Below are 113,563 nucleotides of genomic sequence, written 5' to 3'. Positions count from 1 at the left end.
GCCGGCGTGGCGCGGGCGGCCGGTTTCGTCGCCTCGCTGCAGGACGTGACCGAACCGGTCGTGTTCACGATACTGGCGGAAGGAGACAGGTAGTCGTGGAGTCCTATTACGAGATCCGGCACGTGGTCGGTTTCGAGGAGACCAACCTGGTCGGCAACGTCTATTACGTCAATTACCTCCGGTGGCAGGGCCGGTGCCGGGAGATGTTCCTGAAGGAGAAGGCCCCGGCTGTGCTGGCGGACATCCGCGGCGACCTCAAGCTGTTCACGCTCAAGGTCGAGTGTGAGTTCTTCGCCGAGATCACCGCCTTCGACGAGCTGTCGGTGCGGATGCGTCTTGAGGATCTCACCCAGACGCAGGTCGGCTTCGCCTTCGACTACGTGCTGCTGCGCGACGGCTTCGAGGAGTTGGTGGCCCGGGGCCGGCAACGGGTCGCGTGCATGCGCGGCCCGAACACCGACACCCGGCCCACGCTGGTGCCGGAGGAGCTGCGCGAGGCGCTGTCGCATTACGCGGCCAAGGCACTGCCCGTGCAGAGCGCGGCGGGCTGAGCCGTGGTCGACAGGCTCGTCGGGCACGCCGACCTGCGGGCGGTGCTGGGCATGTTCGCCACCGGCGTCACCGTGGTGACGACCGGCGGCAACCTGCCGCACGGGATGACCGCCAATGCCTTCACGTCGGTCTCGCTCGACCCGGCGCTGGTGCTGGTCTGCGTCAAACGGTCCGCGGTCCTGCACGAGGCGATGCAGGAGCAGGGCACGTTCGTCGTCTCGATCCTCGCCGGCGAGCAGGAGGCGACGGCCCGCTACTTTGCCAGTCGGCAGCGGCCACGCGACGAGCGGGAGTTCGCTGACGTACCGTACTTCAGCGGCCCACTGACCGGGGCGCCGATACTGACCGGCTGCCTGGCCTGGCTGGAGTGCAAGCTGACCAACGTGTACGACGGCGGCGACCACGGCATTTTCGTCGGGTCGGTGCTGGGCATTGGCCACCAGTCCGACCGCGACGCGTTGGTCTTCCACGGCGGGCGGTTCTTCCCGGCGGGCCGGGCGGCCTGAGACGACGGGAGCCGGGCGGTCCTCCTCGGAGGCCCGGCTCCCACAGACGCACGTAGAGAGGGCCGGGGATCCCCGGCCCTCTCTACGTGCGGTGCGTTGTCAGGCTTCGTGGACGCTCATGGGGAGGCCACCGCGGATGCGCAACGTCAACATGGGCTCGGGCACCACCTGGTGGCCCGGCTCCTTACTCAGGCGCAACTGCCGCGTCACGCAGGCGAGCACGAACACCGCCTCCATGATGCCCAGGTTGTTGCCGACGCAGAACCGTGGTCCGGCACCGAACGGGATGAACGCGTACCGCGGCCGGTCGACCGGCCGGTCGGGGTCGAACCGGTCGGGGTCGAACCGCTCCGGGTCCGGCCAGAACTCCGGGTGCCGATGCAGCGTGTACGGGCACAGGACCAGGTCGGCGCCGGCGGGGACGTGCCAGCCGCCGACCTCGTCATCCGCCAGCGCCACGCGGGGCAGCAGCCACACCGGGGGATAGAGGCGCATCACCTCGTCGACCACCATGGCCGTGTACCGCAGCCGGTGCAGGTCGTCGTAGGTCGGCGTGCGGTCACCGAGCACGGCCAGCGACTCCTCGTGCATCCGCTCCCACACCTCGTGGTGCTCGTCGAGCAGGTAGAACGCCCAGGACAACGTGCTGGCGGTGGTCTCGTGGCCGGCCAACAGCAGCGTCACAAGCTCGTCGCGCATGCGCTGGCGACCCACCCGAGGGTCGGCCTCCCGGCCGGTCGACACGATGAGCCGGGACACGACGTCATCGCGCTGCTCCAGGTCGTCGTGGGCTTCCTCGCGGCGCCGGGCCACCAACCGGTCGACGATCTCCTGCAACTCCGCGCGGGCCCGCCGGAACCGTAGCTGGCGGGGCAGCGGCACCCAGGGCGGCACGCTGCTGAGCGACATCATCTCGAAGATCGCCTGGTCCTGCACCGCCTCGAAGGCGGTGCCGATGCCGCCGTACTCGCTCAGGTCCGCCTCCAGCAGGGTGCGGCCGAGCACACCAAGGGTCAGTTCGGTCATCTCGTGGCGCACGTCGACCGGGCCCCGGCCCACCGCCTGCTGCAGCCGGGCCGCCATCTGTACGGCCTCCTGCGCGACCACGTCGGCCTGTGCGGCGATGCGGCGGGCCTGAAACACCGGTTGGATCGTCCTGCGCTGTTTCCTCCACAGCTCGCCCTCGCTGGTCAGCAGCCCGTCTCCGAGCACCCGCCGGGAATGCGAGAGCCCGATGCCCTTGTGGTAGTTGCCGGGATTCTCGGTGAGCACGTGCTTGGCGTGGTCGGGATGGTTGAAGAAGTGCAGCGTCTTGGGACCCAGCGGCAGACGTACGGCGTCGCCGTAGCGGGCCGACACGTCGCGCATGACGTTCAGGCGGTTTCTCGCCATCCTGACCAGCATGGCCGGAGCGGTCCAGACGGAGGGTCCGGGCGGAGTGGCGGGACGCGGCCGTTGTGCGACGGCGGTCACCGTCGCACCCGGGCTTCTGCGCCGAAGCGCTCGGCGATGGCGGAACGCCACAGCTCGTACGCCGGAGTGCCGGCGTCGTCCGGTCCGGCCGGGATGGCCTCGTCCGTGATGGCCGCGGCCTCGCGCACTGTCGCGTTGCAGAGGATCTTCGTGGCCAGTTCGGTGTGCGGCACGAGCAGCCCGGCGCGCTCGCGCGCCTTCGCGGCGAACGCGCTGCCCTGGGCGAGCCACGGGGCGTTCGCACCGGCGCGGTCCACCAGCACCCGTAGCTCGTCCTCGCGGACGCCCCCGGCGTACGTGGCCGCCAGTCCGATGCCCGCGTAGAGGTCCGGACGGCGGTGGGCCGGGAAGTTGTCGATGAGATTGGCGACCTGCTCGGGATCGGATCCGGCCACGAACCAGCAGGCCCGGCCGATGCCCTGGTCGACCACGCGCGGAGCGTACGTCGGGGGCCCGTCCACCGGCCATGGGAACGACGGGATGTCGCGGTGGGCGTACACGTACTCCTGGGTCTTGAAGTAGGCCTGGTGGAAGCCGTACCCGTCGAGCACGAGCCAACGCAGCAGCGGATCGGTCGTCGCGGCGGTCGCGCGCCCCCACAGTGGACGTGGCAGCCGGGCCAGGGCCCAGCCGACCCCGACATACACCATGTAGACGTGTGGTGCGCCCGGCCCGGCGAGGAACTCGGCAGTACGCCTCCGTCGGCCCGGGCTGACCGCGTCCACCAGCGCGAAACCCATGCCGGCCCCTTCGTACGCGAAGCCCCTGAACCGGGTCGAGAGGTCGGCGAGATCCGTGTCGATGTCGGTGACCTCGCGTGCCCCGGCCGCCGCCGACAGCCCTCGCAGGAAGCTCGCGCCGACCGTCTCGAGGACCTCGCGTGCCTCGCGGTTCTTGTCGTGAAATCCCCGGACGGCCACGGTCGTCTCCGCGATGTCCGGGGTGAAGATTCGGCGTCTGAGCGCCCGGATGATGCCAGCCACCTGCTGCTCCCGTTCGTCGGCATTGCTCCTGTTGGCATCGTCCGGCTACGCGGCTCCGCCCGGCCACTCTGGCCTTGCCCTCTGAGCTGCGGTTTTGCCGTCACGACCGCACGCTCGGAGAAGCGTTCTGGCGGTCCGCGAGGAGACGATCTGGGCGTCTTCTCGGCGAGGCGGACGGAGTGACGATGACGGTCCTGGTGACGGGTGGCACGGGTTTTGTCGGCACGCACGTGGTCGCGGCGCTCCTGCGCGCCGGGCACCGCGTCCGGGTGCTGGCGCGCCCGGGGAGGCAGCCGGAGCTACCGGGCGTTGAGGAGTTCGTGGTCGGCGACGTGACCGACGCGGCAACGGTCGCGCGGGCTGTCCGGGGCGTCGAGTACGTGCTGCACGCCGCCTCGGTGTACTCGTTCGACAGCCGCCGACGGGCGGAAACGCGCCGGGTCAACGCGCGCGGCACCGCTGTGGTGCTTGAGGCGGCGCGCAGGGCCGGGGTGGCGTGTACGGTGCACGTCTCGACGTTCGGCGCGCTGCTGCCGGCGCCGGGGCGGGTCGTCGGTCCGGACTCGCCGGTCGGTGCCGCCAGGGAGACCTACCTGGCGAGCAAGGCGGAGGCCGAACGGATCGCGCGCTGGCACCAGCGGGACGGCTCGCCGGTGGTGATCGTCTACCCGCCGGCGCTGCTCGGGCCGGACGACCCGCGTCTCGGCGACCAGACCGGTCGGCTGCGCGCGGTGCTGCGCGGGTTCATGCCGATCTGGCCGACCGGCGGCTTCCCGATCGGCGACGTGCGCGACACGGCGGCGCTGCTCGCCGGCCTGCTGACCAGCGAGGGCAGCGGGCGGGTTTTCGGGCCGGGCCGGTACGTGAGCACGCGCGACTACGTGCGGACGGTCCGTGAGGTGACCGGCCGGTCGCTGCCGACGTTGTTCCTGCCGGCGCGGGCCATGCTGCCGGCCGCCGCGATGACCGACGTGCTGCAGCGGGTGTGGCCGTGGCACATTCCGGCCGAGTACGGCGCCTGCTACGTCTGCGCATGTGACAGCCGGGTCGACCCGCTGCCGGCCGCCCTTGGGATCGAGCCGCGGCCCTTCGCCGACACGCTGGCCGACACCGTTCGCTGGCTGCACCGTGCGGGCCTGGTCTCGTCCCGCCAGGTCGGCACCCTCGCCGCACCGGTGCCGGTGGCCTGAGTTGCCGGCACCCGGCGGGTGCTCCGCACCCGCGGGGGCACCAGCTACGGACCGTGAGTGTCGCCTCCGCGGGTGCAGGGGCCCGCCGCTGCCGGAGCGGGGGAGGGGGCCCGCACCGCGCTATTCGGCCACCCGCGCATAGGGACGGCGTCCGCGCGGCGGTCCGCCCGCCGCCCGGCTGTCGAGCTCCGGCAGCGCCATGAGGATCGGCAGGTCGAAGATGCAGCTGCGGTGCAGTTCCAGGTGCGCCGTGACCTTCTCACCGCGGGTGACTTTGACATTGTCGTACGTGCCGACCGCCAAGGGTCGCGGAGTCACCGGGAGGGTCTGCTCCGCGCAGCCGCCCGCGGGTGGCAGCCCGATGGCCGCGGCGCGCAGGAACCACTCGCCCGCCGGCACGTCGGCCAACACGTACTGGCCGGAGGACTCCACGATGTCACAAGCCAACGGGTGACCCTGCACGATCGGGTCGGGAAACGCTCCGACGTAGACCCGGACCGGCATGTCCAGCGGGGGCAGCACGATCCGGCCGCGTATTGACCCGCCGGGCCGCCCGTAGCCGGTGTCGCTCTCGGAAAGACGGGGCATGCCCGCCTCGGCGAGCGCTCGGTAGCGGGCCGGTGAGACGCCGACGCTGCGGGTGAACCGGCTGATGAACGTACCGAGGCTGTTGTAGCCCACGCCGTAGGCGATATCCGTTACGCTCATGTCGGTCTCGCGTAGGCGGATCTTTGCCTGATAGAGGCGGATGGCGGTCAGGAATCGCCCCGGTGAGGTGCCGGTCATTGAACGGAACAGCCGCGAGAAGTAGAAGCGGCTGAGGTAGGCGGAGTGGGCCATCGCATCCAAGGACAATGGCTCGTCGTAGCGGTCCCACATTGTGGAGATGGCACGCTCAATAGCTTTCTGCACGATGAGTTACTCCATTCCGAGGCAGCAAGGAAGGATTCGTGGTGCGGGCGCGCCCATCGGTCTTGGATTGTCGGGGCTGCCCAGGCTGGGGGTGCCGCACGCGTGTGGAGGGCGGCAGCAAAATCACGGTAGCCACGTCCATCGACGCGGCTACGTTCGCAGGTCTCGGCCCACCACTCAGTCCTCCCCCGTTTCCGTGCCGCTTCCGGATCATGCACCAGCTCACCGACGGTGTACGGCACGTCTCGCTTGGTGACATCGTAGCATCAATATCCGCCGATTTTAAAGAGCAACAAATTAGTCGGCCGCGCTTAATGCAAAAGCGTCGACAGCATGGTCATAATAGTTCCGTAAATGCCCGCTTTGGTCGACACACGTCACTGTCGTGATCCAATGGTGATCAGTGATGCTTTTCGACGCGCCGCAATCATCGCTGACCAGGAGCTCAGCTCGAGAAGCGTTTGATCATCAGCACCCGCGGCCCGACATTCCACGATCAACGCGGTGTCGACCTGAAATGATGCCAGGGCGACGAGTAGTGCCAGCCGAGCCGTCGGCCGCGCCGTCGCCGGCAGGTCGGTCACCAGGTCGTCCGTCCAGCGGCGGCTGATGCCCATCGGCTCGCCGTGCCAGCCCGACAGTGCCCTCAGGACGGTCTCGCGCGCGGGGTCGGGCAGCGCTCGCCGGCCGCCGGCCTCGATGGCGGCGGCGGCGCGGGCCAGCGCCGGGGCGGCTGTGGGAGCCGCCGCCGACCAGGCGAGGTCGTCCGGCAGGTCGGCGTCCGGCAGGAGGTCGAGCGAGGCGCCAACCGGGTGCCGGCGGGTCGCGGCGGCCAGCATGTCGGTGCCGAGCACCCGCATGACCGGTCGCAGCGCTCTGGTGGGTACGTGGGGTGGCAGCGGCACCTCGCGCAGGAACACGTTCACCATGCGGTTGAGATAGTTCATGACCAGAGACATGGCGACCGCCTCGGGGTCGGCCCCGGCCGGTGCGGGGCCCGTGGCCGGCGGGCCGAGACGGCGCACCACGGTCTCGTGGACGGTCACGCAGTATGGGCAGCGGTTCTGCCGGGACACCTCGGCCGCAATGGCCTCCTTCTGCGCCCGCGACAGCGTGCCGGGCACCAGCATGATCTCGCGCAACATCACCCACGCGGCGGCCAGCGCCGGTGGGGCGCCGGCATGCAGCGCGATCGGCGGAGCGAGTACTCCGAAGTCGTGCTCGACCTGGCGGTAGACCCGGCCCACGAGGCCGGTCGCGGCGCCGCGCCGCACCGGGGTCACGTGCCGGACCTGGGTGAGGCCGAGGACACCGAGAATGGGTCGTAACAGTCCTGCATGCATGATTACCTCATTGGTCGGTTCGGACACGAACATGATATCGATCGAAACTGCGGCTCGTCCCGACAATGATTGCAGCCTTGTGCGAAATGCATTACCGACTAGGCAATACGGGAGATCAAGGTGGCCTCCTGATCGTGCCATCATGGGCGAGCGATATCGGCGGCGGTGGCCATGAGCTGCCCAGACGCGGCGAGCGAGTGCCGTGCCGATCGTTCCTGCCATCGTTCGCAAAAGGAGAAGCGCCATGGAAACGACCGTGGAGGAGCCGCGCGTCAGGGTCACCATGATCGAGGAGGAGGACGCGGTCGGACGTACCGCAGAATTGTACGAGAGGGTCAAGGAGCGGACCGGGCTGCCCTTTGTTCCGGACATGTTCCGACTTGCTTCAACCGAGCCGCGCCTCCTCGAGGTGATCGTGGCCGGCTACGGGGGGATCTTCAGCGGGACCACGCTGCCACGGCATCTCACCGAGCTCATCGCGGCGTGGACGTCGAAGCTGAACGGCTGCCCCTACTGCGTGGGCACGCACAGCTGGTTCTTGAACCAGTTCGGTGGCAGCGACGAGCTGGTGGAGGCGGTCTCCACGGCGGACACGGCCGAGGATCTCGGCGTCGACGAGAAGACCCTGCCGCTGATGAAGCTGGTCGAGAAGGTCAGCACCGGCGCGTACAAGATCACCAACCAGGACTGGGACAGGGCCGGGCAGGCCGGCTGGAGCGAGGCGGAGATTCTGGAGGCGGTCTTCGTGGCCAGCCTGTTCGCGTTCATCAACCGGCTGGTGGACGCGACGGGTCTCGGCTCGTCGGTCGAGCGCAGCCGGATCGCTCGGCAGGGCGACCAGTGACCCGCTCCCGCGCGGTGCTGTTGACCGGCGCGTCCTCCGGCACCGGTCTGTCCTCCGGCTCCGGGCAGGCCGCGGCGCTGCGGCTGCATCGCGCCGGCTGGCCGGTGTACGCGACCGGCCGCAACATGGCGGCCCTCGCGCCGCTGGCCGCCGAGGGCATCACCACGCTTCACCTCGATGTCACCGACGAGGACTCGATGGTGACGGCGGTCAAGCGCATCACCGAGGAACACGGCGCGGTGGGCACGCTGATCAACAATGCCGCCTACAGCCTCAACGGCACGATCGGCGAGACGCCGATGGACGAGGTGCGCAGCCAGTTCGAGACCAACCTGTTCGGACTGTGCCGACTCACCCAGCTGGTGCTGCCCGGCATGCGGGAGCAGGGCGGCGGGCGGGTGGTGCTGATGTCGTCCATCTTCGGCAACTTCGCCACCCCGGGACGCGGCTACTACCAGGCCACCAAGCACGCGCTCGAGGCGATCGGCGACTCGCTGCGCCTTGAGGTGGCCAAGTTCGGCATCAAGGTGGTGCTCATCGAACCATCGCCGGTGCTCGGCGGCTTCGTCCCCGACTCCGTGTCCGACCTGGGCATGGAGTCGCACGACAATCCGGCGCTCTACCGGGACTTCTGGGAGTACTTCGTCGACTGGCACCAGGCGTACCGGCTCAGCGACCACCCGCCCCTGCGCGGTCGGATAGCGGTACGGGCCGAGGATGTCGCCAAGGTGATCGAGAAGGCGGTGTCGGTGGAGAACCCGCGGCCGCGCTACCGACTCGGCATGCCGTCGCGGCTGCTGCCCAAGATGCGCGCGACGATCGGTGACCGTGGGTTCGACATCTTCCTGCGCGCGTTCTTCCCCATTCCCGAAAAGGCCGACAAGCGCTAGGTATACGACAGCGGCGCCGGCGGAAGGTCCGCTGGCGCCGCTGTCGTGGTCCGTGTGCGTCGATCACTCCTGCTGGTACCGCCACGAGGCCCGCCCTCCGGTCCTGGGCCGGGACCACAGGAGGAACAGCACGGCCAGCAGTACCGCGCCGTCGATTATCAGCAGAACGGCGCTGGCCCCGTCCACCTGGTGCGTGTGTCGCGAGACGGCCGAGGTCGCCTCCTGGAGTGCGACGCCGGACAACGGGGCCGGCGCCACGCCGGTGCCGACGCTGAACCGGTAGACGCCGGTGGCGCTGTCGCCGTCGCGGAAGATGACATGGTAGGCGACCGTGAGGTCGCCCTGTGCCGAGGGCTGGATCGGCGCCCGCATCTGGGCCGGCCCCGCCTGGGTGGCCTCGCCAACGGTGACGTTCCTGCCGCCGGCATCCGACACCGTGACGTGCGAGTCGTCGCCGGAGAGATCGTCCGCGAACCGCAGCGTCACCGCGCCGGGTGCGGTCGTCAGCGCAGCACCCGACGGCGGGTCGGCCAGGACCGGGGCGTTGTCAGCGTGGGCCACTCCGGGCAGTGGCAGCAGTGCCGCCGAGGACGCGGCCAGCAGTGCGACCGCGCGCCGGCCCCAGCGGCCGGCACGCGGTCCGCGCTCACGCGGCATGCGCGGCCAGGGCGTGCGTACTGTCGCGCCGGTGGCCGACGCAGCTGCACACCATCTCGTTCTTCTCGGCCAGGCTTGGCCGCGCGTGCAGGTACATCGCGATCACCATCGGGATGAAGACGATCGAGTTGTAGAACAGGTGCAGCTCGACCCGTGGGAAGACCAACTGGAGCATGCTTGTGGGCACCGGCTGGCCCCAGAAGGGGTGGTGGGTCTGTGCCTGGACCAGCAGCAGGAAATGCTCGATGTGGTGCCAGAACTGGATCGCCAGGGCCACCGTCCACCACGTCCGCGACCGCCCGACAAAGCCCGGCCGCAGCAGGAAGAGGAATACCAGCATGACGATGGCGTAGCCGTAGTGCAGCCACTCCGACGTGACCAACCACGGCCAGACTTGGCCGAGAACGCCCCGTGCCTGCGGCCGGGGCAGGCCGAGAATCCAGATCTGGTAGGCCTGGACGAGGTGCTCGGCCCAGTGGCCGATGACGACGACCAGGAAGGTGTTGAGAGCGGCCTTGTGGTGACGTTCGTTGAGCTGCTTGATCAGCCCGAGCTTGGCAGTCACGGCGGTTTGCGTCATGGGTGGGGACCCTCCCGTAGGTGCGGTTCTCTCCGCGCGGTCCCTCGCAAGTTACGGCCGGCTCGCCGCGTGCACCTCTTCCAGCTTGTCCTCTCCGTCGGGACAGGCGCTTTCTGACCGAACGGCCACATCGCGCTACGTCGGCAACCACGTGGAGTGGAAACCGCCGGGCACCGCCGAGCCGAGGTGTACGGTCGCGGCCGGCTCGCCGGCGAAGTCGGCCGTGTCGAGCACCACCAGGTCACTGCGGCTGGTGCGCCGATCCAGGACGTACGCGAGGATCCAGCCGTCGTCCTCGGCCGCGAGCGGACCACGCGGGACGAAGACGGCCTCGCCGGCCTCGTGGCCCGGACCGAAGTCGTGCGTCTCGGTCGTGCCCCGCAGCAGGTCGTGACGCAGCAGGGCGGGACCGCTGAGTGCGCCGCTGTCGCAGCGCATGGAGATCGTGTACGCGTAGCGGTGCGGTCTCGTCTTGCGGCGGTCGTCGATGCGGGGGAACTCCTGCGGGAGGTCGTGCAGCGGCCTGCCGCTGACGGTGCCGCGGCGCAGGTCGAGCGTCCAGCGCCACAGCGTCGGTGGTGTCTCGCCGGGCATGAGCAGGTCGCGGTCGAAGACGCGCTCGTGCCGGATCACGTCCAGGACGCAGGTGTCGCTGTCCTCGTACGCGTTGACGGGGTGGAAGACGTAGCAGGGGTCCGTCTCGAACCAGCGCACGTCCTCGCCGCGGCCCTCGCGGGGAAGCAGGCCGATCCGAGACGGACGCTCAGCCTGCCAGGCGTACGGGAAGCGGGATCCAGCCCGCACCAGGCGCTCGTCGAGTGCCACCGGCAGATCGAACAGAACGGTGTGGCGGTCGGTCAGCGCCACCGCGTGCATCATCGGCGTGCCCACGACGGGGATCCGCGCGACTCGCCGCACCCGACCGTCCACGCCGACGACGAGGTGTTCGGCGTACGGCAGCTCGTGGTAATACGCCACCGCGAACAGCTCGTCCGTGACCGGGTCGCGTTCGGGGTGGGACGTGAAGCCGTGCGGCAGCGTGGCATCGAAGTCGATGCGTGCGACCGACCGCAGTTCCTCGTCGAGCTCGACCGGCAGCGCGCCGGCCTCGCCGAGCGCGAGCGTGCGACCGGCGTGATGGATGACGGTGCCGTTGGTGATGTCGCAGAGGCCGTGCCGTGGGCCCGGCAGCGGCAGTTCGCCGAGGGCTCGGGCTGCGCCGTCGCTGCGCACCCAGCGGTTGCGGTGCCAGAGGGCCCGGCCGTCGCGCAGCCGCACACCGTGGACCATGCCCTCGCCGACGAGGGCATGGGTGGACCGGCCGGGGCGCACAGGCTGTGGGCCGATCCGCAGAAACCGGCCGTTCAGCTCGGGGGGAAGGGTGCCGGTGACCGGCGGTTCCATCTCGGTGCGCTCGGCCATCGGGTCCTCCCGGAGCCTGCGAGAGCAATCGTTACGTAACAGCGTTACGTATAGACGCTACGTACGGCGTGAGATCATGTCAACATGAGCCCGCGGCGCATCGATCCCCAGCTGGCCGGATCCCTGATCGAGGCCGCGGCCCGGCTGCTCGCCGAGGAGGGCACCGCCGGGCTGACCACGCGACGTCTCGCCACTGCTGTTGGCACCTCGACCACCGCCGTCTACACCCACTTCGGCAGCATGGAGAACCTCGTGCGGGCGTTGGTCCACGAGGGCTTCGCCCGCCTGCAACGGCGGATGGCCCTCGTGCGCGCCACCGCCGACCCGGTGGCCGACATCATGGCGCTCGGTGCGGCGTATCGGGCCAACGCCCTCGATCACCCGCAGCTGTACGTGGTGATGTTCGGCAGCGCCGCGCTCGGTGGCTTCGCGCTGGACAACGGTGACCGCCAGCACGGCCGCTACACGTTGGAGCCACTGTTGGCGGCCGTCTCCCGAGCCGTCGACCGTGGACGGTTCCGCGCGGCAGATCCACTCTTCACGGCACAGAACATGTGGATCGCGTTGCACGGGCTAGTCATGCTCGAACTCGGCGGCTACCTGATCGAGCCCTACAACGCCGACGCCTGCTTCGACGGGCAGCTCCGCTCGTTGGCCGTCGGCGCGGGCGACTCGTACGAGGCGGCCACGGCGTCGCTGGGCCGTGCGCGCCGGCGCGGGCATCCGCGCCCGGCGCGGGCCCGGGCAACGGCGGAGAAGTAACGCCGGTTGTCGGATGGGCATGCTCGTGGGGCTCCCGCGCATTCGCGCACCCTTCACGACACTAAGGACGCGACCATGCCTGAGTTCGATTATCTGGTGGTCGGATCCGGCTCCGCCGGCGCCGTGCTGGCCGCCCGCTTGAGTGAGGATTCCGCGCGGCGGGTCCTGCTGCTCGAGGCCGGTCCCGACTTCGCCACCGTCGACGCTACCCCGCGGGACCTGCTCGACGGCAGCGCCATGTCGATGGACGCGCACGACTGGCACTTCAAGGCCGAGATCACCGATCGCCGCCGGATCATCTACCCGCGGGGCAAGGTCACCGGCGGTTCCTCCGCGGTCGGTGCCACGATCGCGCTGCGCGGCACCCCGCAGGACTTCGACGAGTGGGTCGCGGCCGGCAATCCGTCCTGGTCCTGGGAGAAGGTGCTGCCGTACTACAAGAAGCTCGAGGACGACCTCGACTTCGACAACGAGTTCCACGGTCGTGGCGGCCCGATCCCGATCCGCAGGTGGCGGCCGGAGGAGTTGGCCCCCGTGCAGCAGTCGTTCCTGGAGGCGGCCCGCAAGGCGGGCTTCCCGGAGGTGGCTGACCACAACCATCCCGAAGCCACCGGCGTCGGCCCCGTCCCCTCCAACCGCCGCGACACCAAGGTCCGCTGGTCGACCTCGATGGGCTACCTCGACGAGGCCACCCGCGCACGGAGCAATTTGATGATCCGTTCCGGCGTACACGTGAACAAGCTGCTGTTCACCGTCAACCGGGTTCGTGGCGTCGAGGTGGCCGTGCCAGGTGGCGGCGGCGAGGAGATCGAGGCCGGTACGGTGATCCTGGCCGCCGGCTCGATCGGCTCGCCGTCGATCCTCATGCGCTCGGGCGTCGGCCCCGCGGAGGACCTCACCCGGCTCGGCATCGACGTCGTGGTCAACCGGCCCGGCGTCGGCGCGGTACTCATCGACCACCCGCGCACCGGCGCGTTCATGGTCCCCGAGCCCGGCACCTTCGACACCACGGACGCGTTCCTCCAGACCATCGTGCGCACCACGGCGCCGGGTTCGGACAAGTTCAACGACCTGCAGTACTACATGATCAATCATTTCGACCTGACGCTCTTCCCCGAGCTACAGATGCTCGCGGCCGACAAGGTCATCTTTGGGGTCATGGTCGTGCACCAGAAGCCCGAGTCGCGCGGCCGCATGGTGCTCACCTCGGCGGATCCCATGGCCCCGCCGGACATCGACCTCAACTTCCTGTCCACCGAACGCGACGTGGACGTGCTGGTGGACGCCGTCCGAACGTGTTGGCAGATGATGCAGGCACCGGGCATCGCGGAGCGCGGCAAGCGGTTCATCGTGCTCGGCAACGACATGGTGGCCGACGACGAGATGATGCGCCACTACGTGCGACTGAGCCTGGACAGCGGCTACCACCCGGTCGGCACGGCGCGCATGGGCACCGCCGACGACGAGGGCGCCGTGGTCGACGAGGACCTGCGGGTGCACGGCGTCGAGAACCTGTACGTCGCGGACGCGTCGGTGCTGCCGTCGATCGTCAGCTGCAACACCAACCTCACCTCGATCATGATCGGCGAGCGGCTGGCGGACCAGCTGCGGCAGACCTGATCCGCGTCCCTCTTCGCCTTGGCGTCTCCCGGCGTCCCGTCGCCGGGAGACCTGTGATTATCCGGAGGAGTTCCATGTCCCGATCGAAGGTCGTCACCCGCGAGGAATGGCTCATCGCCCGCCGGGATCTGTTGGAGAAGGAGAAAGAGGTCACCAAGGCCCGCGACATGATCGCCGCGGCGAGGCGCGAGCTGCCGATGGTCAGGGTGGAGAACGACTACCGCTTCGACGGACCGGACGGTGAGGTCACGCTGCTCGACCTCTTCGAGGGCCGGCGGCAGCTCATCGTGCGGCACTTCATGTTCGCGCCGGAGGACACCGAGGGCTGCATCGGTTGCTCCATGCAGACCGACAGCGTGGGAGAGCTTTCGCACATGTGGGCCCGTGACACCACCTTCGTGCTGGTGTCACGCGCGCCGCTCGCCAAGCTTGAGGCGTTCAAGAAGCGGATGGGGTGGACCGTTCCCTGGTACTCCTCGGGCGCCGACAGCGACTTCAACCGCGACTACGAGGTGACCACCGAGCTCGGCGACTCGCCCGGTGTGAGTGCCTTCTACCGCGAGGGTGACGAGGTGTTCCACACGTATTCGATCTACGACCGCGGTGGCGACATCTTCAAGAGCTTCTACAACTATCTCGACATCACCCACCTGGGTCGCCAGGAGGACCAGCTTGAGCACCCGTGGGACTGGTGGCGCCACAAGGACCGCTACGACGACGCCGCCGCGGTGGCACCGGGCAACAACTGGTGGAACGGGACCCGCTTCCAGTCCTGACGGTCCGCCCGACGAACGGCCCGGCGAGTACGGCCGGGCCGTTCGTCATGAGGGCAGTCGCATCGTCTCGGTGAAGGCGGGCAGCAGCCACGGCCGGCGACCGCCGACGCGGACCTTGCCGGTCAGTACGGCGCGCGGGTAGCTGACCCGGTGGAAGAGCAGGCGGTTGAACGTCACCGGGTCGTACGTGAGGCTCACGTCCGGCCGCGGGTCGACCGGCTCGACCCGCACCACACCGTCCACCAGCGCCATGGTCACCGGCTCGCTCTGCCTGGATCGGAAGGTCACCGAGATTCGTCCCGGCCGCACCGGGCCCTCGCGGTCGAGCAGGTGCCCGTATCCGTGACGGACGATGCCGACCAGAAACAGGTCCATGAACAGCGCCGCGTCCTGCGGCGTCGTGTGCCACGGCTGGCGGGCCGCCCGGGCGATGTCCCAGCCGTGGATGTCCATCTCGTTCAGCAGGTGCGCGAGCAGGCCGTCCAACGGCAGCGTGCCGTTGCCGAGCCAGGGCACGGTGGCCGGCGCGCCGGGGTCCGCGGCCAGTTCCAGGAGGCGCCGGAGATCCTGGTCCAGGCGGTCCAGCAGGACGTGAGGGTTCCGCTCGGTGAATTGCGACAGCACAATTTTGTTGACCCCCGCGAGGTTGTCCACCGTGGCGGAGGCGCGGGCCTCGTTGAGCCCGGGCACCGGCAGCCAGGACGGTGCGCGGGTCACCAGGGAGATGTCGATGGCCGCGATGGCGCAGAGGTGCGCCAGGGTGTCGGCCGCGGTCCAGTGCTGCGTGGCGCGGAGGTCGGGCGGGACGCGGGAGGCGAGCGCCCGCAGCCGGCCTGCCATCACGGGCAGGGCGGCGCGGACGCGGCCGGACTGAACGCTGGTCAGGGACATGCCTACACAATGCGCGACGGAGTCGAGCCGCCGGTGTTCCAGCTTGCTTTTCCACGGTCCCGCCGGGCCCGTGGTCGAGCACGCTGGGAGACATGCCACGGCCGGCCTCGCCGTACGCTTTCAGCACCGTGAACCCGTTTGGGAGGAATGCATGGTGAATCCAAAAATTGGCGTTGCGCTGCCCGTCCGCGAGATGTCGATCATGAAGCCGGCCGACGCGGCGGGCACAATCATCGAGCTGGCGAAACAGGTGGAGGAGCTGGGGTTCGACTCGGTGTGGGTGGGGGACTCGTTCGTCACCCGCCCCCGCCTGGAGCCGCTGTCCCTACTCGGTGCGATTGCGATGGTGACCCGGAACGTCACCGTCGGCACGGCGGCGCTGACGGCGGTGCTGCGCGAGCCGAAGTCGCTGGCGCACGGCATCACGACGCTCGACCAGCTCGCCGACGGCCGACTGATCATGGGCCTGGGGATGGGCGAGCCGCTGCCGGTGAACAACGAGAGCGACGCCGTGACCATGACCTACACCGAGCGGATCACGCGCGTTGACGAGGCTGTCGCGGCCTTCAAGAAGGCGTGGCGTGGTGAGGACGGCGACCTGCGGGGTCATTACTACAACCTCGGCGAACTGCGCCAGCAGGGTCCGCCCAAGACGCCCGGCGGCCCCGGGATCTGGCTCGCGAGCAACGGCAAGCCCAAGGCGATCCGCCGTACGGGCACGATGTACGACGGCTGGATGCCCGTGCACATCGACCCTGAGTGGTATGGCCGCGCTCTGAAGAGCATCCAGGAGACCGCGACGTCGGCCGGCCGGAATCCTGCCGACGTTGTGCCGTCGCTGTATATCAATGTCAACACGAATCCGGACGGCGCGTCCGCCGAGGCGGCGCTCAACGAATACACGACGCGCTACTACCAGCTGCCCGTGACGACGATGTCGAACTACCAGAACTATTTCGGCGGCACCGACAAGGAACTGGCGGCACGGCTCGGCGAATACGTCGACAATGGGTGCCGGCACATCGTGCTGCGACTCAACACGTTCACCGACTACGACCGGCTGCTGCGCTCGATCGCCGAGAACGTCGTGCCCGCGATCCACGCGATAGAGCTCGATTGACCGTGGCGCACCGTGATGGGGTCACCTCTCGACGAAGTGACCCCATCGGCCGTTGTCAGTCCTTCAGAGCCTTGACGGATGTCTCGAAGCCGGCCAGGGCCGCGCGGTAGAAGCGCGGGCCGAACGACACCCGTGCGGTGCCGATCTCGCGGTGCGCGGCGAGGTCGAGTTGGTCGCCCACGTTGCCGTTGACGGGGCAGTCCAGCTCGTTGACGAGCGTGGTCAGGTCATCCCGGCTCCGGACACCGATGGGGTAGATGCAGTCGGCCCCGGCGTCGCGGTAGAGCCGGCCCCGCTTGACCGCCTCAGCCACCCGCTCGGGCTCGGGCACACGGGCACTCGGCAGGAACACGTCGACCCGCGCGTTGATGACGATCGGGACCCCGGCGTTCTCCGCAGCCGTGCGGACCTCGGCGAGCCATCCTGCGAAAGCGTCGGCGTCGGCCAGGCCGCCGGCTCGGTGGTCAGTGTCCTCCAGGTTGCAGCCGACCGCGCCGATCTCCAGCAGTCGTGCCACCAGCTCAGTCGGCGGCAGACCGTAGCCGGCCTCGGCGTCCACGGTGGTCGGCACCGCGACGGCGCCGGCGATGCGACCGGCCGCGGCGAACATCTCCTGCCATGGCGCGACCTCGCCATCGGGGTAGCCGAGCATCGCCGAGATGGCGGCGCTGGCCGTGGCGGTCACCGGGAACCCCGCGTCGACCACCACTTTCGCGCTCGCCGCGTCCCACACGTTCGGCAGGACGAGCAAGTCTCCGCGATGCAGGTCGCGGAGCAGGTCGGCGCGGGCCTTCAGTTCCGCTGCGTCAGCGGCCATGGTTTTCCTCCACGTCAGATAAGCGATGGATATCGTTGTGCCCGGCGCTTGCCACCCTCCGCCGCGTCAGCGGCTCGGGCGGGGCCTGGCTTGTCGCACCTCGGCTCGCCGAGGACCAGGTCCAGCAGGCCGGGGAAGCATTCGTCGAACTCTGTACGGCGCAGCCGGGTGAGGCGGTGAGGGCCCTCGTCGCGCTGCTCGATCACGCCCGCGTCGCGCAGCACGCTGAAGTGGTACGTCCGCGCCGCCTTGCCGACCGGCAGGTCGAAGGAAGCGCAGGTCCGCTCCCAGTCGCCGACCAGGCTCACCTGGCGGACGATCGCCAGGCGGATCGGGTCGGCGAGGGCCGCCAGCGCCGCGGTGAGCGGAACATCTTTGGGATCGGTGTGGTTGGGGGCAAGCCGGCCCGCCGTGCTGTTACCTGTTGGCATGTCGCCCTCCCGGGTGCCGCAAATCAACTCTGTCCAGAGTAATCCGGTCGCCGTTCGAGAGACATCGTCCAGCTCACAACAGCACGGCGGCACCGTCGGTGTCAGCCGGCGCGCTTCGGCGGCTTGGGCAGCGAACTCGCCGTGATGGCGACGATCAACAGCAGGACCAGCCCGATCCCGAGCACCCACTCGAGCGAGTGCCCGAACGACGTGATATCGCGCCTGTTGCCCAGAATGGTGAAGAACAGCGAGCCGAGGGTGGCCACGCCGATCGCGCTGGAGAACTGCTGGGTGGTGGTGAGCAGACCGGACGCCGCGCCCGCGTTCGCCACCCGCGCGCCGGCGAGCACCACACCGGTGAGCACCGGCACTGCCAAGCCGTTGCCGATGCCGATCAGGAACAGGAGGCCGGTGACCCGCAGCGCGGTGGCGTTGTCGCCGGACACCTGCAGCAGGACGGCCAGGCCGATCATGCCGACCGCGGCGATGGCGACGCCTATGGTGATCAGCGTGGCCCCGTACTTGGCGACCTTGCGTGGTGCCACCAGCGACGCACCGGCGAAGCCGACGGCCAGCGGGGCGAAGGTCCAGCCGGCCTCAAGTGGGCTCAGGCCCATGCCGGACTGCAGGACGAGGGTGAGGCAGAACATGAAGCTGTAGAACGCCGCGAAGACGCCGACGGAGATGATCAGGCCGCGGGCGAAGACGCTGTTGCGGAACAGCGCCAGGTCGAGGATCGGCTCACCGCCGCGGCGGCTGAGCGACGCCTCCCAGAGCAGCGCGAGGATCAGGACAGGCACCGAGGCGATCAGGCAGATCCAGCACCACAGCGGCCAACCCTCGGTGCGGCCCAGGGCCAGCGGCACCAGCGCCAGGGCGAGGGCGCCGGAGATGCCGATCGCGCCGACGAAGTCGAGCCGGGGCCGGGCCCCTGGGGGCACCTTCGGCACCAGCCCCATGGACAGGATCACCGCCAGGATGCCGATCGGGACGTTGATCAGGAAGATGACGCGCCAGCCCAGGCCGAACACGTTGCTCTGCACGAGCGCGCCGCCGAGCACCTGGCCGGCCACGCCGCCGATGCCCATCGCCACGCCGTAGTAACCGAGCGCCTTGAAGCGCTCGTTGCCCGGGAAGATCCGGGTGATCAACGCGAGCACCTGCGGCACCATCGCGGCACCTGTGAGGCCCTGCAGCAGCCGGAAGGCGACGAGCTGGCCGTCGCTCTGGGCCAGACCGCACAACAGGGAGGCCGCGGTGAATGCCAGCGTGCCACCCAGGAACATCCCACGCTGGCCGAACAGGTCGCCGAGGCGGCCGCCGGTGACCAGGCCCGCGGCGTACGTGAACCCGTACCCGGCGACGATCAACTCCAGGGCCCCCTGGCTGGCCTGCAGGTCGCGCTCGAGGGACGGAGCAGCGACGTTCACCACGAACAGGTCGAACTGGACCATGAACATGGCCGCGAGCAGCACGGGCAGCATCACCCAGCGCCTCGCGTAGGGAGCCTCGGGCGCCGCCCCACCGGGGGCAGCTTGTTTTTCTCTGATGGACATGCTGGACCGCCTTCATGGGACTCTGAACAAGCGGGTGTTTGATAAGTTACGTACAGTGCAGTGTACGGACTTCGTCGAACACTTCAACCCTGTCCTCCAGATCGGAGGATCGAAAGTTGCCTACCTTTCGACACGCTGCTGGGAAGGGCCTGGGCTGCTGGGGCCGGGTGGCGACCGACTCGCACCCGTCGACGGCACGCGGTGTGGCGTAGTGAGGTCCGAGCTCGACTGTCACCCGCACCAGCCGGTGCGGGTCCATGGGCCGCGGGTCCGGGCGGGCACGTGCGAGCCGCAGATCGTGCGCGAGCGGCGCCGGTTGTCGGAGGTGCTCAAAGGGCTTGACTGCTGCGCCCGACTCCCGGGGCTGGACCGCTTTCGGTGTCACCGGCACGACGGTCGGCATGACGGTGATCGTCGTGTGGGGCACTTCGGTCCAGGCCGCCGGTCCGAAGTGCCGTGCTGCCCGCCGCCGCGGCCTGGGTGCGCGCGGCCCCGGGCGTGGGGCTCGCCGTCTCCGGCGATCGAGCGGAGAGGACGGGTGCGGGCGATCCGATCGCGAACGACGAGAGGTTCGTGCGTGGTGCGGGTGTCGGCGGTGCGGGCGCGCGATCGAACGGACGTGGCTTCTGTTGCCGACCGGTCGGATTGTCGCCACGGATCCGCTCGGAGGACGGTACGATGACCCGCCGGCCCCCTTCGTCCCGGTGGTGCCGGCCGGCCGCTATCGGGCGGATCTACTGGTGCTGGACTTCGACGCTACTTGGCGGCTGATCGGCCGAGCCGGGCATCAACGTCCGTCCCGTGCCGCTCGCGAATACACCGCCCCGATCACCCGACGGGACCAGTTCAGCTCGTCGTCCTCGTGGTGGATCTCCGCGACCAACTGCAGTAGGCGGGTCCACACCTCGGCCTGGCGCCATTCCGCGAACCGCCGGTAGACGGTCGGCCAGGAAACCCCGAAGCTGTCGGGGATCTGCCGCCACGCGCGGTCGGTGCCGGCGACGTACACGATGGCCGCCAGCACCTGCCGGTCGTCCGCGCGGCGCCGGCCGCCACCCTGCGGCCGGCGTACGACCGTGGCCGGCACTACCTGCCGGAACAGCTCCCACAGCGCATCCGGCACGAGATGGTGGACCAGCTCCGTCCTGGTCTGCTTGAGCGAATTCATGCCGTCCTGGCCCGTTGCGTGACGACGATGCAGCAGAGGACGACTGTCGCGGTCAGCGGCACCATGGCGCTGAGGTGCTCACCGAGCAGGAGGACCGCCCACACCAGGGTCAGCAGCGGCTGGGCGAGTTGTAGCTGGCTGGCCCGGGTCACCCCGATGAGGCCCATACCGCGATACCAGACCACGAACCCGCCGAACTGCGAGATGGCCGCGAGGTACGCCATGCCGCCGAGCGCCTCGGCCGTCAGGCGCACCGGCTCCTGCGGAAGCGCGACCGCGCACACGGCGAGGCTGACCGGTGCCGCGAGAACGACCCCCCAGGCGATGACCTGCCAGCCGGGCATGTGCGCGGAGAGCCGCCCGCCCTCGGCATAGCCGGCGGCGCAGACCAGCAGCGCGCCGAACAGGTAGAGGTCGGCGATCGTTGGCCGGCCGTGGTTCTGCGAGATGGTGAACGCGATGACCGTGGCCGCGCCTGTCGAGGCGGCCGCCCAGAACAGTTTCGACGGGCGACGCCCGGTGCGCAGCGCGGAGATCGTTGCGGTGGCCATGGGCAGCGCACCGATGACGACGGCCGAGTGGGCCGTGGTCGAGGTCTGCAGAGCGAAGGTGGTGAGCAGCGGGAAGCCGATCACGCAGCCGGCTGCCACCACGGCGAGGGCTGGCCAGTCGCCGGCGGCCGGCAACGGCGTGCGGGTGGCGAGGAGAGCGGTGAGCGCGATGACCGCGGCGAGGACACCGCGCACGCCGGTGGCACTCCACGGCCCGAACCCGTCGAGCGCCCAGTGGGTCGCCGGGAAGCTGAACGAGAAGCTCAGCACACCGAGCGCGGCGAACGCCGTTCCGCTCGCGAGTGGTGATATCCGCACCAGCGTGATAGCGCTATTCTCCGTACTCATGTCAAACAGTAGCAGTTCCCGTGTCCTGGCGGAGTCCATCGCAGAGGAAATAGCGCTACTGCCGGAGGGCACACGCATCGCGACCCACCGTGAGCTGGTGCGGCGCTTCGCCGCGAGCGGCACCACCGTCTCCGCGGCGCTGGCGTTGCTCGCCCAGCGAGGACTCATCGCGCCTCGCCCCGGCGCCGGGACGTACCGCACGGCGGCCCGGCCGGCGGCCCGCACCGGGGACACCTCCTGGCAGGAGGCGGCCCTCGACCCGGTGGGGGCCGAAGGAGCCTCGATCGGTGCCCTGCGTGACTTCCAGGCGCCCGCGCTGCTGCAGACACTGTCGACGGCCGGGCCGGACATCATCGACCTCAACGGTGGCTACCTTCATCCCGGGCTACAGCCGCTGGGCACCCTGGCCACGGCGATGTCGCGCGCGGCCAGACGCACGGAGGCGTGGGACCGCCCGCCCGCCGGAGGGCTGCCCGAGCTGCGCGACTGGTTCGCCGCCGACATCGGCGGTGGCCTCGGTCGGCACGACATCCTGGTCTGCGCGGCGGGGCAGAGTGCGCTGGCCATCGCGCTGCGCGCGCTCGCCCAGCCGGGAGATCCGGTCCTCCTGGAGTCGCCGACCTACCCGGGGGCCATCGCGGCGGCCCATGCCGCCGGACTGCGGCCGGTTCCGGTCCCCATGGACGTCCACGGTCTGCACTCGGATCATCTCGACCGGGCCCTCGCCCGTACCCGGGCGCGCGTCATCATCGTCCAGCCGCTGTTCCAGAACCCCACCGGGGCGAGCGTCTCGCCGGCCCGGCAGGAGGAGATCCGGGCCATCGCCCGCCGGCACGCCGCGTTCGTCATCGAGGATGACTTCGCCCGGCACATGGCGCACGCCGACGCCCCCGCCGCACCGCCGCCGATGGTCGCCGACGACCCGGACGGCACCGTCGTGCACATCAGATCGCTGACCAAGGTCAGCTCTCCGAACCTGCGCGTCGGGGCGATCGCGGCCCGCGGCCCCGTCCTGGCCCGACTGCGATCCGCCCACGTCATCGACATGCTGTTCGTGCCCGCTCCGCTGCAGCTGACCGCGCTGGAGATGGTGACCGCCCCCGGCTGGAGGCGGGCTCTCAAGGCGCTCAGCGTCGCCCTGGCGCACCGTCGCGAGGTGGCCACCGAGGCCGTTTCGGCGACCTTCGGCGACCACGCTCTCGCCCGTCGCCCCCGCGGCGGTTACCACCTGTGGGTGTCGCTTCCCGCGCACCTCGACGAGCATCAACTGGTCCCCGCCGCGCTCGCCAAGGGCGTCGCCATCACACCCGGCACGAACTTCTCGGCCTCCGGCAACAGCCTCCGGCACGTCCGGCTCAGCTATGTCGCGGCACCGTCGGCCTCCGACGTCGACGACGCCATCCGCCGGCTCGCGCCGCTGCTCATCGAGCACTGATCCCCAGCCGCCCGGCGATGGCCTCCGCGAAACGCGTCGGCCCGTGGTCGGTGAACGGCAGGTTCAGAGACGGCTCGCACAACTCCAGTTCCAGGACGATGGGCGCGCCGTCGAATCCGCGGATCACATCGACCCGGGCGTAGACCAGCGGACGGTCCAGCCCGAGCCGCGCACCGGCCGCCGCCAGCGCCGCCGAGGCCACGGCGCGTTCGTCGTCCTCCGCCACCCGGGGCGTGCGGCTCTCGAAGGTGGGCACGTTGACCGTGCCGTCCGGCATGAGCATCGGGCTCTTGCGGATGGCATGGCTGTAGACGCCACCGAAATAGATCAGGTCCGTCTCACCATCACGGTCGACCGATTCGAGGTACGGCTGGAGCAGCGCGACCAGGCCCGCGGAGTGCAGCCGTGCGACGTGGGCGGTCGCGGTGGGCGCGTGGGAGCGGGAGAAACGCTGGACGTCCTTCGAATAGGCGCCCACCGTTGGCTTGACGACGAACTCCGCGGCCTCGGGATGACCGTCGAGGAACTGCCGTACCGCCGCGGACGGGTCACTACCGGGCCGGACGTACGTGCTCGGCACCACCGGCACGCCGTGGGCGGCGAGGTCGGCCATGTACAGCTTGTCGAGGCTCCAGCGCACCACCGGCAGCGGGTTGTGGAGATCCGTCACCGCCGCGACACGCTCACACCAGGCGAGGAAGACGGGCAGACGATCCACGTACGACCACGGCGAACGCAGCAACACCGCGTCGAACCCGGACCAGTCGACGGTGGGATCCTCCCAGTCGCACACCTCGGCGACGAGGTCGGCGGCACGGCAGGCGTCAAGCAGCAGGGCCATGTCGTAGTCGATCGGAAGGCTGGCCTGATCGGTGACCAGAGCGAGTCTGCTCATTGTCGGAACCCCTTCACCATGGGAGCGTTTCGCCGAGGTGGAGATAGCTGCCGGTCGGCCCGTCCGAGCCGAGCAGGGCCATGTCGACGCTCGTCTTCGCGCCGACGGCGACCTCCAGGTCGCCCGCGCCGTCATTCAGGTCCGTCTTGGTGTAGCCCGGGTGCACCGAGTTGACCTTGATCGGCGTGTCGCGCAGCTCGTACGCCAGGTGCACCGTCCAGGAGTTCACCGCGCTCTTGGAGGCGCTGTAGGCGGGCAGCGACTTGAAGGCATCGCTGTAGACGTATGAGGTCGGGTCGCTCTGTCTGGTCAGCGAGCCCAGCAGGCTGGAGACGTTGACGATGCGCCCCGCCGGGGATCGGCGCAGGAGGGGCAGGAAGGCCGCCGTCACCTCGACGACGCCGAACAGGTTGGTGTCGAAGGTCTGGCGCCACTGATCCATGGGCTGCTCGGAGGGCCGCCTGCCGTACTTCTCGACGCGGATGCCCGCGTTGTTGACGAGGATGTCCAGCCGGCCGTACCTCGCGCCGACGGTGTCGACGGCCTCGGCGATCGTGTCCGATGCGGTGACGTCCAGGACGAGCGGAGCGACGTCGAGACCCATGCCTCGCAGGCTCGCCGTGGCTTCCGTCACCGCCTCCGGGCGGCGACCGGCGACCAGGGTGTGTACGCCGTTCTCCGCGAGCTGCCGAGCGATCTCACGGCCGATGCCGCGGTTGGCGCCGGTAACGAGCGCCACCTTCGAGGGGATCAGGGACAAGGCTTACTCCTCATTACCAGATCAGTGACAGGAACTTGGCGATCGGTGGACCGAAGCGGGCGACATCCACCAGGAAAGCGTCGTGCCCCTCGTCCGACTCCAGCGCCTTGAACTGCACCTCGGTTCCGCCCTCGCGGAGACCGTCCGCGATCTGGCGTTGCTGGCGCAGCGGGAACAGCGTGTCGGTCTCCACCCCGATCACCAGCGCGGCGTCCAGGCTCAGCCCTGCCAGCGCCGCCTCCGGTGTGCCACCGCATGATTCGCCGAGATCGAACAGGTCGATGCACCTGCTCAGGTAGAGGTAGCTGTTGGGATCGAAGTGGTGTGCGAAGCGGTCCGCGTGTGCCTGGAGATAGCCCTCGACTCGGAATTCAGGGTCGAAGGGGAGGTCGTCCGTCCCGCGTTTGCCGGTGAGCCGGGTACGGCCGAAGCGCTGATCCCACTCCCGGGCCGAGCGGTAGGTCAGCATGCCGAGCTTGCGCGCCAGGCGCATCCCGGACCGAGGGTAGTGCAGGGCGTCATCGCGATAGCGCCCCTGCGACCAGCGGGGGTCGGACCGGATCGCCTCGCGCTGCAGTGAGCGGACGGCGATGGCGTAGGGCAGTGCGTGCACCGCCCCGGAGATGTTGATGAGGTTGCGCGCCAGACCGGGATGGCGAAGCAGGAGGGAGAGCGCGCTCATTCCGCCCATGGACGCCCCGACGACGCAACTGAGCGTGTCGAACCCCAGGGCGCGGACCAGCACCGCGGCCGCGTCGGCGATGTCCTCGATGGACAGCTGCGGGAACGTCATCCCGTAGGGTTCGCCGGTGGCGGGGTCGACCGAGGCCGGCCCGGTGGAACCCTTGCAGCTGCCCAGGGCGTTCACGCAGATCACGTACCACCTGTCTGTGTCGATCGGCCGGCCCGGCCCCACCATGTGCTCCCACCACCCGGGAGTGGGGTCCTCGTCGTGCGCGGCGACGTGCGCGTCCGGGGACATGCCGGTGAGGACCAGCACGACGTTGTCGCGTGCCTCGCTCAACCGCCCCACGGCCTCGTACGCGACCCGCGCTCCGTCGAGCACCCCGCCGCGCTTCATGGCGAAACCGTCGGGCAGTGTGACGAAACGTGTGGCCGCCGGAATGAACTCCCTCATGCGCGGTCCCGATCAGTCGCTGTCGCGGCCGGCGTCCTGGGCGGCGAGCCAATCGTCATCCGACTCCTCGTTCATGCCGTCGAACAGGAAGGTGGACAGGTAGCGCTCACCGGTGTCGGGAAGCATCGCGAGAAGCACCGAACCCTCCGGCGCCGTCTCGGCGGTCCGCAGCGCCGTGGCCAGGGTCGCGCCGGCCGATATGCCGACGAAGATGCCCTCCTCGGCGGCGAGGCGGCGTGCGGTGTCGCGCGCCACGACCTCGTCCATCGTCACGAGCTCGTCGATGACCGTCTGATCCAGGACGCTGGGCACGAAGTTGGGGGCCAGACCCTGGATCTGGTGCACGTTCCACTCCTTGCCGGCCAGGACTGCGGCATTCTCCGGCTCCAGAACGACGATGCGTACGTCGGGGCGCGCCACCTTGAGCATCTGGCCGACGCCGGTCAGTGTCCCGGTGGTGCCGAAGCCCGTGACGAAGTAGTCCAGGCGCTTGCCCGCGAAGTCGCCGAGGATCTCGGCAGCGGTGGTCTCCCGGTGGTACGCCGGATTGGCCGGGTTGTCGAACTGCCGAGCCCGGAACCAGCCATGTTTCTCGGCCAGTTCGTCGGCGATCTGGTTGCCGCCGCTGCTGCCGAGGGCGCCGGGGAAGAGGATCACCTTTCCGCCGTACGCGCGGATGAGCTTGCGCCGCTCTCTGGAGTAGGTGTCGCCCATCACCGCCACGAACCGGTAGCCGCGGGCGGCGGCCACCATCGCGAAGGCGATGCCGACGTTGCCCGAGGTGCACTCCACGATCGTGTCGCCGGGTTTGAGCATCCCGGTGGCCTCGGCGTGCAGGATCACGCCCAGGGCGAGGCGGTCTTTGACCGAACCACCGGGGTTGAACGACTCGACCTTCACATAGACCGTGGTGTGCGCCGGGGCCATCCGGTGGAGCCGGACGATCGGGGTACGGCCGATCGTGTCGAGGATGCTGTCATAGAGGGGCATTGCGCGAACCGTCCTTCGACGTCAGGCCGCGACGAACGCGGGGGAGACCATGTCAAGGATCACGGCGAGAGCCTGCTCGATCTGCTCCTCGTCCGCCGGGGCGTTGAACTCGGCAAGCTCGACACCGATCAGACGTTCCCTCGGAACGGCGTCGAAGATCGCCCGGATCTGCGCGGGCAGCAGGCCGTCGGCCACCGTGTAGTCCGCGGGGACCGCGCCCGGGTCCATCACGTCCCAGTCGATGTGCACCCACACCCGTGCGTCACCGACGGCGGCCAGGACGTTCTCCGCCGTCGTCTGGCTCGGGGGGATGACGCGTACTCCTGCGGTGTCGATGAGCTTCCGCTCGCCCGGGTCGACGTCGCGGGTGCCGACCAGGATCGCCTGCTCGGGCCTCAGCCCGGCGCCGTGGCCGCTGTCCCACAGGCCGCATGCGCCGGACAACACCATGCCGCCGAGATAGCCGCTGTCCGTCGTGTCCGGAGTGTTGAAGTCGCCGTGTGCGTCGATGTAGAGCACGACGGCGTCCGGAAACCGCCGGGCCACGACCGGCAGCGTGGCGAGACTGACGGAGCACGTGTTGTTCAGCAGAACCGGAAGGTTCCCGCTGTCAAGGCTCGTGGCGACCGCTCTCGCCATCGAGTCCAGCGTCTGACGGGCCTGGGGCAGGCTCTGGGTCCAGTCGTCGTTCACCGCCGGGGCGGGCGTCCCGATGTACTGCGCGGAGAGCCCGTAGCGCTCCGCGAGGGCCTCCGCGGTACGAGCAGCGCCCTCGATCATCCGCGCCGCTCGGTCCGCCACCCGTCCCTGGGAGACGATGAGGTCGATCATCAAGAAGCATCCTTCCTGGCTGGAGCATGGTCGTGACCGCCGGAGAATGAGGCGGTGTCGTGCTGGCGCGACGCGAACGGGCATCGAGCTGCCCGCTCGTCGGCAGCCTCGGCGAGGCTGTACTGAAGCCACTCGAGCGCACCGCTGCCGTACGAACTCAGGTGTGGCGAGTGGGGAGTGCCGTCGTAGCGGTCGATGCGGTCGCGGATGTTGGCGCGTACCTTGCGGCCGCTGGGCGTGTCACCGGCAAAGATGTCGAACCGCGCACGAGGGTTGATGACGAGGACGAAGTGGGCGCCGAGATTGCGGCTGCGCCGTTTCCGGTATGCCGGGCTGCTCATGTTGCAGAAGAGGGGCATGCCGTTGAAGCACATCGACCACCCGGGTGAGTCGGCTTCCCTCGCCACGTCGTCGGGCCAGGGGGCGGGGTCGAGGCCGTGGAGGTCGTTGAGGACCTGCCAGCCGAAGGCGTGGTAGTCCTCGACGGTCCGTGCCTGCACCGCATTCGCCGCGAACGCCACCACCAGGGGGCTCGCGGTGTCGAGGCGGCCGTCCCAGCGGTTGGCGAGGTCCACATAGCTCCTGAGCCCTTCGGCAAGGCGCCGGACGCCCTTCTCGTCAGCGCTGTCGACGAAGATGAAGTTGACGATCTCCTTCCTGAATGCGTTCCGTGAGAAGACGCACGGAAATCCGGGATCGTTGAGCCGAAGGCTGAGATCTTCGAATGCGGAGCGATGCCAGCCTTGGGCCCGCTCGGCCACGTGCTCCTGTGTCAGCAGTATTTCTTCGTCGTTGGGGATGTGCAATATGGATAGTCCTTCCCCGTAAATGGTCCCGGCGCACGCCGTCTCGGCGGAGTCGATTTTGCGCATGCGGAATCGGGGCCCGCAGCGAGTAGATCCACGGCCGTCGCAAAGGCGGTGAGGAGTAACAGGATCGAGCGGGAGCGACTGGTAGGGGTCTTCAGACCGACACCTTCGTCGGTCCGGTGCCAGGTCAGCTCAGGTTGTCGATCGAGTCTGCGGCACCGCGTGCGACGCAACCTTCGGGTCGCATCCACCAGGGGTGATAACCGACTCCCGGCTGGCGAGCGATTACAGGACAGTTTCGTCGTTGCCTTTGACAGAGGGAATCCTGGCCCATCTGACCCGGGTCGTCAACCCGTCCGGGTGTCGTTGAGCGTGTTTATTTTGGTGACCAGGACGCGATGTCCGTTTCCTTCAGACATCGGTACCAGTTAGCATGGTGCAAATTTGAGATGGGCGTTCATCGCGACCAAAAGGGTTATCTCGCGCAGGGCGGCAACCGGCGTGCCAACGATGAAATTCAGGTGAATCGGATATGGCATTTTGTGCGATCGGGGGATGACCATGTCGGGCTCCGCCGGCGGGCCCTCGGTCGGCAGCGGGGAGGGACACGGTGCGGCGCCCGGAGGGTGCGATGTCGACTCGTGACGAGCCGAGCGATGTCGCCGCCACCCGCGGCGGTGAAGGAGTCGATGATCTCGACCGGACCCGCAACGGCGTCGAGGTGCGCGGACGGTCTGACGGCGCTGCCCGACCACGCCTGCTCGATGCGACGCGCCGTGGTGCGGGGTTTTCACCGACAGCGAGGAGGAGTACATGGGCCTGGCCGAGGTCGTGCCCTTCCTCGTCGAGGACGAGCTGGTCGCCAAGGGTGCCGAGTTCTCCAAGGTGGGCAACTTCGAGCGACGGGCTGCTCATCACCGGCCAGAACCCGGCTTCCTCTGGTCCGGCGGCGGGTCAGCTGATCACGCTGGTGAGCCGGGCCGGTGCGTAGCCCCGGCGGTCAGCGACCACCGCCACGACACCGTCGTCCGCACGCGTGCCCAGGGTGAGATCGACGACGAGGTGCTTCGCCACGGCCAGGACGGCCTCGACCTCGAACAGGTCCCCCTGACCCGGCGCCGCGGCAACGCCTAGCCGAGCTGCTCGGGGACAGGTGTCGAATCGGGGCGGCCGACCCGCGTGGCGATCTCCTGTAGGGCCGCGATGTGGGCGCTCAGCGCCGCGCGACCGGTCGTGGAGAGGCTGATCCAGGTCCGTGGGCGCTTGCCCACGTAACCCTTGCGCACCTCGACGTAGCCGCCGTCGCTCAGGGCCGAGATCCGTTTGGACAGGGCCGAGTCGCTCAGCTCCACCGAATCGCGGACGAAGGAGAACTCGGCCCATTCCGTTCCCGCCAGCAGGGCCAGGATGGCCAGTCGGGTGGGATCGAGCAGCGCGGGATCCAGCTTCGGGTCGGTCACCGTCCGGTCCCTCTGGTGAGGACCCTGCGCTGCCACCACGGACCCGCGGCGGCCACCAGGACACCGCCGGCAAGTCCGCTCCACAGCGCGACGTGCGGGACCTCCATGGCCGCGGCGATCGTCGTGCCGACGATCAGGGCGGCCAGCACCAGCAGCAGCCCGAGCAGGCTCGCCGGGTCGGGCGTGATGCGCGGACGCACGGGCCGGCGCAGGAGCGAGCCGCCCAGCCGGGTGTTGCCCACCAGGGCGACAAGCAGCAGGAGGAGGATGACGACGCTGCCCCAGGTGCGCACGAAGTGTGGTGCACGGTCGGCGAGAACGCCGTACGCCGCGATCAGGACCCCGGCCACGATCCAGCCCCACCGGGACCGGCCCGCCGCCGCTGCCGTCTGGTTGCGCCGCCGGTCGACGTCCCGCAGCGCCGCTCGGGCCTCGTCGGGTGTAGGGGTCTTCATGCTGCGGCTCCCTCATCTCGGCAAGTACTTGCTCACATGGAAAGCTAGCACTCACTTTCCGCAGCGGCAAGTACTTGCCGGGGCGGACGCCGCCGTTGCCACGGCCGGGGCGAGCACGCTGCTGGGTCGGCTGCCCGAGGACCATCGGGCGGTGCCGCCGCACACCGACGTGGCCGGACGGGCGGCGCACCAGACAGCCCGGGTGCTCGGAGGCCCCGTCCGCACGGTCAGGCCCCGGCGCACAACCACGCACTGTCCGCCCTGCGGAGCGGAGGCGCACGGCCCGGCGACTCGCGGTGCGGCGCTCAGGTGGGGGATCGGAGACGCGAGCCGGCGGCCTCGACGGTCTCTCGCGCGCCGTGCACGGTGACACCGGTCAGCCGGATGCTGCCCAGGGCATCGGGGACGTGCGGATCGGTGGCCATGGTCCCGTTGTTGACGTCGAGCCCGAGCATCGTGCGCAGGAACAGCAGGGGCGCTCCGCTGGCCCAGGCCTGGGGATTGCAGGCGGTGGGGTAGGGCACCGGTCGCCGGCCGAGCGAGCGGTCGTACCCGGAGATGGCCTCGGGCAGGCGGTGTTCGAAGTGGGCGGCGGCTTCGAGCATCGCCATCGCGATGCGGTTCGCGGCGTCGCGGTGGCCGTACCGGGCGAGCCCGGCGGCGATGATCGAGTTGTCGTGTGGCCACACGGTGCCGAGGTGGTAGCCGATGGGGTTGTATCCCACGTCCTCGGTGGAGAGGGTGCGGACGCCCCAGCCGGAGAACATCTGGTCGGACATCAACTGCCGGGCCACCGTGGCGGCCCGGTCCGGCGGGACGATGCCGCTCCACAGCAGGTGGCCCATGTTCGAGGTCATCGAGTCGATGGGGCGCTTGTCGGCGTCGAGGCCGATCGCGTAGTAGCCGCCGCGTGCGGGCAGCCAGTAGTCGCGGTTGAAGCGCTCGCGCAGATCGGCGGCTTCGGTACGCAGACGTCGCGCCAACGCGCTGTCGGCCCAGGGCCCGTCGGCGAGTTGTGCGGCGCGGAGCTTCGCGTCGTAGGTGTAGCCCTGGATCTCACAGGTGGCGACCGGCAGGGAGGGGAGCCTGCTGTCGGCGAACTGGACCCCGTCCGGTGAGTCGCGCCAGCAGTGGTTGCGCATACCTTCGGGGGAGCGCGTGGCGTACTCGACGTAACCGTCGCCGTCGCGGTCGCCGAATTCGTCGATCCACCGCAGGGCGGCGTCGGCGTGGGGACGCAGGCTTTGGACCAGCGCGTCGTCGCCCGTCCACCGCCAGTACTCGGAGAGCAGGACGAGCCACAGCTGGGTGGTGTCGGACGCGCCGAAGCACGGGCCGTACGGCATGATGCCGAGCTGCGTCAGCTCGCCGGAACGGAACTCGTGCAGGATCTTTCCCGGTTCCTCGTCGCTGAAGTCGTCGACGGTGTCGCCCTGGTGTGCGGCAAGTGTGACAAGTGCCCCGCGGGCCACGTCCGGTCCGCAGGTGATGCTCTGGTAGGCGGTGATCAGGGTGTCGCGCCCGAACACCGCCAGGAACCAGGGCATGCCGGCGGCCAGCAGAACGACCTGCTCGCCGTGGATCTCCTTGACGATCCGCATCGATATCAGGTCGTTGGCCGACTTGTGGTAGACGTCGCGCAACAGGTCCGATTCGGCGCTCAGGTCTGGTTTGTTCGCCCTCCACCGCCACGCCGCGTCGTCGGCGCCGGGGTCGTTCTCCTCGCCGAAGGTCCTGTTGACCGGCAGGTAGTCCCTGCCCTGGCAGTTCAGCAGCACCCGCAACTCGCAACCCCAGTTGTCACCTCGACCCAGGTGCACGTCCCAGACCAGTGAGTCGCCCTCGACCCGGTCGGCACGCGGCTCGGCCTGGACACTCGTGACGGCCGACCAGTGCGAGTTCTGGTAGGAGAATCGCAGGGCGGAGCCGTCCGACGGATGGTCACGCCGGATGTCGGCCAGCCTGCTCCGTCCCGCCTTCTTGATCTCGAAGAGATCAGCGAAGTCCGCGCCGACGTCCAACCGCAGACGTACGGAGACCGGCTCGGCGCCGAAGTACTGCATCGTGATCCGCTCGTACATGCCGTCTCCGACGAACCGTTCCCGCCGCACGCCGACCCGGTTCGCCTCCAGGCCCTCGCCCTCGGGATTCGCGAGGAAGAAGGCCGCCGAGTACGAATCGACGGGGTTCGCGCTGAGCACGAGCGGGGCTTTCCCGTCGAGGGTCAGCTCCCAGCGGCTGATGAAGCGGGTGTCGTCGTGTACGAGACCAGCGATGGAGTCTGGCGGCACGTCACCTGTCGAGTTGGACAGCATGAAGGTCCGGCCTTCGAATATGCCCACCGAGTCCGAGCCCAGTTCCGGTGGCATATCTCGGGTGACGCCGCCGTTCGTCGGGTCTGACGGCTGTGACGACTGGGAGCCGGAGGGCGTCGACCGAGACTGCATGGCTCCCAGTTCCCCTCTGCCGACAGTGGGACGGCCCCGCCGTACACGCTCGTAGTCTAGGTCTCGCAAAGATGACCGCGCGGCGATATCGAAGGGCTGCGCGAGAGCGGGGGCGGACCGGGTCGGGGTGCGTCTCGACGGGGTGCCTGGCGCCTGCCGGACCCGGCTGTCAGACGCCCTGGAGTCTCCGGGGTGACGGGCGCAGGTACACGAACCAGGTGATGACGAAACAGATCGCGTAGAAGGCGATGAAGGCGACGTAGGCCGCGTCCGCGGTCTTGTTGGCCAGGAACGACTGCCGAAACGCAAGATTGACCAGGACTCCGCCGAACGCGCCGATGGCACCGGCGACGCCGATGAGCGCGCCGGAGAGACGCCGGGCCTCGTGCTCCGCCGCCCGGTCGTGCGGGTCGGCCGCGCCGCCGGCGGTCAACCGCACACCGCACTTCGCCCGGAAGATCGCCGGGATCATCTTGTACGTCGAGCCGTTGCCGATGCCGCTGAACACGAACAGCGCGATGAAGCCGACCAGGTACAACGGCAGCGAACGTTGCTGGGAGGCGAGCAGGACGATCGACGCGCCGGCCGCCATCGCCACGAAGTTCACGAAGGTGACCCGGGCCCCGCCGAGCCGGTCGGCCAGGACACCGCCCACGGGACGGATGAGTGAGCCGAGCAGCGGTCCGAGGAACGTCAGGTACGCGGCCTTCACCGGAGTGTCGAAGGTGTCGGCGAACTGCACCTGAAGCACCTGGCCGAAGGCGAACCCGAAGCCGATGAACGACCCGAACGTGCCGATGTAGAGCAGGGACATGATCCAGGTGTGCGGTTCCCGGGTGACGTCACGCATGGCCCGTTTCTCGTTGCGGGCATGACTGAGGTTGTCCATGAACATCGCGGAACCGAGTGCGGCCAGCACGATCGCCGGCAGGTAGATGCCGGCGACGATGCCGGGACTGGCCGTCCCCAGGACTGCCAGAACGAACAGGCCGACGAGTTGGACCGCGGCGACACCGAGGTTGCCGCCGCCGGCGTTGATGCCGAGCGCCCAGCCCTTGAGCCGGTCGGGGTAGTACGCGTTGATGTTCGCCATCGAGGAGGCGAAGTTGCCGCCGCCGACGCCGGCCAGCGCGGCGATGAGCACCAGCGTCGAGTACGAGACGCCCGGCCGGATCAGGAAGGCGCCGAGCAGACTCGGGATCAGCAGCAGCGACGCGCTGACGATGGTCCAGTTGCGGCCGCCGAACCGGGCCACGGCAAGGGTGTACGGGATCCGCAGCACCGACCCGACAAGTGCGGGCACGGCGGTGAGCAGGAATTTCCCGGCCGGATCGATGCCGTACTGCGGCCCCAGGAACAGCACCAGCACCGACCACATCGTCCAGATGGAGAAGCCGATGTGTTCGGAGAAGATGGAGAAGATCAGGTTGCGCCGGGCGATGCGGGATCCCCGGTCTTGCCAGAAGATGGGGTCCTCGGGCCGCCAGTCGTCGATCCAGTGTCCGCGAAGGGTCAGGCTGCGTCGATCCTGTTCGATGCTGTCGGGCACGACCGTCGTCATGGTTCCTCCCAGGTGAGTCCTCGGTCCGCTCGACACCGTGGTTGGTTCGTCCCTCAGGCCGGCGGTAGACCCACCACCAGGCGTCCGTCGTCGTCGGCACGGACCGGATACACGGTGAGCGGGGGCTGGCCGGTGGTCGAACAGCCGGTCGCCAACTCGAAGGTGTTCTGGTGCAGGGGGCAGACGACGACCTTCATGTCCACCAGGCCGTCCGCGAGCGGCCCGCCGGCGTGCGGGCAGACCGCCGACACCGCGCGCAGGCTGCCGTCACGCAGTCGGAAGATGGCGATCATGTCGTCACCCACGGCGTAGGCACGCCCCTCCCCGAGGGGGATCTCGTCGACCGGCCCGAGCCGGTGTTCCACGGCGATGAGCCTGGCCATCACGCCCGCCTCCCGGACGCCGGACCGGCACCGTTCCCGTCGTCGCCGCGCCCCTCGTAGCCGTTGCCGCCGCGCGCCTCGTGGCCGTTGCCACCGTGGCCGTTGCCGGCCGAGCCGCCGCCCGGCACGGCGGACCCGATCGACGGCACCACCGGCCCCGGGGCAGCGACCGGTACGGCTTCGCGGACCGGCACCTGAGGCAGGACCGTCAACGGCAGGGAGGTGCGGAACTGCCCTGGCGTGACCGGGTCGCGCCGTTCCAGCCACGGATCCCGGTACGCGGCCACGGAGGCAGCCATGGCCGCGTCGAGCCGCGCCGCGATGCCGTCGCTGTCGTCGACGACCACCGCCCGGATGTGGTCGATGCCGAGCCGGGGCACCCACGCGTAGGTGCGTTCCAACCAGTTCGCGCTCTCCCGGTAGTACTGCAGGAACCGGCCGGTCAGCGTGATGACCTCGTCGGGCGAGTCGACGACGGCGAGGAGGTCCCCCTTGCGGACGTGGGCTCCGGCGGCCCCGCCGACGTAGATCTCCCACCGGCCACCGTCGATGGCCACCACGCCGAGATCCTTCACGTACGCCTCGGCGCAGTTGCGGGGGCAACCGGTGACGGCGAGCTTCATCTTGCCGGGGCCCTCGATGGCCTTGAACCGGTCCTCGATCGCGATGCCGAGAGCGGTGGAGTCGCCGACGCCGAAGCGGCAGAAGTCGGAGCCGACGCAGGTCTTGACCGTACGGAAGCTCTTGCCGTACGCGTACCCGGACGGCATGTCGAGGTCCGCCCACACCCCCGGCAGGTCTTCCTTGCGGATGCCGAGCAGGTCGATGCGTTGGCCGCCGGTGATCTTCACCAGCGGTACGGAGTACTTCTCGGCCACCTCGGCGATCCGCTTGAGCTGCGCCGGTGTGGTCACGCCGCCCTTGATCTGGGGGACCACCGAGAAGGTGCCGTCGCGCTGGATGTTGGCGTGCACGCGGTCGTTGATGAAGCGGGCGTCGCGTTCGTCGACGTACTCGTCGCCCCACATCATCTTCAGCAGCGAGGCCAGGCCCATCTTGCTCTTCGCGTCCTCCTCGCCGCCGGGCACGAGGGTGGCGAACACCGCGGAGACGGATGTCAGGCGGCGCTCGCGGATCACGGCCATCAGCTCCGCCTTGGGCATCGGCACACCGGGGACGTACCAGCTCGCGGCCGGGTCGTCCTCGACCTTGCCGTCAGCGGCCCACTCGACGATCTGGGCGACCAGGCCCTTGCACGACCCGCAGCCCTTGCCGGCGCGGGTGGCGTCCATGACACCGGTCAGCGTCTTCACGCCGCCGTGCACGGTGCCGACAAGCGCCCGCTTGGTGACGCCGTTGCAGTTGCACACCTGCACGTCGTCGCCGAGCTCCGCGGCACTCACGTCGGCCGGCGGCGCGCCGAGGTCGAACAACATCTCGACCCGCTCCTTCGGCAGGGCGAGCCCACGGTCGAAGGCCTGCATCAGGAACGCGACCTTCCGCACGTCGCCGAGGAGGGTCGCGCCGACAAGCCGGTCGTCGCGGATGACGATGCTCTTGTAGACGCCCCTGCGCGGCTCGGCGAAGACGACAGTCTCGTCGTCGTCGCGTTCCGCCTCCTTCAGGCCCATCGAGGCGACGTCCACGCCCGCCACCTTGAGCTTGGTGGCCAGCCGAGACCCGTGGTACGCCGCGTTCGGGTTCGTCCCGGTGATGTGGTCGGCGAGCACCCGCGCCTGCTCCCACAGCGGAGCCACCAGGCCGTACGTCTCGCCGCGGTGCTGGGCGCACTCGCCGACCGAGTAGATGTCGACCTCGTCCTGCACGCGCATCTGGTCGTCGACGACGATGCCCCGCTCCACCGGCAGACCGCTGGTCGCGGCCATCTCGGCGTTCGCCCGGATGCCGGCGGCCACGACGACGACGTCGCAGGCGACGGTCCGACCGTCCTTGAGCCTGACCCCCGTCACGGCGTGCTTGCCGAGCACCTCGGTGGTGTGCGCGCCGAGGACGACCTCGATGCCGAGTCGCTCGATGCTGCGCCGCAGGATCGCGCCCGCCTGAGCGTCCAGTTGAGCGTTCATCAGATGACCGGCGGCGTGCACCAGGGTCACGTGGGCCAGGTGGTTCTGCAGGCCACGGGCGGCCTCCAGACCGAGCAGGCCGCCGCCGATCACCACCGCGCGCTCGTGCTCGCGGGCGTACCGGATCATGTTGCGGGTGTCGTCGATGGTGCGGAACGCGAACACTCCCTGGTGGTAGCCGCGCCCAGGGCGGTGGAGGCCGGGAATCGGCGGGACGAACGCCCGGCTGCCGGTGGCGATGATCAGCTTGTCGTACGGCGTCTCGGTGCCGTCGTCCGCGTAGATCCGTCGCGCGAAGCGGTCGATGCGGGTGACCCGGGTGCCGGCGTGCAGGGTGATGCCGTTCTCGGCGTACCAGGACATGTCGTTGAGGAAGATGCCCGCCTCGTCGTCGACCCCGGAGAGCACGTTGGACAGCAGGATGCGGTTGTAGTTGCCGTACGGCTCCTCGCCGAACATCGTGATGGCGAACTGCTCGCCCCCGCCGCGTTCGAGGATCTCCTCGACCGTGCGGGCACCGGCCATCCCGTTGCCCACCACGACGAGGCGTCGGCGCCTGTCGACGACGGCCATCAGACCTCGACCAGCCCCAGGTCGACGATCACGGTGCCGGACACTCCGACGGGTGCCGCCACGTGCACCTCGATCCCGGTGCCGGAGTCGAGGTCCTCGACCACCCGCAGCGGCACGTGGACGTCGGACTTGGCGCCGATCGGGAAGTATCGCATCGGCTGGCCGTCGCGCATGAGCAGGACACAGATCAGCTCGTCACTGGCATTGCCGCCCCGGAAGTAGACCGGCTGGGCCACGACGCCGCCCGGCACCACGTAGCTGAGCGTGCCGTCGACGAGGCCGGGCCGGTCGAGGCCCTTGCCCTCGAAGCTGTAGACGCCTTGCAGGAATCGGGGAGTGGTGTGCATGGCGACGCTCCCTTGCTCAAAGAGATGCTGGATTGGGCGGTCGGGTGGTCAGCAGGTCGGTGTCGTCCGGGCCGCCCGCGCGTGTGATCGACACCGCGCAGGCCTTGAAGGCCGGCATTCGCGAGTGGCGGTCCAACGCCGGGTCGGTCAGCGCGTTCACGGCGGAGCTGCCACCCCAGTGAAACGGTGCGAAGATGGTGTCGCGGCGGATGCCGCTGGTGAGGCGCGCCCGGAAGAAGGCCCGACCGCGTCGGCTGCGCAGTTCCACCACGTCGTTGTCGGCGATGCCGTGCCGGCGGGCGAGGTCGGGGTGCAACTCCGCCCGGGCGTCGGGCAGCGCCATGGTCAGGGCGCCGACCCGGCGGGTCTGGTTGCCACTCTGGTAGTGCTGCATGTTGCGGCCGGTGGTCAGCACGTACGGATAGTCGGCGTCGGGCAGTTCCGCCGGATCGCGGTGCTCCACCCGGAAGAACCTCGCCCGTCCGTCGGCGGTCGGGAACCGGTCGGTGAACAGCCGCGGCGTACCCGGATGGTCCTCGCTCGGGCACGGCCAGAAGACCCCCTGCTCCGCCTCGATGCGCTCGTAGGTGATTCCGGCGTAGTCGGCCGTCCCGCCGGCGCTGGCCCGGCGCAACTCGTCGAAGACGCGGCGCGGATCGTCGTCGAAGTAGCGGCCGCGCCCGAGCCGGCCGGCGAGGTCGGCGAGCATCCGCAGGTCGGTGCGGACCTGCGGCGGCGGCGACAGGGCCCGCTTGCGGCGGATGACGCGCCCCTCCAGATTCGTCATCGTGCCCTCCTCCTCGGCCCACTGCGCCGTGGGCAGCACCACGTCGGCCACGGCCGCCGTCTCGGAGAGGAAGATGTCGGAGACGACAAGCAGGTCCAGCGCCCGCAGCCGGTCCATCACCCGGTTGGCGTGCGGGGCCGACACGGCGATGTTGCTGGCGAGCACGAGCAGCACGCGTACTCCGTCGTCGGTCCCGAGCCGGTCGAGCATCTCCCACGCCGACCGGCCCGGCCGGGGCAGCTCGTCCGGGTCGATGCCCCAGACGGCCGCGACGTGGGCGCGCGCCGCCGGGTCGTCCAGGCGTCGGTAACCGGGCAGTTGATCGGCCTTCTGCCCATGCTCGCGGCCACCCTGCCCGTTGCCCTGCCCGGTGATCGTGCCGTAGCCGGAGAAGGGCCGCCCGGGCAGGCCCAGGGCGAGGGCCAGATTGAGGTACGCCTGCGCCGTGTCGGTGCCGTTGCTGTGCTGCTCGGCACCGCGGGCGGTGAGCACCATCGCCGACGTCGCGGACGCCAGCAGCCGGACCGTCTCCCGCAGGTCCCGTTCCGGTACGCCGGTCATCCGCTCCACCCGGTCCGGCCAGTACGCCGCGACGGCGGCCCGGACCGCGTCGAAGCCGCTCGTGCGGTCGCGCACGTACGTCTCGTCGACCAGACCCTCGCGGATCGCGACGTGCAGCAGCCCGTTCGCGAGGGCGAGGTCCGTGCCCGGCAGCGGCTGCAGGTGCAGGTGAGCGCCCCCCGCGGTGGTCGTCCGACGCGGGTCGACGACGACGTGCCGCGCGCCGGCGGCCCGTCCGGCGTCGAAGTACTGCATGGACGGCGGCATGGCATCAGCCGGATTCGCACCGACCAGCAGCACGGCCTGCGCCTGGGCGATGTCGGCCAGCGGGAACGGCAGGCCACGGTCGATCCCGAAGGAGCGGTTCGAGGCGGTCGCCGCGGACGACATGCAGAACCGGCCGTTGTAGTCGATCGACGCCGATCGCAGCGCCACCCGGACGAACTTGCCAAGCGCGTACGCCTTCTCGTTGGTCAGCCCGCCGCCACCGAAGGCTCCGACGCTGTCGGGACCGTACCGGTGTTGGCTGGCCCGGATGGCGTCGACGACACGGTCGAGGGCCTCGTCCCAGCCCGCCTGTCGCAACGGGCTGGTGCGGTCGGCGGGATCCTTGCGGACGAGCGGGCTCAGCAGCCGGTCACCGTGGTCGAGAAGGTCGGCAGCCGTCCATCCCTTGGCGCACAGACCGCCCCTGTTGACCGGGAATTCGGTGGGCGCCAGCCGAGGCGGTCCGTCGCCGACCGTCAGCGAGATACCGCACTGCATGGCGCAGTAGGGGCAGTGCGTATCGGTGATCGACGATGCACTCACCCGTCCGATGCTTGCCTGGCACTGTTTCCGATCCATACCGAGGTCGTAACGCTCTGCGACCCTGGGGCTGCGGGGGTGGAGGCCATGGTCGACCGCAGACGCAGCGGCTGCTCACCCGGGGGAATCCTCGGCGAGCCGCTCCTTCAGCTCCCGATGGCGGAACTGGTAGGCGGCGCCCGAGCTGCGCAGCATCTGCTTCCTGCGGTGCGCGTCGTCGAGGAACGTCATGGACCGCCACGGCAGGAGCCCGTGGTAGGCCAACCGGATGCGGGCCACGAGAAAGGTCGGGAACCGCGTCGACGTCTCGGCGATCACCAGTCCGGCGGACAGCCCGTAGGTGAGGATCGTGCCCAGCCCGGCGAGGAGCGCGACGGGGAGGGAGCCGACGATCGACATGGCGCGCGCCACCACGGCCAGGCCGACGACGAGCGCCACCACCGCGGTGAGGAACACTGACGCGGCCCGGTCCTGCCGGTACAGGCCCACCGGGGACATGGGTGTCGTCCGCTCCGGGTCGCGCGCGTCGACGCCGAAGGTGAAGGCGCCGGCCACACCGCTTGTGACACGATGGCCAACAGCCACACCGGCTCGGTGCCGTTGTAGACGGCGCCCATGAGCGGTACGCCGCCGAGCAGGATGCCGGCTCCCGCGCCGCGCCACGACGGCCGGGGCGAGGTGCCGGAGGGCTGCCGGCGACGGGCGATGTCGCGTGCCACACGGCAGCCGAGTGCGGCGACGACGCCGACCAGCACGCCGTACGCGAACCCCGCGAGGATCCCGACGAACGACAGCGCGAAGACGCCCACCTCGACCGGGGACACACCTGCGGCACTGGTCTCGACGTGGCGCTGCGCCCGCCGCGCGGTCAGGAAGAGCAGCACCAGCCCGATGCCGACAGCCGTCGCGGCGCCCCGCGCGCCGCCCGCGGAGACCGCGTCGAGCGCACCGGCGAGGAGTGCGATCGCGACGGCGGGAGCGAACCGCACGAGGTGCCGTGGCGGCGGGGGAGTCCCGTCGACGCGCCGGGCGGGTGCTCCCCGCCCGGCCAGGTCGAGAGCGAGCCAGACGAGCGCGGCGCTACAGATCGCCTCGGACAGAGCGCGGGACCAGCCCGAGTGGATGTCGGTGCGGGTGGAGTAACCGACGGTGTGGAGGACGCCGGCGACCACTCCGACAGCCACGCCGGCCAACGGTGGGCGGGGCAGCCGACGCGTCCCGGTGGGCTCGGACCACAACTGGATCCAGTGCGACACCCACCACACGGCGAGTCCGGCGGCGAAGCCGTCGGCCGGGGCGATCAGCCAGGCATGCTCCACCATGCCGAAGCGGTCCGCCCAGGAGTTGACCGCGGTGACCACGACACCGACCGCCAGGCCGTGCACCATCGGACGAGCGCGCCAACCCCGTACCCGAGGGGCGACCCGTCCACGGTCGACGACCAGGCCCGCCCAGGCGGTCAGTGTCACCACCAGTCCGGTCGCCAGGAAGCCGTTGACCTCCTCGTCCCAGCGGCTGGTGAAGCCGTCGACCGCGCCGCTGGCGAAGCCCGTGGTCAGTGAGGGTGTCAACGGGAACAGCTCGCCGACGCCCCGGATCGCCGCCGCGGCGACCGCGGCCGCCACTCCGACGAGCACCGCGTCTCGTAGCCTGCCGCGACGCACCCGCGGACGCTCGTCACGGCAGGAGAAGCGCCACGAGAAGCCGACGACGAGCCCGACGACGACCGCCAGGTCGTACGTGCCACTCAGGCAGCCGGCGATGTAGGCGCCGACGGACGCCAGGACCGCTTCGCTGTAGGCCCCGGTCAGGTAGAGGAAGGCGAGGTACACGAGTAGTGCCGCCGCGGAGATCCGCAGCGCTTGGGTGACGCCGGTGTACGGCTCGGTGAAGATCCATCCGTTGAGCAGGCCGGCCGACAGGGCCGTCCAGGCGACGACGACGAACGCCGTCGCCACGTTGCGGACCCGCACGCCCTGGGTCGCCACGGCTGGCACCGGCAGGTCCCACCAGCGGATGTCGTCCGAGTCGGTCGCGGCAGCCAGGTATCCAAGCCACCGGCGGGCCTGCCCGACCCGGGGCCACCTGCCGGAGCGGTCCGTCGGATACCGTGCCGTCACGACGTCACCGAGGAGGTGGTGCGCCAGCGCGGCGCCGTCCCGGTAGGCGAGAAGGTCACTCGGCTCGGGGACGTTGCTGCCGTCCCCACGGCTCGGCTCGGCGTTGTAGATGGCGTCGGCGAGGGTGACCATCAGTGGCGTCTCGAACGCCTTCGTCAGGACGGTGTCCCCTGGAATGCGGTTCTCCACGTCGGCCCACCGCTCGGGCGGCTCGCTGCGGTCCTTCAGGTAGCGCATCACCTGCTCTCGCCGTTGGGGTTCGAGCACGATGCCACGAGCGTCGGTGAGCACCCTGCCGACGTTGCGCAGCGCCTGGTATTCCAAGGTCCGGCTGCTCAACATGACTGACCAGACCGGGGGGAGGGCGTTGAGGCCGCGCAACACGTCGGCCCGGTGCTCCGGGGCGATCTCGTCGAACCCGTCCAGGATGAAGATCAGCCGGTTGTCGTCCGCGAGCGCGTGCGCGAGCGTCCGTTCGTCGTCGGCGGAAACGGGTTGCCGGAGGAAGCCGTGGTTGGTGTTCAGCCAGTCCACGAGCCAGCGCTGTGGGTCGTCCGCCGATCGCCAGGCGGTCATCGGGACGAGGACCGGAACCCGCGCGTCGTCCCCGGGCGTGTCCAGTAGCGACTGGAAGGCGCTGACGAGCAGTTCGGTCTTGCCGCTGCCCGCTTCGCCGAGGACCACCAGACGCGACGGCGCGCCGGTGGCGGTCAACAGGGCGGCGAGCCGGGCGCCGTCCCCACGGTGCTCGCCCTCCTCCCAAGCCGGATCGTTGGCCGGGAAGAGCGCGGTCGGGGCGGCCTCCCAGTGGACGGGCAACCGGTCGCCCTCGCGCACGCTCCGCCACACCGGATCGGTCACCCACCGCCGCCGCAGATCCCGCCGGAGCGCCTCGGCAGCCCGACCCACCGGGTCCTCCTCCGCCCGGGCGCGTGAGCCGCAGGGCCATCGCGCCACCCACGATGCTGACAAGGAGCAACGCCATCCAGATCGCGACGCGGCCGAATGCGCTTTCCACTTCGACGCCGGCCGTCGCGACGTTGATGAGCACACCGATAAGCGCGGTGATCAGCGGTGTCACCAGCACAATGACGACCGCGCGGTGTCGAGAGCGCAACCGTTTCCCCTCCGGGACTGCTCGCCAGTCCTCAATCTCCCATCCGGGACCAACCGTCCGGTGTCATCTGTCGGGGAGCTGACGAAGACGCCACAACTGAGGTTGTAGCCGAGGGATTGCCCTGCAACGACATCAGCGTCCGCCCCGCAGTCGCCGCCGAACCCCCGTGATATCCATGACTGGAAGAAGCCCACCGAGGCATTCGCCGAACCCGGAGAGAAAATGCTTCGACGCGAAATGCGGGAATGTCGGTTCCGCGCCGACATCGAGCGGGCTTTCTCCGCCATTTACGCACTTCGAGGATTGGCGATGACGGGTCCACCGATTCCCGCGCGACCAGGTTAGACTGGCCACTTCCTGCTTTGGGGGGAGGCGGGGCATTGCGTTTTGGTGAGTGAGCTGCGGCCATCCGGGTGATCTGCCCACCCGGCCGTTCCCAACCGGCGATCAGTTGTCAGATCACGTCTCCGGAACGGGCTCGGCACGCGGCTGTTCTCCCACCATCCGTGCGCGCACCGCAGATTCACCCTTTCTCATCACCAACATGCGATCGGGGTTCAAGCGCATGGAGACGTTCACCGCAGGGCCGGGTCGAGGCGACGTCGCCGATGCCACGATCGCCGTGCTCGGCGCCGGTGTGGCCGGGCTGGTCGCGGCGTACGAACTCGTCCGCCGGGGGCACCGCGTCGTCGTGCTGGAGGCGGACTCGCGGGTCGGTGGCCGGATCTTCACCCACCGGTTCGGCGACGGCGCCGGACCGGTGGTCGAGCTGGGCGCGATGCGGATCCCCGGCGACCACGAGCTGACTCTGCGCTACATCGACGAGATGGGCCTGAGTGACCAACTGCGTCCGTTCACGAACGTTCTCACCGATCCCGACAATCTGCTGCGTATCGGCAGCCGGTTCGTGCGGGCACGCGATGCCGCGGACGCACTCATCCACGAGACGGCACGATCCTGCCCGGGAGCGGCCCACCGGTCCGACGCACTGCTCTTCGTGGGCTGGATGCACGCCATGGTGCGGGCGCTGGCGCCACGCGAGCAGCGCGACATCATGCGCGCCGACCTGGCGGGTCTGCTCGACGTGGTGGGCGGCCTGGACGTGACACCGTTTCTCCGGGACGGACGCGCCGACCTCGGCGCGGCGTTCCGCCGGCACCCGGAGCTTCGCGCTGCCTGTAGCGGTCGCCTGAAGGGCTTCCTCGACGACATCCTGCGCAGGTTCAGCACCGGGATGGTGTGCCTTCCCCACGGCATGGATCAACTACCGAACGGGCTGGCGAGACGCCTTCCGGGCCGGGTCCACCTGCGTCACGAGGTGACCGCCATCGAGGTGCGCCCGGAGGGCGTGACGGTCGGGCTGGCCACCGAGCGGGGGCCGACGACGGTGACCTACCCCGTCGTCCTCTGCACCCTCCCCTTCTCCGTCCTGCGGAACCTCCCGCTGCGGGGGTTCGACGCCGACAAGGTGGAGACCATCAAGCGGCTGGACTACGGGTCCGCCACCAAGGTGGGGCTGCTCTGCGCGGAGGCATTCTGGAACCGGCACCGCACCGTCGGTGGCGGATCAGCATCGGGCGGCACCATCCGGCAGACCTACTACCCGGCCCCGATCACCGATCCGGCGGGCGCGGCGGCACTTCTCGGCAGCTACACCATCGCCGAGGACGCCGATCACCTCGGCCGGCTCTCCGTCGAGGAGCGGCACCGGATCGTCGTCGACGAGTTGACGGCGATGCACCCGGAGCTGCGGGCCGCGGGGATGATTCAGGACGTCGTCAGCGTCGCCTGGGGAGAACGGCGTTGGAGTCGCGGGTGCGCGGCAGTCCGGCAGGGGCTCACCGGCGCCGAGCTGGAGCAGGACGCCGCTCAAGCCGTCCGCGCGCAGGGCGGCCTGTTCTTCGCCGGCGAGCACTGCTCCGTGACACCGGCCTGGATCCAGGCCGGCATCGAGACCGCGCTCACCGCGGTACGACAGATCGACCGGTTCGCCGCCGTGGTCGCCGAGCACCGGGGCAGCACGGCGGTCCGGTGAAGGTTCTCGACTCCGGTCCGGCTCCCCGCCGCGGTTGCCGGAGCCTGGCCGGGTGCCCGGCGAAAGCCCCGCCGTACCCGTGGGTACGGCGGGGCCGGATCTGTCGCGGACGGTCGTCAGAGTTCCGCGGCACTCATCGCCATCAGGGTGCCGCCGCCGTACTCCACCAGCCGGCGCCGCACGGACAGCTCGGGCAGCACCGTCGTCGCGAAGTACGTCGCCACCGCGACCTTCCCCCGATAGAAGTCGGCGTCCGGACCCGACGCCCCGGCGTCCAGCGCGGCGATGGCGATATCCGCCTGGCGCAGCAGCAACCAGCCGATGAGCAGGTCACCGATGCTCATCATGAACCGGACGGTGTGCTCTCCGACGGCCAGCATCTGGTCCGGGTCGCTCTGCACGGCGAAGAGACGCTCGGCCAGCTTGGCGAGCATGGCCTCGATGTCGTCGGCCGCGTCGCCCAGAAAGCCGCGTCCCTCCTTGAGCCTGCCGTTGCCAGCCTCGCCGCTGCTGAAGGCACGGATGTCACCGATCAGCGCGGTCAGCGTCTGCGCGTTGTCCCGGACGATCTTGCGGAACAGCAGATCCATGGACTGGATCGCGGTCGTACCCTCGTAGAGCGAGTCGATCCGCTGGTCCCGCACGTACTGTTCGAGTGGATAGTCCTGTAGAAAGCCGGAGCCGCCGAAGATCTGCAGTGCGTGTTGCAGCTGCTCCGCGGCCCGTTCCGCGCCCACACCCTTCACCAGCGGCAGCAGCAGCTCGTTGAGGCTGCTGGCGAGCCGCACGTCACCCTCGTTCGCCTCCACCTGGTCCAGGAGGGTCGCGGTGTACAGGTACAGCGCCCGCAGACCCTCCGCGTACGCCTTCTGTAGCAGCAGCGAGCGCCGTACCTCGGGGTGGTCGACGATGGGGATGCGCGGTGCCCCCTTCTCGAAGATCCGCCGCAGGTCCGAGCCCTGCACCCGTTGCTTGGCGTATTCGACGGCGTTCAGGTGGCCGGTGGAGAGCGTGCCGATGGCCTTGATGCCGACAGTCATCCGGGCCCACGAGATGACCTGGAACATCTGGGCGATGCCCTCGTGCACGTCCCCGAGCAGCCAGCCCTGGGCCGGCACGCCGTGTTGGCCGAAGGACAGTTCGCAGGTGGCGGACCCGCGAATGCCCATCTTCGACTCCAGGTTTGTCGCGTACACACCGTTGCGCGCCCCGGGAGCGCCGGTTTCCGGGTCGAAGAGGAACTTGGGCACCAGGAAGAGACTCAGCCCTTTCGTTCCCGGCCGGGACGCGATGCCGGATCCCTCCGGCCGGGCCAGGACGAGGTGCAGGATGTTCTCGGTGATGTCCTGGTCGCCACCGGTGATGAAACGCTTCACCCCGTCGATGTGCCAGGAACCGTCGGGCTGCTGGATCGCCCGGGTCCGGGCAGCACCGACCTCCGATCCCGCGTCGGGCTCGGTGATCACCATCGTGGCGCTCCAGCCCCGCTCCATCATGAACCGTGCCCATCGCCGCTGTTCCTCGGTGCCGGTGCGGTCGATGATGGCGGCGCAGTTCGGCGCGGCGCTGAAGTACAGGTGCAGTGCGGGATTCGCGCTGACGAGCAGCTCGACCGCCGCCCACTGGACACTGGGGGGAACGCCGAACCCGCCCAGCTCGACGGGGAGCATGAGACGGTGCCAGTCATCGGCCCACAGCTGCCGGTACATCCGGGCCAGCGAGGGCGTGACCGTCACATTGTGTGACTGCGGGTCGAACACCGGCGGGTTGCGATCGGCGTCCGCGAAGCAGTCGGCCACTGCCCCGGAGGCCAGCGCCGCTGTCTCCCGCAGGAGACGCCGCGCGGTGTCGGCGTCCGTCTGCGCGAATGGCCCCCGGCCGATGCCGGTGTCGAAGACCTCGAAGAGGTTGAACTCCAGGTCCCGTACGTTGCTGCGGTAGTGCCCCAAGACTTCGTCCCCGTTCCTGTGCGTGGCGTCGGCTGATCAGTGCCCCGCGGGTGCCACCCAGCCCTTACGGATGTAGCCGAAAGCGAGGTCGCCCGAGCCGACCAGCACGGACACCTTCTCCGGCTTGTCGGCGAAGAACTCGTCGCACGCTCGCTTCGGGCCGGAGAACCGGTCGAATGCCTGCGGATTGCGCCCGCTGTCGCAGTAGTCGTCGACGATGAGGATGCCGCCGTCGCTGAGTCGCGGGTAGATGTGTTCGAGGCTGACCTGGATCGACTCGTAGTAGTCGCCGTCGAGATAGGCGAAGCAGACCCGCTCGGGCAGTTGGGTGGGCAGTGTCTCGTCGAACCACCCGGCGTGGACGTTCGGGAGCGGCAGCTCCCACTTCTCGAACGTGGCCTTCAGGTCGGTGAGATCCACCTTCAGCGCGCCCTCGGTGAGGAACGTGTCGTGTTCGCTCGGCTTCGGCAGACCCTCGAAAGAGTCGTAGAGGTGCAACTCGCGCTCGGGTGCGAACTCCTCGATAAGCCGTTGCAGGAAGACACTCGTGTTGCCGGCGTGGCAGCCGGCCTCCACCACGTCCCCCGCCACCCCCTGCACCAGGGTGCTGGACAGCGCCCAGTAGATGTTCACCAGGCGGTCGACGTCGCCGTACTCGACGTTGTCCGCCGCCAGCTTGAGGATCATGTCATTGTCCACGTCAGGCTCCGAGTTCTCCGTCAGCCGGACCGGCCAGGGTCAGCTCGTTGGCCAGCTGCACAGTCATGGCGAGAGTCATGTGTCGGTACCAGCCACGCCAGCTGCGCACCTCGTACCGGTCCATCCGGATGTCGCTCCGGATGTCCTTCCAGCGCCGTTCGACGTAGCGACGCTCCGCGATGCTGCGGACCACGTCGCTGGTGAACATCTGGTAGCCCGCTCTGGCCTGCTGGTAGGGGCTGGCACTGCGGCCATCCCGGCTGTTCGCTGGTGCGAACCGCACGGTGACGGGGCCGCGCGGGAGGGCTTCCCGGCCGCGCTGCGCGGTGTCACCCGAGCGCCGTGCGTCGTCGCGCATCACCGGCGCCGCCGCGTCGATCCGGGCCACCCGGCCCAGTTCGTCGAGGCTGAGGCCGGCCAGGTGCGGGATCTGACGCTGCTGCAACGCATCCAGTACGCCCCGGCTGTCCCTGCAGTGCAGGGACAGGTAGACCCGGTCGGGCCGGAAACCGTTGTCCATGGCGGAGAGGATCAGATCCCGGGCTATCGCTGACTTCGACCGGTAGGGCAGGCCGTCCGGGATCCGTCCGCGCGCACGCCGGTCGCGGTCGCTGATCCAGGCCGGCGGCAGGTAGAGACCGAGATCCAGCATGAACAATCGGATATCCGGCGTGACGTGCAGCAGGAACAGCGCACACTGGCAATTCTGTGCCCGCCCACTCTCGGGCCGGTACTGGTAATCCACTCCGGCCGGGGCGTTGCCCTTCTTGGGAAACGTCGCCTCGACGACGTAGAGGCAGCCCGCCGCTCCGACGCTGGACCGGACGACCTCGCGCAGTTTGCGCCGCGCGTCGGCGTCGTCCCACTGCGCGGTGGTGAGCAGTCGTTGTGCGCCGTCCGCGCGTGCCTCGCGCGAGTAGCTGGCGACATTGCGCCGCCCGGCCGCATCGACGTCGGATCCCCCGGCGAGGCCGAGGAGGTACTGCAATGCCCGTTCCCGTGGCTCCGCTCGGGCGAAGCAGCCGGAGATCCGGCCGTGCAGCCGCCGCAGCATCGTCTCCACATTCAAAGCCAGGTTGGGATAGACGTCCCCCAGCCTCGGATCACGGTCCAATTTGTCGAGTTCCCGAACCATTTGCAATGGATATCCCCATCCCCGATTGGAGCTATCTTCTACACGTTGAGAATTCCACAACCTGCGCTGGAATTGATCAACTTCATGTTCCGTTCACCCCGGCTTGCGCCCCCCATCTCTCTTGATCAAGAGTGTCGGCTCCTCCGGGGCCCCCTCCAGATGGAACGTGAAACGATCAATCCAGCCTGAATGGTGGCACGGTAACGACTTCCCGCAGTGATACCAAGCCGAAAGCGCGGATATGGCGGGCTCGGCCTCAGAGCGGAACCCTCGACCATCGGCTCGCGCGAGCCGCCGCTCTCTCGGCCCGACCGCCTTGCCAGGCACGTTGCCACACGCGGCGCGCCATCGCCGCCATGGTTATCAGGGAAACGGCGATATCGGCGCCACAGCGGCGCAACAGGCGGTCCTGCCGCTCGGCGCGCGCCACGCAATCCATATACGGCACGGCAGAGTGAGCGATCATCGTGTATATGGGCACAATCCGGCCACCTGACCGCCTATACAGCCAATGCAGCAGATACTTGCGGGCCGCCACCCGGTGCTGCGGACCGGACTCGCGCATCTCCGCGAAGTTGTCGAGGGACAGCTTCGCCAGAATCGCGCTCTGCGGCTCCCTGCGTCGCTGGTAGGTGGCGAACGCGGTCGCCCGGTCGGGGGTTTCCGCGACACACCGGCTGAGCTCCAGGCAATCCTCGAACCCGGCGTTCATTCCCTGCCCGAAGAACGGCACGACACTGTGGCAGGCGTCGCCCACCAGCACCACCGTGTCGCCGTGGTACCACTGCGAGGTGAGCATGGTCGGAAAGGCGGACACCGGGCTTCTGGACACCTGTTCCTCCAGGTCGGGAATGAGCCCGGAGACGTCACCGAAGGTCTCGTCGAAGCAGCGACGGATCCGTTCCGGCGTGTCCAGTGCGTCGAAGCCGTCTGCTTCGCCGGCCGGCAACACGCACACACCGTTGAACGTGCCGTCCACGTTGGGCAGGGCGAACATCATCCGGTCCCCGCGCGGCCACGCGTGCAGCACGGTGGGGTCGAGCTCCCCCTTGATGACGATCTCCTTGTACCGCCAGGGCACGTAGTGCATCTGGAGGTCGGCGAACGCGCCGTGCTGGACGTAGCGGCGAACCGTCGAATGGGTGCCGTCGGCACCGACGACGAGATCACCGGTGAAGCGCCGACGCCGGCCGGTGGCGGTCTCCAACCCGACCACCGCGGGTGCTGTCCGGTCCACCTCCAGACATTTCACGCCGAAATGAAACCGTACGCCATGGCACTTCTCCGCCTCGTCGACGAGCAGCGAGGACAACCCGGCGCGGGACACCGCGTAGAGAACCTGCTCTCCGTTGTGCCCGTAGGGCAGCAGATTGACCGCGCCGCTCGCCAGGTGTACGGCACGAGCGCGCAACGGCTGCCCAAGTTTGGTGATCACCTCCTGCTCGAGCCCCACTTCGCGCAGCGCACGCAGACCACGCTCCGACAGGGTCAGGTTGACCGACCGCAGCGTCCGCTCGCCGCCAAGCCGCAGGTCGGGTCGACCCTCGATGATGTCCACCTCGTAGCCACGACGCGCCATGAGCATGCCGAGCAGCGGGCCGGTGAGGCCCGCACCGACGATCACCACTCGGCCGGCTGTCATGAGCGGTCTCCCGGACGCACCCGCCGCCCGGTGAGCGCATGGGTGGGGGCGTCCGCGGCCACGAACGGCATCATGGGCGGAATCTCGTCACGACGCAGCCGCAGCTCCAGCACCCCGGGCCGATCGTCATGGCCCGCGTGGTACTCCGTCAGCAGTGCGCGCAGTTCGGGCAGCGCCCCGGCCGAACCGACCCAGAGATCGTCGGGCCGCCCCAGTCCGCGGGCCACGGAGACGACGTCCACCGGGTGGTAGAGGGAGCCTTCGATCCGGCCACCGAACATCTGCCGTTGCCGGGACGCACACATGGCGTGTCCCGCGTTGTTGAAGACGACGTACAGGATCGGCAGGCCCAACTCGGCGGCCGTGTGGATCTCCAGGCCGTTCATGAGGAAGGCGCCGTCGCCGAGCATGACCATGGTGCGCCCGGAGGGAGCACCCAGTTGCATGCCGATCGCGGCGGGCACGGTGTACCCCATCCCGCCCATGCCGAAGGCCGTGAACGCCCGCCCTCCCGTCGGCAGCGTGATCAGGTGGGCGGCTGCCGCCCCGCAGTTGCCCGCGTCGGTGAGCAACCGGTCACCCGGACGCAGGTACTCGCCCAGCAGGTCGATCGCCTCGCTGGCCAGCAAGGACTCCTCCGCCGGCACGACGCTCTCCACCTCCAGCTCCGGCGTGTAGTGGCGCAGCTCGTACTCGAATGGTGGGGCCTGAAAGGGCTCGGCGGTGAGCAGGTCGCCGAGGGCCCGGAACATCTGACCGGCATCGGTCTCGACGACCAGGTCCGCCGCACCGGACCGGCGGGCGACCGACCCGTCGTGCGCGATCACGACCACGCGGTCGGGCTTCAGGTCGAGGATCGGCCCCCGGGTCAGGAAACCCAGGTCCGAACCGGCAGCCACCACGAGATCGGCCTGTTCGAGCAGGTACCGGTGCACCGACGGGTGCCCGGCCACGCCGACGACGCCGAGGTACAGCGGGTCGTCCTCGTCGAGATCACCGCGGTTGGACATCGAGGCCGCCACCGGGATGCGGGCCCGGCGAGCGAAGGCGACCGCCGCGTCCCCGTCCGGCGACGATCGCAGTTCCGGGCCGAGGAGCAGTACCGGCGCGACGGCCCGGCTCAAGGCGTCGAAGATCTCCCGCAACGGCTCCGGGGGCACCTCCTGACGCCCGGCGAACTCCGACAACCCGGCCGGCCAGTCCGCCGGCGCCGGGCCGGCCGGTGCCGCGAACACGTCCCGCGGCACCAGGAGCGCCGCCGGGCCGGGCCGGCCGGACAGGGCCGCGGTCAGCGCCGCCCGCAACTCCACCCAGCAGTCGTCGCTGCCGGTGATCCGGCCCGTGTACTTGGTGATCGACCGCAGCAGGCCGTGCGCGTCGACCGTACCGGGCCGGCCGGTGGACTCCTGGAAGGCGCCGAGCCCGTCGGAGACGGCGGGTGACTGGCCCACCAGGGCGAGCACCGGGATCCCGTCGTTGTGCGCCTCGGCCAGCCCGACGGCCAGATTCATCATGCCGCCACCGGACGTGGAACAGCACACACCAAGCGTGCCGTAGGCCCGGGCGACCCCGTCGGCCATGAACGCCGCGCCGTCCTCCCGCTTGGCCAGAAACGAGCTGATCCGGCCGGCACGCCGCTGGTGCAGTGCGTCGAACACGTGCTCGATGTTGGCCCCGCCGACCCCGAACACGTGCCGCACACCCAGGTCGTCGAGGGCATCGATGAGCGCGCCGGCGATCGTTCTCATGCCGCGGCCCTCCACCGCAGGGCCGCAGCCGCGGCCAGGTCTCCGGCATGGGCGAAGCCCGCCACGACGACAAGCGCGCCGGCCGGGATCGTGTCCTCCTCGATCGCGTGGGACAGCGTGATCGGCGCCCCGGCGCCGAACAGGTTGCCGTACCGGTCGAAGGTGTCCAGGTGCCGACCCGGTGGCAGTTGCAGCGCCTCGGACCAGTTCCGGAGGAACATCCGGTTCGGCTGGTTGGTGACGAGGACGTCGATCTCGCTGGACTTGGCGCCGATCCGCCGGCAGACCGTCTCGACGACCTCGGGGACGAGGCGATTACCCCGCGAAATGATCTTCGCAACGCTGGCCTCGGTGAACTTCACGTTCAGTTCCGCCTCGCCCGGCTCCCAGTACAGGCTGCCGTCCTCGCGTTCGATCTGCATGTCCGGCGCCGCCTCCGGCCGGTTCACCACCTCGACGTCGAGGACCGGCGACTCGGCGGAGGCGGTCACGTAGGCCACCGCGGCGCCGTCGCCGGGGATGGCCGACGGCGGATTGCGCAGGTTGTTCGGCTGGGTGAAGACCAGTCCGGCAGAGTTCTGCACGTTGCAGAGCAGGGCCGAGCGCGCCGGTGTCGTTTCGATGAGCATCTTGGCGAGCCGCAGCATCACGACGAACGACGCGCAGCCGGCGTTGTGGATGTCCAGGACCCAGCTGGGGCTCGCACCGAGCCGGTGTGCCACCGTCGCACCGGCACCGGCATGCGGCATGTCCGGCAACAGCACGTTGGTGAGGATGATGTCCACGTCCCGGCGGGCCTGCCCGCCCAACCTCGCGAAGAGCGTGTCCGCCGCCCGTTCGATCATGTCCGCGGCAGTGGTGTCCCGATCGACGAGATGTCGCGACTTCGGCGGCACGAACATCGGGTTTTCCCAGTTCAGCCTGCTGTCCGGGGCGATTCGCTCGGCGAAGAACTCCGTGCCGACCGGCTCGCCGGGCAGATACCGGGCGATGTCGATGATGCTGACCGGCGTGGTGGTCACGGGGCGACCTGCCGTGCCCCGCTCCCGTGCCGACGCTCCAGAATCGCCTTGAGATTCGCCAGCTCCACCGCGTGGCCGGCGTAGAAGAGGCCCCACATGTCACCGACCCAGGTCCGGTTGGGGCTCGGCGCGAGTTCGGGGTACGGGTTCTTGTCGTAGTTGGGGTGGTGGCAGTTCGTCCACACCAGGACCGTTCCCGGTCGGTTGAGGACGACATTCGCGTCGATGAGCCTGATCAGATAGACCATCCAGAGGTCTTTGCCCTGGTCCCAGGCGCAGTGGTAGTCGAGCGTACGGGCCTGCGGGTCGGCCTGGAGGCGCATGTAGATCTTCGTGTCGTCGACCAGGGTGTCCACTCCCACGAACAACCCGTCCTCGTCGGTCTCGTCGAAGCCCCGGGTGCTGTAGGTCCACTCGTTGAGGTTCTGGATGTCGGCCAGGTAGGCGTAGACCTCGTCGATCGGCGCGTCGATGTAGTCCTGGAGCGTGCAGAACTGGCCGTAGATCTGCTCATGCGAATAGACGGCGCGCGTCATGTCGGCGGCCAGGGCGAATCCCTCGTCCCGGGTGGTCGTCTCGCACCGGATAAGGCCCGGGATCTCCGCTAATTCAATTTTCTGGTATGCCATTACAAACCCCTCACCTGAGCCCGACGCTCGCTGAACGGCTCACGTAACCACAGGGCGGCGAGATCAGGCAACGACTTACGGTGGCTAAACAAGGGAATGGCGACAAGCGCGTAATTAGCGGCCGTGGACTCCCGCAACCGCAGCTATACGGCCTTGCCCGCGCCCGGCCCTCCGTGTCAGGCTCTGACTACAGGATCGACTGAGTTAATTCAGTTTGAAACCAAAATTTGGGGAGACCACTGTGGCGGTTACGGTTCAGGACGTCGTCGATCTGATCAACGCAAAGCTCGGCAGCCACGCCGACCACGGCCTCGACGCTAATTCCTCACTTCGCGACATCGGCCTCTCAAGTTTGCAAACGGCGGACATCGTATTCACGATCGAGGACCGCCTGGGAATCGAGTTCGACGCCGGCCGGGCAGCCGACATCGTTACCATCGGCGACCTCGTCGAACTGGCGAACAGCACCGCCCTGACCGAAACCCAGTCATGACGACGGCGTACCTCGGAGCGACCGCCAAAGCCATCACCCACCACTACGACGTCTCCAACGAGTTCTTCGGGCTGTGGCTGGACGAGAGCCGCACCTACACCTGCGCCTTGTGGGAACCCGGGGACACCCTCGAACGCGCCCAGCAACGCAAGCTGGACTACCTGCTGAAGGGCGCCAAGGCCAGCATCGCGGAGCGTCTTCTGGACGTGGGTTGCGGCTGGGGCAGCGCGCTGCGCCGGGCGGCGTACGGATACGGCGTACGGCAGCCGATCGGCCTGACGCTGAGCCCCTCCCAGGCCGAGTGGGTACGCGACCAGGCGCAACCGCCGGGCGTCGACGTCCGCGTCGAGAACTGGATCGATCACCGTCCGGACGCGCCATACGACGCCATCGTGTCGATCGGCGCGTTCGAGCACTTCGCGCGGTTCGACCTGCCCCGGGTCGAGCGGATGCGGGCCTACCGCTCCTTCTTCGAGTTCTGCCGCGAGTCGATGCGTCAGCCCGGCAACCGACTGGCCCTGCAGACCAACGTCAAGGGCAACAACAATCGGATGGACCGGCAGACGGTCCGGGACATGATGTTCATCATCGAGACGATCTTCCCGGAGTCGGTCCTGCCGACCATGGCGGAACTGGTGGAGGCCAGCGAGAACCTGTTCGAGGTGGTCTCCGTGCGCAACGATCCGGACCACTACGTGTCGACCCTTCAGGAATGGCTGCGCCGGCTGAGGCGCAACCGTGGCGAGGCGATCACGATCGTCGGGCCCGAGGTGGTGGCGGACTACGAGCGCTACCTGAGTGCGGCGGCCGAACAGTTCCGGCGCCGGCACCTGGGCCTGGCCCGAGTGATCTACGAGGCGGTGTGATGGCCACGAGGACTTCGACGCCGCGCCGCAGCCGGATCTTCTGGCAGGACGGCACCACCGACGCCCCCGCCGCGCCGCTCGAAGGCACGACGACCGCGGACGTCTGCATCGTCGGCGGCGGTTTCACCGGGTTGTGGACGGCCTACCTCCTCAAACAGGAGGCTCCCGCACTGAACGTCTGCGTGGTCGAACGCGATCTGGTGGGCGGTGCGGCATCGGGCACGGCCGACGGCTTCGTCACGCCGACGATCGGTAAGGACCTCGAACAGATCGTCCGCCTGCACGGGACGGAGCGGGCCGCCGCGGCCTGCGACGCCATCGGCCGGTCCATTCTCGACATCGGGCGGTTCCTGCGCCGCCACAGCGTCAACGCCGACTACGAGGCCAACAACTACCTCATGGTGGCCGTGAACCGGGCCCAGGTCGACCGGCTCAGGCAGGGCCAGGCCCTGGCCGCGCGGATCGGACCCCGGTTCGAGATGACCGTGCTCGACGCCGCGGCGGCGCGGGAACACATCGGGTCGCCGGCGATCCAGGCCGCCGTGCTCACCGGAGGCGCGATCGTCAACCCGTTCAAACTGGCCCGTGGTCTGTACGCGACGGTGCGCGCCATGGGCGTCGCCGTGTACGAACAGACGCCGGCCGACGCGGTGGAGCCCGCGACCGGCGGCTGGCGGGTCCGCACGCCGCACGGCCGGGTCGACGCCACGAAGGTCGTACTCGCCACCAGCGCGGCACAGCACCGGCTCCCCGGGTACGGCCGTCAGGTCCTCCCGGTGTGGAGCTACGCCATGGTCAGCGAGCCGTTGACCGACGAGCAACGGGCCAGGGTGCACTGGCCGCGACGCGAGGGCCTGGTGGAGACCCGGACCTTCCTCAACTGCGGCCGGTTCACCGCCGACAACCGCGTCATGTGGGCCGGCGGCCCGGCCCGGTACCATCTCCGCCGCGACATGGGTGCCCGGCGGGCCGGCGACGCGGCGGTCTTCGCCGATCTGCGGGCGTCGTTCGCGCGGTACTTCCCGATGTGGTCCGACGTGCGGTTCAGCCACACGTACGGCGGTTGTGTCGACATCACCCGGGACCTCGTCCCGCACTTCGGCAGTCGCCAGCCGGGCCTCTACCACGGCTACGGCTACTGCGGCAACGGCATCGCCGCGAGCCATCTGGGCGGCAAGGTGCTGCGCGACCTCGTCCTGGAGAAGGACTCCGACTTCACCAACCTGTTCTTCGTCAACGGCCGGGAGCCTCGCTTCCCGCCGGAGCCGCTCGCCTTCGTCGGTGTACGGGCGATGAGCCGGCTGATCGAGTGGAGGGAAGCGAACAGATGACCGCGCGAGCCATCCTGCTCACGGGAGCCGCCGGGGTGGTCGGGCAGGCCCTGCTGGCCGAACTGACCGGCCAGCCGGTGATCTGCCTGCTGCGGCGGGGCAGGTTGCCTGCCCCCGGGCCGGAGGTGGTGACAGGTGACATCTCCCGTCCGAGCTTCGGCCTCCCACCGGAGGTGTACGAGTCCCTGACGCGGCGCGTGGGCACCGTCATCCACTCCGCGGCGCTCACCGAGTGGGGACGGCCCGCCGAGGACTACGAGGGCGTCAACATCGCCGGCACCCGGCACGTCATCGACTTCGCACGCGCCGCCGGGGCCTCGGTCCACTACATCAGTACGGCGTTCGTCGCCGCGCTGGCCGGTGAGTCGCCCGTGAAGCTGAGCCCGGGCAACGTGACCACGAACTACGTACTGTCGAAACGGGCGTCCGAGCTGCTGCTCGCGGAGTCCGGTGTGCCGCACAGCGTGTATCGCCCGACCAATCTGATCGGCCACTCGGCGACCGGCTGGACCAGCAAGCCACAGATCGTCCAGTTGGTCGCCGACTGGGTGGGCCGGGGGCGCGCCGACGTCTTCCCGGCGCATCCGGGCAACCTCATCGACGTCGTCGCACAGGATCTGTGCGCCAAGGCCGTGGCGGAGGCGATCCGCCGGGATGACGTGGGCCGCCAGTTCTGGTTGACCTACGGCAAGGCGGCAATGACCGTCGACGAGGCCGTTGATCTCCTCATCGAGCATGCCCGGTCGACGGGCCGCCGGATCCGGGTCCCCCGCATCGTTCATCCCGCCGACCTCGATGCCGCGGCACTGGACGCGCTGCCGCCGTCCTCACGGCGGTTCGTGCAGGTCCTCGCCGATGTCAGCGAGGTGACCGCGGCCAGCGGCGGCATCCTGCCGAGTTCCATGAGCGAGCTCGTCGAGGAGTACGGACTGCCCGAGATCGGGGACAAGGACGCGTTCCGGCGCAGCCTGCTGGCCGCGGCCAACTGACGGAGGACATTGTGCAGGACGATTGGCAAGCACCCGATCTGCGGTCCGTGGTGGCCGTGGTCACCGGCGCCAGCCGCGGGGTGGGCAAGGGCGTGGCCGTCGCGCTGGGAGCGGCCGGCGCCACCGTGTACGTGACCGGACGCAGCACCAAGGGCAAACCGACCACCGAGGACCTTCCCGGCACGGTCGACGACACCGCGGCCGCGGTGTCCCAGGCCGGCGGCACCGGTATCGCGGTGCGCTGCGACCACACCGACGAGGGCGAGATCGCCGCACTCTTCGATCGGGTCGAGCAGGGGCACGGGCGGATCGACCTGCTGGTCAACAACGCCTGGGCCGGGTACGAGCGGTCCACCGACGCGAAGTTCGACGCCCCGTTCTGGAAGCAACCGGCCTGGCGGTACGACCTGTTCGCGGCTTCGCTGCGCGGCCAGTACGTCACCAGCCAGCATGCCGCCCGGCTGATGGTCGCCGCGAAGCGGGGCCTGATCGTGTCGATGAGCTACCAGGACGGCGACACCTACCTCGGCCAGGTCGCCTACGACACGTGCAAGTTCGCGGCCACCCGGCAGACCTTCGGGATGGCCCGGGAACTGGCCCGGCACGGGGTGGCGGCGGTCAGCCTGCTGCCCGGCTTCGTGCGTACCGAACGCGTGGAGGCCGCCTGGTCGGCGTTGGGCGAGGGGCCCGCCGCGGTGATGCACACGCCGCAGTACGTCGGCCGCGCCGTCGCCGCCCTGATGGCTGATCCGGACCTGGTACGCCACTCCGGTAGCACCCTCGCGGTCGGTGACCTGGCGGCGGAGTACGGCTTCACGGACGTCGACGGTCGGCAGCCGCCGGCGTTCCGGTTGGAAGGGCTGATGTCCCTGGCCACCCGCATGGATCGACTCAACCGGGTGGTCGCCGCCGCGGACCCCCGAACCAGAAAGGAAGACGCCGCATGAACGGCAGAGAACACCGTTGGTTCATCCTGGCCGCGTCGGTCATCCCGCTGTTCGGCATCGCCGCCGCGATGGCGCTGCTGTGGAACCGCATGTTCGGCTGGTCGGACGTCGCCGCCCTCGCCATCATGTACGTCCTCTGCGGGCTCGGTATCTCGATGGGCTATCACCGGCTCTTCGCGCACCGCGCCTTCGAGACGACCAAGGTGATCCGGTACTCGCTGGCCACGGTCGGCTCGATGGCCGGGCAGGGCCCGCCCCTGATCTGGGTGTCGCACCACCGGCACCACCACCGGGTGGCCGACCGGCCCGGTGACCCGCACAGTCCGCATCTCGACTTCGAGCCCGGCTTCCGAGGCATGATGGCCGGCCTCTGGCACGCGCATCTGGGCTGGCTGTTCAACGAGAACCTGGAATCCAATCCGATGCGGTACTGCCCCGACCTGGTGCGGGAGAAGCCGATGCGGTGGATCAGCGAGCACTTCGTCGGCATCGTGCTGGCCGGCATCGTGCTGCCGGGAATCATCGGCGCGGCGATCGGGCAGAGCGTGACGGCGTTCCTCACCGGCATGCTGTGGGGCGGACTCGTCCGGATCTTCCTGGTCAATCACATCACGTACGCCGTGAACTCCGTCGGTCACTACTTCGGCAAGCGGGCCTACCCGACAGAGGACGAGTCGCGTAACGTGGCCTGGCTCGCCCTGCCCTCGTTCGGCGAGGCCTGGCACAACAACCACCACGCCTTCCCCCGCTCCGCCCGGCACGGTCTGCTCTGGTGGCAGATCGACGTGACCGCGACCGTCGTCTGGGCCCTGGAGCGGATGCACCTCGTCACGAAGGTGATCCGGATCGACCCGGAACGAATGGCGATCAAGGCGGCCGGCGGCAGTCTCGTCGCGGCCTCGGCGGACCGCGGCGTGTCGTTCCCGGTCGCCCCGGACATCCCGCTCGCCAATCGGGACCGGACGCACGTCATGGCCGTCACGGACGTGGAGTGACAGTGGTGTCACCGTGCTGATCTGGGACATGCTGACCAGCGGTCGGCCCCGCCGTTCACTGCGTACCTGGGTGGACGGGCAGTGGGCCGAGTTGCCCTGGGCCGACGTCATCGACCGTGCGTACCGGGCCGCCACCCACCTGCGCGAGCAGGGTGTACGCCCGGGCAGTCGGGTCGCCTGTGTGCTGACCAACACGGCGGATGCCGTCGTCGGCCTGCTCGCCGTGTGGTTGGCCGGGGGAGTGGTCGCCTCGCTGCCGCTGCCGAGCCGCGGGATGAGCGGGGAGGAGTACGCCCGGCTGGTGAGCCGGATCATCGATGAGCTGGACGCCGAGCTGTTGCTGCTCGACGACGACGTGCGTGCGAAGCTGGGTGGCCCGCCGCCGGACGCGGTGACCACGCGGTCCTGGGCCTCGCTCGCGGGCCCCGGCGAGCGCGTCGACCCGGCACTGCCCGCCGGCAACGAGATCTGTTTCATCCAGTTCTCCTCGGGAAGCACCGGACGACCGAAGGGTTGCGCGCTGACTGCCGACGCGGTGTCGCGCCAGCTTTCCATGATCCACTCGATGCTGGGGGCGGAGCATCGCACGGAACGGGTGGCGTCCTGGCTCCCGCTCTCCCACGACATGGGCATCTTCGGTTGCCTGCTGTACACCTTCGGCTTCGACAGCGACATCTGGCTCTCCGCGCCGGAACGGCTGTTCTCGTCACCCCGGAGCTGGTTCCGCGACCTCGCCGAGCACGACATCACGATGACCGCGGGCACGAGCACCGGACTGCATCTGGCGACCAGGGCGCAGGGCAGGCATCCCCTGTCGAAGCAACTGGCGCTGCGGGTGTGCGTACTCGGTGCCGAACGCGTTGATCACGCGGTGCTGGCCGCCGCGGTGGCGACCTTCGGATCGTCCGGGCTGCGGATGGAACACTTCATGCCGGCATACGGCCTTGCCGAGGCGACGTTGGCGGTCACCGCCTGCGACCACCGCGAGAAGCCGCGGACGATTGTCCTGGACGCGGTCGAACTGGCCGACGGGCGCATCGTCGAGACGTCCGCGGAGCACGAGCACGCCACAGTCGTGGTGTCCGTGGGCCGGCCGTGTGCGGGTGTGACAGTGGAAACGGCGGAGCCCGGCCGGCTCGCGGAGATCATCGTCAGGTCACCGAGCCTGGCCCAGGGCTACCACAACGATCCGGAGCGGACCGCGAGGGTGTTCGCCGACGGTCGTCTCCGCACCGGAGATCTCGGATTCCTCGCCGACGGCGAGCTGTACATGGTGGGCCGGACCGACGACATGCTCTCCGTCGGCGGTCGCAAGGTCTACGCCCGGGAGCTGGAGGCCACGGTGGAGAGTCTCGGCACGGTGCGGGAGGGCTGCTCCGTGGTGCTGGACGAGCCGGGCGTCAGCCCGGGCCTGGTCCTGCTGGCGGAGCTGAAGCGCACCTCCAGCGACGCGGGACTGGTGGCCGCGGAGGCCGCGGCCGCCATCCGGGCCAAGTGCGGGATCGCCCTGACCCGCTGTCTCTTCGTCAACAGAAACGGGCTGCCCCGGACGCCGAGCGGGAAGATCCAGCGGTTCCAGACCCGGTGGTTGCTGGAGCGGCAACGCCTGCCGGTCACCGCCACGGTGGACTTCTAGCGGCCCCTGACAGCTCGCCAGCACCACTAGAATTTCCCAAACCACTCGAAGGAGGCAGACCATTGGGCACGACAACTGAACCGGTGGCGAACGGCTACCTCGTGATGGTCGTCGTCCACCGGGCGATGGCGCGCGACCTGCAACAGATCAGTGACGCCGCGCGGGAGCTGTCGCAGAGACCGGACGATCGGCGGACAGCGGCCCTCATCCAGTACGCGGACCGGATCTTCCAGCTCATCGATCATCATCACGAGGGCGAGGACGATGTCCTGTGGCCGATGCTGCGCGAGCGTGGAGCCCCGGCCGAGGCACTGGACCTGATGACCTCCGAGCACCACGAGCTTGCCGAACTGCTCCATCAGCTACAGAAGACCATCGGCTCGGCGGGTGACGGTCCGGCGGTGCTCACCGAGATCGCCGACAAGACCGCGACGTTGCGGGAGTTGTTGGTGGTGCACACCGCCGACGAGGAGCGTGAGCTCAACGGCCGGCTGAAGCCCGTTCTGGGCAAGAAGGAATGGGACGTCTTCGAGCGCCAGATGCTCAAGTCGGCGCCGAAGTGGACACTGAGGTTCATGCCGCCGTGGATGGCCTCCGCCGCCACGACTCCGGTGGAGCGCAAGGCGCTGCCCGCCGCGCCGGTCGCCTGGCTGATGCGCGGCTGGCTCCAGCGGCAACGAGAGGCGGCGTTTGGCGCCTCGGCGTGAGCCGGCAGCGGGTCACCCGGTCTCGGCCACCCACCTGTTCGATCAGTGGGTGGCCGAGGCGTCTGCGGTCACCGCGCGCAGGAGGCGGGTCAGGAACGTGGCCAGTTCACCGACGTCCATACCGCTCCGATCGATAAGCAGGCCCAGCAGGACACCGTCGAACGCGGACATGAAGAACCTGGCCGCGCCGACGGGATCGGCGGCTCCCATCTGAGCCATCATCGGCTCCAGGAGCTGAATGAAGTTTCCACGCCAGTGCGCCACGGCGGCCTCGGCGTGCTCCGGCCGCCGGGCGGTGTAGAGGAAGATCTCGTACCGCGCCAGGGAGAGCGCCCTGCTCCGGCCCACGAACTCCTCGACCAGACCGGCGAGGAGGCGGCCGACCTCCTCCTCCGTGTCGGCCTCCCGGAGCAGCTCCAGGATCGGGGACTGCGCCAACGCGGCCTGATCACGCTCGGCGAGATGTTGCAGGACGGCGGCGATGAGCCCGTCCTGATGCTTGAAGTAGTAGATCGTCGAGCCGTGCGAGGCCGTGGCTGCCTCTTCGATCGCGCGGAAGGTCAGCGCACGCAGGCCGTCACGCGCGATGATCTCGATCGCCGCGTCGAGCATGCGGGTGCGAGTCGATGACACAAGTCCGGCTCCATTCATCCAGTGCGGATCAAGGTACACCGCCGGAACACCACAAACGTGGTACGAGGGTGCGTACGGGTTGACGGCTCATACCGTGCGTCCTAATCTCTTCTCCAGTTGGAGTATTACTCCACTTGGAGAAGAGCTGGGAGAGCGCGCTCAGCACGGGACACGTCAGCCCAAGGAAGGCCCTCCATGTCGGTGACAAAGCCCAGGGTGTCGCCCACCCGCACCCTGCGCCCCGGACTGGTGCTCGGCATCACCTGCACCGCGCAGTTCCTGGTCATCGTCGACGAGACGGTGGTCAACGTCGCGTTGCCGTCGATCAGCGGCGACCTCCATTTCGCCAACCCGTCCGCACTGGCCTGGGTTGTCGGCGCCTACATGGTGCTGTTCGGCGGTTTCCTCATGCTCGGCGGACGCGGGGCGGATCTCTTCGGCCGCCGCAAGGTGTTCGTCACCGGGCTCCTGCTGTTCGTCGGCTCGTCTCTCGGCGCGGGTCTCGCGGACACCTCGACCCAGCTCATCGTCGCCCGGGCCGCCCAGGGCCTGGGTGCGGCACTGATGAGCCCCGCGGCACTCAGCCTGCTGGTCGCCACGATGACGGATCCGGCCAGACGCCGACAGGCACTCGGATTGTGGGGCGGCCTGTCCGGCATCGCCGGGGTCTCCGGCGTCGTCCTCGGCGGCCTGCTGACCGAGTCGGTGAGCTGGCGTTGGGTCTTCTGGGTCAACGTGCCGATCGGCATCGTCCTGGCCGCCGCCACCCTGACCCAGCTCCCCAGGGACACCGGCCTTCGCGGCTCCGGCACGGGCGGCACGAAACTCGACTGGCTCGGCGGCGTTCTCATCAGCGGCGGTCTGGTCCTGCTGCTGTACACGGTCATCAACACCGAACATCGCTCCTGGAGCGACTCGCTGACCATCGGCGGGCTCGTCGGAGCGGCCCTCCTTCTGCTCGCGTTCGTCCTTCACGAGCGTCGCACCACCGATCCCCTGATTCGGCTCGGCATCTTCCGGCACCGCGCCGTATCGGTCGCCAACGGGCTGATGCTGCTCGCCGCGGCCGGGCTGTACGGGATGTTCTTCTTCACGACCCTGTACCTGCAACTGGTCCTGGGTTGGGAGCCCTTGCAGGCCGGTCTGGCCTTCATTCCGATCGGCGTCAGCATCGCCGTGCTCAGTGGCGTGGCCATCCAGCTGATGCCCCGGATCGGCGCCCGTGCGCTCCTGGTGCTGGGCCTGACCGTCGCCGCCGGCGGGCAACTTCTGCTGCTGCGGACGACCACCGAGGGCAGCTACGTCGGCCAGATGCTGCCTGCCCTGGTGCTGTCCGGTTGCGGATTCGGGCTGTCCCTGGTGCCGGTGATCAATGCCGCCGTCAGCGGACTGCGTCGGGACGAGACAGGTGCCGGGTCGGGCCTGATCAACGTCTCCCAGCAGGTCGGAGGCGCGATCGGAGTGGCGGTCCTGGCCGCCGTCGCCACCAACCAGTTCGAAAAGAATCTCGCCGGTTCCGCACCACCGGCCGCGATGCTCGACGGCTTCCACACCGCCTTCACCGTCGGTGCCTGCCTCACCCTGGCCGCCGCCCTGCTCGCGATCGCCCTGCCCGCCCTGCGCAAAGAGGTTGATCTGGAGGCGATGGTCTGATGGCCTCGTGCGCCGCCGCCCCGGCCACCCCACGGAGACGGCGACGCCGAACGTCCTTCGGCTGACCCTCCACCGGAACGAGCGCGCCGCCAGAACCCCCGTGTCTGGTGGCGCGCTCCCGTGCTCAGGGAGAGCCAGCCGTCCGCGGGCGGCGATCAGCAGCGGCGGCCCGCCGGCAGGACGGCCCGGGTATCCGCCGCTGGGGATACTGGGCGGATGCGGGTGCTGCTGGTCGAGGACGAACAACCCCTGGCCACGTACATCGCGGCCGGCCTGACCAAGCACGGCTGCGCCGTGGACGTGGCACACGACGGCGGGCAGGCGCTGGACAAGTGCGACATCGTCCCGTACGACGTGGTGGTCCTGGACCGGGACCTTCCCGTGGTGCACGGCGACACCGTGTGCCAGCGGCTGGCACAGCGCGGCGCGGCCCGGGTGCTGATGCTGACCGCGTCCGGTGCCGTGTCCGACCGGGTGGACGGGCTGGCCCTGGGCGCCGACGACTACCTGGCCAAGCCGTTCGCGTTCGCCGAGTTGGTCGCCCGGGTGCGGGCGCTGGCCCGGCGCAGCACGCCGGCCCGCCCTCCGGTGCTGCGCGCCCGGGACGTCGAACTCGATCCGTCCCGGCGCACCGCCGAACGGGCTGGCCGGCTGCTGTCGCTGGCCCCGAAGGAGTTCGGGGTGCTGGAACGGCTGCTCGCCGCCGACGGTGCCGTGGTGAGCGCGGAGACGCTGCTGGACAAGGTGTGGGACGAGCACGCCGACCCGTTCACCAACGCCGTGCGGATCACCGTCAGCACCCTGCGGCGCAAGCTCGGTGATCCGCAGCTTATCGAAACCGTGACGGGTGCCGGGTACCGGATCGCCCCATGATCCGGCGACTGACCGCCCGCAGCCGGCTCACGCTCGTGTACACCGGCCTGGTGCTGGCCGCCGGGTTCCTGCTCCTGGCACTGACGTACGTGCTGCTGGTGCGGGGCGACCTGCGGCTGCCCTCCCCGGGGCCGGACGGCAACGTCGGTGGGCGGCTGCGGGAGGAGGTGATCGTCGATCTGGTGGCTCGGGCCGCGCTGGCGCTGTTGGTGGTGACCGCGCTGGCCGGCGTGACCGGCTGGCTGGTGGCGGGGCGGATACTGCGACCGATCCGGACGATGTCCGGCACCGCGAACCGGTTGTCCGTGGAGAGACTGTCCGAACGGATACCCGTCCGCCAACCCGCCGACGAGCTCGCCACGCTGGCCGCCACCATCAACGGCATGCTGGACCGCATCCAACACGGCATCACCGAACGCGACCGGGTCCTCAACAGCCAACGCCTGTTCGTCGCCAACGCCGCGCACGAACTACGCACCCCGCTCACCACCATGCGCACCGCCATCGACGTCACCCTGGACGGCGAACCCGACCGGGCCGAACTCGTCGCGATGGCCGGCGACATCGCCACCGCCGTCGAAACCAGCCAGCGCACCCTCGACGGACTCCTGGTCCTGGCCCGCAGCCAGGCCGGGCCGCCCCGGCGAACGCCCGTGGACCTGGCCGACGTCGCCGCGACCGCTGTCGACGCCGCCGACCGGACGGCGAACGGCGCCGTCACCCTCCGTACCGACCTGCGGCCGGCGCCGGCCAGCGGCGAGCCGGTGCTGCTGGAACGGATGGCGGGCAATCTGCTGGAGAACGCGCTGCGCTACAACCACGCCGGCGGACACGTCACGGTGACCTCCGGCACCGCGGACGGGCACGCGTTCCTGCGGGTGGTCAACACCGGCCCGCTGGTCACGCCGGAGGAGGAGCGGCGGTTGTTCGAGCCGTTCGTCCGGGGCGCCGGCAACGGCAGCCGCGGGGCCGGGCTCGGCCTGTCCATCGTCCGGGCGGTCGTTACCGCGCACGGTGGAGAGATCTCCAGCGCCGCACGGCCGACCGGCGGGATGGACATCGTCGTACACCTGCCGTCGGCCCTGGAGGCCCCTCCTGCCGGTTGATGCCTCCGCGTGGCATGCCCGCGTCGGATGGCCGGGCGGCGGCCGCGGCGATGGTTGCCAGGTCTTCGCCCGAGAAGCCGGCGCGGCACCGCCAGGGAGGCGTTCGTCGCCCGGTCAGTCCTGCCCGTCGTCAGGTGATAGGCCGGTCACCGTCTCCGTGCGAAGTCCGGACGTGCCGGGCCCGGTCCCCGGTCCAGGCCGCTTCGAGGATCGCGGTCAGGCTGTCGGTGTCGGTCGGGCCCGGGTGGTTCTGGATCAAGCGGGTGACGCCACCGGCCATCTCCGCGAAGCGCGGGATGTCGGCGCGTGCCACGCCGATGTCCGCCAGGGTGGGAGGGATGCCGATGTCGGCGAGGAGCCCGTCGAGCCAGGTGAGGAACGTGTCCGCGGCCTCGGCATCCGAGGCGCCGGTCACGTCGAGCCCGCACACCCCGGCGAGGATGGCCAACCGGTCGGCGACGGCATCCCTGGCCGCGTCCAGCGCGTAGGGCAGCAGCAGCCCGACGCCCAGGCCGTGCGGCGTGTGCGTGGCAGCGCCGATGGGGTATTGGAGCGCGTGCGGGGCCGCGTTGCCCGCGTGGGAGAACGCGAGCCCGGCGAGCATGGACCCGTAGGACATGTCCGCGCGCGCGTCCTTGTCGCCGCCGTCGCGGACCGCACGGCGCAGGCTACGGGCGATCCGCTCCGCGGCCAGGAGCGCGTAGTGGTCGGTGATCGGGTTGCGGCCGAGGAAAACCTGCTCCACCGGGTCGCGCGGTCCGTGGGCCCGGGGTCGTGCGGTGTAGCTCTCCACCGCGTGACAGAACGCGTCGATGCCGGAGTGGGCGGTGACTGTCGGAGGGCAACTGTAGGTGAGTTCGGGGTCGACGATGGCGAAGTCCGGCACGATGTGGACGCTGGAGACCCCCACCTTCAGCTCGCGGTCCGGGTCGGTCAACACCGAGACGGGTGTGAGCTCGGAGCCGGTGCCTGACGTCGTCGGGACCGCGACGAGGGGCATCGTCGGCCCCGGCACCTTCGACTCACCGTAGAAGTCGCGCGGCGTCCCACCGTGGCGTCGGATGACGCCGACGATCTTGGCGAGGTCGATCACCGTGCCACCCCCGATGGCGAGGATCACGTCGGCGTCCACCTCGGCGGCGGCCGAGACGGCCAGGGCGACATCGGCGAGTGGCACGTCCGGCGTCGCGTCGGAGAACACCTCGACGGCCTGGACCTTCTCCCGCACGGCGGCCACGATGTCGGCCACACCCGGCTGCCCCAGAAGAACCTGGTCGGTCACGATGAGGACCCGCGAACCACTCTCGGCCACCACTCGTGGGATGTTCTGCGCGACCCCTTCGCCCACTATCAGCTGGCGTGGTCCACGGACGGTCTCAAGCATGTCGGTGCCTCTCCGGAACGTCGGCGGCGATTTGCTGGGCGCACAGGGCGCGGTGATCCTCGGCGGGTGCCCGGAGCAGCAGGCCGGTCACGGTAGGTCGATCGCCGCGTAGGTGACGTCGAGGTACTCGAGGATGCCCTCGTGCGACCCTTCCTTGCCGATCCCGGACTGCTTGACGCCGCCGAACGGAGCTGACGGGTCCGATATGAGGCCACGGTTGATGCCGACCATCCCCGTGTCCAGCCCCTCGGCGAACCGCAGCGCGCGCTGGAGGTCACGGGTGAAGATGTATCCGACCAGGCCGTACTCGGTGTCGTTGGCCTTCGCCATCACCTCGTCGTCGGACGTGAACGAGATGATCGGCGCCACCGGGCCGAAGATCTCCGCCTCCAGCATCCGCGCGTCGTCGGGCACGTCGACGAGGACCGTGGGCGGGTAGAAGTGGCCCGGCCCATCCGGCCGCTCGCCGCCCACCAGGACCCGGGCGCCGCGCTCGACCGCGTCGGCGACGAGCTCGTCGATCTTCGTGACCGATGCCTCGTCGATCAACGCCCCGACGTGCACGCCGTCGTCGAGCCCATGGCCCACCGACAGTGCGCCCATCCGCTCGACGAAGCGCGCCGTGAACTCCTCGCGCACCGGCTCCTCGACGTAGATCCGGTTGGCCGCGATGCACGACTCCCCGATGTTGCGCATCTTGGCCACCATGGCACCGTCGACCGCCACGTCCAGGTCGGCGTCCGCACACACGATCAGGGCCGCGTTGCCGCCCAACTCCATGGAGGTACGCAGGACGTTGTCCGCGGCCTGGCGCAGCAGCACGCGCCCGACCTCGGTCGACCCGGTGAACGAGAGCTTGCGGGTCCGACTGTCGGCCAGCAGTGCGGAGACCACCGTGCCGGAACGCTTGGTGGTCACCACGTTGACGACGCCCGGGGGAACGCCGACCTCCTCCATGATGCGGGCCAGGAGCAGCATGGTGAGTGGCGTCTGGCCGGCCGGCTTGGTGATCGTCGTGCAACCAGCGGCGAGCGCAGGAGCGATCTTGCGGGCACCCATGGCCAACGGGAAGTTCCAGGGCGTCACGAAGACGCACGGTCCGACCGGCTTCGGCACGGTGAGGACGCGATATCCACCCGTGGGGGCGGTGCTGTAGCGCCCCTCGACGCGTACCGCCTCCTCGGCGAACCAGCGGAAGAACTCGGCACCGTAGGCCACCTCGCCCCGAGCCTCGGCGAGCGGTTTGCCCATCTCCAGCGTTATCAGCCGGGCGACCTCCTCGGATCGCTCGGTCAGTGCCCGGTACGTCGCGGTCAACAACTCTGACCGTCTCCGTGGCGGGGTCGCCGCCCACTGCGCCATGGCCCTGCTCGCCGCGTCCAGTGCGGCGAGCCCGTCCACGACGTCGGCGTCCGCCACCTCGGCGATGGTCTTGCCGGTGGCCGGGTCCTCGACCGCGAAGGTGGCTCCGCTCGCGGCGTCGCACCAGGCGTCGCCGATCCGGAGCCGCCGGTGCTCGGGGGCCAGGACGTTCATCGGGTCACTCACTGCGTCGCCTCCTGTGATCTTCTTGGTGCTGTCCGGCGTGCCTCGGCGATGGCGTCATGCGCGCGGACGGACGGGTCACACGTCCTCGTCGGGGGCGAGGTCGCCGAGCGGGTCGGCTGTGGCCCGGGCCCTGTCCGCAGGGCGACGTCCCTTCTCGGACCACGGCCGGCCCAGCCTCGTCAGGTCGTGCGTACCGGTGACGGCCCGCTGAGGCGCGACCGCCACGTGCGGGCACATGTCGCCGTCACCGCCCCGGCGCGGTCAGCGCCCGACCTCGGACAGCGACAGCCCGGTGCCAGCGTCGAACAGGTGCGCACGGTCCAGGTCGACGGTGACGTGCAGCCGTTCGCCAGGCGTACCGGTGACGGTGGGTCGTGCCTTGACCTTGAGGATCTCCGTCCCCACGAGGACGTCGACCACCGTTCGGTCACCGAGCGGCTCAAGCCCGTAGAGTTCCCCCGACAACGACGCGTCCCCACGTTGCTCGACGGACAGGTCCTCGGCGCGCACGCCCAGCAGAAGCGCACGTCCGTCCTCGGCCGTGGTCCAGCGCGGCCGGGGCAGAGTCCACCCCTGCGCACCGACCAGACGATCGCCCTCGGCGTGACAGGCGAGCAGGCTGATCGGTGGGCTTCCGACGAATCCGGCGACCCACTTGTTGGCTGGCCGCTCGTACACCTCGGTCGGCGTTCCGACCTGTTGCACCTTCCCCTCCTTGAGGACCGCGACCTGGTCGGCCATGGACAGGGCCTCGACCTGGTCGTTCGTCACGTAGACGAAGGTCGCCCCGAGGCTGCGGTGGATGCGGGTGAGCTCGGTACGCATCTCGACGCGGAGCTTGAGGTCGAGGTTCGTCAGCGGCTCGTCCATGAGAAACGCGCGCGGTCGACGCACCAGCGCCCGGGCCAGGGCGACACGCTGCATCTCACCACCCGACAACTGCGCGGGACGACGCTGCAGCAGACGTTCGATGTGCAGGAGGTTCGACATCTGCTCGATGGCGGCGGCGATCTCACTCGACGAACAGCGGCGTGCCCGCAGCGGCGAGGCGATGTTCTCGTACACGGTGCGTCGCGGGTAGAGGGCGTAGCTCTGGAAGACCATGGCCAGGTCGCGTGCGGCCGGGGTGTCACCTGTCGCGTCCCTGCCGTCCAGATGCACCGACCCGGCGTCGAGCTTGTCCAGCCCGGCGATCGCTCGCAGGGTCGTCGTCTTGCCTGCCCCGGAGGGCCCGAGCACGACGAAGAACGACCCGTCCGGCACGTCCAGCGTCACCCCGTCCAGGGCCTGGACCTTACCGAAGGACTTGCACAGCCCCTGTACTGCCACGGTTCCCATCAGGCCACCAGCTCTTCCGTGCGCACGTCGTAGACCGCCGGGGTCCCACCGGTGTGCCGCAGCCCGACCTTCGCGTCGGCGGCGAAACGGACGGTCGGTGGCATCCGAACCCGTACCTCGCGTTGGCCGCTGTGGTCGACCACGTAGATGATCTCGTCGCCCAGCCACTCCGCCGAGACCACGCGGGCCGGGACCGATCGTTCCGCCCCTGGTGCGGTGACCTCCAGCGCCTCCGGCCGGACGCCCGCGACCAGGCGACGGTCGCGGGGCAGGCCGGGCGGTGGCGTGAGGACCAGGCCGCCCTGACCGCGTAGCTCCCCATCGGCCACCTCCACCTCGATGAGGTTCATCGGCGGGGAGCCGATGAACGCGGCGCAGAAGAGGCTCGCCGGGCGGTCGTAGACCTCCAGTGGCGTGCCGATCTGCTCGACGCGGCCCTTGTTGAGGATGGCGATCCGGTGGCCGAGCGACATGGCCTCGACCTGGTCGTGGGTGACGTAGACCATCGTCGCCCCCAGTTCCCCCTGCAGGTGCTTGATCTCCGTGCGCATGTCCGCCCTCAGCTCCGCGTCCAGATTGGTGAGAGGTTCGTCCATGAGGAATGCGCGCGGTCGTCGCACCAGGGCACGAGCGAGCGCGACGCGCTGCTGCTCCCCGCCGGACAGCTGGCGCGGTCGCCGGTCCAGGAGTGGACCAAGCCGCATCAGCCGGGCGGCCTCCTCGACCCGCTTGTGCACCTCCGCCTTGGGCAGCCCCTCGGCCCGCAGGGGGAACGCCAGGTTGTCGCGGGTCTTCAGGTGCGGGTAGAGAGCGTAGAACTGGAACACCATGGCGATGTCCCGCTCGGCGGGCGGCAGGTCGTTGACAAGCGTGTCGCCGATGCGGATGTCGCCAGTCGTCTGCCTCTCCAGGCCGGCGATGGCCCGCAGCGTGGTCGTCTTGCCGCAACCCGAGGGGCCGAGCATGACGAACAACTCGCCGTCACTAATGGACAGGTCCACATGCTCAACCGCGACCGTCCCGTCCGGGTAGCGCTTGTGCAGCGCGGTCACCTCGATGCCCGCCATCAGCGTCGCACCGCCCCGAGCGTCACACCGGCGATGAGGTGTTTGCGAACCAGGTAGGCGAAGACCAGCACCGGTAGGGCGAACACCACCGAGGCGGCGGCCACGAGACCCCAGTCCGTGGTGGTGCCGCCGATCAGGCCGGCGATGGCGGGTGGGGCCGTCCGGACGTCGTCGCTGGAGGTGAGGAAGGTGGCGAACACGAACTCGTTCCAGGAGAAGATGAGGGCGAAGACCGCCGTCGCGGCGATGCCGGGCACGAGCAGGGGAAGGGTGAACAGCCGGAACGCCTGCAAGCGGGTGTAGCCGTCGAGCATGGCGGCATCCTCGTACTCGGCGGGCACCTCGTCGACGAATCCCTTCATCATCCAGATCGTGAACGGGACGTTGAACGCGGCGTAGATGAGGATCAGGCCGAGCTTGCTGTCGATGAGCCCGACCTGGCGGTACATGAGGAAGATCGGGACCACGACCACCACGGGCGGCATGAAGCGGGTGGACAGGATGAAGAAGAGTTGGTCCTTCTTCGCCTTCACCGCGAAGCGCGAGTAGGCCCAGGCCGCCGGGACCCCCAGCAGGGTGGCCAGCAGCGTGGAGACCCCGGCGACCACGACGGAGTTGAGGAACGCCACGGACAGGGCCGAGCGACCGCCGCCGGGGGCGACGAACACGTCCTTGTAGTGCTCCAGGGTGACCCTGAAGTCGAAGAACTTGGCTGGGATGGCGTAGACGTCCCGGTTTTCCTTGATGGACGTCTCGATCATCCACAGCACCGGAAACAGCATCACGACGGCCAGCAGGGTCAGCAGCGCGATCTCCAGCACCGAGCGGCCCCGGCCGCCCAGGCGTCGCGTCGGGGGCGTGTGATCCCGGGCCGGACCTGTGGCCACGGCCTCGTCGACGGAGACGGCCATCAGCCCTCCTTGAGCTTGTTCAGGTAGCGCAGGTAGAGCTGCGTGAGGACGATGACGACGAGGACCATGAGGATCCCGTACGCCGAGGCGGTGCCGGTGTTGAAGCCCAGGAACGCGACCTTGTAGATGTGGAACGACAACGTCTCGGTGGAGACGCCGGGGCCTCCGTTGGTGAGGATGTAGACGAGGTCGAACAGCCGGAATGCCTCGATGGCCCGGAACAACACGGCGATGAGGAGCAGCGGCCACACCAGCGGAAGAGTGATGGTGCGGAACCGGAACCACTCGGACGCCCGGTCGATCGAGGCGGCCTCGTAGAGGTACTTGGGAACCGCGGTGAGGCCCGCGAGTGCGATGAGCATGATGAACGGCGTCCACTGCCAGGTGTCGACCACGATCAGGGAGATCAGCGCCGTTCGTTGCCGGGTGAGCCACTCCACCTGCCCCACCCCGAGCGAGCCGAGCATGCTGTTGACCACGCCGAACTGCGCGTCGAGCATGAACCGCCAGAACAGCCCGACCACGACCGGCGACAGCATCATCGGCACCAGGAACAGCGTGGTCAGCACTCCTCGCCCGCGCGTGCGCCGGGAGATGAGGTAGGCGATGCCGAAACCGAGCACGGTCTGCAGGCCGACCGCGCCGACCACGTAGATCAACGTCGTCAGGGCCCTCGTGTGGACCTGCGCCGACGTCAGGATGGCGGTGTAGTTCCCGAACCAGACGAAGTTGGCCGGCCCGCCGCGGGTGGCCGAGTAGTCGGTGAACGACAGGTACAACGCCCACAGCAACGGGAACACCGACATCGCGAGCAACAGCAGCAGCGCGGGGGAGATGAAGGCCACGGCGAGCCCGCGGTCGCTCAGCCGGCGGGACCGCCCCGGTGCAGGTGGCGTCGCGGACGCCACCTGCCCGGGGTCGGTCGTCAGAGGGACGGAGTCACTCACAGCCCGCCGCCACCCTTGCGGTTGCTCGAGTCGAGTACGCCCTGCTGCTCCTTGGCGATGTCGTCGAGCGCGTCCTTCGGCTTCTTCGCGCCGTTGAGAGCCGCGTTCACGTTGGTGTTTTCGATGTTGACGAGACGCGCGTACTCGGGGACGTTCCACATGTCCCGCATCCGCGGAACCGAGTCGGTGTACACCTGGTTGAACGGCCCTGCGTTGAGGAACTCGGGCGACTCCAGGGCGTCCGTACGCGACGGCACGCCACCGGCCGCGGCCCACTTCTTCTGGACGTCGGCCCGCTCGAACCACTCCATGAAGTTCAGGGCCTCGGCCTGGTTCGCCGCGGAGGAGTAGGCCGACACGTGCATCCCCATGCCGCCGAGCGGGACCAGGTTCGTCTTCTGGCTCGGCAGGGTGGCAAAGCCCAGCTTGTCGAGAATCTGCTCCCGCGTGGTACCGAGCGTCGACTCCTTCGGATCGAGCAGGCCGCCGCTCGCGGCGATCCAGTTGAACGCGATGCAGGCCTTGCCCTGGGCGACCGCCGCGTTCACCTCGTCGATGAACCAGTTGCCGGAGCCCTTGGCCGTCAGCGGCTTCATCTTGTTGACCAGGACGTCCATCGCCTCCTGGCCCGCGGCGTCGTTGACGACGCCCTCGATCTTGCGCGCCTTGGGATCCCAGAGGTTGCCGCCGTAGACGCCGTTGACCGTGTTGTAGGTGACGGCCGCTGCGTCGGAGCCGTTGGCCTGGTGGAAGGCCAGTCCGCTGACACCGGGGTTCTCCGACTGGCACTTCTCGGCCGCGGAGATCATCTGGTCCCAGGTCTGCGGCGGCTTGTCGCCGATCAGGTCCTTGCGGTAGATCATCGTCCAGGTGTCGCCGAGCAGCGGCAGCCCGTACAGGCTGGCGTTCTCGTCGCGCTTGCCGGTCTCCGCCTGGGGGTACTGGCCGTAGGCCGCCAGGAGATACGGGTTGTAGGCCGTGACGTCGATGTTCTTCTTGACGAAGTCGGTGAGGTCGAGAATGTTGCCGTTCGTCACGGCCTCACCGATGTGTTGCGAGTCCAGGATCGCGATGTCGAAGTCGGTCTTGCGCGCGGCGAACTGGGTGAACATCGCGTCGTGCCAGTTCGCGTTCGGCACGGTGTTGACCTTGATGGTCGCGTTCGGCCGCTCCTTCTTGTACTCCGCGTTCGCGAAGGCTTCCAGTGCCTTGGCGGGCGGCCAGTCGAACCAGATGAAGCTGAGGGTCAGCGGGTCCTTGGTGAGTTCCGGGATGGTCGCCGGTGCCTTGGGGGCGCTCGCCTTCGTGCCGTCGTCCTTGCCGTCGCCGCAGGCCGTCACGGTCGTGGCCAGCAGCAGCATGGCCGCCGCCGCCAGCCGCACCTTTCGCCGGGGAACGGATATTCGTCCTATTCGCTTCGGATGCCGCATCTTCTCGCCTGCTTTCTGAGTGGGGACTTCTAGAGCCTCGCTATGTGCTTCGCCGAGCAGGTGCTGGGTTGTTCACGCGTGTTGCCGGGCTGTTGCGGGGGAGCGCCAGGTGATCGAGGTGAAGCGATGGCGGGGTGGCTCCGCGATGGTGCAGGATGGCGAGCATCCCGCACTTTTCCTATACGATCCCGTGGGGGCGTCAGCATCCCGCAGCGTTGTGACTGATGTCAACAGGTTCCCGAAGGCGCAAGAAAGGACCTCACGTCACGATGGTCGAGGAAGCGATGAGCGCGCGGGGCCGTAGGGCCGTGCCGGGCGGAACACCGCCGGGAAGAGCTGGCGGCCGGCTTGCCGACGAGGTGTACGACACGCTGCTCGGACAGCTGATGTCGCTACGGATCGAGCCTGGCTCGCGCGTCACGATCGACGTCCTGGCGCGAGAGTTGGGGGTTTCGCAGACGCCGATCCGAGACGCCCTGAACCGGATGGAGGCCGAGGGCCTGGTCGTGCGTGTGCCCCATGCCGGCTACCGCATTCCCCCTCAGATCACCCGGCACCGATTCGAGGACATGCTCGAGGTCCGCCTGCTCCTCGAACCGGCGGCGGCGCGGAGATCCGCCGAACGGGCGTCCATGGAGCAGGTGGCGGGTCTGCGACGGATGCTGGAGGAGATGGCGGAGCTGGAGGGGGGCAACGGGCCCGCGGCGTACGGCGCCTTCGGGCTCCGCGACGCCGCCTTCCACGATCTCGTGGCGCTGAGCGCGGAGAACCAGGTCATCCGCGAGGCGCTCGCTCGCCTGCACAGTCACGTGCACCTCTTTCGGCTGCACCACGACATCCAGGTCACCCACCTGGCCATGGCCGAGCACGAGGACGTGGTGGCCGCGATCGCCGCGCGTGACCCCGACGCGGCCGCCTACGCGATGCGTCGGCACATCCTGCGATCCGGCGATCGTTTCCGACGATTGTTCGACGAGGTCAAGCACGCGGACGGAATGACGGCAGAGGCTTGACGGGCGGGCTGGGCCGAGGAATGCTATCAATCGATCGGATCGGATCGGATTGGATCCGCCTCACCCTGTCCCGTCCCCAGACGCGAGGAGAAGCAGGTGCCCAGAGCGCTGCTCCTGACCGGCGACGCCGCCGAGGAGCTCGACACCATGTATCCCTACTATCGCGTGCAGGAGGGCGGCTGGGACGTCGACGTCTCGTCACGGACGTTGCGTGACGTGCAACTGGTCATCCACGAGTTCGACCCCAACTCCGACGCATACGTGGAGAAGGACGGCCGGAAGCTGCCGGTCGACGTGCCCTGGGCCGAGGTCGACGTCGAGCGCTACGACGCCCTCATCATCCCCGGAGGACGCGCTCCCGAGTGGATCCGGGTCGACGCCGACGTCAGGCGCATCACCGAGCACTTCTTCGCGCGCAACCTTCCCGTCGCGCTGGTGTGCCACGGCGCGCAGGTGCCAGCGGTGTACGGGCTGCTGAAGGGCCGCAGGACGGCCTGCTTCCCGCCCATCACCGGCGACATGGAGAACGCGGGCGCGACGGTCATCGACGCTCCCGACGTCGTGGACGGCAACCTCGTCTCCTGCCGGGGGTGGCCCGACATGCCGCAGTTCGGCCGGGCGATGATGGAGCTCTTCTCGAAGTCCGTCAACTCCGCATCGGCATGAGCGCACCCGGCCTGCCCCGGTGACAGCATTTCGGACGGTCACAGTCGACGGCTCGCCGGTCCACGTCCTGGAGAGTGGCGCCGGGCCCGCGGTGCTGATGCTGCACGGCTCCGGACCCGGCACGACCGGGTCCGGCGCCTGGGCAGCGACGGCGCAGGCGCTGGGCACATCCTGGCACCTGGTGGCTCCCGACCAGGCGGGGTTCGGCCGTACACCTGTCCCGGCGGGCTCCAGGGGCGGGCTCCGGCTGTGGACGCAGCAGGCCGCGGGCCTGATGGATGCTCTCGGCGTCGAGCACTACGCGGTGGTGGGTCACTCCATGGGTGGTGCCGTGGCACTGGCGTTGGCGGCCGCGCGCCCCGAGCAGGTCACCCGTGTCGTGGCGGTCTCGACGATGGGCGCCCCGGGGGCGCCGCTGTCCGCCGATCTCGACGCGCTCTGGGCCGCCCCCGCCGGCCCGCTCGGGGCACGGGACATGCTGAGTCGCCTCGTCCTCGACCAGGCGCTCGTGACCGATTCGGCGGTCGATGCCCGTGCGGCCGCGATGCGAGCGGGGGAGGCCGCGTTCGCGTCGTTGTTTCCCGCACCCAGGGCACGATGGGTCGACGATCTCACCCTCTCGGCGCAAACGCTGGCAGCGATACGCGCGCCAGTGCTGCTCGTCCACGGCGCCGAGGACCGGGTCACCCCGCTCGGCACGGCGGCGCAGCCCCTACTCGAACACCTCGCCGATGTCCGTCTGCACGTGTTCGGCCGATGCGGGCACGTGCCGACGATCGAGCACCCGCACGAGTTCAGGCAACTGCTGTCGGGCTTCCTCCGCCAGGCCCAGAACACCTAGGGTCCGTGCCAAAGCCCTTGCCGGATCGCCGGGCGACGTTGCTGGAGCTGTTGTGGGCCTGCACCTGGTTCGGGGGGCCCTGCTGGTCGGTGCACTGCGTCCACGCCGCGTGCACGCCCGGGAGGAACGGTTCCTGTTCTGGTTCGTCATCTCCGGAGTTCTGTGGCTCGCGCGCTGTTTCATCGGGGCGATCGATCACTGGCCTTCGAGGGCTCGAACGACGATTCGCTCCACTCCTGCCTGATCGAAGTCCTTCTCCCGGAGCGCCGCGATCAGCACGGGGTCGAGGCTGGACAGGAGGGCGGACACGTCGTGACGAGGGATCGCGCTGGTGTCGGTCCGGAGAGTGAGGTGTGCGGCCCCGTCCCCGAGGTCCGCCAACACACCGAGCTTGACGTTGTAGCTTTCGAAGCCCTCATTCCAGGTGACGACGGTGCGGTCGGTGAGGTCGAGGATCGCCTGGTGGCCGTGTTCGGCATCCGGCGGCGTCGGCGGGGTGTCCCCCCATAGCCGCACGTTGAGATAGCTCGACATTTCGAAGCCTTCTCGAGCACGCGCCATCTCGGCCTGGAGGTCGAGGTAGCGCGGGATGTCGTACTGGCCGTAGCGCTGCGCGACGAGGGAGGCGTGTGCGGTGGACCGTACGATCTCCTCGAAGCGGAGTCCTTTGACATCGACGCACACCGCGCTCATCTCGGTCAGTGGAGCGACCAGGCCCTGCAGGCGCCGCATGTGTCGATTGCTGACGATGACGGGTAGGCCAACGCTTGCCGTGCCGGACCAGGCGCCGAGGAGTGCGAACACGGCGGCAATCAACACCACGGCGGGCGAGCAGTTGCCATAACGACGGGACAATACGTGCACGGCGTCGAAGCCAGCCCTCGACGACACCTTGCCCTCGCAGAAGCGGGGTGTTTCGGGCGGCGCGCTCGGACGCGAGAAGAGCGTCGTGGGAAATCTGCCCATCTGACTCTGCCAGAACTGGAGCGAGCGGTCGGACAACCGCTGGCCCGTCTCGCCAGATTCGAAATTGGCCTGTTCGACGGGCTGCCAGTCGCGGGAGCCACGCCGGGCCGAATCGTTCGGGTTGACGAGCCCAAGTGCGTGTTTCAGTTCCGTGCGCAGGAGTCCCGCCGACCACATGTCCACAACCATGTGGCTCATCCGTATCACGACCAGTCGTACCGTGTCGTTCTCAGCGAGGATCACCGCTCGGAACGGTAGGTCGTGCACATCGAAGTCGAGCCGGGACAGTTCGGTGGCGACCAGCGTGGATGCCTCCTGGTCGAACCGGGGGAGTGTCCACAGTTCGATGGGGAGAGCGCCCGTGGCGAGCACGCGCTGACGCAACCCCATCGACGCGTCCCCGTCGTCCACACAGACCGTTCGCAGGGACTCGAAACGGTTGACGAGATCGGCCACCCCACGCGCGGCCCGGTCGGGCGTCATCTTCATCTCGCCGGCGATCGGCTGCACGATGCTGATACACATGTGTCGGCCGTCTGGGAGATTCGACAATGCGTCCCACACCCACTGCTGTCCCCAACTGAGATTGGTCGTGACGGATCGGTCGCCAACGAAGTTTATCGAATATGGGTGCCGATCGACAGCTGTATCCATTCCTCTGGCAGCCTCCGTCCTTCGGTGACCGGCGAGCCGGCGCCCGGACTGTCGACACCTGCCGCGTCCCGTGGGGAGGGGCCTGTTGTCGGACCGGCGGGGTGAGTAGCCAAGCTATCACCGATCCCTCACGAGTCAAACGATGTCCGCAATGAAGATCCACTGTCTCCATGGGTGGTTATTGCTCGGGGGCATGCCGTTCGTTCGGGTGCGGGTCCGATTCGGCAGCTGACAGGAGGCGCCGGGCTCGGCCAATGGGCCAGGGGAAGAAGTCTGTTGCCGCGGTGCCGGGCGGGATCGCCGGTGCGGCAACTTGCGACGCCTCTCCGGACGTCGGGAACAGTGCTCGGGACGCCGATTACCGCCCGGAACGAAACGCTCCATTCCGCATAGCGTGACGGTGCGCCGGTGCTGCCATTCGACACTTTCGTGCCGACCTTTTCCGGTGGGACGGGGTGCGATCACGGGCCGATCAAGTCCACTGTAGATGAGGGACTTCTGGCTGGTCGGCGGACATCAACGATTGTGCCGCCACGTTCATCCGCGGGGAGGAGGAGGTCGAAGATCGATAATGACGCGGGTTGATTCCCCCTGGTGTGACGTATAACCTCCGAAAGGCGCTCAGGCGTCAAGCCGGGCCAGCAGGGTGCTCGGCGGCGTGGCGCTGGTGTGACGGTGGCGCTGGCGTGACGGTGGCGCTGAGGAGGTGCTTTCCCTGCATACGCCATGGCTCAACGAGCCAGAACCAGGACATCGCAGCCGCAGGTTTTCCATTGCGCGTAGTTACTGGGGGATACGGTGCAGAACAAGTTGCGATCTACCGACCATGTCTACTCGCTGAGGAGCCTTTCCAGCCTGCAGCCGCGATACCCCCTCGAGCGGGTCGTCGCATCCATTGAGGCCCTGGGCCCTGTCGAGTCTGCCAGCTTCCTGGGCTCGCTGAGGATGGTGTCTCTGGTGTCTCGACGGTTGTCGGAGATACCCCGGCCGAGCACCGCGGTGCGTGAGTGTCTGGCCGTTCTGTCCGCCGAGGCCGACCGACGCCGGGGCATGCATGGCGTACTAGGGCCGAACATCGCGCTACTGGACCAGATCGCTCAGGAGGAAGGGATCCAGATCCTCGGGGGTAAGGGTCTTGGGGTACGCCGCCTGTATCCGGATGAAACGATCCGCGATTTCAACGACATCGACCTGTTCGTGCGTACCCGCGACGACGCCAGCCGACTGTGTCGCCGCCTACGAGTCGAGTTGGGCTACCAGTACCAGCGCCAGGAGCTTCCCTGGTTCAAATATGATCCCGAGCGCCACCTGGTGTATGGACAGTTCGCGCTGGCGGCGCCGCCGGCGCGGCCTGATCTGTTGAACGTGGACATTCACTTCGGTGACTACTCTGTGCGTCATTGTGGCCTGCTCGGCCTGCCGGCGACGTTCCCGGAAGATGCTCCCGGGCTCCATAGTCTGCCGCTCGAGGCCAACCTGGCGTGCATCGTGAACAACGCCGCCGGCGACTACTTCGTCACCGCGAAGGACACCAACGACCTGCTGCTCAGCCTCTCGCGGTTCGACCTGAACACCCTCGGCGTTCTGATTCGTCAGGCCAGACTGGACGGGTTTCTGGCGTCGATCGTGGCGGCACTGCGCGACTCGTCGACCCTGACCGACGAGCAGGAGGCTGCCTTGCGTGAACTGCCACCGGCGCGCACGCACGAGCTTTCGCCGAAGCCGGACGGACAGAATTGGGGCGTACGTTGTCTGGGCACCGCGCTGCACGCGTTCGAAACATCTCGGCCGAGCGGCGTGGTGCGGGCGACGCGGATAGCGGCCAACGCGTTCTCCTACTACCGCAAACGTCACCGACTGAGGGTGGTACGCGGGCGCAAAGTCGGCGGATTGCCTTCCCACCTGAACAGGTGGACATGCGTCCGGCTCGTTCCGGTGGACATGGCGGTGAACCTCCTCCCGGCGGAGCCCGTCGCCCAGGCACCGGCAAGGACCGCCGAGTCTCGTCGGGTCGTGACCGGCGACGAGGGCGTCGAACGCGTCGACACGGTCGCCGGCACGTATTTCAGGATCGACGACGAGTTCTTTGTCGGAACTGTGGACTACGCCCTGTCGGCGGACGTCATACGGCAGGCGGCGACGACCGCGGCTGGGACGCCGTGATCGATCTGACCGGCCCCCTTCGGCCGTGGTCGCCACGGGTGGTGACGAGGTTCGGCGCGGCGCAGGAGCGTGCTCTCGACAGCCCGTCCTGGTGGAAGACTCCCGCGTGGCGTGGTGAGCCGGCGTTGCTGGAGCGTCTCGCCGAGTTGTTCGGTGCACCACCGGATCGAACCGTGGTGACCTCCAGCGTCCGCCAGTTCGCGGCGAGCTGGGCCGGCATGACCGCGAGCACGCTTGTCGAGACTCCGACCTTCGCCGATCTTCCCATCATTCTGGGCAGCCGTGGGCGGGTCCGGAGCATCTCCTGGCAGTCGCTCGCAGACGGCGGAGTCTGCGAGGTTGAACCAGTGGCGGTCTGGGTCACCAGCCCATTCCGCAATCCCGATGGAAGATCGTTGGACGACACCCTCGCTGTCGCGCTCGGCCAGCTTGCCGCCCGTGGGCATCTTGTCCTGGTCAACCAGGTCTACCGGTGGTTCACGTCCGATGCCGCGGAGCCGACACTTCCCGTCGGTGCGTGGAGCGTCACGTCGTTGGCCAAGCTCGCCGGCGGCGGGGCCCGGCTGGGCTGGTTCACCACGCCCGACGCGGGTGAGCTTCCGCGGGAACTGACCACTGGGGCGCCGCCGACGCTGTGGCAACGAACATGGGCCGAGTTCCTCGGTCTGACGACGCTACGCGCGCTCTGGGCGGATTGCGTAGAGCCGACCATGGACGCACGCCGAGCCTTCGCGGAACGAGTGGCGGAACTGGTGGGTTGGCGCGTCGACGGTGGAGGACTTTCGTTGCTTCTCGGCTGCGACGGTATTGACGAGGACGCAGCCGTCAGGCTACTCGAAGAGCACGGCCTGAGCGTGTCGCGGGGTGCCGCGTTCGGCAGCGACAAGCCGTCCGTACGCCTGGCTTTCTCTGGCGCGACTCGCACAGAAAGCGCGTTGGCGGCGGACATCCTCGCCACATTCGCCGAAATATTCCATCCGATGCAGCGGCAGTGAGGTGCTCATGCCGGAACAAGATGAAGTCAAGTTGCTCGACACGTCGTCGCTCGACGGTCTGCGACCAGAGCACGAACTGCTGCTCGCGCTGTCCCGACCACAGTTGAGTGTGGACGAACGGAGGCGGATACGCCTGTTCCTGACCACCCATTCGGAGGCCATCGAATGGGGCGTCTTCATCGACCAGGCGTGCCGGCACATGGTGATGCCACTGGTTGCCCGCCACTTGACCCAGTTTCGCCTGACGCTCTCCGACGAGGGGAAGCCGCTGGTTCCGTACCGCTGGCTCTACACCGAAGCGTACGAGGGCAGCCGTCGGCGGAACCTCGTGCTGGCCAGCGAGTACGCACGTGTGCTGCATGCCCTCAACGACTCGGCGGTGCGATACCTCATTCGTAAGGGGCCGGTCCTCGGCGAGCATTTCTACCACGACCTTGCCGCGCGGCGGATCTCCAACCTGGATGTCTTCATGCAACGCGCTGACTATCCACTGCTGCAGCAGGTGCTCACCGACCTCGGTTACCAGGTCGGCGAACTGACGCCCAACGGCTCCCGCATCGTGCCGTTCGACCGTCGAACCGAGTTGTACTGGAAGGTCAACCTCACCAACACCTCGCTGCCGCATGCCCGGGTAGGCGACCACGACACGGTCGAGTCGTACCTCGTCTCGACGATGTTCAGCCTGTTCCAGCCGATGCTTGGAATACGCGATGACGCCGGCGAGGTCCTCGATGCCAGCGTGCCGACCACTCTGTACGGTGTCCCGGCTCGCATGCTGCACCTCGCCGATCAACTCCTCGACTCCTGCTTCCAGATACACCTGCGCGCGACGCTCTTCTATTACATCGAGAGCGGAAAGGATCTGCTTGTCCGCAATTTCCTCGACCTCGTGCACCTTCTCATGAAGGCAACCCCCGACTGTATTGAGGAGTTTCGGGGGCGCGTCGAGAGATTCGATCTGGCGAAGAGCGCGTACTACTCGCTGCACTTCACTCGTCAGCTTTATCCGGATCTCGTGCCGGAGCGGCTGGTCGACTCCTTCCGGCCTGTCGACATCAGCTATCTGGAGGAGTATGGGGCATTCGACGGAGAGCAGTACACGTGGAACCGGAGATTCGCGGAGCGCCTGTTCGACCCCCGCCGCAAGGCTGAGGTCGCGGGGCGGAGCAAGGTTCCGGGCCCACGTTCCATGATTTGACCCCTCAACAATCAACTCCTGCCAGGGAACGGGGCTGCCTTGCCAGATTCATTGTTCAGACAGCTTGCCGTCGCTCCGACGGAGCACGACTCCGCTCTAATCCAAGCCCGCGAGGAGGTCCTCGCAACACTGAGCAAGTATTCGTCGCACGGGCCCACGCACGCCTCAACCTGCTATGTCTGGCCATCGTCCGAGTGCCCGGTCGGGTGTGGGCACTGCAACTACGCCACCCCGATGTCTCTGAACCGGCTCGCTCGTTACAGCGTGGCACGGGACCCTGAGCCGGTCCTTCGGGTGGTGAACGGCATGGGCCTGTGGAAGGCCGTGCTCTCCGGCGGCGGTGAGCCGATGGTCGAGCCAGAGTTCTGCGAGCGCTTCGTCAACGAAGTCGACTCGCCGAACCTTGAGGAGATCGAGCTGATCACGAGCGCGCACTTCGCCGCGGACGAGGCCGAGACGCTCGCCCGGCTGAACGCCCTCGTCGCGGCCTGGCGCAGTCGAGCCGCTCACCTGGCGCGTGCCAGCCTGACAGTCCGGATCAGCCTCGACTGGTTCCACGCCCAGCGGATCGGCGTCGAGCCGGCGGCGCGTGTCATCGAGATGTTGGGCAAACCGGGGTTCGAGGATGTTCACTGCTACATCCGGTCGGTGCTGCTGGAGCGCGACACCACCACCGCGGATCTGTGTGCGCGCCTCGGCGGTCAACTGACCGAGGTGCGCGACTACCAGCAACGGATCCAGTTGCCGGACGGGCGTGAAATTCTGGTCTATTACAAGAACCTCATCGTCGACGGCCGGATGAACCAGCGTAAGCTCTCTCGGCTGCCGGTCGACCTGCCCACCGAGTCGAAGGCCGACGTGTTCGGCAAGCGCTTCGTCGGTGAGAGCGGTGAGCACGTTCCGGCCCGCACCTACAACGGCCCGCAGGTACGGCATCTCGATGGTCTGGCTTGTCTGATCCTTGACGACGGCAGCCTGCGTATCTTGGAGGGAAACGACCCGCACCGCAGCCCCAGCGCAAGGGCGGTGAGCGGTTGGGACGAGGCCATCGAGTTCCTCTACACCGACCCCCTCACGGTGTACCTCGTAGACCACGGGCCACAGTCGTTGGCTCAGTTGCTGGCGCAGTCCTTTCCGGATGCCGCCCGGGTGGCAACCGACACCAACCAGCTGTACCACCTGACCGAGCTTCTCCTTGCCACCCCCGAACGTCGTCTGTGCGCGATGCTGTACGCGCTCGACATCCACCTGAAAGAAGGCCGAGTCACTGCCGACCGGGCCCTGGTGGAGCAGGCATGGCGCAAGCTGGCCGAGCACGGTGTGGCGGTGCCCACCCGGGAGGCGCCGTGACCCGCGGCGACGTTCGGATCTACCCGGTGGTCGGACCACCCGGAGCGGGCAAGACGACAGCGCTGCTGTCGTTGGCGGCGGTACACCCGTCGTTGGCTCGCTTCGGTGTCCGGGACTATGGCCTCGATCTCGCCGACGCGGGTCACCCGTTGGGCCTGGAGCTGCGGGGGGATCTGCTCCGCGGTGCGCTCCTGTCCGACCGCCTCGTCCGCCAGGAGTTCACGCATTTTCTCGATCACCTGCCGAAGCGGGCCGACGTCGTCACGGTCGAAGGGTATCCACGAGACCTGGCCCAGACCGAGGACTTCTTCGAGGTGGTCCGGGCGGCAGGCGCTCGCGTGGCGGCTATGGTCGTCATCGATGCGCCCGACGACCTTCTGTGGACGCGGGTGGCACAGCGGAAGATCTGTGCCACCTGCGGCCGTCCGGTCGCCGGGGATGCCGCAATCCGTTGCCCGAGGTGCGGCGGGTCGGTCGTACGGCGAGGTGACGACGAAGAAGAGCGGGTTGCCCGTCGGGTCGCCGACTACCGCCGGCTTGCCGCCGAGGTGGGCGAGTACTTCGGCCAGCGTGACCTGCTCAGGACAGTAGACGGAACGCGTGGCGTGGCCGTGGTGCGTGAGGAGCTGCAGGAAGTGTTGATGAGCGATGACCGTTAACGAAACCGCTGAGGGACTAGTCAGTACGGAGATGATGGAGATGCGCCGGGCGGCGCTGGACGCGATGGCCGACCTACCCGGTCAGAGCCCTGCGAGCCCGCCCTTCGCGGGCGTCCGGGTTGATGGGGGACCGTTCCTGGCCGCCGCGCCGTCGGATCGGGTGCCAGGTGCTCTGGTTGCGGCGATCGTCGATCGGCTGGACCGTACGGTCGGCCGAGAGGGGTGCGGCGCAGCTCTGGTAACGGGGTTGTCTGGCGTGTTCGATCTCGCGGCGACGCGGCGCTTTCATGAGGCTCTCTTCCGCGCGGTGTGGCGCGAGATCGAGCCGATGGTCGGTGCCGAGGTGCCCGGTAGGGGGTACCGCACGAAGGTGAATCTGACGGCGGACGGTGCGATCCCGCTCGAACTGTACGGCAGCCGTTGGAGCTTCAAACAAATCCACATGGACCGGGACGCCCTGCTGTTCTCGCACTGCTACGGTCCGGTCTCCGGCTACGACGGTGGTGAGGTGATCCTCGCCGACGCACGCTCCTATCTGAGTCGCCACCGCGCGCGCTTCACGGACCTGTTCGAGTGGTCGGAGGAGCCCACGCCCGGCAGCAAGCCGGTGTTGCGAGCCGAACACCAGTCAGATGTGATGGCCGAGTGTGGCGTCAACCTTGGCTGCCTCGATTCCGACCAGATTCTCTTCGTCAACAACCTGCCCAGCGCCGGCATCCTGCACGGCGCCACGCCGGTTCAGGTGCGGGATCCGGCCAACTATCTCCGCGAGTTCCACCGGTGCAGCGTGCGACGGCTGGCCGACGGCGAAGACGGTGACGCGGCGGCAGACGTGGACGGGGGCAGCTCAAGATGACAGCGGTGTCGCGCAGGACCGGGATCATCGGGACGCTGGGGCCGATCAGCGAGACGCGTGCGTGCATCGACGGACTCGTCGCTGCCGGGCTCGACACCGTGCGGCTCAGCATGAGCAACGGGACACGAGACCGGCACCGCGCGACCGCCCGATGGGTTCGCGAGATCGCCTCTGAGCGCGCCCGTCAGGTGACACTGCTGGCCGACCTGCAGGGTAGAAAGAACAGGCTGGGTCGATTTCCCGACGGTGGCGCCGAGTGGGCCATTGGTGAACAGGTCCACCTCACCGCCGAGCCCGGCCCGCTGGATACCCATCGCACGTGGACCACCTACCCCTGGGACGTCGACCTGACGCCGGCTGGCGCCGCGGTGTTCATCGACGACGGCGCTGTCGTGTTGTCCGTGCAGGAGGTGCGCCACGACGAGCTGAGATGTGTCGTGGTCAATGGTGGTTCCGTCACCGATGGTCGCGGCGTGACCCTGCCCGGAGGGACCGTCTATCCACCCGGGCTGACCGATCGCGACGTCGAGGATCTGCTGTTCGCCCGTGACCTGGGTGTCGAGGCGGTCGCGCTCTCGTTCGCGGAACAGGCCGAGGACTATCACGCGGTCCGCGCGCTGGCGCCCGATGTGGCCATTATCGGCAAGGTGGAGAGCCCAGCGGCGATGCGCCAACTGCCCGCCCTCGCGGACGCGTTCGACGGACTGATGGTGGCACGAGGTGACCTGAGCCTGGAGATTCCGTTCGAGGACGTACCAGCGGCGCAGGAGGCTGTGATTGATGCCTGTATCCGTCGAGGCAAGCAGAGTATGGTCGCGACCCACGTGCTGCACTCGATGCGTGTGCACGTCCGGCCGACGCCCGCGGAGGTGGCAGACGTCGCGGTGGCGGTCCGAACCGGCGCTGGTGGCCTCTTGCTGACCGGGGAGACAGGATACGGCCGACACCCTGTCCATGTGGTGGATGTGTTGCGCCGACTTATCGAACGTGCGGAGAGGGATTGGCCGCCGGTCCACCGGTAGACGGGGTGTCGCGCCCACTCCCATGGTTTCTTCAGACGAGGAGTACGGATGTCACGGGGATCGATTCTTGCCCAGCCGGTCGTGTCGGTGGTCCGCGATCACGCGGCGAGTCATGACGAGGACGCCACCTTCCCGGTCGAGGCGCTGGCCGCGATGCGTACGCACGGTTTGCTCGGGATGCTGGTGCCGACCGAGTACGGCGGCCTGGGCGCGGACCTGTCGACGTTCCTCGAAGTAGCGTCCGAACTCTCCGCGCACTGCCTGTCGACCGGTCAGATCTGGGCGATGCACTGCTTCCAGGTGGATGCCATCATCCGGTACGGCTCGGTCGATCTGAAAGCCACGCTGCTTCCCAGGATCGCCGCCGGCGAGGTGTACATCGCGTCGGTGACCAGCGAGGGCGGCCGTAAGGCCGACCTTCTCAGTGCTGTCGCGCCCCTGCACCTGGACGGCGACCGTGTTGTCATCGAGCGGGCGGCGCCGGTGGTCACCGGTGGACGGTGGGCGGATGGTTTCCTCATCACCATGCGGGCCTCGGCCGACGCACCGGAGTCCGACGTGTCTCTGGTCTATGCCGATCGCGCCGATCTCAACGTGGAATCGACGAGCCAGTGGAACTCCCTGGGAGTACGGGCCACGGAAAGTGTGGGGATGCTGTTGAAGGGAGCGGTGCCGTCCCACAACGTGGTCGGCGGATCGGCCCGCTTCCCCGAGATCGCCAGGGAGAGCATGGTGCCGATGTCGCATCTCGGTTGGTCGGCGTGCTGGCTGGGCACGGCCCGGGGCGCCCTCCGTGAGCTGATCCGGTGGTCAGGCAAATCCCGTGACTCGCGCCATGGCGGGTCCGGCCCGTCGGATCTCTTCTACGAGCGGATCGGGCGGGTCCGGGTGGCGCTCGAGCTTGTCAGTTCCTACCTGGGACGGGCACGCGAGGAGGTCGAGCGTGCCAGGCTGTCCCAGCAACCGCTCAGCAGCCCCCGTCATCGCCTACAGCTGAACACACTGAAGGTAGTGGCGTCGGACCTCACGTTTCGCGCGATCGACGACATGCTCCAGCTGGCTGGCCTTCGGACCGGATATCTGAAGGACTCGGAAATTCCGCTGGAGCGGCACTTCCGCGACCTGCGTTCGGCCGCCCTCAACCACGGCAACGACGGTCTTCTGGTGGGCATCGGGGCACTGACCATGATGGACCGCGGCGTCGCGCTGATTTGAGAGCGGGGCAACAGACATGCCTACCTACGTGATTCAGCTCGCCAGACCGGTGCCGGCCTCGCACAGTGACCACCTGTCCCAACGGGTGTTCTATGTTGCTCCGGACATCACCAACTTCACCCTCCTCTGGGAGGGCGACCGGGTCACCGGCGTCGAACTCACCACCGGGGGCGAGACGGACCCGCGGACTCTGGCCCGGAACATCGAGGAGATCAGCCGGGCCGAGGTGCTACCGCAGCGGCTCCTCGCGTCCGACGTGGTCTGGCGGTCGCCGCACCCAGTGGTCACGGCTACCGACATCTTCGCCGAGTTGGTGAAGCGGGGCGTGGTGTGCGAAATGGGCGAAGGCGCAATCGCGACCGCTGCTCCGTTCACTCAGGTCCTGGAGGCGCTTGACCGACAGCTCAGCAGCATCGCGACCGACCGCTTCCAAGCGGTGGAGTACCGCTATCCAACCCTGATCAAGACGTCGGCGCTGCGCCTGGGCAACTATCTGAGGTCGTTTCCTCAACTGGTCATGTACGCGGGTCGGCTCACGTCCGATCTGGAGAACTACCGGCGGTTCCTGGACGAGATCGACGAAGGTGCCGACGCGGACGGATTGCTCACGCGACATGGCGAGCACTCCGGTTACTGCCTGCCGCCGACCATGTGTTTCCACACCTACCACCAGTTGAGCGGCACCACACTCGCCGGCGACGACTCCGTCATCACCTCGCGCGGACAGTCGTTCCGGTTCGAGTCCCGCTACCAACGATCGCTCGAGCGGCTCTGGGACTTCACCATCCGGGAGATCGTCTTTCTCGGTGACGAGCGTGCCGTGACGAATCGGCGTGAACGGTTCCTTCATGCGGCCGGCGAACTGGTTGCCGACCTTGGCCTCGCGGGTGTGGTCGAGTCCGCCGACGACCCGTTCTTCGGCGACCGCGAGGTGGCCCGACGCGGATTGGCGCAACGACTGAGACGGTTGAAGTACGAACTGCGGGTACCTGCCGAAGATGGCCGCACCATGTCGGCGGCCTCCTTCAACCTGCACGGCACGATGTTCGGCGAGGCCTACGACATCCGGCTACCGAGCGGGCAGAAGGCGCACACGGCCTGTGTAGGTTTTGGACTTGAGCGCTTTACGTTCGCGCTCTTCTGCCAGCACGGTGCGGATCCGGCCGCCTGGCCGGAGCACGTCCGCGACAGGCTCGTCCTGCCCCCACGGCACACATCAAGGGAGTAGCCATGAGTTCACCGGCCATGGATCGGGCCTATCTCAGGTCGATCGCCCTGGGATACCGGCTCAGCCAGGCGCTGTTTGTCCTCGCGGAACTCGGCGTGGCGGATGTCCTCACTCGTGGGCCGGCTCCGGCGCAGGCAATCGCGGAGAAGACCGGCGCCGATCCCGCCGCGCTGCGACGACTCCTACGGGTCGCCCAGGCGATGGGGCTCGTCGCCGCGCAGGCCGACGGACTTCTGACGCTTACCGATCGGGGCCGCCTACTCTGCCGGGACGCCGAGGATTCGATGTGGCCGCGAGTCCGCTCGGTGGGCGAATCCTGGCACTGGGGCCCGTGGCGGCGACTGCTGGACACCGTGGTCGCTGGCAGGTCCGCGTTCGAGATGGAGCATGGCATCAGCTCCTTCGACTACTTCGACCGTACGCCCGGCGCGGGTGACACCATGATGAATCGAGTCACCGACGAGGCACGTCAGCGCGGATACGCCATCGCGGATGCCTTCGACTTCTCCTCGGTCCGGACCGTGGTAGACGTTGGTGGCGGTCGGGGTGGCATCCTGGCCGCGATTCTCCGGCGCCATCCGCACCTGCGCGGGGTGCTCTTCGATCTTCCCTACGCCGTGGCCGACGCGGACACCGTCTTCAGCGAGTCGGGTGTCGCGGACCGGAGCGAGGTGGTCGGCGGAGACTTCCGCGTGGATCTGCCGACAGGCGGGGACGTCTATTTACTGTCCGCTGTGGTGCACAGCTGGAGTGACGACGAGTCCGTTCGACTGTTGAGCCGCTGTTTCACCGAGACCGATCGGGTGCTCGTGGCGGACGAGGTGATCGACCCCGACTCGGTGCAGATGGACGCACTGCTGAAGGACCTCCAACTTATGGTGTTCTCGGGGGGTCGGCTGCGATCGCTGGAGGAGTACCACGAGCTCTTCGCCCGCGCCGGGGCGAAGACGGTGCGACACGCGCCCCTCAGCAGAAACGAGGTACTGGTGGAAGGAGCCCGGTGAGGTACGTGGCACTGGCCGCCCAGCCCAGCGATCGGGCGCTGTGGCGGCTGCTCGCCGTCTACGCGAGGCCCTACCGGGCGACGGTCGCTCTGATCGTGGTGCTGCAGTCCGTCCAGACGATCGCACTGCTCTACCTGCCCACACTGAATGCCGACATCATCGACAACGGCGTTGTCAAAGGTGACACCGCCAGGATTCTGCATACCGGTGTGGTGATGGGAGTGGTGACGCTTGCCGAGATCACCGCGACCGCCTTCGCCGTACGGCTGAGCGCACGAACCGCACTGGCGGTCGGCCGAGATCTCCGCGAGTCCGGGTTCCGCCAGGTGCAACGCTTCTCGGCACGTGAGATCCAGCAGATCGGCGTCCCGTCGCTCGTCACCCGCACAACGAATGACGTCCAGCAGGTACAGATGCTGTTTCTGTCCGCCCTGACCATCCTGGTGGTCGCGCCGGTCATGGCGATCGGCGGGATCGTCATGGCCGTCGCGCAGGACGTGGCATTCTCGCCTCTCCTCATCGGCGTCGTGGTCCTGCTCGGGATCGTGGTAGCCGCTCTGATCCGACGGATGCGGCCCCTGTCGTATCGGGTGCAGGCACAGATTGACGCCATCAACCGGGTGCTCCGGGAGCAGATAACCGGCATCCAGGTCATCCGTGCCTTCGCCAAGGACCGGTTCGAGCAGGACCGTTTCGCCCGCGTCAACCGCGAGCTCGCCGACGTGTCGATCCGGCTCGGTCGGGTCAGCACCCTGCTCCTGCCGGTCGTGGTCAACCTGGTCTGTGTCTGCAGTGTCGCGGTGGTCTGGATCGGCGCGATCCGCATCGAGGCCGGCGGCACGCGGATCGGCGCCATCACCGCGTTCCTCACCTATCTGGTTCTGGTCCAGGGCGCGGTGTTGACCGCCGCCTTCGTCATCATGGGGCTGTCGCGCGCCGAGGCGTCCGCGACACGGATCGAAGAGGTGCTGCGGACCGAACCGAGTGTCGTGCCGCCAGCCACCGCCGTGCGGTCGTTGCCCCACCGTGGCCATCTGGAACTCCGCGACGTGCGGTTCGCCTATCCGAACGCCGATCAGGACGTTCTGCACGGGGTGGACCTGTCGGCCGATCCTGGCTCCACCACCGCCCTCGTGGGGTCCACGGGATCTGGGAAGTCGACGGTGATCGGGCTGGTCTGCCGGCTTTTCGATCCCACCAGCGGCCAGGTGCGCGTTGGTGGGGTCAACGTGCGAGACCTGGATCGGGCGATGTTGTCCCGGACCGTGGGCCTGGTCCCGCAGAAGGCTCAGCTGTTTCGGGGAACGATCGCCTCCAACCTGCGTACCGGTAAGCCCGAAGCATCCGATGAGGAGCTTTGGCAGGCGCTCGAGATCGCCCAGGCCCGCGAGTTCGTGGAGGAGATGGACGGCCAGCTCGACGCCGAGGTTTCGCAGGGTGGCGGAAACCTGTCGGGCGGGCAGCGTCAACGGCTGTCCATCGCGCGCGCCCTGGTGCCGCGACCGCAGATCTACCTGTTCGATGACTGTTTCTCGGCTCTGGACTACGCGACGGATGCGGCACTCCGGGAGGCTCTGACGACCCATCTGGTCGATGCCACCATCCTCGTCGTGGCGCAGCGGGTCAGCACCGTGGCGCGGGCAGACCGCATCGTCGTTCTCGACCAGGGACGCGTGGTGGGCGCCGGCACCAACGACGAATTGTTGAACAATAGTCCGGTCTACCGTGAGATTGTCCTCTCGCAAATGGGGGAGCGCGTGGCATGAGCCGTAAACCGACGGCCAGGGTGCCGCGTCCGGCGAGCCGACGCCTGACGGCGGGCGACAGCGACGCCGCTGAGCCGGCCGGGTTCCAGCGCACGGCGCGACGGCTGCTCGGGCTGATCCGGCCTCGTCGACGGCTCGCCGCGGTGGCGGTCGTGGGCGCGCTCAGCATTCTGCTGAACGTGGCCGGTCCCCTGATCCTCGGTCACGCCACCGACCTGATCTTTTCGGGCATCGTCGGGCGCCGGTTCCCGGCGGGCATGACCAAGGCCGAGGCCATCGAGCAGCTCCGCGACTCCGGCCAGCAGGAGATCGTCCCTCTGCTGAACTCGGTCAATTTCCATCCTGGCCGCGGCATCGACTTCACAGCGCTCGGCCTGACACTCCTTGCCGCCCTCTGCGTGTACGTGCTGTCCGGATTGTTCTGGGCGCTACAAGGCAGACTGACCACCACGCTCGTGCAACGGACGGCGCAGAACCTGCGCCGGCAGGCCGAGGAGAAGCTGTCTCGCCTTCCGTTGTCGTTCTTCGACCGGCAGCCGCGCGGCGAGGTGCTGAGTCGTACGACGAACGACATCGACAACGTGGCGACCAGCATGCAGCAGACGATCAGTCAGATCACGAACTCATCGCTACTGCTCGTCGGCGTACTGGCGGTGATGTTCTGGATCTCACCCCTGCTCTCGGTGATCGCGCTGATAGCCGTGCCCGCCTCCATCCTCGTGACAAGGGCGCTCGGCAAACGGTCCCAGGCGCACTTCTCCAAGCAGTGGGACCTGACTGGCGAACTCAGCTCCTCGATCGAGGAGGCATACTCCGGGCACATGGTCGTCAAGGCCTTCGGCCGTGAGGCCGAGATGGAGGCCGCGTTTCGGAAACGGAACGAGGAACTGTACCAATCCGGGGCTCGCGCTCAGTTCGTCAGCGGAATGATCGGGCCGGCCACAACTCTGCTCGGAAATCTCAGCTATGTGCTCGTCGCCGTGATCGGCGGATTGCAGGTGGCATCCGGCGTCCTGTCCATCGGCTCTGTCCAGGCGTTCGTCCAGTACTCCCGCCAGTTCACCCAGCCGCTGATGGCCCTCGCGAACCTGTCCAACCTCGTGCAGTCCGGGGTGGCGTCCGCGGAGCGTGTCTTCGAATACCTCGACGAACCCGAGGAGGTCCTGTCCGTAGGTGCGCCCGCTGCCGTTCGTCTGCCCGGTGCGATCAGGGGGAATGTCCGCTTCGAGTCGGTCAGCTTCCGCTACCGGGTCGATCAGCCGTTGATCGAGGATCTCTCGTTGACCGCGGAGCCCGGCCAGCTGATCGCCATCGTCGGTCCGACGGGCGCGGGGAAAACGACCCTGGTCAACCTGCTGATGCGGTTCTACGAGCTGACGGGCGGTCGGATCCTCATCGACGGTGTCGATATCCGTGATCTCGACAAGGAGATCCTCCGGGCCAACATCGGCATGGTGCAGCAAGAGAGCTGGCTGTTCCACGGCACTGTCCGGGACAACATCGCATACGGCCGGGAAGACTCGGATGACGTGGCCATCCAGGCCGCCGCGACGGCGGCCCGGGTGGACCATTTCATCCGTACCCTCTCGGACGGTTACCAGACGGTGGTGGGCGACGACGGGGTCGGGGTGAGTGCCGGTGAACGTCAGCTCATCACGATCGCCCGTGCGTTTCTCGCGGACCCCCCCATCCTTGTGCTCGACGAGGCGACGAGCTCAGTGGATACCAGAACGGAGCTTCTGATCCAGCAGGCCACCGCCCGGCTGAGGCAGGGCCGCACCAATTTCGTGGTGGCGCACCGGCTGTCGACCGTGCGGGAGGCCGACCTCATCCTGATGATGGACCACGGCAGGCTCGTCGAGAAGGGCACGCACGACGAACTTCTGGCCGCCGGGGGCGCCTACGCGCGTATGTACCACGCGCAGTTTGCCGTGCCCGCTACCGGGGGGAAATAGGGTGCCAGACATGAGGCCGAGCGGTGCGTCATTCGGTGTGGGACTGGTGAGCGGCCCGACCGTCGTGTCGTACGTCGCCGCCGCCGTCGCATCGATACGACGGCACAACGCACACGTCCCGGTCACGGTGTATATCGACGAGGCGAGCCCGGAGTTGCACCGCCTCGTGCCCGCTCTGGCGGTCGACGTGGAGCGGGTCATCACCGGCACCGAGAACATGTGGGCGCCATCGCCGACGGAGCGAGACTCGCTGTCAGCCCAACTGCTGAAGATCAAGTCGCTTCTCCGTACCGGACATGACTCCTATCTCTATCTGGACCCGGACAGTCTGGTGCTCGGCGACGTCGGTGACATCCAACTCGACCTTCGTCACCTGCTGGGTGACCACGCCGACGTCTTCTTGCTCCCGTACCGGGCTGAGCCGACGGTCTGGGGGAGTAGGCACCGATACTTCGACGACCCGGAGATCGACGAGGAGACCGCACATGCTCTTCTCAACGAGACATACGCGCTCTCCCTGCCCGTCGCGGTCCTCGGTGAGCTCAGACGCTGGGACAGTGGTGTGATCTACGGTTCGGGCGCCGCGCTGCGATTGCTCGCGAATCGGTGGATGGAGCTGCACCGCCGCATGCTCGGCGCACTCAGGCGACCGTCGATACTCGCCCACGACGAACTCAGCCTCTCGGTCGCCCTTTGGGAGCTGCGCGACTTCATCCGGGTTGCCGAACTACCCGAGCGGTGGAATTTCAGAGCCGGTCCGCTGCTCGGCCTCGGACCGGACACCCCTGAGATCCAGCCGTCGGCTCTTGCCGGCGTGCGGGTCCTGCGACTGGCAGGAAACAGGCTCGACGCCTGGGGCCTGCGGGAGGTGCGGGCCGCGCTCCACGGGTTGGACATCGATGGGCCTCTCGGCAGGGCTACCTGAACCGCCGTCGAGAGCCCGGCCCGGGCGATGTGGACAGTCAGACAATGTGCCTTGACGAAGTGACGGATGAGGGGGTCGGGTAGCTGTGGTTGAAGGTGGAACGACTGATGCGGCGACGGTGGCCGCGGGGTGGCCGGAGGGTTTCGAAGACCTGCTACGGGCGAATCTTCCCGAGATGAGCGCCGAGACCGTCATCACGCCGGACTTGAGCCTACCGGCGCAGGGCCTCGATTCCATGGGCACCGTCAGTCTGCTCCTGGCCCTCGAAGAGGAGTACGAGGTGAGTCTGCCGGACGATCTGCTGAACGTGGAGACCTTCGCGACGGCTGGCCGGCTCTGGTCGGTATTCGAGCAGTTGGGCGTCGGCAACGGTAAGTCGTGATCAAAGCACTACGCCCGGTGCGCCTGGGACCGTGAGCTGACAGCACCCGCTCCGCCGGGGCCTGGGACAGCCGCTCGACGAGCTGTCCCAGGCCTGCCGTGGGAGACGGAACCGGCCCGCTCAGTAGCGACGCAGGACGCGCCTGTCGGCATCCAGGCCGCGGTCCAGCCTGATCACGATGAACTCGTTGTTGTCCGCCTGGCCGACCGTGCGGCCCGAGGAGGACGGGAAGTTGTTGTCGTTGAGGACGGCGATCGTACGGTCGTCGAGGATCACCACGTCCTCGATGGTCTGGAACGGGAACGTGAAGGTGCTGCCGAATCCGCCGACGTGCCGCGGGTTGGCGATGTTCATCAGGTCGGCGACAAGCGTCTTGTCGAGGCGTCCGTCCCGGTTCCGGTCGCGCTTGTCGGCCAGGTAGATCCGCTTCACCTTTGCCGTCTCACCCTGGCCGTTGTCCCGTTCGATGATCAGGAAACGGTCGCGGTCGACCATGATCGCGTCACCGATCGCGTGGTCGGCGGCGTCGAGCGCGTAGGTCCAGTGCCGCCCGGTGTACGTGTTGGTCCGGACGTCGAACTCGTTGAGCCGGAGCGTGCCCGTGGGGTCGCCGGCGACCGTGCCTTCGAGCAGCGGATAGAGCGTGCCACCGTCCGGTGACTGGGCCATGCCCTCGAAGCCCTTGCTGCTGGAGAGGTTGGCCGGGGTCGTGCCACGGGTCGGGTTCTCGGGAGCGAACACGCCGGGCAGTTGCACCGGCGCCTGTAGGAGGCGGCCCGCGCGGTCGAAGTGCAGCAGGTACGGACCGAACTCGTCACCGATCCAGTACGTGCCGTCGGCCGTCCGAGTGATCGACTCGACGTCGAAATCGGCACCGGTGAGCACGCGATCGGCGCGGGTGAGAGCGAACGGAACCTTGCCGTACGGGTCGGTCAGGTTGATGCCGCCGACCACGTCGACGCCGCCACTGGCGAAGCCGGGCGCGACCCGCTGGATCCGCAGCAGGAAGTCGGCGCTGTTGGCCTTGTTGCCGAAACCGTTGTCGGACAACACGTCGAAGGTGCCGTCGGTGTTGCGAAGGACGCCACTGAACCCCTGGATCGGTTGGTCGACGAACGGCGGGATGATGCCGTTGACCGGGGCCGTGCCGAGTGACGAGCCGGACGGCTCGCTACCGGGAACGAAGGTCGCCGCCGGCAACATGGCGAACCTGACCAACTCGGCCCGGTGCCGCGTGCTCTGCTCGGCCGCGGACGCCGCGCCCGGCAGCGTCAGGATCAGCGCGGCCACCGCAGCACCCAGGCCGACCCGCTTGCTTACTGCCATCAATCCTCATCTCGTCGGCAACGAAGGACCATGGTGATCCGATGGCAAGGTAGGGAGACGCGGTGAACTCGGACTGGCCACAGGGAATCCGCGTCCGAACCGTGCGGTGACCCTTCGAGGCGACCCGCGACAGGTGCCGTCCGGGCAGGGGTCACGGCGGCCGAGCACGTGATCCCACGGACGACCGGATGCTGGTGCTCGGCTAACGGGACGTGGCGGAGCCGACGCGGAGCAACTGCGCGACGGCGTCCGGGCGGTCCAGTGGCACGATATGGCCGCTGCGGGGGACCAGCTCACCGGAGAGATCGTGGGCGATGGGGGAGAGTTGCCGGTGGAGCAGGTCGCCGACGGTGTTGCCGCCGACGGCCAGGGTGGGTGTGGTCAGCCGGCCCGCCGCGGCGATCGCTGCCGCGTTCTGTTCGGCGGCGCGGTAGTAGCCGAAGCCGCAGCGCAGCGCCTCACGACCGGTGTACGCGCTGACGAATGCGTCCCGGATCTCCGGGGGCACCCCCCGACGTTCGAAGGTGCCGGCCAGGAGGAACCAGTCGAGGTATTCGGCCTCGTGGCCTTCGAGCACCGTCTCGGCCAGCCCGGGGGCCGTGTGGAAGCCGAACCACCACGGTGGTGCCGGGAAACCACCGGGCAGGCCGGGCAGCGTCGCCTCCATCAGCACCAGGCGGCGTACCCGGGTCGGGTGTTGGGCGCCGAGCAGGAAGGCGGCGGGCACGCCCGCGTCCAGGGCCACCACCTCGGCCTGCTCGACCCCCAGCGCGTCGAGCAGGCCGAGCATGTCGGCGGCGCCGGTCGCCGCGTCGAACCCGTCCGCCGCGCGGGCGCTGTCGCCGAGCCCTCGCAGGTCTGGTGCGATGACGCGACGCCGCCCATCCAGCAACGGCAGCACCTCGCGCCAGACCTGCCAGGTGTGCGGCCAGCCGTGCATCAGCAGCACCGGTGGGCCCTCGCCGTCCAGGGCGACGTTCAACTCGGTGCCGTTTGTCCGGATCCTGCGCAATTCCATGTCTGATCTCCTGGCGCGGAGCTACGTCGCCGCGCCCCGGGGGTGTCGAACAAGATGCTGTCGCAGACGCTGCGAAGCCTGTGCCGCGACGGCCTGGTCACCCGGCGCGTCGAGGCGAGCGTTCCGCCGCGCGTCCACTACGCGCTCACCAGCCTGGGTCTCTCCCTGGACACCCCGCTGGCGGTGGTCCGGGCCTGGGCCGAGCAGCACGTCTCCACAATCGAGGAACACCGTCGCGGCCCTGGCCAGTAGTGGCGCCGCGCGGCTCAGTCGAGGCCGGTGCGGCCCTCGGCCCAATATGCCTTGCCCATGACCTGCCGGGGTTTGCGCTCCCACCCACGACTGTCCCGCCGTACGGCGTGCACCGTCGCCGCGTCGCCGGTCACGACGAGGGTGTACGGCGCCTGGACGGCCGCCGCGCGGCAGTGCTGGAGAAGCTCGACCCGGCGGGCGTCCTTCGGGACGACCGCCACTCGTTCGGTGATCCCCAGTTGGGCGAGTACGTCGGTGAGTGCGCGGGGATCGCGCGCCTCGAAGACATGCGACGTCTCGGCGGGAACGGTGCGCAACGCGAGGGCGAGCGCCACGCTGGTCTCGTCCCCGACGAAGAGCACGGGACCGGTGGCCCCGCGCAGGTCGATGGAGCGCCGTGGCCCGAAGACCCCACAGCTCTGGCCCTCCGCCACCCGCTCGAACCACTGCCCCGCCGGACCGTCTCCGTGCGTGTAGGCGACCAGCTCCGTCACACCCCGGACGGCGTCCCAACTCGTCGGTGTGTAGGTGCGCAGACTCATCGAGCCGCGCCGCGGACGGAGCTGGAGTTTCGCTCCGGGCACCCAGGTCGCCTTTCGGAACGCCTCGGCCGACAGCGTCATCCGAATGAACTCGGGTGAGAGGCGGCTGAGGCCGGTGACGTGGGCGTCGTCCAGCATCACACCACTGGCGAGGTCGGCCAGGCGTTCCGCGAGTCCGGGCATTGGTCCTCAATTCAGGCGTGGTGGTGGTGCGGCCAGCTGCTTCTGCGCTGGGTCATCCCGTAAGTCGTACCCGATCGGCTTCTCGCTCTGGAACCCGAGGTGGCGCAGGAACCGGCAGCCTAGCCGGCACCGCGCCGATCACCACTGCCCGGGAGCTTGCCCGTTACCCCGATCGGCCGAGTTAAACACATCGATCGGGCCCGCTCCGCGCGACGCTCGACCGTCCCATGTCCCGAGCCCGCTCCCCGAGAGAACCGGATCGTCCCACCACCTCAGGCCATCCCGCCCACCGGGGGACGCGCGTCGATCCACCAATGCGTAATTCGGCTGACGCCGCTTCCGGCAAAGGATGACGTCGCCCACCGATCGAGGGCGTGCCGAGATCCTGTCGACCGGCAAGGGCGAGGCCGACGACATCCGATGAGCGAACAAGGGACAGTCTGCCGCGCCGTAACGCGCAATGCCTTTCGCGTTCCCCAGAACCGTGGCCATACTCTACGCGTCCAACCGAACGCCCTGGGTGACATGCCCGGGCGTCTGCTGACAGGAGATGACGTGCTTAGACGCGCTTCCACGCTGGGGGTCGCTCTGCTGGCCTGCTTCGCCTTCATCGGCGTGAACGCCTTGCCGGCGCAGGCGTGGGTCCCCGAGTGCCCCGTCGACTCGGAGTGTGGCGGTGGCGGTGGCGGTGAGGGTGGTGGTGGCGGCGGCACCCCACCCGCCCCGACCTACAACCTGCAGGGCGTCATCCAACTGGAAGACACCGGCCACGAAGGAAGCTGGCCACTGCGTGCGGGTGGCGTCAAGGTCCGCGGCTACTCCCGGCTCGCCACCTGGGGCAACGACCGGGTGGACGCCTACTACATAAACGTCAGGTGTTCCGCAAGCGTGCTCAGCTACTCCACCCACGACTATGACTCCGAGAACAACGGGGCCCTCGTCGACGTGACCTTCTGGTCTCCGACCGTCCCGGTCACCGGCGTTCCCGTCCAGTCCCGCACGGTCACGGTCAACTGCATCCACCACGCCGAGAAGAACGGCGTCAACTACGACACCACAAGCACCGCCCAATTCGTCATTTCCGAGTGATTCCCCGCGGGGGCGGTCCGGACCGGACCGCCCCCGCAACCGGACGAACCTCACCACCGGGCGGTGACAGCATGCTCCGCCGGCTCCAGAGGAGGGACTACGTGCTGGCCGAGCCCGATCTGAGCCCGGCGGCGGGTGATCGTGACCCTGCGGCCGGAGCGGCACAACGTTGGATCGTCTCCGCAGCGACACCGCGCACCGGTCGGCCCGACACGTCGTCGCCGGACCGGTCCGCTGTCCGACCACGGAGATGAGGTGCCTACTCCCGCCAGCCGGTCAGTTCCACCCCCTTGGCCAACTCCACCCGGAAGCCGACGGTGATCTCACCGCTCTCGCCCGGCGCGAGCGACAGCCGCCAGGCCAGCTCTCCCAACTCCGTACGCTCGGTCGGGACCGGCGCCAGGGTCGTCTCCCGCACCACCACCGCCTCGTCGCGGGACACCGGCAACTGGTCGCGTACCTCGACGGTCGCCGACCGCGGCGTGTGGTTGGCGACGGTGATCCGGTAGTCCACCTCCCGCCGCCGCGTCGACCCGAGCGCGGCCCTGGTCTCCGAGCGCCGGTGCAGCTTCCGCTCCACCCGCAACCGGTCGTCGACTCCGAGCCCCAGCTCGATCTCCTCGCCGGGCGCCCACATCGGCAGCCCGGTGGCCGCGACGAAGTCGGCGCCGTGGAAGACCGCCGCCGGACCGGGCAGCATCGTGTGGTCCGACGTGTTGCGTACCGTGGCACGCAGGTGCGCCTCGGCGGCGCGGACCGGCACCGTCACGTGGTCCAGTTGGGCCGGCAGCTCCAGCACGGCGATGGTGGCTCGGTGGGCGCTGCCGTCGGCCGGCACCGCCGCCGGCCGGGCCGGCCGGTAGGTGGCCGCGCTGACGCCCTGCTCCACCTGGGCGACGCTCTCCTGCAACCGGGCCCGGGGCACCGCGGACGGGGCCGGCGCCCCACCCGGTGCCGGGGGCGGCATCCCGACCGGCACGGCCGCCGCCGCGCCCGCGACCGGCATCGGCCGAGACCGGTCGAGATACCAGGGCGACAATTCGGGTACGGCGGTCGTCGCCGCAGGCCGGGCGGTCGAGAGCCGGAGCTCGCACTCCGGCCAGTCCTCGCCGGTGCTCTGGCTGACCAACCCGAACCAGGTGACGGTCATCGTGTCGTCGACCAGCCGCAGGTCGTAGGAGGGCTGCCACACCGCGCCGTCGACCAGATAGGTCAGCTCCAGCTCCACCTCCGCGCCGTCGTCCGCCACCGAGACCGTCACCTCGGCGGCCAACCGGTCCGGCGTCCGCTTGCCGCGTGCGGCGTTCAGGTCGCGCTCGACCGCGGCCAACTCCGCGGCCAAATCGGTGCGCCGCCGAGACAGCCCGCGCCGCCGGCCGCGTGACTCGGCGAGCTGACCGGCCACCGAGTCGGTGAAGGACGCCACGTCGGTCGGCGTCGCCTCGCCGGAGGCCAACGCCCGGGCGTACGTGCCACCGGCGCGCTCGGCCAACCGGGTGAGGAACTCCCCGCGCTGCTCCTCGACCGCGTCCGCGTCCGCGAACTCGGCCAACTCGTCGTTCAGCTCGCGGCGTCGCTGTTCGAGGCCGACGATCTGCGGGTCGGCGCTGTGGGCCTGCCGCCAGGTGGTCACGTCCACACCGAGCACCGTTGCCGCCCCCCGCCCACCGACCCGGATGGAGTCGCGCCGCAGGCCGAGTGGGAGTGGCGCGAGGCGTAGGCGGTGCTCGCCGGCGGTCAGCCGAGGGCTGCATCGGCGGGTGACCCGGGCCCGGTCCGGGTAGACGGTGACGGCGACGATGGGTGCGTCGATCTCGGTGCTCTCCACGGCGCGAGGGTAGTGCAAACGGCCATCCTCAGTCGGCCGCGGCGAGGGCCACCGGCGGATAGGCTGCGGCGCGTTGGCCGAGCAGGCAATTGACTGGCGATGCGAGGGAGGTAAACCGATGGTGCATGTTGACGTAGCGGAATTGGCCGAGATCTGGGGACCTCCAACCCGTTCCGAGCCGGTCGGCGCTGATCGGCTGGCTCAGTATGCGGGTGCAGTGCCCGATCTGCTGCTGGCGTATTGGCGAGAGTACGGATTCGCCGGCTTCGCTGACGGATCGTTCTGGTTGTGTGATCCGGACGTGTGGCAGCCGGCGGTCGACGCATGGACAGACGGCCTCGTGCTACCGAGAGAAGATCGATGGATTGCGGTGAGCCGCAGTGCGTTCGGCGATGTGGGGGTGTGGGGGCAGCAGACGGGTTCGCGGTTGACGATCACTGCGCAGTACGGGTGGGTGGTCCCTTCCAATCGGTCCGGCCGCGAGCTGTCCGACGAGGCCCGCAACGACCTGCTGTACGCGCTGTTGATGTGCCAGGACCGCCGCAGTGTCGACCTCCGCGGCGCTGACCAGGAGCCGTTGTTCGAACGGATACTCGCACTGCGTGGCCCGGTGGGCCCCGACACCATCTACGGATTTGTCCCGGCGCTGGGTCTCGGCGGGGCGCTGCGTCCCGATCGGGCGGAGATCTTCGACGGACCCGTCCATCTGGAACTGCTCGCCGAGATCTCCGAGCGTCGCGTCGTGGACGAAGAAGACCTCCTGCACATGTGGATCGGTCAGTGACCGGCCCAGGCCCTGCCGGCGACCGGACGGCAGCCGAGCACCCGCCGGCCACGGCCGCGCCGCCGTGGGTGCCCGTCGAACGGCCGACCGGACAGGCGTTGACAGGGTGGCGGCCAGTGCGGGCCACCGAGACGGGTCTGAGCGGACGTGCCGCGCGCCTCCTGACCAGTGAGCCGACCGACGACGCGGGATGGCCGGCCGACCTGCCGGCCGGTGTGCCGGACGTGGTCATCGTCGAGGACACTCCCAGCCCGACAGCCACTCTCAAGGTGCGGACCAGCGGGAACGCCGCGCCGAAGACCGCACGGGTCAGGTTTGACCAACTCGCCGTGCACGACACGTACGGAGAGGGTGACAGCTGTCGCGCGACTGCCGGAGCGGGGTGACGACGGGCGGTGGTGCCGGTGAGTCTGATCCAGGCGGGTGTCACCGTGGCGACGACGATGCTGGCGGTCCTGATCGGCGGGCGACCTTACCGGCCTACGCCGTCAGCGGACGATGACCAGGTTGGCCATGTCGACGACCGGCCGGTAGCCGAGGGTGGCGTAGATCTTGTTCGAGGTCGGGTTGGCCTGGTCGGTGAACAGGCAGGCCCGCGCGCCCTCGGCCCGGATCCGCCGGGACACCTCGGCGACCGCGTTGCTGGCCCAACCGCGTCCGCGCTGGGCCGGCGGCGTGTACACCGGGCCTATCCGGGCCACCCCGAACGACGGTGGGTTGGCCCCGGTGAGGTGCACCGGCTCGCCGGTCTCGTCGACCCAGAACCAGAGTCGTCCACTGCGGATACGGCGCAGCAGCTCCGCGTGGTCGGGCACATCGCGTGCACTGGTGCCGCGCGGGCGGCCCGCCTGTTCGTCGGCGTCGCCCATGAACGCGGTGCACCACTCGGTGACCAGTGCCACGTCGGCCTCGGTCGCGACCACCAGGCCGCCCGGCACCGGTGGCGGCCACGCCAGCTCGCCGAGCTCGTGCAGCCGGGTGTGCTGGGTGACCTGGACTCGACCACCGCCGAGCCGGGTCAGCTCGGTGGCGCACAGGTCAGCGGCGGGCAGGGCCCCGTTGACCCCGAGGACCTCCTCCTCGCGCTGGTGCAGCGCGTGGGCCAGCGCGACGGCCGCCTCGTCGGGCATGGGCAGCAGGAACGGCGGGTAGGGCGAGTATGGCGCCGTGCGCATCCCGGCACCGACCACCGTGCCGGAGTCGTCGCTGACCACCAGCCACCAGTTGCGGTCGGGCTGCCCGATCCCCTCGGCCCGTTGCGACAGCAGCCGGTGCGCGATGGAGGTGACGACCGTGCTGACGACCGGATCGGCGCCCAGGTAGTCACCCGCGGCGGCCAGGAACTCGCCCGGGTCACGGTAGAACCGCAGCCGCAACCCGGCCATCGAGACAGTGCTCATCCGCGTACGGTAGCCACCGCCGTGCCCCGGTGACACCGAGATTCCGTCCTGGTTGCCGGTCGGGGCGGGACTGCCTGACGTGGCCCTGTGATGTACGAGGGTCGCTGCGCGGACGGGTACGCGGCCGATCTGCTCACCGACGCAAGCGGCCTGGACCGGCTGACTCAGCAGCTGACGCCTGGGCGCGCCGTCCCATGGCGGGTGTGACCGGGGCGGACGGTACGGGGGACAGGGCGTCGTGGTGGGTGGGCAGCGGGCGGCCGGCGGTACGCGGACAATGGGGGGATGAAGCGAGAGGTACGCCTGATGCGGATGACCGGGACGCGCGCCGATGGTGCGGTGGCGACGGGTGCGGTGGCGACGGGCGCGCGGGCCGCGGGGGCGGCGTCGTTCGGTGCCCTCGCCGTGGGGGCGCTGGCGGTCGGGGCCGTGGCCGTGGGGGCGCTGGTCATCGGGCGGCTGGCGATCCGCCGGGCGGTTGTGCGGGAGCTGCGTGTCGGCCGGTTGGAGATCGACGAGTTGGTGGTGCACAGTCGAGGCAGTGCCGAGGAATAACCGGCACCCGACCCACCACACACCCACCGGTCCCGCCGCACCGGTGCGCGGTCGTCCCGTAGGTCCAATCAGCGGTTGTCGGTGGTGCAGCACCCGTTGGCGGCGCCGCCCGAGGCGGGGGAGCGCAGGGCGGCGCCGGGGGCGCAGCAGTTGTCGCCACGCCAGGCTTCGCGGCCTTCCTTCACCGCGACCGCGGCGATGATCAACGCGGCGGCGGGGTCGGCCCACCACCAGCCGAACAGCGAGTTGACCGCCAGCCCGACCAACAGCACCGCCGAGAGGTACGTGCACAGCAGGGTCTGTTTGGAGTCCGCGACGGCCGACGCCGAGCCGAGCTCGCGTCCGGCGTGGCGTTGCGCGGCCGACAGCACCGGCATCACCGCCAGGGACACCGCGGCCAGGACCAGGCCGATCGTGGAGTGCTCCGCGCGGTCCGCGCCGACGAGCGCGCCCACCGATTCGACTGACACGTACGCGGCGAGGGCGAAGAACGACAACGCGATGACACGCAGCGCGGCGCGTTCCCGGCGTTGGTGATCGGGGCCGGAGAACTGCCAGGCGACGGCGGCGGCGGAGGCCACCTCGATGACGGAGTCGAGCCCGAACCCGATCAGCGCGGTCGAGGAGGCCATCCTGCCAGCGGTGATCGCCACGATCGCCTCGACGACGTTGTAGGTGATCGTCGCGGCGACGAGGAGACGCACCCGCCGGATCAGGAGCGAGCGGCGGGCCGGTGCCGGGCCAATCGACACCAGCGGGGTTGGCGCGTTCATCAGCAGCAGCCCTCGGACTCGGCGGCCGGGCAGGCGGCCGGATCGACGGCCAGGACCAGGCCGAGGAGGTCTCCGAGGGCGTGCGCGAGTCGGGGGTCGGCCAGTTCGTAGCGGCTGCGTCGGCCTTCTGGCACCGCGACGACGAGGCCGCAGCCTCGCAGGCACGCCAGGTGGTTGGACAGGTTCTGCCGACTCGTGCCCAGCAGGTCGGCGAGGTCCGCCGGGTAGCCGGGCCCCTCGCGCAGAGCGAGCAGGAGCCGGGCGCGGACCGGGTCGGACAGGGCGTGACCGAAGCGGGCGAGGACCTGCCCGTGCGTCAGAGTCTCCACCAACCAACAGTACATCGCTTGATGAATAAACATAATGCTGAACTGTTTGGGTGATGAGCCTTGACGTGCCTCGAACCAATTATCGTAGTATGCGCATGTGAGCATGATTTCCGATCCGATCGCCCAGCGCGACGGTGCCGACACGGCGAGGGAGGCCCGCTGATGGGCCACGACCACGGCCACGACCACCAGGTGACGGCGACCGGGCAGCACCGCCGAGCCCTGGCCGGCGTACTCATGGTGTCGGTGTTGATCTTTGCGGCTGAAGTCGTCGGTGCGGTCCTCACCGGCAGCCTCGCGCTGCTCGCCGACGCCGGTCATGTGCTGGCCGACGCCGGCGGCGTCGCCCTCGCTCTCGGCGCGGCCATGCTCGCCGCCCGCCCGGCGACCGGGCGGCGCACCTTCGGCTGGGCGCGGGCGGAGATCCTCGCCGCCGCCGTCAACGGCCTGATCCTGGCCGGGATGGGCGTCTATGTCTTCGTCGAGGGCGTCCGGCGTCTGTTCGAACCGGTCGACGTGCGACCCGGCGGCATGGCCGTCTTCGCCGCGATCGGTCTGGTCGGCAACCTCGTCGGGGTGGCGTTGCTCTACCGGGCCCGCGACGCGAGCCTCAACATGCGCGGCGCGTTTCTTGAGGTCGCCACCGACACCGCCACCTCCGTCGGCGTCCTCGCCGCCGCCGCGGTCATCGCGCTGACCGGCTTCACCCGCGCCGACGCGATGGTGTCCCTGCTCATCGGCCTCGTCATCGCCCCCCGTGCGCTGCGGCTGCTGCGCGACGCGGTCAACATCCTGCTCGAAGCCGCCCCCGCCGAGGCCGACCTCGAACAGATCCGCCAGCACATCACCGACGTCGACCACGTCCTGGGCGTGCACGACCTGCACGTACACACCGTGACCTCGGGCCTGCCGGTTCTCACCGCGCACGTCGTCGTCGACGACTCCTGCTTCCACGACGGCCACGCCCCACAACTGCTCGACGCCCTGCAGACCTGCCTGGCCGGGCACTTCGACGTCGAACACTCCACGTTCCAGCTCGAACCGGCAGGCCACGTCGATCACGAACACCCCACTCACCCCTGAACGGCGGAATCGAGGCTGGCGAGCGTCTCGCCGGCAGCGGTCGGTGCCCCGTCGATCACCACCAGTGGGCTCACGTGCCGACGGCGCAGGGGGCCTCGACACCTCCGGAGGCCCCCTGCTGTTAGTTGAGGGCGGTGGGCTCCCGGTCCACGTCCCTGGGTGCGATCGGCTCGGCGTCGGTGCGCGGCGCGGTCCGTCCGGGCATGAAGATGACCGTCAGGACGGCTCCGACCACGGCGATGGCGGCGCACACGAGCAGAATGAGCTGCATGCCCTCGATGTAGGCGCTCTGGGCGCTGCTGGCCAGCGCCGGATTGCCGACGCGGGCGGCCACGCCGACCGCGCCGGCGATCGAGTCGCGTGCGACGTCCGCTGCCTGCGCGGGTAGGCCGCTGACGTCGAGCCGGTCGAGGTAGACCTGCGACAGGAGGCTGCCGAGCACGGCCACGCCCAGCGCACCGCCGGCCTGGCGCAGCGTCATCGTGATGGCCGTGCCGGAGCCGGCGCGTTCCGGGGGCAGGACCGCCAGCACCGCGTCCATGGACGGGGTGAGCGCCGACCCGATACCGAGTCCGGTGATCGCGTACCAGACGGCGGCGAAGCCGAACCCGCTTGCGGTGTCCGTCGTCGAGCCGATCGCCAGACCCGTGGCGGTGATCAGCAGGCCGGCGGCGATGGGGATCTTGTGGCCGATGCGTCCGGCGATGCGGGTGCCCCCACCGACGCCGACGACGAAGCCGCCGATCAGCGGCAACAGCCGCAGCCCCGTGTCGAGGGCGTCGTAGCCGAGCACGAACTGCAGATACAACGGCACGACGAACAGCAGACCGAACAGGGCGAAGCTGACGACCGTGGCATTGATGTTTCCCCAGGTGAACTGACGTCCCCGGAACAGCTGCAAGTCGATCATCGGGGCCGGGGTGCGTAGCTCCCACCAGACGAAGGCCGCGAGCAACGCCAGCGCGACGGCGAAACCGCCGAGGATCAGGGGATCACCCCAGCCGCGATCTGGCGCCTCGATCGCGGCGTAGACCAGGGACAGCAGTCCGGTGCTGGACAGCAACCCTCCGAGCAGGTCGGGTCGCGATGGCGAGGGATCGCGCGACTCCGGCATGAGGAGGGCGATGGCGATCATCGCGGCGGCGATGATCGGGACATTGACCAGGAAGATCGAACCCCACCAGAAGTGGTTGAGCAGGTAGCCGCCGATGATCGGGCCCAGTGGGATGCCCGCGCCCATGCCCATGACGACGATGGACAGCGCCTTTCCCCGCTCGGCGGGCGCGAACAACACCGCGATGGTGGCCAGCGTGGTGGGCATGATGACTGCCGCTCCCGCACCCAGCACGGCGCGGGCGGCCACGACCTGGCCGGAGGTGTCGGCCCACGCCGCGGCCAACGACGCCGCGGCGAAGATCGCGAGACCGATCAGCAGCAACCTGCGGCGTCCGAATCGGTCGGCGATCGCGCCGACGGGCAGCATGAGACCGGCGAACAGCAGGATGTAGGAGTTGACGATCCACTGTAGTGCGTCGGTGCCCGCGCCCAGTTCCGTTGCCATCGTCGGCAGGGCGACGTTCATGATGGTGATGTCGAAGCCGATGGTGAGCACGGACAACGTCAGCGCCCCGAGCGCCCACCATCTCTGTCGTTGCGACGTTCTCGGCATGAGCCGTCTCCACTTCCCGGCGGCGCTCGGTGCGCCGCGCGCCCGCAGATGTCGACAGTCGGTCACGCTGTCGCGACCAATCGCCACCACGATACATCATATGCTGAATTCAGCATATGATGTATCGGCGTGTCAGTCGCGTGCCGGTCGCGCGTGTGGCTGGGAGGCGGGTTGGTGTTCCAGGTGGGACTTGAGCCGTCGCAGCGTGATCTGCATGGACTGGCGGTTGTGGGTGGCGCGGTCCCGGATGCCGGAGACAAGCACCGCGATGGCGCGCATCAGGCTGCCGCGATTGTCGTGCCACACCTCGGTGAGCCGGGTGCCGTTGCCGCCGTCGAGGGGCTCCAGGTGGTAACTCCACGTCGCGATGCGCAGGCCGATGGCGCTGCTGTCGAAGGCGAATCGGCGGGCGGGGTCGGCGTGGGTGACGGTGCAGTGGGTGGTCCAGCGGCGGACCGGGCCGCGTCGGTTGTGCCCGGAGAACTTGCTGCCGACGCGCAGTGGGCCGGTCTCCTCGACGACTGTGGCGCCCGTGCATTCGGGGCTGAAGCGGCCCCAGCGGGTGACGTCGATGATCGTGTCGTAGACCAGGTCAGGGGGTGCGGTGATCTCGATGCTCTCCTCGACGTGGACGTCGTATGCCATGAGGCGGTCCTCCGGTGATTGGCGACTAGTGCAGACGGCGGTAGCGAGAGGCATGCCGCAGCAGAGGCTCGCCGGGGCGATGCTCGGCATGCTCGACGGCACCGATGACGATCGCGTGGTCTCCGCTGGCGTAGGTGTGCTGGTGGCGGCAGGTGAACCAGGCCACGGCACCCGCGACGACCGGAAGGCCGTCGGCGGTGGTGCAGCTCGACGCGGCGGTGCCCCGGGTCCGGGGTCGCGCGAACGCGTTGGCGATCTCGTGCTGATCTTCGGCGAGGACGCTGACGGCGAATCGGCCCTGGTGGGCGAGTAGCTCCAGAGTGGTCGAGCCGCGGTGCAGGCACACCAGCAGCAGCGGCGGCCGCAACGACAGCGACGTCAACGAGCCGACGGTCATGCCCCAGACGCCGTCCCCGTCCGGGGTGGTGATGACGCTGACGCCGGTGGGCAGGGCGGCCATGGCGGCGCGGAAGGTGTGTTCGGTGACCAGCTCCGTGCCGCCCTGAGTGGACGACCCGTCGGCGGTGAGGCTGGTGTAGTGCTGACCCAGAGCGGCCTCGATGACGGTGTTCACAGCGACCGCCAGGGGCACAGGTCGACGACCTGATTGAGGTACGTGACCGCGGGTGACAGTGCCACCAGGGCCGCGGTCCCGACGAACACGCCTTTGGCCCGGCCCGTCTGACAGCAGTGGGGTTCCCGGCTCAGATGATCCAGCCGAAGCGTCACCGCGTGGCCGCCAGCACCCAGCGCCCCGTTCGGCACCGGCATGTCGGCCAACATGGTCAGCGCGGCGATCGTCGGTTTCCGGCCGACATGCCTGGTGGCGTAACAGTCCGCGGCCATCTCCACCAGGTCCGCGACACGCGCGGAGAGTGCCACCGCGGCCCGCCAGCGGGGAAATGCCTGCCCCACGGCGGCCGCGAGCTGCAACACCAGGTGATGCCGTGCGTTCAGGTGGGCGCGTTCGTGGGCCAGGACCGCCCGCAACGCGGCCTGGTCCAGGCAGTCGAGCGTTCCCTGCGACAGCACGACGCGTCCGGACACGATGCACGGCACGCTGTAGGCGAACGGCCGCTGATCCGGGATGACGTCGACCCTGGGGAGGTCGGGGTGGGTGACGCCAAACAGGTCGATCAGCATCTCGTGGCGACGGCGCCGCAGGCGGGCGGCCCGGTTGAGGGTCAGGAACCGGGTGGCGACGCGCCAGCTCACCTGGAGCAGAGCGGCGCTGACCGCCGCTGTCGCCGCGGTGGACCACGCGTTGGTGCCAACCCCGGTGTGCGGATCGAGGGTCAGCATCAGCAGGGCGGCGACGGCGCTCACCGGGATGGCTGCCATCGTGCCGACCCACAGAACGACCGCGGCGCAGGGTGTCCGGTGCACCCATGCCGCCCGTGCTACCCCCATCGTGATCTTATGAGCACAGACAGTAGCGATGATGGTCAGCAGTAAAGGGCCCACGCACTTGCCTCCCCATGGCCGCGTGCAGTTGAGGCGTTACATGTCTTGGTGATTCCTTGGGCCGCGATCGAGAGCGTCCCGTAGTGCCGCCCGGTCGCCGTCGTCGAGCTGGTCGACGAACCGTACGAATGCGCCCGGCTCGCCGTCCATGACCCCCAGTGCGTCGGCGAGCAGCTCGGCGAACATGTCGGCACGGCTGGACGTGGCGCTGTAGCGGTGCGCCCGCTCGTCGCGGGACTGCCGCAGCAGGGCCTTGCGGGCCATGCGTTGCAGCGTGGTCAGAACTGTCGTGTAAGCGATCTGACGATCCGCGAGCAGTGCCTCGTGAACCTCGCGCACGGTCATCGCACGGTCCGCCGCCCACAGGCAGTTCATGACTGCCCGCTCGAGCGCACCGAGTCGGATCATGGCAACAGCATAGGCCCACCCTCGGTCCTTGACTACCACCGTAGTACTACCGCGATAGCAGCACCGTGGACCGGCATGACACTACGGCCATCGGGCGAAGGTCGCTGTCGCCTGCCGTACAGAAACGGCCGCGACCAGGGTGAACGCTGGAGCTGCCTCGGGGCGGACGCACGTCGCGGCTCACGCCGTCACCCGCCCGCCGGTGTTCGGGCGTCCGAAAAGGAGTGTCCGGGACTGCCGGAGGCTCAATCCGATCGGGCGGCTACCTCTCAGCCGGTCGGTCACGGCGGCTGTCGCCTTGACCCAATCGGCTTGACTATCGCAGTAGTACTACCGTCATAGTTGACTTCGTTGGCCGACAAGGTCCGAAAGGGAGCCGTGACGCACCGTCATGGCAACGGGTGCCTGCGGGTGCCTTATCAGGGGGAGATCAGGGATGGAACTGGCGACAATGCTCGGTGCGCCGCACGCGGCGTACCGCCTGCCGCACCGGCAATGGGAGGCGGCCGTCACCGGCGTGCTCGGCGACGCGTTCCGCTACCACTTCGACCACAACGAGTTCTTCCGCGCCCAGTGTGACGCCGACGGTACGACCCCCGAGCGGGTCACCAGCCGCACCGACCTGCCGCAGATCCCGCTGCTGCCGGTGAGCATGTTCAAGCGGCCCGACGCGCACGTTCTGCTGACCGCGCCCCTGACAGACATCGAGCTGGAGATCCGCTCCACCGGCACCGGCGGAGTCCCCAGCGTGGCCCGGCGCGACACCACCACGGTCACCCGCGCCGTCACCGGGATCTTCGGCTCCTACCGAGAGTTCTTCGGCCTGTCCAAGGGCGCCGGCCTGTTCCTCTGCCCCTCCACGGCCGAGACGCCGGAGATGGGCATGGTCAAGGTGTTCAACCTGCTCAACGGGGTGTTCGACGACCACGTTTACCTGGTCAAGGACTACGCGTTCGACCCGGAGGAGGCGCTGGAGTACCTCCGCAAGTGGGACGGCGAGATGACCCGGCACGTCGTCGGCCCGCCGTTTCTCATCAACCGGCTGCTGCGCTATCTCGAACTCGAGGAGGTCGAGGTCAAGCTCGACCCGGAGTCGATGGTGATCACCCTCGGCGGCTGGAAGCGCTACACCGGCGAGTCGATCAGCCGGGAGGACTTCGACGGCAAGATCGAGCGTTACCTCGGTGTCGCCCCGGACCGCATCCGCGACATGTACGGGATGATCGAGTCGAACATGCTCGCCGTCGAGTGTGAGCACCACCGCAAGCACGTGCCGCCGTGGTGCTACGTGTCCATCCGCGACGTCACCGACGCGTCCGTGGAGCTGCCCGCCGGGCAGACCGGCGGCATCGCGATCCTCGACGCCCTCAACACCGCCTACCCCGGCTTCCTGCTCTCCGACGACGTCGGCGAGGTCGACGAGTCCGGCTGCCCGTGCGGACGCACCGGGCAGACCGTGACGTTCCGCCGTCGTCGCCAAGGCGCGGAGCTCGGGTGCTGCGCGGTCAGCATCGAGAAGTTCATCGAGTCGAAGGACATCGTCGCCGAATGCGCGGTGCCCGACGGCACACTGACCGGGCAGTGAGGCGGTCATCGTGGCGCGCTTCAGCCCCACCGTCGTGGAGCACTTCACCAACCCCCGCAACGCCGGGGAGCTGACCGACGCCGACGTGCGCGCGTTCGTCGGCAACCCGGTCTGCGGTGACCAGATTCTGCTCACCGCCCACGTCCGCGACGACGTGGTGACCGACATCCGTTTCCAGGCGTTCGGCTGCTCGGCCTCACTCGCGGTGGCGAGCCTGCTGACCGCGACCATCCACAACGCGCCACTCGACGACGTCCAGGGCCTGGACGCTGCCCGCATCGAGCAGCTCGCTGGCGGCCTGGCCCCGGATCAGCGCCACGTCGCCGCGTTGGGCGCCGACGTCGCGCACCGCCTGGTCGACAACTTCCGACGGGGGAGCAACGACGATGACCCAATCACCTGCTCTGCATGACAACCGATGTCCGGCCGACGATCTGACGGAGTTCATCTACCTCGACTACGCGGCCACCACGCCGCTGTGCCGTGAGGCGGCCGACGCCCTGGGCCGTGGGCTGCTGCTGTTCGGCAACCCGTCCAGTCGGCATTCGGCTGGGCAGGCCGCCCACGAGGCCCTGGACGCCGCCCGTGCGCAGGTCGCCGCGCTGCTGGGCTGCCCGCCCGCGGAGGTGGTGTTCACCGGTGGCGGCTCCGAGGCCATCAGCCTGGCCATGCGCGGCACGTTCGCGCCGCTGCGCTGGCGGGGGCACCTCGTGACGACCGCGATCGAGCACTCCGCCGTACTGGAATCCGCGGCCGCACTGCGCCGCCGTGGCGTGGACGTCACCGTGGTGGCCCCGGAACCATCCGGTCACATCGACCCCGCACGCGTCGCCGCCGCGATCCGAAACGACACGGTTCTCGTCTCGGTCATGCACGCCAACAACGAAACCGGCGCCATCCAGCCGGTGCAGCACATCACCGAGCTGGTGCACGCCGCCGGCAGACTGATGCACGTCGACGCCGTGCAGACCGCCGGGAAACTGCCCATCGACACGATGACCGCCGACATGGTGTCCATCTCCGCGCACAAGTTCGGCGGCCCCAAGGGCGTCGGCGCACTACGGCTCAGCGCGCGGCACCACATCGAGCCGCTGGTCTGCGGCGGGG

The 113,563-nt window shown here is 69.0% G+C and carries 106 protein-coding genes and 1 pseudogene (2 of these 107 only partly in view); 50 read left to right on the top strand and 57 right to left on the bottom strand.

Annotation, left to right across the window (positions count from 1 at the left end; all coding sequences use genetic code 11):
* The 3 genes in view from ACGFIW_RS18670 to ACGFIW_RS18660 are tightly spaced (at most 51 nt apart) and all read left to right on the top strand, a layout consistent with a single transcriptional unit that may run on beyond the window.
* Positions 1-93 carry the end of an SDR family NAD(P)-dependent oxidoreductase gene (locus ACGFIW_RS18670; protein ID WP_393316918.1) on the top strand. It extends 5,694 nt beyond the left edge of the window, so only the last 93 of its 5,787 coding nucleotides appear in the window; the start codon falls outside the window, past its left edge; it ends in the stop codon at positions 91-93.
* Between the two features lie 2 nt (positions 94-95).
* Positions 96-551 carry an acyl-CoA thioesterase gene (locus ACGFIW_RS18665; protein WP_393316916.1) on the top strand — a complete coding sequence of 152 codons (456 nt, stop codon included), beginning with the start codon at positions 96-98 and terminating at the stop codon, positions 549-551.
* Between the two features lie 51 nt (positions 552-602).
* Positions 603-1,058: a flavin reductase family protein gene (locus ACGFIW_RS18660; protein ID WP_393317408.1), complete on the top strand. Its 456-nt coding sequence runs from the start codon at positions 603-605 to the stop codon at positions 1,056-1,058.
* 99 nt (positions 1,059-1,157) lie between these two features.
* On the opposite strand, the gene ACGFIW_RS18655 is transcribed toward ACGFIW_RS18660, so the two are convergent.
* The gene (locus ACGFIW_RS18655; RefSeq protein ID WP_393316913.1) at positions 1,158-2,531 is read right to left on the bottom strand and encodes a cytochrome P450; all 1,374 of its coding nucleotides are present in this window, start codon (positions 2,529-2,531) and stop codon (positions 1,158-1,160) included.
* Positions 2,528-3,514 carry a DUF1702 family protein gene (locus ACGFIW_RS18650; protein ID WP_393316911.1) on the bottom strand — a complete coding sequence of 329 codons (987 nt, stop codon included), beginning with the start codon at positions 3,512-3,514 and terminating at the stop codon, positions 2,528-2,530. Before ACGFIW_RS18650 ends, ACGFIW_RS18655 begins: the two co-directional genes overlap by 4 nt.
* Before the next feature lie 185 nt (positions 3,515-3,699).
* Here ACGFIW_RS18650 and ACGFIW_RS18645 point away from each other — a divergent pair, with 185 nt between their 5' ends.
* Positions 3,700-4,704: an NAD-dependent epimerase/dehydratase family protein gene (locus tag ACGFIW_RS18645; RefSeq protein WP_393316909.1), complete on the top strand. Its 1,005-nt coding sequence runs from the start codon at positions 3,700-3,702 to the stop codon at positions 4,702-4,704.
* 120 nt (positions 4,705-4,824) lie between these two features.
* Here ACGFIW_RS18645 and ACGFIW_RS18640 read toward each other — a convergent pair whose 3' ends face one another.
* Entirely contained in the window at positions 4,825-5,616 is a 792-nt protein-coding gene (locus ACGFIW_RS18640; protein WP_393316906.1) for a helix-turn-helix transcriptional regulator, read from the bottom strand.
* A gap of 377 nt (positions 5,617-5,993) precedes the next feature.
* Entirely contained in the window at positions 5,994-7,205 is a 1,212-nt protein-coding gene (locus ACGFIW_RS18635; RefSeq protein ID WP_393316904.1) for a carboxymuconolactone decarboxylase family protein, read from the bottom strand.
* Between ACGFIW_RS18635 and ACGFIW_RS18630 the strand changes: the two genes are divergently transcribed.
* Both ACGFIW_RS18630 and ACGFIW_RS18625 read left to right on the top strand, forming a co-directional pair.
* The gene (locus tag ACGFIW_RS18630; RefSeq protein WP_393316901.1) at positions 7,204-7,803 is read left to right on the top strand and encodes a carboxymuconolactone decarboxylase family protein; all 600 of its coding nucleotides are present in this window, start codon (positions 7,204-7,206) and stop codon (positions 7,801-7,803) included. The genes ACGFIW_RS18635 and ACGFIW_RS18630 overlap by 2 nt on opposite strands.
* Entirely contained in the window at positions 7,800-8,693 is an 894-nt protein-coding gene (locus ACGFIW_RS18625; protein WP_393316898.1) for an SDR family NAD(P)-dependent oxidoreductase, read from the top strand. Before ACGFIW_RS18630 ends, ACGFIW_RS18625 begins: the two co-directional genes overlap by 4 nt.
* Before the next feature lie 63 nt (positions 8,694-8,756).
* Here ACGFIW_RS18625 and ACGFIW_RS18620 read toward each other — a convergent pair whose 3' ends face one another.
* From ACGFIW_RS18620 to ACGFIW_RS18610, 3 genes are all read right to left on the bottom strand, one after another.
* Complete coding sequence (locus ACGFIW_RS18620; RefSeq protein WP_393316896.1) at positions 8,757-9,350, bottom strand: copper resistance protein CopC; 594 nt, start codon at positions 9,348-9,350, stop codon at positions 8,757-8,759.
* A complete protein-coding gene (locus ACGFIW_RS18615) occupies positions 9,340-9,930 on the bottom strand; it encodes a hypothetical protein (RefSeq protein WP_393316894.1) in 591 nt (196 codons plus the stop codon). Before ACGFIW_RS18615 ends, ACGFIW_RS18620 begins: the two co-directional genes overlap by 11 nt.
* A 135-nt stretch (positions 9,931-10,065) precedes the next feature.
* Positions 10,066-11,352 carry a carotenoid oxygenase family protein gene (locus ACGFIW_RS18610; RefSeq protein WP_393316891.1) on the bottom strand — a complete coding sequence of 429 codons (1,287 nt, stop codon included), beginning with the start codon at positions 11,350-11,352 and terminating at the stop codon, positions 10,066-10,068.
* 84 nt (positions 11,353-11,436) lie between these two features.
* Here ACGFIW_RS18610 and ACGFIW_RS18605 point away from each other — a divergent pair, with 84 nt between their 5' ends.
* The 3 genes from ACGFIW_RS18605 (at position 11,437) to ACGFIW_RS18595 (ending at position 14,510) form a co-directional block, all read left to right on the top strand.
* Entirely contained in the window at positions 11,437-12,114 is a 678-nt protein-coding gene (locus ACGFIW_RS18605) for a TetR/AcrR family transcriptional regulator (RefSeq protein ID WP_393316888.1), read from the top strand.
* A gap of 75 nt (positions 12,115-12,189) precedes the next feature.
* The gene (locus ACGFIW_RS18600; protein ID WP_393316885.1) at positions 12,190-13,734 is read left to right on the top strand and encodes a GMC family oxidoreductase; all 1,545 of its coding nucleotides are present in this window, start codon (positions 12,190-12,192) and stop codon (positions 13,732-13,734) included.
* Positions 13,735-13,808: 74 nt separating this feature from the next.
* Entirely contained in the window at positions 13,809-14,510 is a 702-nt protein-coding gene (locus ACGFIW_RS18595) for a DUF899 domain-containing protein (RefSeq protein WP_393316882.1), read from the top strand.
* Between the two features lie 45 nt (positions 14,511-14,555).
* Here ACGFIW_RS18595 and ACGFIW_RS18590 read toward each other — a convergent pair whose 3' ends face one another.
* Positions 14,556-15,401 carry a maleylpyruvate isomerase N-terminal domain-containing protein gene (locus ACGFIW_RS18590; protein ID WP_393316879.1) on the bottom strand — a complete coding sequence of 282 codons (846 nt, stop codon included), beginning with the start codon at positions 15,399-15,401 and terminating at the stop codon, positions 14,556-14,558.
* Positions 15,402-15,552: 151 nt separating this feature from the next.
* Here ACGFIW_RS18590 and ACGFIW_RS18585 point away from each other — a divergent pair, with 151 nt between their 5' ends.
* Positions 15,553-16,521 (top strand): LLM class flavin-dependent oxidoreductase, encoded by a 969-nt coding sequence (locus ACGFIW_RS18585; protein ID WP_393316876.1) that lies wholly within the window; start codon positions 15,553-15,555, stop codon positions 16,519-16,521.
* 55 nt (positions 16,522-16,576) lie between these two features.
* On the opposite strand, the gene ACGFIW_RS18580 is transcribed toward ACGFIW_RS18585, so the two are convergent.
* The 5 genes from ACGFIW_RS18580 to ACGFIW_RS18560 form a co-directional block, all read right to left on the bottom strand.
* Complete coding sequence (locus ACGFIW_RS18580; protein WP_393316872.1) at positions 16,577-17,338, bottom strand: isocitrate lyase/phosphoenolpyruvate mutase family protein; 762 nt, start codon at positions 17,336-17,338, stop codon at positions 16,577-16,579.
* Between the two features lie 14 nt (positions 17,339-17,352).
* Positions 17,353-17,769, bottom strand: a complete 417-nt coding sequence (locus ACGFIW_RS18575; RefSeq protein ID WP_393316869.1) for an ArsR/SmtB family transcription factor — start codon at positions 17,767-17,769, stop codon at positions 17,353-17,355.
* Positions 17,770-17,870: 101 nt separating this feature from the next.
* Complete coding sequence (locus ACGFIW_RS18570) at positions 17,871-19,325, bottom strand: MFS transporter (protein WP_393316866.1); 1,455 nt, start codon at positions 19,323-19,325, stop codon at positions 17,871-17,873.
* A 787-nt stretch (positions 19,326-20,112) separates the two neighbouring features.
* Entirely contained in the window at positions 20,113-20,493 is a 381-nt protein-coding gene (locus tag ACGFIW_RS18565) for a transposase (RefSeq protein ID WP_393316864.1), read from the bottom strand.
* The gene (locus tag ACGFIW_RS18560) at positions 20,490-21,392 is read right to left on the bottom strand and encodes a DMT family transporter (RefSeq protein ID WP_393316861.1); all 903 of its coding nucleotides are present in this window, start codon (positions 21,390-21,392) and stop codon (positions 20,490-20,492) included. The genes ACGFIW_RS18565 and ACGFIW_RS18560 overlap by 4 nt, the downstream gene beginning before the upstream one ends.
* Between ACGFIW_RS18560 and ACGFIW_RS18555 the strand changes: the two genes are divergently transcribed.
* Positions 21,391-22,827 (top strand): PLP-dependent aminotransferase family protein, encoded by a 1,437-nt coding sequence (locus tag ACGFIW_RS18555; RefSeq protein WP_393316858.1) that lies wholly within the window; start codon positions 21,391-21,393, stop codon positions 22,825-22,827. The two genes, ACGFIW_RS18560 and ACGFIW_RS18555, sit on opposite strands and share 2 nt — an antisense overlap.
* Here the strand turns inward: ACGFIW_RS18555 and ACGFIW_RS18550 are convergent.
* From ACGFIW_RS18550 to ACGFIW_RS18525, 6 genes are read right to left on the bottom strand one after another with little or no spacing between them, the layout of a single operon-like run.
* The gene (locus tag ACGFIW_RS18550; RefSeq protein ID WP_393316855.1) at positions 22,814-23,722 is read right to left on the bottom strand and encodes a RimK family alpha-L-glutamate ligase; all 909 of its coding nucleotides are present in this window, start codon (positions 23,720-23,722) and stop codon (positions 22,814-22,816) included. The two genes, ACGFIW_RS18555 and ACGFIW_RS18550, sit on opposite strands and share 14 nt — an antisense overlap.
* A gap of 13 nt (positions 23,723-23,735) precedes the next feature.
* Positions 23,736-24,482, bottom strand: a complete 747-nt coding sequence (locus ACGFIW_RS18545) for an SDR family oxidoreductase (RefSeq protein WP_393316852.1) — start codon at positions 24,480-24,482, stop codon at positions 23,736-23,738.
* Between the two features lie 13 nt (positions 24,483-24,495).
* The gene (locus ACGFIW_RS18540; protein ID WP_393316850.1) at positions 24,496-25,620 is read right to left on the bottom strand and encodes a homoserine O-acetyltransferase; all 1,125 of its coding nucleotides are present in this window, start codon (positions 25,618-25,620) and stop codon (positions 24,496-24,498) included.
* A 12-nt stretch (positions 25,621-25,632) separates the two neighbouring features.
* Entirely contained in the window at positions 25,633-26,610 is a 978-nt protein-coding gene (cysK, locus tag ACGFIW_RS18535; protein WP_393316847.1) for a cysteine synthase A, read from the bottom strand.
* Positions 26,611-26,631: 21 nt separating this feature from the next.
* Positions 26,632-27,441 carry an arginase family protein gene (locus ACGFIW_RS18530; protein ID WP_393316845.1) on the bottom strand — a complete coding sequence of 270 codons (810 nt, stop codon included), beginning with the start codon at positions 27,439-27,441 and terminating at the stop codon, positions 26,632-26,634.
* Positions 27,441-28,313: a YqcI/YcgG family protein gene (locus ACGFIW_RS18525; protein WP_393316842.1), complete on the bottom strand. Its 873-nt coding sequence runs from the start codon at positions 28,311-28,313 to the stop codon at positions 27,441-27,443. Before ACGFIW_RS18525 ends, ACGFIW_RS18530 begins: the two co-directional genes overlap by 1 nt.
* Positions 28,314-29,063: 750 nt before the next feature.
* Here ACGFIW_RS18525 and ACGFIW_RS18520 point away from each other — a divergent pair.
* Positions 29,064-29,384 carry a hypothetical protein gene (locus ACGFIW_RS18520; protein ID WP_393316839.1) on the top strand — a complete coding sequence of 107 codons (321 nt, stop codon included), beginning with the start codon at positions 29,064-29,066 and terminating at the stop codon, positions 29,382-29,384.
* On the opposite strand, the gene ACGFIW_RS18515 is transcribed toward ACGFIW_RS18520, so the two are convergent.
* From ACGFIW_RS18515 to ACGFIW_RS18470, 10 genes are all read right to left on the bottom strand, one after another.
* Positions 29,381-29,710 (bottom strand): winged helix-turn-helix domain-containing protein, encoded by a 330-nt coding sequence (locus ACGFIW_RS18515; protein ID WP_393316837.1) that lies wholly within the window; start codon positions 29,708-29,710, stop codon positions 29,381-29,383. The two genes, ACGFIW_RS18520 and ACGFIW_RS18515, sit on opposite strands and share 4 nt — an antisense overlap.
* Positions 29,707-30,165 (bottom strand): hypothetical protein, encoded by a 459-nt coding sequence (locus tag ACGFIW_RS18510; protein ID WP_393316834.1) that lies wholly within the window; start codon positions 30,163-30,165, stop codon positions 29,707-29,709. The genes ACGFIW_RS18515 and ACGFIW_RS18510 overlap by 4 nt, the downstream gene beginning before the upstream one ends.
* Before the next feature lie 305 nt (positions 30,166-30,470).
* Entirely contained in the window at positions 30,471-32,507 is a 2,037-nt protein-coding gene (locus ACGFIW_RS18505) for a glycogen debranching N-terminal domain-containing protein (RefSeq protein WP_393316831.1), read from the bottom strand.
* Positions 32,508-32,781: 274 nt separating this feature from the next.
* Positions 32,782-34,173 (bottom strand): nitrate/nitrite transporter, encoded by a 1,392-nt coding sequence (locus ACGFIW_RS18500; protein ID WP_393316829.1) that lies wholly within the window; start codon positions 34,171-34,173, stop codon positions 32,782-32,784.
* 53 nt (positions 34,174-34,226) lie between these two features.
* A complete protein-coding gene (locus ACGFIW_RS18495; RefSeq protein ID WP_393317405.1) occupies positions 34,227-34,556 on the bottom strand; it encodes a Rieske (2Fe-2S) protein in 330 nt (109 codons plus the stop codon).
* On the bottom strand, positions 34,556-37,213 hold the full coding sequence (gene nirB, locus ACGFIW_RS18490; RefSeq protein WP_393316826.1) for a nitrite reductase large subunit NirB: 2,658 nt from the start codon (positions 37,211-37,213) through the stop codon (positions 34,556-34,558). The genes ACGFIW_RS18495 and nirB overlap by 1 nt, the downstream gene beginning before the upstream one ends.
* Positions 37,213-37,560: a molybdopterin oxidoreductase gene (locus tag ACGFIW_RS18485; RefSeq protein WP_393316824.1), complete on the bottom strand. Its 348-nt coding sequence runs from the start codon at positions 37,558-37,560 to the stop codon at positions 37,213-37,215. The genes nirB and ACGFIW_RS18485 overlap by 1 nt, the downstream gene beginning before the upstream one ends.
* Positions 37,561-37,576: 16 nt before the next feature.
* Complete coding sequence (locus tag ACGFIW_RS18480; protein ID WP_393316821.1) at positions 37,577-39,718, bottom strand: molybdopterin oxidoreductase family protein; 2,142 nt, start codon at positions 39,716-39,718, stop codon at positions 37,577-37,579.
* 111 nt (positions 39,719-39,829) lie between these two features.
* On the bottom strand, positions 39,830-40,114 hold the full coding sequence (locus ACGFIW_RS18475) for a hypothetical protein (RefSeq protein ID WP_393316819.1): 285 nt from the start codon (positions 40,112-40,114) through the stop codon (positions 39,830-39,832).
* On the bottom strand, positions 40,030-42,744 hold the full coding sequence (locus ACGFIW_RS18470) for an NACHT domain-containing protein (protein WP_393316816.1): 2,715 nt from the start codon (positions 42,742-42,744) through the stop codon (positions 40,030-40,032). Before ACGFIW_RS18470 ends, ACGFIW_RS18475 begins: the two co-directional genes overlap by 85 nt.
* A gap of 752 nt (positions 42,745-43,496) precedes the next feature.
* On the opposite strand from ACGFIW_RS18470, the gene ACGFIW_RS18465 reads away from it, so the two are divergent.
* The gene (locus tag ACGFIW_RS18465; RefSeq protein ID WP_393316813.1) at positions 43,497-44,987 is read left to right on the top strand and encodes a flavin monoamine oxidase family protein; all 1,491 of its coding nucleotides are present in this window, start codon (positions 43,497-43,499) and stop codon (positions 44,985-44,987) included.
* Positions 44,988-45,103: 116 nt separating this feature from the next.
* Here ACGFIW_RS18465 and ACGFIW_RS18460 read toward each other — a convergent pair whose 3' ends face one another.
* From ACGFIW_RS18460 to ACGFIW_RS18430, 7 genes are all read right to left on the bottom strand, one after another.
* A complete protein-coding gene (locus ACGFIW_RS18460) occupies positions 45,104-46,936 on the bottom strand; it encodes an acyl-CoA dehydrogenase (RefSeq protein ID WP_393316810.1) in 1,833 nt (610 codons plus the stop codon).
* A 36-nt stretch (positions 46,937-46,972) separates the two neighbouring features.
* Positions 46,973-47,635, bottom strand: coding sequence for a TylF/MycF/NovP-related O-methyltransferase (locus ACGFIW_RS18455; protein WP_393316807.1), 663 nt, complete (start codon positions 47,633-47,635; stop codon positions 46,973-46,975).
* 1 nt (position 47,636) lies between these two features.
* Entirely contained in the window at positions 47,637-48,770 is a 1,134-nt protein-coding gene (locus ACGFIW_RS18450; protein ID WP_393316804.1) for a transposase, read from the bottom strand.
* 256 nt (positions 48,771-49,026) lie between these two features.
* Positions 49,027-50,412, bottom strand: a complete 1,386-nt coding sequence (locus ACGFIW_RS18445; RefSeq protein ID WP_393316801.1) for an FAD-dependent oxidoreductase — start codon at positions 50,410-50,412, stop codon at positions 49,027-49,029.
* On the bottom strand, positions 50,409-52,160 hold the full coding sequence (locus ACGFIW_RS18440) for a thiamine pyrophosphate-binding protein (RefSeq protein WP_393316798.1): 1,752 nt from the start codon (positions 52,158-52,160) through the stop codon (positions 50,409-50,411). The genes ACGFIW_RS18445 and ACGFIW_RS18440 overlap by 4 nt, the downstream gene beginning before the upstream one ends.
* On the bottom strand, positions 52,157-53,182 hold the full coding sequence (locus tag ACGFIW_RS18435) for a 3-oxoacyl-ACP synthase III family protein (protein ID WP_393316795.1): 1,026 nt from the start codon (positions 53,180-53,182) through the stop codon (positions 52,157-52,159). Before ACGFIW_RS18435 ends, ACGFIW_RS18440 begins: the two co-directional genes overlap by 4 nt.
* On the bottom strand, positions 53,179-53,811 hold the full coding sequence (locus ACGFIW_RS18430; RefSeq protein ID WP_393316793.1) for an SRPBCC family protein: 633 nt from the start codon (positions 53,809-53,811) through the stop codon (positions 53,179-53,181). The genes ACGFIW_RS18435 and ACGFIW_RS18430 overlap by 4 nt, the downstream gene beginning before the upstream one ends.
* 241 nt (positions 53,812-54,052) lie before the next feature.
* Between ACGFIW_RS18430 and ACGFIW_RS18425 the strand changes: the two genes are divergently transcribed.
* From ACGFIW_RS18425 to ACGFIW_RS18390, 8 genes are all read left to right on the top strand, one after another.
* Positions 54,053-54,304 (top strand): acyl carrier protein, encoded by a 252-nt coding sequence (locus ACGFIW_RS18425; protein WP_393316790.1) that lies wholly within the window; start codon positions 54,053-54,055, stop codon positions 54,302-54,304.
* Positions 54,301-55,170, top strand: coding sequence for a class I SAM-dependent methyltransferase (locus ACGFIW_RS18420; protein WP_393316787.1), 870 nt, complete (start codon positions 54,301-54,303; stop codon positions 55,168-55,170). The genes ACGFIW_RS18425 and ACGFIW_RS18420 overlap by 4 nt, the downstream gene beginning before the upstream one ends.
* On the top strand, positions 55,170-56,501 hold the full coding sequence (locus ACGFIW_RS18415; RefSeq protein ID WP_393316784.1) for an NAD(P)/FAD-dependent oxidoreductase: 1,332 nt from the start codon (positions 55,170-55,172) through the stop codon (positions 56,499-56,501). Before ACGFIW_RS18420 ends, ACGFIW_RS18415 begins: the two co-directional genes overlap by 1 nt.
* Entirely contained in the window at positions 56,498-57,490 is a 993-nt protein-coding gene (locus tag ACGFIW_RS18410; protein ID WP_393316781.1) for an SDR family oxidoreductase, read from the top strand. Before ACGFIW_RS18415 ends, ACGFIW_RS18410 begins: the two co-directional genes overlap by 4 nt.
* Before the next feature lie 11 nt (positions 57,491-57,501).
* Positions 57,502-58,437, top strand: a complete 936-nt coding sequence (locus ACGFIW_RS18405) for an SDR family NAD(P)-dependent oxidoreductase (protein WP_393316778.1) — start codon at positions 57,502-57,504, stop codon at positions 58,435-58,437.
* Positions 58,434-59,432, top strand: a complete 999-nt coding sequence (locus ACGFIW_RS18400) for an acyl-CoA desaturase (RefSeq protein ID WP_393316775.1) — start codon at positions 58,434-58,436, stop codon at positions 59,430-59,432. The genes ACGFIW_RS18405 and ACGFIW_RS18400 overlap by 4 nt, the downstream gene beginning before the upstream one ends.
* A gap of 13 nt (positions 59,433-59,445) precedes the next feature.
* Positions 59,446-61,068, top strand: a complete 1,623-nt coding sequence (locus ACGFIW_RS18395; RefSeq protein ID WP_393316772.1) for an AMP-binding protein — start codon at positions 59,446-59,448, stop codon at positions 61,066-61,068.
* Between the two features lie 62 nt (positions 61,069-61,130).
* Positions 61,131-61,775 carry a hemerythrin domain-containing protein gene (locus ACGFIW_RS18390; RefSeq protein ID WP_393316769.1) on the top strand — a complete coding sequence of 215 codons (645 nt, stop codon included), beginning with the start codon at positions 61,131-61,133 and terminating at the stop codon, positions 61,773-61,775.
* Positions 61,776-61,817: 42 nt separating this feature from the next.
* On the opposite strand, the gene ACGFIW_RS18385 is transcribed toward ACGFIW_RS18390, so the two are convergent.
* Entirely contained in the window at positions 61,818-62,408 is a 591-nt protein-coding gene (locus tag ACGFIW_RS18385) for a TetR/AcrR family transcriptional regulator (protein WP_393316766.1), read from the bottom strand.
* A gap of 195 nt (positions 62,409-62,603) precedes the next feature.
* On the opposite strand from ACGFIW_RS18385, the gene ACGFIW_RS18380 reads away from it, so the two are divergent.
* The 3 genes from ACGFIW_RS18380 (at position 62,604) to ACGFIW_RS18370 (ending at position 66,040) form a co-directional block, all read left to right on the top strand.
* A complete protein-coding gene (locus ACGFIW_RS18380) occupies positions 62,604-64,061 on the top strand; it encodes an MFS transporter (RefSeq protein WP_393316763.1) in 1,458 nt (485 codons plus the stop codon).
* Between the two features lie 216 nt (positions 64,062-64,277).
* Positions 64,278-64,934, top strand: coding sequence for a response regulator transcription factor (locus tag ACGFIW_RS18375; protein ID WP_393316760.1), 657 nt, complete (start codon positions 64,278-64,280; stop codon positions 64,932-64,934).
* Positions 64,931-66,040, top strand: coding sequence for a sensor histidine kinase (locus ACGFIW_RS18370; RefSeq protein ID WP_393316757.1), 1,110 nt, complete (start codon positions 64,931-64,933; stop codon positions 66,038-66,040). The genes ACGFIW_RS18375 and ACGFIW_RS18370 overlap by 4 nt, the downstream gene beginning before the upstream one ends.
* Positions 66,041-66,170: 130 nt before the next feature.
* Here the strand turns inward: ACGFIW_RS18370 and ACGFIW_RS18365 are convergent, their stop codons facing one another.
* The 7 genes from ACGFIW_RS18365 to ACGFIW_RS18335 all read right to left on the bottom strand — a co-directional run bounded on the left by ACGFIW_RS18365 (position 66,171) and on the right by ACGFIW_RS18335 (position 74,665).
* Complete coding sequence (locus ACGFIW_RS18365; RefSeq protein ID WP_393316754.1) at positions 66,171-67,424, bottom strand: iron-containing alcohol dehydrogenase; 1,254 nt, start codon at positions 67,422-67,424, stop codon at positions 66,171-66,173.
* 87 nt (positions 67,425-67,511) lie between these two features.
* Complete coding sequence (locus tag ACGFIW_RS18360; protein WP_393316751.1) at positions 67,512-68,972, bottom strand: NAD-dependent succinate-semialdehyde dehydrogenase; 1,461 nt, start codon at positions 68,970-68,972, stop codon at positions 67,512-67,514.
* A 261-nt stretch (positions 68,973-69,233) separates the two neighbouring features.
* Positions 69,234-70,310 carry an ABC transporter ATP-binding protein gene (locus ACGFIW_RS18355; RefSeq protein WP_393316748.1) on the bottom strand — a complete coding sequence of 359 codons (1,077 nt, stop codon included), beginning with the start codon at positions 70,308-70,310 and terminating at the stop codon, positions 69,234-69,236.
* Positions 70,310-71,377 (bottom strand): ABC transporter ATP-binding protein, encoded by a 1,068-nt coding sequence (locus ACGFIW_RS18350; RefSeq protein ID WP_393316745.1) that lies wholly within the window; start codon positions 71,375-71,377, stop codon positions 70,310-70,312. Before ACGFIW_RS18350 ends, ACGFIW_RS18355 begins: the two co-directional genes overlap by 1 nt.
* Positions 71,377-72,288 carry a carbohydrate ABC transporter permease gene (locus ACGFIW_RS18345; RefSeq protein ID WP_393316742.1) on the bottom strand — a complete coding sequence of 304 codons (912 nt, stop codon included), beginning with the start codon at positions 72,286-72,288 and terminating at the stop codon, positions 71,377-71,379. The genes ACGFIW_RS18350 and ACGFIW_RS18345 overlap by 1 nt, the downstream gene beginning before the upstream one ends.
* Positions 72,288-73,235: a carbohydrate ABC transporter permease gene (locus tag ACGFIW_RS18340; RefSeq protein ID WP_393316738.1), complete on the bottom strand. Its 948-nt coding sequence runs from the start codon at positions 73,233-73,235 to the stop codon at positions 72,288-72,290. The genes ACGFIW_RS18345 and ACGFIW_RS18340 overlap by 1 nt, the downstream gene beginning before the upstream one ends.
* Entirely contained in the window at positions 73,232-74,665 is a 1,434-nt protein-coding gene (locus tag ACGFIW_RS18335; RefSeq protein ID WP_393316735.1) for an extracellular solute-binding protein, read from the bottom strand. Before ACGFIW_RS18335 ends, ACGFIW_RS18340 begins: the two co-directional genes overlap by 4 nt.
* A gap of 359 nt (positions 74,666-75,024) precedes the next feature.
* Between ACGFIW_RS18335 and ACGFIW_RS18330 the strand changes: the two genes are divergently transcribed.
* The 3 genes from ACGFIW_RS18330 (at position 75,025) to ACGFIW_RS18320 (ending at position 77,185) form a co-directional block, all read left to right on the top strand.
* Complete coding sequence (locus ACGFIW_RS18330) at positions 75,025-75,678, top strand: GntR family transcriptional regulator (protein ID WP_393316732.1); 654 nt, start codon at positions 75,025-75,027, stop codon at positions 75,676-75,678.
* Between the two features lie 96 nt (positions 75,679-75,774).
* On the top strand, positions 75,775-76,344 hold the full coding sequence (locus ACGFIW_RS18325; protein WP_393316729.1) for a DJ-1/PfpI family protein: 570 nt from the start codon (positions 75,775-75,777) through the stop codon (positions 76,342-76,344).
* A 19-nt stretch (positions 76,345-76,363) separates the two neighbouring features.
* Complete coding sequence (locus ACGFIW_RS18320; RefSeq protein WP_393316727.1) at positions 76,364-77,185, top strand: alpha/beta fold hydrolase; 822 nt, start codon at positions 76,364-76,366, stop codon at positions 77,183-77,185.
* A gap of 195 nt (positions 77,186-77,380) precedes the next feature.
* Here the strand turns inward: ACGFIW_RS18320 and ACGFIW_RS18315 are convergent, their stop codons facing one another.
* Positions 77,381-78,805 carry a condensation domain-containing protein gene (locus tag ACGFIW_RS18315; RefSeq protein ID WP_393316725.1) on the bottom strand — a complete coding sequence of 475 codons (1,425 nt, stop codon included), beginning with the start codon at positions 78,803-78,805 and terminating at the stop codon, positions 77,381-77,383.
* 798 nt (positions 78,806-79,603) lie between these two features.
* On the opposite strand from ACGFIW_RS18315, the gene ACGFIW_RS18310 reads away from it, so the two are divergent.
* The 14 genes from ACGFIW_RS18310 (at position 79,604) to ACGFIW_RS18245 (ending at position 95,523) form a co-directional block, all read left to right on the top strand.
* Positions 79,604-80,968 (top strand): nucleotidyltransferase family protein, encoded by a 1,365-nt coding sequence (locus ACGFIW_RS18310; RefSeq protein WP_393316722.1) that lies wholly within the window; start codon positions 79,604-79,606, stop codon positions 80,966-80,968.
* Positions 80,965-81,963, top strand: a complete 999-nt coding sequence (locus ACGFIW_RS18305; protein WP_393316719.1) for an aminotransferase class I/II-fold pyridoxal phosphate-dependent enzyme — start codon at positions 80,965-80,967, stop codon at positions 81,961-81,963. Before ACGFIW_RS18310 ends, ACGFIW_RS18305 begins: the two co-directional genes overlap by 4 nt.
* A 7-nt stretch (positions 81,964-81,970) precedes the next feature.
* The gene (locus tag ACGFIW_RS18300) at positions 81,971-83,161 is read left to right on the top strand and encodes a nucleotidyltransferase family protein (protein ID WP_393316716.1); all 1,191 of its coding nucleotides are present in this window, start codon (positions 81,971-81,973) and stop codon (positions 83,159-83,161) included.
* A gap of 234 nt (positions 83,162-83,395) precedes the next feature.
* Positions 83,396-84,511: a hypothetical protein gene (locus ACGFIW_RS18295; RefSeq protein WP_393316714.1), complete on the top strand. Its 1,116-nt coding sequence runs from the start codon at positions 83,396-83,398 to the stop codon at positions 84,509-84,511.
* Positions 84,512-84,537: 26 nt separating this feature from the next.
* Positions 84,538-85,170 (top strand): adenylate kinase family protein, encoded by a 633-nt coding sequence (locus ACGFIW_RS18290; RefSeq protein WP_393316711.1) that lies wholly within the window; start codon positions 84,538-84,540, stop codon positions 85,168-85,170.
* Positions 85,160-86,026: a hypothetical protein gene (locus ACGFIW_RS18285; protein ID WP_393316708.1), complete on the top strand. Its 867-nt coding sequence runs from the start codon at positions 85,160-85,162 to the stop codon at positions 86,024-86,026. The genes ACGFIW_RS18290 and ACGFIW_RS18285 overlap by 11 nt, the downstream gene beginning before the upstream one ends.
* Complete coding sequence (locus ACGFIW_RS18280) at positions 86,023-87,048, top strand: pyruvate kinase (RefSeq protein WP_393316705.1); 1,026 nt, start codon at positions 86,023-86,025, stop codon at positions 87,046-87,048. Before ACGFIW_RS18285 ends, ACGFIW_RS18280 begins: the two co-directional genes overlap by 4 nt.
* 48 nt (positions 87,049-87,096) lie before the next feature.
* On the top strand, positions 87,097-88,263 hold the full coding sequence (locus ACGFIW_RS18275) for an acyl-CoA dehydrogenase family protein (protein ID WP_393316702.1): 1,167 nt from the start codon (positions 87,097-87,099) through the stop codon (positions 88,261-88,263).
* Between the two features lie 16 nt (positions 88,264-88,279).
* Positions 88,280-89,491 carry a hypothetical protein gene (locus tag ACGFIW_RS18270; RefSeq protein WP_393316699.1) on the top strand — a complete coding sequence of 404 codons (1,212 nt, stop codon included), beginning with the start codon at positions 88,280-88,282 and terminating at the stop codon, positions 89,489-89,491.
* Positions 89,492-89,493: 2 nt separating this feature from the next.
* Positions 89,494-90,495 carry a methyltransferase gene (locus tag ACGFIW_RS18265; protein ID WP_393316696.1) on the top strand — a complete coding sequence of 334 codons (1,002 nt, stop codon included), beginning with the start codon at positions 89,494-89,496 and terminating at the stop codon, positions 90,493-90,495.
* Positions 90,492-92,261, top strand: coding sequence for an ABC transporter ATP-binding protein (locus ACGFIW_RS18260; RefSeq protein ID WP_393316694.1), 1,770 nt, complete (start codon positions 90,492-90,494; stop codon positions 92,259-92,261). Before ACGFIW_RS18265 ends, ACGFIW_RS18260 begins: the two co-directional genes overlap by 4 nt.
* Positions 92,258-94,216 carry an ABC transporter ATP-binding protein gene (locus ACGFIW_RS18255; RefSeq protein WP_393316691.1) on the top strand — a complete coding sequence of 653 codons (1,959 nt, stop codon included), beginning with the start codon at positions 92,258-92,260 and terminating at the stop codon, positions 94,214-94,216. Before ACGFIW_RS18260 ends, ACGFIW_RS18255 begins: the two co-directional genes overlap by 4 nt.
* Before the next feature lie 46 nt (positions 94,217-94,262).
* Positions 94,263-95,141, top strand: a complete 879-nt coding sequence (locus ACGFIW_RS18250) for a hypothetical protein (protein ID WP_393316688.1) — start codon at positions 94,263-94,265, stop codon at positions 95,139-95,141.
* A gap of 175 nt (positions 95,142-95,316) precedes the next feature.
* The gene (locus ACGFIW_RS18245; RefSeq protein ID WP_393316685.1) at positions 95,317-95,523 is read left to right on the top strand and encodes a phosphopantetheine-binding protein; all 207 of its coding nucleotides are present in this window, start codon (positions 95,317-95,319) and stop codon (positions 95,521-95,523) included.
* A gap of 120 nt (positions 95,524-95,643) precedes the next feature.
* Here the strand turns inward: ACGFIW_RS18245 and ACGFIW_RS18240 are convergent, their stop codons facing one another.
* Both ACGFIW_RS18240 and ACGFIW_RS18235 read right to left on the bottom strand, forming a co-directional pair.
* Positions 95,644-96,849 carry an esterase-like activity of phytase family protein gene (locus ACGFIW_RS18240; RefSeq protein WP_393316682.1) on the bottom strand — a complete coding sequence of 402 codons (1,206 nt, stop codon included), beginning with the start codon at positions 96,847-96,849 and terminating at the stop codon, positions 95,644-95,646.
* Between the two features lie 202 nt (positions 96,850-97,051).
* Positions 97,052-97,867 carry an alpha/beta fold hydrolase gene (locus ACGFIW_RS18235; protein WP_393316680.1) on the bottom strand — a complete coding sequence of 272 codons (816 nt, stop codon included), beginning with the start codon at positions 97,865-97,867 and terminating at the stop codon, positions 97,052-97,054.
* Between the two features lie 30 nt (positions 97,868-97,897).
* Here ACGFIW_RS18235 and ACGFIW_RS18230 point away from each other — a divergent pair.
* Positions 97,898-98,119, top strand: a pseudogene (locus ACGFIW_RS18230) (winged helix-turn-helix transcriptional regulator); the annotation flags it as partial.
* A 14-nt stretch (positions 98,120-98,133) separates the two neighbouring features.
* Here the strand turns inward: ACGFIW_RS18230 and ACGFIW_RS18225 are convergent.
* The gene (locus tag ACGFIW_RS18225; protein ID WP_393316677.1) at positions 98,134-98,844 is read right to left on the bottom strand and encodes a siderophore-interacting protein; all 711 of its coding nucleotides are present in this window, start codon (positions 98,842-98,844) and stop codon (positions 98,134-98,136) included.
* A gap of 555 nt (positions 98,845-99,399) precedes the next feature.
* Between ACGFIW_RS18225 and ACGFIW_RS18220 the strand changes: the two genes are divergently transcribed.
* Positions 99,400-99,933, top strand: a complete 534-nt coding sequence (locus ACGFIW_RS18220) for a hypothetical protein (RefSeq protein WP_393316674.1) — start codon at positions 99,400-99,402, stop codon at positions 99,931-99,933.
* Positions 99,934-100,192: 259 nt separating this feature from the next.
* On the opposite strand, the gene ACGFIW_RS18215 is transcribed toward ACGFIW_RS18220, so the two are convergent.
* The gene (locus ACGFIW_RS18215) at positions 100,193-101,761 is read right to left on the bottom strand and encodes a mucoidy inhibitor MuiA family protein (protein ID WP_393316671.1); all 1,569 of its coding nucleotides are present in this window, start codon (positions 101,759-101,761) and stop codon (positions 100,193-100,195) included.
* Between the two features lie 118 nt (positions 101,762-101,879).
* On the opposite strand from ACGFIW_RS18215, the gene ACGFIW_RS18210 reads away from it, so the two are divergent.
* Positions 101,880-102,545 carry a GAD-like domain-containing protein gene (locus tag ACGFIW_RS18210; protein ID WP_393316668.1) on the top strand — a complete coding sequence of 222 codons (666 nt, stop codon included), beginning with the start codon at positions 101,880-101,882 and terminating at the stop codon, positions 102,543-102,545.
* Positions 102,546-102,661: 116 nt separating this feature from the next.
* Positions 102,662-102,931 (top strand): hypothetical protein, encoded by a 270-nt coding sequence (locus tag ACGFIW_RS18205; RefSeq protein WP_393316666.1) that lies wholly within the window; start codon positions 102,662-102,664, stop codon positions 102,929-102,931.
* Between the two features lie 102 nt (positions 102,932-103,033).
* Here the strand turns inward: ACGFIW_RS18205 and ACGFIW_RS18200 are convergent, their stop codons facing one another.
* Positions 103,034-103,945, bottom strand: a complete 912-nt coding sequence (locus ACGFIW_RS18200) for a GNAT family N-acetyltransferase (protein WP_393316664.1) — start codon at positions 103,943-103,945, stop codon at positions 103,034-103,036.
* A gap of 285 nt (positions 103,946-104,230) precedes the next feature.
* On the opposite strand from ACGFIW_RS18200, the gene ACGFIW_RS18195 reads away from it, so the two are divergent.
* A complete protein-coding gene (locus tag ACGFIW_RS18195) occupies positions 104,231-104,500 on the top strand; it encodes a hypothetical protein (RefSeq protein WP_393316662.1) in 270 nt (89 codons plus the stop codon).
* Positions 104,501-104,568: 68 nt separating this feature from the next.
* Here ACGFIW_RS18195 and ACGFIW_RS18190 read toward each other — a convergent pair whose 3' ends face one another.
* Positions 104,569-105,273: a cation transporter gene (locus ACGFIW_RS18190; RefSeq protein WP_393316660.1), complete on the bottom strand. Its 705-nt coding sequence runs from the start codon at positions 105,271-105,273 to the stop codon at positions 104,569-104,571.
* Positions 105,273-105,617: an ArsR/SmtB family transcription factor gene (locus tag ACGFIW_RS18185; protein WP_393316658.1), complete on the bottom strand. Its 345-nt coding sequence runs from the start codon at positions 105,615-105,617 to the stop codon at positions 105,273-105,275. Before ACGFIW_RS18185 ends, ACGFIW_RS18190 begins: the two co-directional genes overlap by 1 nt.
* Positions 105,618-105,764: 147 nt before the next feature.
* Here ACGFIW_RS18185 and ACGFIW_RS18180 point away from each other — a divergent pair, with 147 nt between their 5' ends.
* The gene (locus tag ACGFIW_RS18180) at positions 105,765-106,685 is read left to right on the top strand and encodes a cation diffusion facilitator family transporter (RefSeq protein WP_393316656.1); all 921 of its coding nucleotides are present in this window, start codon (positions 105,765-105,767) and stop codon (positions 106,683-106,685) included.
* Between the two features lie 121 nt (positions 106,686-106,806).
* On the opposite strand, the gene ACGFIW_RS18175 is transcribed toward ACGFIW_RS18180, so the two are convergent.
* The 5 genes from ACGFIW_RS18175 to ACGFIW_RS18155 form a co-directional block, all read right to left on the bottom strand.
* Positions 106,807-108,354: an MFS transporter gene (locus ACGFIW_RS18175; RefSeq protein WP_393316654.1), complete on the bottom strand. Its 1,548-nt coding sequence runs from the start codon at positions 108,352-108,354 to the stop codon at positions 106,807-106,809.
* 132 nt (positions 108,355-108,486) lie between these two features.
* Complete coding sequence (locus tag ACGFIW_RS18170) at positions 108,487-108,999, bottom strand: SRPBCC family protein (protein WP_393316652.1); 513 nt, start codon at positions 108,997-108,999, stop codon at positions 108,487-108,489.
* A gap of 25 nt (positions 109,000-109,024) precedes the next feature.
* Entirely contained in the window at positions 109,025-109,573 is a 549-nt protein-coding gene (locus ACGFIW_RS18165) for a flavin reductase family protein (protein ID WP_393316650.1), read from the bottom strand.
* Entirely contained in the window at positions 109,570-110,340 is a 771-nt protein-coding gene (locus ACGFIW_RS18160; protein WP_393316647.1) for a M56 family metallopeptidase, read from the bottom strand. Before ACGFIW_RS18160 ends, ACGFIW_RS18165 begins: the two co-directional genes overlap by 4 nt.
* A gap of 159 nt (positions 110,341-110,499) precedes the next feature.
* A complete protein-coding gene (locus tag ACGFIW_RS18155) occupies positions 110,500-110,871 on the bottom strand; it encodes a BlaI/MecI/CopY family transcriptional regulator (RefSeq protein ID WP_393316644.1) in 372 nt (123 codons plus the stop codon).
* A gap of 436 nt (positions 110,872-111,307) precedes the next feature.
* On the opposite strand from ACGFIW_RS18155, the gene ACGFIW_RS18150 reads away from it, so the two are divergent.
* The 3 genes in view from ACGFIW_RS18150 to ACGFIW_RS18140 are tightly spaced (at most 10 nt apart) and all read left to right on the top strand, a layout consistent with a single transcriptional unit that may run on beyond the window.
* Positions 111,308-112,456 (top strand): hypothetical protein, encoded by a 1,149-nt coding sequence (locus ACGFIW_RS18150; RefSeq protein ID WP_393316641.1) that lies wholly within the window; start codon positions 111,308-111,310, stop codon positions 112,454-112,456.
* A 10-nt stretch (positions 112,457-112,466) separates the two neighbouring features.
* Complete coding sequence (locus tag ACGFIW_RS18145; RefSeq protein ID WP_393316638.1) at positions 112,467-112,868, top strand: iron-sulfur cluster assembly scaffold protein; 402 nt, start codon at positions 112,467-112,469, stop codon at positions 112,866-112,868.
* Positions 112,843-113,563 carry the 5' portion of a cysteine desulfurase family protein gene (locus tag ACGFIW_RS18140; protein ID WP_393316636.1) on the top strand. The gene runs 515 nt beyond the window's last position, so only the first 721 of its 1,236 coding nucleotides appear in the window; its start codon is at positions 112,843-112,845; its stop codon lies off the right edge, out of view. Before ACGFIW_RS18145 ends, ACGFIW_RS18140 begins: the two co-directional genes overlap by 26 nt.

It is taken from the genome of Micromonospora sp. NPDC048935 (assembly GCF_043197875.1).
Lineage (GTDB): Bacteria > Actinomycetota > Actinomycetes > Mycobacteriales > Micromonosporaceae > Micromonospora.
The sequence above is the reverse complement of the archived record's forward strand: the minus strand, read 5'-3'. Positions and strand labels throughout refer to the sequence as shown.

What these genes read in the sequence shown, in the direction of transcription:
- ACGFIW_RS18660 (WP_393317408.1), top strand. Translation starts at nt 603, where the DNA reads ATGTTCGCCACCGGCGTCACCGTGGTGACGACCGGCGGCAACCTGCCG.
- ACGFIW_RS18645 (WP_393316909.1), top strand. Translation starts at nt 3,700, where the DNA reads ATGACGGTCCTGGTGACGGGTGGCACGGGTTTTGTCGGCACGCACGTG.
- ACGFIW_RS18630 (WP_393316901.1), top strand. Translation starts at nt 7,204, where the DNA reads ATGGAAACGACCGTGGAGGAGCCGCGCGTCAGGGTCACCATGATCGAG.
- ACGFIW_RS18635 (WP_393316904.1), bottom strand. Translation starts at nt 7,205, where the DNA reads ATGGCGCTTCTCCTTTTGCGAACGATGGCAGGAACGATCGGCACGGCA.
- ACGFIW_RS18620 (WP_393316896.1), bottom strand. Translation starts at nt 9,350, where the DNA reads ATGCCGCGTGAGCGCGGACCGCGTGCCGGCCGCTGGGGCCGGCGCGCG.
- ACGFIW_RS18615 (WP_393316894.1), bottom strand. Translation starts at nt 9,930, where the DNA reads ATGACGCAAACCGCCGTGACTGCCAAGCTCGGGCTGATCAAGCAGCTC.
- ACGFIW_RS18610 (WP_393316891.1), bottom strand. Translation starts at nt 11,352, where the DNA reads ATGGCCGAGCGCACCGAGATGGAACCGCCGGTCACCGGCACCCTTCCC.
- ACGFIW_RS18605 (WP_393316888.1), top strand. Translation starts at nt 11,437, where the DNA reads ATGAGCCCGCGGCGCATCGATCCCCAGCTGGCCGGATCCCTGATCGAG.
- ACGFIW_RS18600 (WP_393316885.1), top strand. Translation starts at nt 12,190, where the DNA reads ATGCCTGAGTTCGATTATCTGGTGGTCGGATCCGGCTCCGCCGGCGCC.
- ACGFIW_RS18595 (WP_393316882.1), top strand. Translation starts at nt 13,809, where the DNA reads ATGTCCCGATCGAAGGTCGTCACCCGCGAGGAATGGCTCATCGCCCGC.
- ACGFIW_RS18590 (WP_393316879.1), bottom strand. Translation starts at nt 15,401, where the DNA reads ATGTCCCTGACCAGCGTTCAGTCCGGCCGCGTCCGCGCCGCCCTGCCC.
- ACGFIW_RS18585 (WP_393316876.1), top strand. Translation starts at nt 15,553, where the DNA reads ATGGTGAATCCAAAAATTGGCGTTGCGCTGCCCGTCCGCGAGATGTCG.
- ACGFIW_RS18580 (WP_393316872.1), bottom strand. Translation starts at nt 17,338, where the DNA reads ATGGCCGCTGACGCAGCGGAACTGAAGGCCCGCGCCGACCTGCTCCGC.
- ACGFIW_RS18575 (WP_393316869.1), bottom strand. Translation starts at nt 17,769, where the DNA reads ATGCCAACAGGTAACAGCACGGCGGGCCGGCTTGCCCCCAACCACACC.
- ACGFIW_RS18570 (WP_393316866.1), bottom strand. Translation starts at nt 19,325, where the DNA reads ATGTCCATCAGAGAAAAACAAGCTGCCCCCGGTGGGGCGGCGCCCGAG.
- ACGFIW_RS18565 (WP_393316864.1), bottom strand. Translation starts at nt 20,493, where the DNA reads ATGAATTCGCTCAAGCAGACCAGGACGGAGCTGGTCCACCATCTCGTG.
- ACGFIW_RS18555 (WP_393316858.1), top strand. Translation starts at nt 21,391, where the DNA reads ATGTCAAACAGTAGCAGTTCCCGTGTCCTGGCGGAGTCCATCGCAGAG.
- ACGFIW_RS18560 (WP_393316861.1), bottom strand. Translation starts at nt 21,392, where the DNA reads ATGAGTACGGAGAATAGCGCTATCACGCTGGTGCGGATATCACCACTC.
- ACGFIW_RS18550 (WP_393316855.1), bottom strand. Translation starts at nt 23,722, where the DNA reads ATGAGCAGACTCGCTCTGGTCACCGATCAGGCCAGCCTTCCGATCGAC.
- ACGFIW_RS18540 (WP_393316850.1), bottom strand. Translation starts at nt 25,620, where the DNA reads ATGAGGGAGTTCATTCCGGCGGCCACACGTTTCGTCACACTGCCCGAC.
- cysK (WP_393316847.1), bottom strand. Translation starts at nt 26,610, where the DNA reads ATGCCCCTCTATGACAGCATCCTCGACACGATCGGCCGTACCCCGATC.
- ACGFIW_RS18530 (WP_393316845.1), bottom strand. Translation starts at nt 27,441, where the DNA reads ATGATCGACCTCATCGTCTCCCAGGGACGGGTGGCGGACCGAGCGGCG.
- ACGFIW_RS18525 (WP_393316842.1), bottom strand. Translation starts at nt 28,313, where the DNA reads ATGCGCAAAATCGACTCCGCCGAGACGGCGTGCGCCGGGACCATTTAC.
- ACGFIW_RS18520 (WP_393316839.1), top strand. Translation starts at nt 29,064, where the DNA reads ATGGGCCTGGCCGAGGTCGTGCCCTTCCTCGTCGAGGACGAGCTGGTC.
- ACGFIW_RS18510 (WP_393316834.1), bottom strand. Translation starts at nt 30,165, where the DNA reads ATGAAGACCCCTACACCCGACGAGGCCCGAGCGGCGCTGCGGGACGTC.
- ACGFIW_RS18500 (WP_393316829.1), bottom strand. Translation starts at nt 34,173, where the DNA reads ATGACGACGGTCGTGCCCGACAGCATCGAACAGGATCGACGCAGCCTG.
- ACGFIW_RS18495 (WP_393317405.1), bottom strand. Translation starts at nt 34,556, where the DNA reads ATGGCCAGGCTCATCGCCGTGGAACACCGGCTCGGGCCGGTCGACGAG.
- nirB (WP_393316826.1), bottom strand. Translation starts at nt 37,213, where the DNA reads ATGGCCGTCGTCGACAGGCGCCGACGCCTCGTCGTGGTGGGCAACGGG.
- ACGFIW_RS18485 (WP_393316824.1), bottom strand. Translation starts at nt 37,560, where the DNA reads ATGCACACCACTCCCCGATTCCTGCAAGGCGTCTACAGCTTCGAGGGC.
- ACGFIW_RS18475 (WP_393316819.1), bottom strand. Translation starts at nt 40,114, where the DNA reads ATGTCGATCGTCGGCTCCCTCCCCGTCGCGCTCCTCGCCGGGCTGGGC.
- ACGFIW_RS18465 (WP_393316813.1), top strand. Translation starts at nt 43,497, where the DNA reads ATGCGATCGGGGTTCAAGCGCATGGAGACGTTCACCGCAGGGCCGGGT.
- ACGFIW_RS18450 (WP_393316804.1), bottom strand. Translation starts at nt 48,770, where the DNA reads ATGGTTCGGGAACTCGACAAATTGGACCGTGATCCGAGGCTGGGGGAC.
- ACGFIW_RS18445 (WP_393316801.1), bottom strand. Translation starts at nt 50,412, where the DNA reads ATGACAGCCGGCCGAGTGGTGATCGTCGGTGCGGGCCTCACCGGCCCG.
- ACGFIW_RS18440 (WP_393316798.1), bottom strand. Translation starts at nt 52,160, where the DNA reads ATGAGAACGATCGCCGGCGCGCTCATCGATGCCCTCGACGACCTGGGT.
- ACGFIW_RS18430 (WP_393316793.1), bottom strand. Translation starts at nt 53,811, where the DNA reads ATGGCATACCAGAAAATTGAATTAGCGGAGATCCCGGGCCTTATCCGG.
- ACGFIW_RS18420 (WP_393316787.1), top strand. Translation starts at nt 54,301, where the DNA reads ATGACGACGGCGTACCTCGGAGCGACCGCCAAAGCCATCACCCACCAC.
- ACGFIW_RS18415 (WP_393316784.1), top strand. Translation starts at nt 55,170, where the DNA reads ATGGCCACGAGGACTTCGACGCCGCGCCGCAGCCGGATCTTCTGGCAG.
- ACGFIW_RS18410 (WP_393316781.1), top strand. Translation starts at nt 56,498, where the DNA reads ATGACCGCGCGAGCCATCCTGCTCACGGGAGCCGCCGGGGTGGTCGGG.
- ACGFIW_RS18400 (WP_393316775.1), top strand. Translation starts at nt 58,434, where the DNA reads ATGAACGGCAGAGAACACCGTTGGTTCATCCTGGCCGCGTCGGTCATC.
- ACGFIW_RS18380 (WP_393316763.1), top strand. Translation starts at nt 62,604, where the DNA reads ATGTCGGTGACAAAGCCCAGGGTGTCGCCCACCCGCACCCTGCGCCCC.
- ACGFIW_RS18375 (WP_393316760.1), top strand. Translation starts at nt 64,278, where the DNA reads ATGCGGGTGCTGCTGGTCGAGGACGAACAACCCCTGGCCACGTACATC.
- ACGFIW_RS18370 (WP_393316757.1), top strand. Translation starts at nt 64,931, where the DNA reads ATGATCCGGCGACTGACCGCCCGCAGCCGGCTCACGCTCGTGTACACC.
- ACGFIW_RS18365 (WP_393316754.1), bottom strand. Translation starts at nt 67,424, where the DNA reads ATGCTTGAGACCGTCCGTGGACCACGCCAGCTGATAGTGGGCGAAGGG.
- ACGFIW_RS18355 (WP_393316748.1), bottom strand. Translation starts at nt 70,310, where the DNA reads ATGGGAACCGTGGCAGTACAGGGGCTGTGCAAGTCCTTCGGTAAGGTC.
- ACGFIW_RS18350 (WP_393316745.1), bottom strand. Translation starts at nt 71,377, where the DNA reads ATGGCGGGCATCGAGGTGACCGCGCTGCACAAGCGCTACCCGGACGGG.
- ACGFIW_RS18345 (WP_393316742.1), bottom strand. Translation starts at nt 72,288, where the DNA reads ATGGCCGTCTCCGTCGACGAGGCCGTGGCCACAGGTCCGGCCCGGGAT.
- ACGFIW_RS18335 (WP_393316735.1), bottom strand. Translation starts at nt 74,665, where the DNA reads ATGCGGCATCCGAAGCGAATAGGACGAATATCCGTTCCCCGGCGAAAG.
- ACGFIW_RS18315 (WP_393316725.1), bottom strand. Translation starts at nt 78,805, where the DNA reads ATGGATACAGCTGTCGATCGGCACCCATATTCGATAAACTTCGTTGGC.
- ACGFIW_RS18300 (WP_393316716.1), top strand. Translation starts at nt 81,971, where the DNA reads ATGCCGGAACAAGATGAAGTCAAGTTGCTCGACACGTCGTCGCTCGAC.
- ACGFIW_RS18295 (WP_393316714.1), top strand. Translation starts at nt 83,396, where the DNA reads ATGTCTCTGAACCGGCTCGCTCGTTACAGCGTGGCACGGGACCCTGAG.
- ACGFIW_RS18285 (WP_393316708.1), top strand. Translation starts at nt 85,160, where the DNA reads ATGACCGTTAACGAAACCGCTGAGGGACTAGTCAGTACGGAGATGATG.
- ACGFIW_RS18280 (WP_393316705.1), top strand. Translation starts at nt 86,023, where the DNA reads ATGACAGCGGTGTCGCGCAGGACCGGGATCATCGGGACGCTGGGGCCG.
- ACGFIW_RS18275 (WP_393316702.1), top strand. Translation starts at nt 87,097, where the DNA reads ATGTCACGGGGATCGATTCTTGCCCAGCCGGTCGTGTCGGTGGTCCGC.
- ACGFIW_RS18270 (WP_393316699.1), top strand. Translation starts at nt 88,280, where the DNA reads ATGCCTACCTACGTGATTCAGCTCGCCAGACCGGTGCCGGCCTCGCAC.
- ACGFIW_RS18265 (WP_393316696.1), top strand. Translation starts at nt 89,494, where the DNA reads ATGAGTTCACCGGCCATGGATCGGGCCTATCTCAGGTCGATCGCCCTG.
- ACGFIW_RS18255 (WP_393316691.1), top strand. Translation starts at nt 92,258, where the DNA reads ATGAGCCGTAAACCGACGGCCAGGGTGCCGCGTCCGGCGAGCCGACGC.
- ACGFIW_RS18245 (WP_393316685.1), top strand. Translation starts at nt 95,317, where the DNA reads ATGAGCGCCGAGACCGTCATCACGCCGGACTTGAGCCTACCGGCGCAG.
- ACGFIW_RS18240 (WP_393316682.1), bottom strand. Translation starts at nt 96,849, where the DNA reads ATGGCAGTAAGCAAGCGGGTCGGCCTGGGTGCTGCGGTGGCCGCGCTG.
- ACGFIW_RS18235 (WP_393316680.1), bottom strand. Translation starts at nt 97,867, where the DNA reads ATGGAATTGCGCAGGATCCGGACAAACGGCACCGAGTTGAACGTCGCC.
- ACGFIW_RS18225 (WP_393316677.1), bottom strand. Translation starts at nt 98,844, where the DNA reads ATGCCCGGACTCGCGGAACGCCTGGCCGACCTCGCCAGTGGTGTGATG.
- ACGFIW_RS18210 (WP_393316668.1), top strand. Translation starts at nt 101,880, where the DNA reads ATGGTGCATGTTGACGTAGCGGAATTGGCCGAGATCTGGGGACCTCCA.
- ACGFIW_RS18200 (WP_393316664.1), bottom strand. Translation starts at nt 103,945, where the DNA reads ATGAGCACTGTCTCGATGGCCGGGTTGCGGCTGCGGTTCTACCGTGAC.
- ACGFIW_RS18195 (WP_393316662.1), top strand. Translation starts at nt 104,231, where the DNA reads ATGAAGCGAGAGGTACGCCTGATGCGGATGACCGGGACGCGCGCCGAT.
- ACGFIW_RS18190 (WP_393316660.1), bottom strand. Translation starts at nt 105,273, where the DNA reads ATGAACGCGCCAACCCCGCTGGTGTCGATTGGCCCGGCACCGGCCCGC.
- ACGFIW_RS18185 (WP_393316658.1), bottom strand. Translation starts at nt 105,617, where the DNA reads ATGTACTGTTGGTTGGTGGAGACTCTGACGCACGGGCAGGTCCTCGCC.
- ACGFIW_RS18180 (WP_393316656.1), top strand. Translation starts at nt 105,765, where the DNA reads ATGGGCCACGACCACGGCCACGACCACCAGGTGACGGCGACCGGGCAG.
- ACGFIW_RS18175 (WP_393316654.1), bottom strand. Translation starts at nt 108,354, where the DNA reads ATGCCGAGAACGTCGCAACGACAGAGATGGTGGGCGCTCGGGGCGCTG.
- ACGFIW_RS18170 (WP_393316652.1), bottom strand. Translation starts at nt 108,999, where the DNA reads ATGGCATACGACGTCCACGTCGAGGAGAGCATCGAGATCACCGCACCC.
- ACGFIW_RS18160 (WP_393316647.1), bottom strand. Translation starts at nt 110,340, where the DNA reads ATGGCAGCCATCCCGGTGAGCGCCGTCGCCGCCCTGCTGATGCTGACC.
- ACGFIW_RS18155 (WP_393316644.1), bottom strand. Translation starts at nt 110,871, where the DNA reads ATGATCCGACTCGGTGCGCTCGAGCGGGCAGTCATGAACTGCCTGTGG.
- ACGFIW_RS18150 (WP_393316641.1), top strand. Translation starts at nt 111,308, where the DNA reads ATGGAACTGGCGACAATGCTCGGTGCGCCGCACGCGGCGTACCGCCTG.